We start from the raw sequence: 115,343 nt of genomic DNA, 5'->3' as shown, positions 1-115,343 counted from the left end.
AGGTCGTCCTCGTAGACGCCGAACTTGTGCGTCGGCCTCCCGCTCGCGGCGCTCACCGGTCCCTGCAGGTGCCGCCACGGGTACTTCACTGAGGCGTCGAGGCTGGCGCGGGTCAGGTTGAGGCCGACCGCGCGACCGTCCGGGGCGACGACCTTGGGCTCCAGCCGGGTGAGCAGCCGGAGCGTCTGGGCGTTGCCCTCGAACCCGCCGATCCCCCTGGCCAGCTCCGCCAGCGCGCGCTCGCCGTTGTGCCCGAACGGCGGGTGCCCGAGGTCGTGCGCCAGGCATGCGGTGTCGACGATGTCGGGGTCGCAGCCCAGCGCCTTGCCGATCTCCCGACCCACCTGGGCGACCTCGAGCGTGTGGGTCAGGCGCGTGCGCACGAAGTCGTCGGACGACGGCCCGAGCACCTGCGTCTTGGCGCCCAGGCGACGCAGTGCCGAGGAGTGCACGAGACGCGCGCGGTCCCGCTCGAACGCCGTCCGCTCGCGTGACTTGACCGGCTCGGGGACCCAGCGCGCCCGGTCGGCGTCGACGTAGCCGTCGAGGTCGAGAGACTGGTCGAGTTGGGTCACGGTGCCAGCCTAACGATCAGGCCAGCCGCCAGACCTGCACCCCGGGTCCGTCGCCCGGCAGCCGGAGGCGATCGGGTCGCACCCCGAGGTCCCCACCGCCGTACAGGTTCTCCGGCGATGCCCCCGGTGCGAGCAGGTGTCGCGGCAGGTCGGTCCCTTCCCACGGAGCGCGCGCGACGAGCACGAGCACGCGCTCGTCCAGCGTCTCGCGCAGGTACGCGACCGCGTCGGGCGTCACGACGGCCCACCGCATCCCGCCCTCGCGCAGCGCGCGGGAGCCGCGGCGGACCGCGATGAGCGACCGGTAGATCTCGAACGTCGCGGCGTCCCAGCGCGGACCGCCGCCGGCGTCGATCTGGTCCCAGGGCATCGGGACGCGGGCGTGCTCGCCGTTGGTGCCGGTCAGCCCGCCCTCGTCGCCCGCGAACATCGCGGGCGTCCCCGGGTACGTGAACAGCAGACCGGCGGCCAGCTCGACGCGCTCGCGCGTGCCGACGACGGTCCGCAGCCGGGCGGTGTCGTGCGAGCCGAGCATGTTCCACTGGTGGGTGGTCACGGCCCACGGCACGGTCGAGTCGAAGTCGCGCATGGTGTCGACCATGGACACCCCGTCGCGGCGCGGGATCGGCACGGGCATCCCGAGGAAGCCGAGATCGAGGTGCGGGTCCACCAGCCACGTCCACACCGGCCGCGTGAACGCCGAGTAGTTCATGTTCGCGTGCCAGCCGCCCGCCGCGAGGTCGGTGCCGGCGTCGTGGAAGTGCTCCGAGACCAGCACCGCCTCGGGGTTGAGGGCGTGCATCGTCGACCGGATCGTGCGGGCCACCTGGAGCGTCAGGTCGTCGTCGGCGTACCGGCCGGTCATGTTGGCGACGTCGATGCGCCAGCCGTCCAGGGAGTACGGCTCCACGAGCCAGCGACCGATCACCGAGTCGGGTCCCTCGACCATGCGGCCGGACAGCGCCGGGGCGTTGTAGTTGAGCTTGGGCAGCGACGCGTGCTCCAGCCAGCCGACGTAGCCGGGGTCGTCGTCGGTCCAGTAGTAGAAGGTCGCCTCCTCGCCGGACCGGTCCGCCTGGGCGCGGGCGAACCACTCATGACCCGCGCCGGTGTGGTTCGTCGTGAGGTCGCCCAGGATCCGCATGCCGCGCGCGTGCACCGCGCGGCTCAGCGACGCGAGCGCCTCGTCGCCACCCAGCAGCGGGTCGACGACGTCGAACGTGCTCGCGTCGTAGCGGTGGTTCGAGCGGCCGGGGAACACCGGTGTCAGGTACAGGGTGTCGACACCGAGGCGCTGCAGGTGGTCGAGCCGCTGCTCGACGCCCGGCAGGTCGCCGCCGAAGTACTGCTGCGCGACGCCGCGACCGGACGCGATCGGCTCGTCGTCCCACGCCGCAGGCAGCGCCCAGTCCGGGAGGTCGCCGGTCTGCTGCCCCGAGCGTGCGAACCGGTCCGGGAACACCTGGTAGACCACCGAGGTGTCCATCCAGGCCGGCGCGGGGTCGTGCACGGTGAGCCGGAAGTCGCCCGCGTCGGGCACGTCCCGCTCGTGCACGCCGCGGCCGTTGAGCCAGCGGTACCCGCCGGGCTCGTCGAGCAGGACGCGGTAGCCGGCCACGGGGTTGTGCACCGGCACGTCGCCGACGTACCAGCGCGCGTCGTCGCCCACCCGCTCGAGCCGCGTCGGCACCATCCGCGGCTCCGCGTCGCGGACCGTGCGCAGCCAGACGGCCCGCTCGGTCCCCGACAGCGGCACCCGGACGCGCACCGGGACGACGTCCCCGAGCCGCGGCGTGGCGCGCCGGACGTACAGCTCGGAGCCGTCGTGGTGCGGCTGGTCGAGCAGGTGGCGAGACGGGCTCACCCCTTGACCGCCCCCGCCGTCAGCCCCCCGACGATGTACTTCTGCAGGGCGAAGAACAGAACGAGGACGGGGATCGCGGCGATCACGGCGCCCGCCGCGAAGACACCCCAGTCCGCCGTGCGCTCGTCGGACGCCCACGAGTACAGGCCGAGCGCGACGGTGTACTTGTCCTTGGACTGCAGGATCACCTTCGCGAGGAGGAAGTCGCCGAACGAGCTGACGAACGACAGGAGCCCGACCACCGCGAGGATGGGCGCGGTCAGGCGCAGGATCATCGTCCAGAAGATCTGCGCGTGGGACGCCCCGTCGATCTTGGCGGCCTCGTCGAGCTCACGCGGCACGGTGTTGAAGAATCCGTACATCAGGAACGTGTTCACGCCGAGGGCACCCCCGAGGTACACGCAGATCAGTCCGAGCAGACTGTTCAGACCCAGCGCCGGGAACACCTTGCCGAGCGTGAACAGCAGCAGGAAGATCGCGACGAACGCGAGCGTCTGCGGGAACATCTGCGCAAGCAGCAGGCCGGTGAGAGTGCCGTGGCGCCCACGGAACCGGAAACGCGAGAACGCGTAGGCGGCTGCGGCTCCCAGGAGGACCGTGCCGACCGCCGTGACCGTGGAGACGATCAGCGTGTTGCGCATCCAGCCCCAGAAGCCCTCGGGTGCCAAGGTCCCGTAGTTGGCCAGGTCGAAGGTGCGGAACAGGTCGTTCGAGCCGGTCAGCGTCCCGCCGGGGTTCAGGGAGGCGGACAGGATGTAGAGGATCGGCAGGGACACCGCCGCGATCGTGACGATGGCGACGACGTGCCGCCAGCCGACCTCCCGCCACCAGCGAGCGCCCTTCACGGGGGACCTGTTGGCCTCGACCGAGTGCGTGGTCATCAGATCTCCTCGAGGGTGCGCGTGCGACGGAAGCCCCACCAGGAGATCGCCCCGACGAGGAGGAAGATCATGATCGACAGGGCGCTCGCGAAGCCGTACTGCTTGATGCCGCTCTCGAACGCGATCGCATACACCGTCGATATCAGGATGTCCGTCGAGCCGACCGTGATCGGAGCGCCGGGGAAGTTCGGCCCGCCGCCGGTGAGCGTGTAGATGAGCGTGAAGTTGTTGAAGTTGAACGCGAACGACGCGACCAGCAGCGGTGCCACCGAGACCATCAGCAGCGGCAGCACGATCGAGCGCTGGACCCGCCACGCGTTGGCGCCGTCCATGCGCGCGGACTCGAGCACGTCACCCGGGATCGACTGCAGCGCGCCCGTGCACACCAGGAACATGTACGGGAAGCCGAGCCACAGATTGACCATCAGCAGAGAGAACTTGGCCAGCCACGGGCTGTCGAGCCATGGGATCGACGCGCCGCCGAGCAGGACCTCGTTGACGAAGCCGAAGCTCTGGTTGAGCATGCCGCGCCAGACGAGGCCGGCCAGGAACGCCGGGAACGCGTAGGGGAGGATCATCAACGCCCGGTAGTACCGGCGGCCCTTGACCCGCGGGTCGTTGAACACGATCGCGAGGAACAGCCCCACGACGAACGTGGTGGCGACCGACAGGAACGCGAACGCGAACGTCCACAGGAAGATCTCGAGGAACGGGCCGCGCAGCCGCTGGTCCGTGAACGCCCGCGTGAAGTTCTCGAAGCCCACGCTCACGCGCCAGCCCGGGGTGAGCGCCTCGCCCTCGGCGGAGCGGAAGTTCCCGTGGTCGTCCGGGGTGTAGACCGTGCCCGTCACCGTGTTCGTCATGGTGTCGGCGGCCTCGTCGTAGACCATGGTCGACTCGTAGACATAGCCGGTCGAGCCGTCATTGGTCCGCAGCGCACCGTCGTTCGGGTCGTCGGACACCTGCACACGCAGCGCGACGACCGCCTCCTGCTGCTGTGCGATGGCGGCGAAGTCCAGCACGTCCCAGGTGGGCACAGCGGTGACCTGCTCGCCCTCGACCGTCGCGTCGGGTGCGGCCTGGAGCGGGACCTCCGCGCTCCCGACCTGCGCCTCGCCGTCCTGCACGATCGCGAAGCCGAGCTCGTCGGGCCGGGACAGCACCGTGAGGTCGTACGCCTCCGAACCCTCGACCCGGACCTCGTTCTGGGCCAGGATCGCCTCGATCGCGTCGGCCTTGTCGGAGTTGTGCCCGTCGCCGTAGTTGGTGAAGGCGATGTACGCCGTGTACACCGCCGCGAAGATCACGTAGGCGAACAGGAAGATCATGCCCGGCACCAGGTACTTGGCGGGCAGCGCGCGCTTGGAGAAGTACGCCCAGTTCACCGCGATCAGGACGAGCACCAGGAACGCGGCGATCACCCAGGACCGGACGGCGACGGCGGCGAGGATCCCGTACACGGCGCCGGCGTCGATGAGCGCGACGAGCACGAGCTTGACGAGGAACCCCCCGCTGAAGTTCCGGGCGTGCGACCCGTCGCGACTTCCTGCGGGCAGCTCGCGCGGTGGCGGCGGCGGCACGCGGTCTGTGACGTCAGGGCGGTCGGTCTGCTGGGTCATTGAGGTGCCTCCTCGGCCGCGGGAGCGCCCTCGCACCCGCCCTGACTTGCAATCTGGCACTGATGATCGGCGGCCGCGCGCTCGGAGATCTCGCGCGGACTGAGAGACGCCCGCCCCACCGTCGGATGTGCGCCGACGGTGAGGCGGGCGGTGTGCTCAGGCGGCGTCGATCGCGCCCTGCATGTTGGTCACCATCGTGTTCCACGCGGCGGCCGGGTCAGGCGCCTGGCCACCGATGATCTGGACCTCGGTCGTGCCCCAGAACTCCCACATCGAGCCCATCTCGGGGGTCGACGGCATGGGCGCACCGGTCGCGCCGGCCTCGTTGAAGCCCTGGAGGATCGGGTCGTCGATCTTCTCCGCCGAGGCGGTCAGGGCCGGGAGGCGACCGCCGGACTCGTACAGCTCGGTCTGGATCTTCTCGGTGGTGAGGAAGTTCGTCACGAACTCGTTGGCGAGGACGGCGTTCTTCGACTTGGCGGAGATGAACGCGCCCTGGACGCCGACGAACGGCTTCGACTCCTGGCCACCGGCGCTCGGGACGGGGAGCACGGAGATGTCCATGCCCTCGTCGACGAACTCCGTGGCGTACCACGGGCCGGAGACGATGTACGGGGCCTTGCCGTCGAGGAAGGCCTGCTTGGCCTTGTCGCCGTCGATCTGCGGGTCGAGGACCTTCTCCTGGCCCAGCTTCTGCAGGTAGGCCGCGAACGCGTCACCCGCGGGGCCGCCCAGGCCGAGCTCGGTCGTGTACGAGCCGTCCTCGGTCTGCGTGAAGATCGGGGCACCGAACGACGTCTGCAGCGGGTACAGGTGGTACGCGTCGCCGGCGTCCGGACCCTGCTGGATCACGACGGAGAACTCGGTGCCGGCACCCTTGGCCTGCGCGACGAGCTCGTCGAAGGTGGTGGCGGGCGTGTCGGGAAGGATCGCGTTGTTGCGGATGAGCGCGATGTTCTCGATCGCGTACGGCATGCCGTACTGCTGGCCGTCGTAGGCGAACGCGGTGATGGCGGACTCCGCGAAGTTGCCGGCCTGGTCGCCCAGCTCGATCGGGGCCACGACACCGTTGGTGACGAAGCTGCCGGTCCAGTCGTGGGCACCGATGATGACGTCGGGGCCCTCGCCCGTCGGCACCTGTGCGATGAAGTCGTCCTTGATCTCACCCGAGATCTTCTGCACGAGCTCGACCTTGACGCCGGTCTCGGCCTCGAACTCGGCGGCGATGGGCTTGAACGAGTCGATGCGGGTCTCGTCGACCCACATCACGAACGAACCGGTGGACTCGGCCGCGCTGCTGGTGGTGTCGTCGGCCGGCTCCTCAGCCGAGCCCGAGCACGCGGTGAGCGTCAGCGCGAGGCCGAGCGTCGCCGCGACGACAGGGATGCTCCGTCGCATCGTCATCTCCAAAGTGGGGTGTGTGCCGCGCGGCGGAACCCCACCGACGCTGGCCTGATGCGCCGAAGTTAGCCTCGTTGCCACAGCGCTTGCAAGTCGTTACGGTAACTTTCAGGCAACGGTTTCACGGAGCGTGCAGACGCATCACTGCACCCACGACGAACCACTCATGAACGACTACGGACGAGGAGGTCCGGTGTCCCCTACGCTGCCGCCTGTGCGCACCCGACTGACGGACCTGGCCGAACAGGCCGGCGTCAGCACGGCAACGGTGTCTCGGGTCCTCAACGGCAAGCACGGCGTGTCGGCCCAGGCGCGGCAAGCCGTGCTGGCGGCCCTCGACGTGCTCGGGTACGAGCGACCCGAGAAGCTGCGCACCCGGTCCGCCGGCCTCGTCGGCCTCGTGGTGCCCGAGCTGTCGAACCCGGTGTTCCCGGCGTTCGCGCAGGTCATCGAGACGATGCTGACCGAGCGGGGGTACACGCCGCTGCTGTGCACGCAGTCGCCGGGCGGGACCACCGAGGACCAGTACGTCGAGATGCTGCTCGAGCACGCCGTCGACGGGATCGTCTTCGTGTCCGGCCTGCACGCCGACACGACCGCCAGCAAGGAGCGGTACCACCGCCTGCGCAGCCGCGGCATGCCGATCGTCCTGGTCAACGGCTTCGCCGAAGGGGTCGACGCCCCGTCCGTGTCGACCGACGACTCGGCCGCGCTGGACCTGGCCTTCCGGCACCTGGTCTCGCTGGGCCATCGCTCGATCGGCCTAGCGATCGGCCCGGAGCGCTTCGTGCCGGCCGCCCGCAAACGGGTGGAGTTCGCGGTCAACCTGGAACGCCACCTCGGCGTCACGGACACCGACGGTCACGTCGTCACCACGCTGTTCACGGTCGAGGGTGGCCAGGCGGCGGCCCTCGAGCTGATCGACTCGGGGCACACCGCGATCATCTGCGGCTCGGACCTGATGGCGCTCGGCGCCATCCGTGCGGCCCGCTCGCGCGGGCTGTCGGTGCCGGGCGACCTGTCGGTGGTCGGCTTCGACGACTCCCCGCTGATCGCGTTCACCGACCCGCCGCTGACCACCGTGCGCCAGCCGGTGCTCTCCATGGGCCACGCCGCGGTCTCCGCGCTCGTCGGCGAGATCAACGGAACCCCGGCATCCCGGACAGAGCTCAAGTTCCACCCCGAGCTCATCGTCCGCGGCTCCACCGGCGCCGCACCTGTCCTGACCTCGGTCGCTGTGACCGCTGAGGCTCCCGCCGTACTCTGACCGGACCGTGAGTCCTCCGGGACCCCTGTTCGGCAACGGCGCCTCCCCCCTTCTGAGACCCCGCGAAGTGAGGCATGCCCGCATGACGACGATCGACACCCGACCCCTGCGCACCCTGGTGCACACCGCCGGATCGCCCGACGGCGAGTGGTGGCGGGATGCCGTGATCTACCAGGTCTACCCGCGCTCGTTCGCCGACGCGTCCGGTGACGGCATCGGCGACCTGCCCGGCGTGACCTCGCGCCTGGACCACCTGGCCGAGCTCGGCGTGGACGCCGTGTGGCTCTCGCCGTTCTACCGGTCCCCCCAGGCCGACGCCGGGTACGACGTGGCCGACTACCGCGACGTCGACCCGCTCTTCGGCACGCTCGCCGACTTCGACGTCATGCTCGAGCGCGCCCACCGCCTCGGCCTGCGCGTGATCGTCGACCTGGTGCCCAACCACACCTCCGACGAGCACGCGTGGTTCCAGGCGGCGCTGGCCGCCGGACCGGGCTCCCCGGAGCGCGCCCGCTACCTGTTCCGTGAGGGCCGCGGGGTCGACGGGACCGAGCCGCCCAACAACTGGCAGTCGATCTTCGGCGGCCCGGCGTGGACCCGGACGACGGACCCCGACGGCACGCCCGGCGAGTGGTACCTGCACCTGTTCGACTCGCGCCAGCCCGACCTGGACTGGGAGCACCCCGAGGTGCGGTCGGAGTTCGAGGACGTCCTGCGGTTCTGGCTGGGCCGCGGGGTCGACGGCTTCCGCATCGACGTCGCGCACGGCATGGTCAAGGCCCCCGGGCTCCCCGACTGGGACGGCCACGTCTCCATGATCGAGGGGTCCGACGACGTCGAGCCCACCGACACCGTCTCCGGCTCCGGCAACCAGGGCCCGATGTTCGACCAGGACGGCGTGCACGACATCTACCGCGCGTGGCACCAGGTGCTCGCCGAGTACGACGGCGACCGAGCTCTCGTCGCCGAGGCCTGGGTGGAGCCCCTGTCCCGGTTGAGCCGCTACGTGCGGTCCGACGAGATGCACCAGGCCTTCAACTTCGCGTTCCTGGCGACGCACTGGGACGCCCCGGCGCTGCGCACGGTCGTCGAGGCGTCGTACCGCGCGTCGGACGCTGTCGGCGCCCCGACCACCTGGGTCCTCTCGAACCACGACGTCGTCCGGCACGCCTCCCGGCTGGGCCTGCCCGAGCCGGGCTCACGCCCCAACGGCATCGGGCACGGCGACGAGCAGCCCGACGAGGCCCTCGGCCTGCAGCGCGCCCGCTGCGCGTCGCTGCTGATGCTGGGCCTGCCCGGCTCGGCCTACCTGTACCAGGGCGAGGAGCTCGGCCTTCCGGACCACACGTCGCTCGACGACGACCTGCGCCAGGACCCCGCGTTCTTCCGGACCGGCGGCGCAGAGCGCGGTCGCGACGGTTGCCGTGTGCCGCTGCCCTGGGCCGCCGCTGAAGACGGCTTCGGCTTCTCGCCGACCGGTGTGACGTGGCTCCCCCAGCCGGCCGAGTGGGCCTCGTACGCGCTCGACGCCCAGCGCGGCGTCGCCGGGTCGACCTACGAGACCTACCGGTCGGCGCTGCAGCTGCGCCGGGAGTCGGGTCTGGGCTCGGGCGGGATGGAGTGGCTGCACGGCCTCGGGGACGACGTCATCGCGTTCGTGAACCGGGACGTCCTGGTCGTCGCCAACCTCGGCCCCGAGCCCGTGGGGTTGCCTGCAGGCGCAGAGGTGCTGCTGGCGTCGATCGACCCGGCGGTCGCCGCCGACGGCTCGGTGCTGGTGCCGTCCGACGCCACCGTCTGGGCGCGTTACTCCGCCTGACCGGCGACGACGGCCCCGCCCTCGCGGCGGGGCCGTTCGTCGTTCAGGGGCGTGAGGACACGTCCCATGCCTGTGCCGAGCGGGGCGGGAGGGTGACAGTGATCGTGCCGTCCCGCACGGTCGACCCGGCGCAGTCGTCGGTCGAGAGCACGTCGCAGTAGTCGCCGTCGGGCAGGCTCGTCGCCAGGTCGGCGCGCAGCTCGTCGTCGCCGGCGTTGACCACGACGAACCCACGGTCGCCGCGTCCGAACGCCACGGCGTCGCCCTGCGACCACTCGTCGGTCCGGGCCGCGTCACCGACGACGTTGCGCCAGCCGACCATGCCCGCGATCTGCGGCCAGCGGTGCTGGCACACCCAGTCGCCGTCCTGCGGGTCCGCGCTGCAGGAGGCGTCGAGCACCGTCCCGTCGCTGTCCTGCGGCGGTCCGGCGTCGCGGTCGGAGAACGCGTAGCCGCTGTAGACCACGGGCGTGCCGTACGTACCGGCGAGCATGAGGACGTTCGCCAGCGCGTACCGCTCGCCGTCGGCGTAGCTGAGCGTCGAGCCGTTGCGCTCGGTGTCGTGGTTGTCGACGAACACCACCGCCTGGTCGGACGGCACCCACGTCGAGGACGAGCCGAGGTCGAGCGCGAGCCCGGGAGAGCCCGCGAGCACGCCCTGCAGCTCCTTGGCGTAGGCGAACTCGTAGACCTGGCCGTTGCCGAGGTACTGCTCGGGCGTGATCGGCTCGCCGCTGCCGCGGATGACCTCCTGCGCGATGCCGGCCCCCTCGGGCAGCCCGGCGACGACCGCGGCGATGTCCTCAGGAGCCATGTGCTTGGCCGCGTCGATGCGGAAGCCGTCGATCCCGAGGGAGAGCAGGTCGTCCAGGTACGCCGTGATCGTCGACCGCACGTGCTCGGTCGCGGTGTCCAGGTCGGCCAGGTTGACCAGCTCGCAGGTCTGCACCTGGGCCGCGTCCTGGTAGCTGGCGATGTCGTCGTTCGGGGTCAGTCCGCAGTGGTGGAAGTCGGCGTCCGTCCAGATCCCGGGGTACTCGTAGTGCGTGTACGACGAGCCCGCCCAGCCGGTGCCCGGAGCGTCCTGGCCGGTCATGTGGTTGATCACGGCGTCGGCCCACACGTCGACGCCCGCGTCGTGGCACGTCTGCACCATGGCCGCGTACTGCTCCCGTGTGCCCAGCCGGGACTCCACCCGGTAGCTCACCGGCTGGTAGGAGGTCCACCACTGGTCTCCGGTGATGTGCTCCTGAGGCGGGCTGGTCAGCACCCAGCCGTAGCCGTCGGGGCCGAGGGTGTCGGTGCACTCCGCGGCGATCGCGTCCCACGTCCACTGGAAGAGCTGGACGCCGACGTCATGACGTTCGTCGGCGGCGGACGGCTCCGGCGTGCCCGAGCAGGCGGCGAGGAGCATCAGCGCACCGACCAGGGCGGTCGCACGGGCGGGCAGGCGCGTCATCGTCACCATCCGGAGCGGGCTGCAACTCGTTGCAGCAACTTGCAGGAGGGCCCACCCTAGAGCGTGACGGTGGTTCCCACCAGCACCAGCTCGCTCGTGTGCGAGCCGAGGATCCCCACCCCGGTCGGCCGCGGCTCGAAGCCGGGCAGCTCTTCGAGCCCGTCGCTGCCGTCGGCCACCTGGAGCACCGCCTCCTGGTCACCGGAGAGCGTGAGCGTCACGTGCACACCGTCGTCCGGCGGCGCGTTGAACACGGCCGCGAGCGTGCCGTCGGCCACCGGGATGTCACGACCTTCGATCTGCGCGGACTGCACCCCCCCGTCCGCGATGGTCAGGGACACCAGTCGCACGTCTCGCTGCGGGGCGACCGTCAGCTCGAGCGTCCGGACGCCGTTCGCCGTCGTGTCGGAGTCGATCGTCACCTCGGGTGCGGGCAGGTCCGCCGGTTCGGCCTGGCCGGTCCACACGTCGGTGCCGAGCAGCGGGAACGTCGAGTGGACGTCCTCGTGGTCCGAGACGAACTGGCCGGTCCAGTCGCTCGGGCTGACCTCCGAGCTGATCCACCAGGCGTCTCCGGAGTCCGCGTCCAGCGCGTACATGAGCTGCGTCGGCAGAGGGTGCGCCTCGTCGAACTGATCGACCACCAGGCCCACGCCTACGCAGGCCACCGCCACGACGCCGGCCCCGAGCGCCGGGAGCAGCGACCGGCGGCCCCGCGGGACCAGACCGTCGAGCACGGGCAGCAGCGCGAGCCCCAGCAGCACCGCGAACAGCGCCGGAGCCGCACCGGTCGCCAGCCCGAGGGCCGGCAGGAACAGCATCACGATCGGCGCGAGCACCACGACGGCAACAGCCCCGGCGACCGTGTGCACCACGACGCGCGACGTGTCACCGAGACGCAGCGCGACGATGCCGCCGACCGCTCCGGCGAGCGCCGGCAGAGCGGCCAGGTACGAGCCACCCGGTGTGACGGACGCGAGGACGAGCCCGAGCACGGCCAGCCAGCCGAGCGCGCCGACCACCAGCGCGGGAGCACCGAGCCGGGCGCGCAGCGCGCCGAACCACAGCAGCAGGACGGTGACCACGAGCGAGACGAGCGCGACCCGGAACCACCACGGCTGCCACGGGTCGAGCAGCTCGGCGTACCCGGGCCGCAGCGCCACCAGCAGCATCCAGAACAGCTGCGCCACGACCACGACCAGCACGATCGGCGCGAGGGCCCACGCGAAGCCCGCGGCCAGCCGTCGCCCGGTGACCAGCTCGCGCCGTACGGAGAGCCACCCGAGGGCCACCACCGCGAGCGCGGCCAGCACCGCGACCGGCCACACCAGCCAGCCGGGGTAGCGCGCGAGCTCTCCGAAGGCCGGGAAGTAGGTGGCGTCGTTCGCCGACGGGACGCTCAGCGCGGAGATGTCGTCGTCACCGAGCGCCCGGGCCAGCGCGAGGGCGTTCGAGCCGTGGTGCTGCAGGCTCGCGAGGTCCATGTACTCGGGGCGGTCCTCCGGCGCGTGGTACGCCGCCGAGCCGTCGATGTAGGCGGTGTTCAGGCCCGCGAAGCGCTCCTCCTCGCGGAACGGCGTGAAGTCCGTGTCGTTGGGCAGGATCCGGTAGACCTCGACGGCCATCGAGCTGCCGACGGGGTGCGGGACGGTGGAGTACACGTCGACCAGGGCGGCGTTGCCGCGCGACGTCTCGAACATGATCGCCGGGCCGGACGAGCCGCGGGCCTCGACGTTGAGCACCACGCCGCCGTCGGCCCCGAGCGGGTCGTCGTGCACGAACGCCTCGGCGCCGCACAGGCAGGCCTCCTCGGCGTCGGTGAACAGCAGGACGAGGTCGTTCGTCAGCGGCGGCCCCTCGCGCAGCGCGCGGACGGTCTCGAGCAGGGTGGCGGTACCGGCGCCGTCGTCGTTGGCGCCGTAGGACACCTGCACCGAGTCGTAGTGCGCGACCAGGAACACGGTGCCCGTCGAGTCGGTGCCGGGCAGGACCGCGACCACGTTCTCGACGGCGGCCAGCCCGTACCCGCTGCCGAGGGCGCCCGTCGCGCCGACGCCCTCGACCACCTCGGGCTCCAGGCCGAGGTCGGTGAGCGTGTCGACGAGGTAGTCCCGCACGTCTCCGGCTGCCGCGCTGCCCGCCGGGTGGACCTCCTGCCCGATGACCTGCACGTGCTCGAACGCCCGCTGCGCGCTGAACGAGTCCGCGGGTGCGTCGGCAGATGCGGGCGGGGGCGGCCAGACCGTCCACAGGCTCACCGCCGTCAGCACCACGAGGACAGCAAGGCTGAGCAAGGAGAGTCCGCGGGACCTCGTCGTCTCGTTCACGCGTTCATGATCGCGCGCCGACCCCCTCCTAGGGTGTGCACCGTGCCTCGTGTCCTCGTCAACGGTCCCGCCTCCTGGAACACGCTGGTCCGGCTGCCGTCGCTGCCGGAACCGCGCTCGCAGACGCTCTTCGCCAGCGGCCATCACGACGGTCTGGGTGGGACGTCGGCGGGCAAGGCGCTCACGCTGGCCGCGCTCGGCATCGACGTGACGCTGCGCACCGCGATCGGGGACGACCGCGAGGGCTCGCTCGTCCGCGCCGCGCTGGCGCACCCGAGGATCTCGCTGGTCGTCCAGCAGGTCACTGCCACCGAGCGGCACGTGAACCTCATGGCCGACGACGGCTCGCGCGTCTCGCTCTACCTGGAGCTGCCGTCCCCGGGCGCCGGCACGATCCCGTCGTTCGACGGCGTCGACGCGGCCGTCCTCGACCTGGCCGACCACAGCCGTCCCCTCCTCGGCGCGGCTCGTGCCGCCGGGGTGCCCGTCTGGTGCGACGTGCACGACGACGACGGTCTCGCCGACTTCCCGCGCGACTTCGTGGCGTCCGCCGACGTGCTCGTGGTCAGCGCCGCGAGACTGGCAGACGCCCGCGCGTACCTCGTGGACGCGGTCACGCGCGGGTGCCGGCTCGCGGTCTGCACGGACGGCGCGGCGGGCGCGCTGGCGCTCGATGCCGCCGGCTGGATCGAGGTGCCGGCCGCACGCGTGGACGACGTCGTCGACACCAACGGCGCCGGCGACGCGTTCCTGGCCGGGCTGCTCAGCGGCACGCTGGACGGCCTGCCGGCCGAGAGTGCTCTCGCCCGAGCGTCGGCGGCAGGCGCGGCGGCGGTGACCACCCGCGACCTGGGAGCACCCACGGCCACGCTCTCGTCCCTCGACCGCCGTGCTGCGACGGTGCGGGTCCGTCGCGTGTGACGCACCGCGGGCGCCGGCCCTCTCCCGCGAACAAGTCCTGAGTGCTGCCACCGGGGCGTCACGCGGCACTCATGGCTCGTTCGGGGGTAGGTCGACGACGTCAGCCGCCCGAGACGCTCAGCTCGGCCTCGTGGAGGGCCTTCGCGAACTCCGGGGACAGGTCTCGGGAGTCGAGCCAGCCGTACGGGAGCAGGGGGCGCTTGGGCGACCCGGCCCGGCCGCGCTGCCCCTCGGCACCGGCCCCGGGGTAGCCCTGGTCCAGGTCGAGACGGGCGAGGCGCTCGTCGAGCTCGGCCATCGTCGAGACCAGCCCGAGGGCGGCCCGGGTCTCCCCGCCGACGACGTAGCCCTTGAAGTACCAGGCCATGTGCTTGCGCATCTCGCGCAGCGCCTTGCCCTCGTCACCGAAGTGCTCGACCATCAGCTCGGCGTGGCGGCGCACGATCGTCGCGACGTACCCGAGGCCGGGCCGGATGCGCTCGTCGGACCCCGCGAACGCGGCGGCGAGGTCGGCGAACAGCCACGGCCGGCCCTGGCAGCCACGGCCGACGACGACACCGTCGCACCCGGTCTGCGCGACCATCTCCAGGGCGTCCTCGGCGGACCAGATGTCCCCGTTGCCCAGCACCGGGATGTCGGTCACGGTGGCCTTGAGCTGCGCGATCGCGTCCCAGTCCGCCGTGCCGGAGTAGTAGTCGGCGGCGGTCCGGGCGTGCAGCGCGACGGCGGCGACCCCGACCTCCTGCGCGACCAGCCCGGCCTCGAGGTAGGTCAGGTGGTCGTCGTCGATGCCCTTGCGCATCTTCACCGTGACGGGGACGCCGTAGGGACGGGCGGCGTCGACGGCGGCCGTGATGATGGCGCGGAACAGGTCCCGCTTCCAGGGCAGCACCGCTCCCCCGCCGCGCCGCGTGACCTTGGGCACCGGGCAGCCGAAGTTGAGGTCGACGTGGTCGGCGCGGTCCTCGCTCGCGATGAGCCGGACCGCGGCGCCGACCGTCGCGGGGTCCACGCCGTACACCTGGACGGACCGCGGCCGCTCGTCGGGCTCGTGCGAGATGATCCGCATCGACTCCTCACCGCGCTCGACCAGCGCGCGGGACGTGACCATCTCGGCGACGTACAACCCGGCGCCGGACTCGCGGCACAGGCGTCGGAACGCGGCGTTCGTGACACCGGCCATGGGCGCCAGGACGACGGGCGTGTCGATGGTCAGCGGACCGATGCGCAACGGCGGCAGCACGGCGCCGGGGCGCGCCGGAACCGCAGGAGTCGTCAGGGTCATGCCCCTAGTGTCCCTCAGCCGAGCAACCAGCCATATTCCTGGGCCAGACGGACCGCCTCGGCGCGCGTGCGGCCGCCCGTCTTGCCCATGGCGGCGGACAGGTAGTTGCGCACCGTGCCCTCGGACAGGAACGTCTCCCGGGCGATGTCCGCGACGGTTCCTCCGCCCGCCGCGGCGACCAGCACGTCCCGCTCCCGCTCGGTCAGCGGGCTCGTCCCGACGGCGAGCGACTCGACGGCCAGGTCCGGGTCGACGACGCGCAGCCCGCGGTGCACGCGGCGCACGGCGTCGGCCAGCTGCTCGGCGGGGGTGTCCTTCACGACGAACCCGCTGGCCCCGGCGTCGAGCGCGCGCCGGACGTAGCCGGGCCGCCCGAACGTGGTGACGATGAGCGACCGGCACGCGGGGTGCCGGGCCTTGAGCTCGGCGGCGGCCGTGATGCCGTCCATCCCGGGCATCTCGACGTCGAGCAGGGCGACGTCGGCGGCGTGCTCCCGCGCGGCGTGCAGCACCTCGTCCCCGCGACCCACCTGAGCGACCACCGTGAGGTCCGACTCGAGCTCCAGCAGCGCCGCGAGCGCGCCGCGCACGAGCGCCTGGTCGTCGGCGAGCAGCAGTCGGATCATCGGGCGCCCTGGGTGGTCACCAGCAGGCGGTACCCCCCGAGCGGGCTCGCGGACACCTCCACGCGCGCCCTGGACTCGCGGGCCCGCTCGGTCAGCCCGCGCAGCCCGTTGCCGGGCACCACGTCGGTGTTCGCCGGCCCGTACCCGTCGTCGTCGACGATGAGCGTGTCTCCCGTCATCGTGACCCGGACGCGGCTCGCCGCCGCGTGGCGCAGGACGTTCGTGGTGCCCTCGCGTACCGCCCACGCGAAGAGCTCGCGCAGGTCGTCGGGCACCTGGTCGACCGTCCCCGGGACGTCGGCGTCGACGCCCGCCGAGTCGAAGGCCTGGCGCGCGCCGGCAAGCTCGCCGGCGAGCGTCACGGCGCGCGTGGCGGAGACCATGCCGCGCACGTCGGCGAGCGCCGCACGGGCCAGCGCCTGGACCTCCGCGATCTCGGCACGCGCGCGGTCGGCGTCGAGGTCGAACAGCTTCCCGGCGAGCTCCGCCTTGACCGAGATCACCGTCAGGGAGTGGCCGAGGATGTCGTGCATGTCCCGCGCGATGCGCTCGCGCTCCCGCTCGACGGCCAGCACCGCGACCTCGTCCTGGGCGAGGGCCAGCTGCCGGTTGCGCAGCACCAGCTGCGTGAAACCGTAGACGGCGACGGACGCGAGGACCACCGAGATCACGAGGTCGTCGATCGGCTCCCAGCCGGGCACGATCCGTGGCACCACGACGATCACGACCGAGGCGAACACGGCGACCAGCAGCGCCCGCGGGTCCCGCATCAGGAAGATCGCGGAGACGCACACGAACACGAGGCCGACCAGGCCCTCTTCCCCCGCCGCGAGGGTCGACACGCCGACGAGGACGACCTGGCCCGCAAGCACGAAGCCGGTCCTCGGGTCGGGGAGGCTGCTGCCGTGCGGTCCCGCGCGGGTGAGGACGACCCACGCGAAGCTCACCGCCAGCCCCGCGATCGCGATGAGGGACAGCGTCCGCTCGATCCCGTGCGGGGCGTCCCACGCGGCCTGCCACGGCTGCAGCAGGAACACCGCCCAGACGATCCCCATGACCGGGCCGACGACGCGCATGACCCGCCGCGTCCGGGGACGGGACGGTCCGTCGTCGCCGACGAACGCCTCGCGACCGCCCCAGCGCGGCGCCGACCGGCTGCGGTCCGGAACCTCGCTGCTGGTCACAGCGCCCACGGTATCCGGACGGCAGCCGGTCGGACCGGCGTCGCTCGTGGTCACACGCGCGCCGTGTCGCGGCGGAACCGCCACGCGGCGCCGCCGACGAACACCGCCGCCCAGCCGACCACGTTGACGACGGCCCAGATGCTCGGGGTCTCGCCGGTCAGGGGTGCTCGGACGATCTCCGCCAGGCCGTAGGTGGGGACCATCTTCGCGATGTCCGCGAACAGCCCGTCACCGAGCGGCACGAAGAGCCCACCCGCGAACGCGAGCAGCGCGAGCACCGGGCCGAGGATCTGCATGACGTTCTCCGCCGGCAGCAGGTACCCCATGAAGAGGCCGAACGCGGCGAACACCACGGAGCCGACCCACGCGAGCCCGAGGGAGGCCGCGAGCGCGCCGGCGTCACCCGTCGCGCCGCTGGCCAGACCCACGATCGCGACCACCACGACGGCCGCGAGACCCATGACCATCGCGACGAGCACCTTGGTGAAGACGTAGGTCGACGGTCGCAGCGGGGTGAGCCGCAGCTGCCGGGTCCATCCCTGAGAGCGCTCGACCGACACGCTCGCACCGCCGCTCGTGGTGGCCAGCATGGCGCCGTACAGGGCCATCGAGACCATGATGAACGCGGTGACGTTGCCGTTGCCGACCGACTGCGTCGTGTACATGTCCGCCGTGCCGAAGATGAGGAAGAACACCGGCGGCATGATCAGCGTGAAGATCACCGTCCGGCGGTTGCGCAGCAGGCGGCGCAGCTCGATCGTCAGGAACGGGCCGTTGAGCAGGCCGGTGCGGGGCGTGCGGTCGACGGGTCGGACGGTGGTGATGGCGGCGGCGCTCATGCTGCACTCCCCTGGGTGTCGCCGGTCAGCGCGAGGAACGCGTCCTCGAGCCCGCGGGCGGTGATCTCGATGTCGCTCGCCGCGGTCGCGGTGAGCAGGTGACGGGCGACGCCGTCGGAGTCGGAGGTCCGCACCAGCAGCCGGTCCTTACGCAGCTCGACCGACTGCACCCCGGGGATCGCCTCGAGGGCCGCGGTCTGCGCGACGGTGACGTCCGGCAGCGTGGCGGTGACCAGCCGGCCCGACGCGAGGTTCTTCACCTGCGCCGCGGACCCGTCGGCCACGATCCGCCCGTGGCTGACCAGGACGATCCGGTCGGCGTAGGCGTCGGCCTCCTCGAGGTAGTGCGTGGCGAAGAGGATCGTCCGGCCGCGCGAGGCGTCGGTTCGCAGGGCGGTCCAGAAGTCGCGGCGGCCCTCCACGTCCATGCCCGTGGTCGGCTCGTCGAGCACGATCACGTCCGGGTCCGGCAGCAGCGCGAGCGCGAACCGGAGCCGCTGCTGCTGACCTCCGGAGCACTTGCCCACCTTGCGGTCGGCGATGTCGGCGATGCCGGCCCGGGCGAGCACCTCGCCGACCGAGCGCGACGCACGGAAGAACGATGCCGTCAGCTCGACGGTCTCGCCGACCGTGAGGTCCTTGAGCAGTCCGCCGCTCTGCATGACGGCCGAGACCCGACCCTCGGCGATCGCGCGGTTCGGGTCGAGCCCCAGCACGGAGACCGAGCCGGAGTCCGGACGGGCGAGGCCGAGCAGCATGTCGATCGTCGTCGTCTTGCCGGCCCCGTTGGGACCGAGGAACGCGACGACCTCGCCGGGCGCGATCGCCAGGTCGATCCCGTCGACGGCACGGACGGTGCCGAAGGACTTGTGCAGGCCCCGGAGGTCGATCGCCAGCGGGCCCGGTCCGGCCGGAGCCGGTGTGGGGAGGGTGTCGGTGAAGGTCATGGCTCGATCCTGACCGGGGCAGGCAGCCCGCTCCCCCGTCGCCCGTCACCGGCTCGCGATGACGGATGTCACCCGCGCGCTCAACCTTCCGGGCAGGTGCTGCGTCTTCTACGGTGTGAGCCCGATGCCCCACGCGCCGCAGCGTCCCGCCCCGACCGACGACGTCGGCGAGGAGTCGGCGCGCGTCCTGAGCACCGGCGGACCACCGGACACCGACGCCGAGTTCACCGCGTTCATGCGGGCGCACACCGCCGACCTGCTGCGCACGGCGTGGCTGCTCGTCGGCGACGCGCACCGCGCCGAGGAGCTGGTCCAGCACGCCCTGGTCCGCACCTACGCGTCGTGGTCCCGTGCTCGTCGCGACGACCCCCTCGCCTACGCCCGCCGCACGCTGGTGAACCTGCGCATCGACACCTGGCGACGACGCCGCCGCGAGGTCCTGTCCGCCCCGGAGCAGCTGCCAGAGACGTGGGCGTCCGGCACCCTGAGCCCCTCCGACGACCGTGACCAGCTCGTCCGCGCCCTCGCCCTGCTGTCCCCCCGGCAGCGTCGGATCGTCGTCCTGCGGCACTTCGTCGGGCTGCCGGAGGCCGAGGTGGCCGCCGAGCTCGGCGTCAGCGTCGGCACCGTCAAGTCCACCGCGTCGCGAGGTCTCGCGACCCTGCGCACCGCGCTGACCACGATCGACCGGAGCACCCGATGAGCGCCACCCTGTCCGACGAGGACCTCGTCCGCTCCCTGCGCACCCGCGCCGACGCTGCTCTGCCGACGATGTCGCTGGACCCGGGCGCGACCGTCGTCGCCGGTCGACGCCGCCGCCGACGTCGTGCGGTCGCGGGCTCGGTGTCCGCCATCGCGGCACTCGCACTCGTGGCCGGAGTCGCCGTCGGCGCCATCCCGCTCCCGCACCGCACGCCGGTCGCCACGCAGGCGCCGCGGATGCTCGGCACCGAGGCCTCCGTCGAGGTCGCCCCGAACATCTGGGCCGCCAACGCGCCGATCACGCGGACCGCACCCGACGGCGACTGGCTCGACCTGAACCTGTCCGTCAGGCTCGACACCCGCAGCCCCACAGGCGGGCGGAACTACTCGGTGGGCATGCGTTCCCTCGACAACCTCCCCGATGGCCGCGCCGGCGTCGCGATCGCCGCTCGGGACGGCTACGACGGCGGGGACGGTTCGTCGCTCGGCACCGCCGCGACGCTGACGTGGAGCACCGACGGGGCCGACGACGGCAAGGCGCTGTACCCGGCGGCGCAGCGGGCCGCCTTCTTGCTGCCGGAGCCCTCGAGCAGCGACTGGCGGAGCCTCGTCGCGGTCCTCGTGGGAGACGTACCGCCCGGTCTTGAGAACCCACGCGTCTTCGTGACGTACCCGAGGGGTGTCGGCGAGGTCGTCGAGGACACCGTCTCCGACTCACCCGCGACCTTCGAGGTCCCCACCTTCCTGGCTCCCGGCACGGACGCGCGGCTTCTCTACGCGGTCCGTGAGACCGTCTCCGTCACCAACGGCATCGTGCTCCAAGGCGACCCGCCCCCGTTCGCGACGTTCGTCGGCGCGGACGGCACCTCCGTCGCGGGTGTGGGCTGCGGCAGGGTGAGTGCCTGTGCGTGGACCGCCGACCAGGTGCTCGAGCGGGTGCGCACCAGGGAGTGAGAACGCAGCAGGCCCGGAGAGCGCGCTCCGGGCCTGCTGCGTTCTCGGGTCAGGCGCCGACGAGGTGCTGCGCCAGGTAGCCGACGACCTTGTCCAGGGCGACGCGCTCCTGCGTCATGTCGTCGCGGTGCCGGATGGTGACGGCCTGGTCGTCGAGCGTGTCGAAGTCGACCGTGATGCAGAACGGCGTGCCGATCTCGTCCTGGCGGCGGTAGCGGCGACCGATGGCCCCGGCGTCGTCGAACTCGACGTTCCAGCTCTTGCGCAGCTCGGCGGCCAGGTCACGGGCCTTCGGCGACAGGGACTCGTTGCGGGACAGCGGCAGCACCGCGGCCTTGACGGGCGCGAGGCGCGGGTCGAGCTTCAGCACCGTGCGGACGTCGACGCCGCCCTTGGTGTTGGGCGCCTCGTCCTCGGTGTACGACTCGACGAGGAACGCCATGAGCGAGCGGGTCAGGCCGGCCGCGGGCTCGATGACGTACGGCACGTACCGGGTGTTCGTCGCCTGGTCGAAGTACGACAGGTCCTGGCCGGAGTGCTCGGTGTGCGTCTTGAGGTCGAAGTCCGTGCGGTTGGCGATGCCCTCGAGCTCGCCCCACTCGCTGCCCTGGAACCCGAAGCGGTACTCGATGTCGACGGTCCGCTTCGAGTAGTGCGACAGCTTCTCGGCCGGGTGCTCGTAGTGCCGCAGGTTCTCCCGGGCGATGCCCAGGTCGGTGTACCAGTCGGTGCGCTGGTCGATCCAGTACTGGTGCCACGTCTCGTCGGTGCCGGGCTCGACGAAGAACTCCATCTCCATCTGCTCGAACTCGCGGGTGCGGAAGATGAAGTTGCCGGGCGTGATCTCGTTGCGGAACGACTTGCCGATCTGGCCGATGCCGAACGGCGGCTTCTTGCGCGACGTCGTGCTCACGTTGGCGAAGTTCACGAAGATGCCCTGCGCGGTCTCGGGCCGAAGGTAGTGCAGGCCGGACTCGTCCTCGACGGGGCCGAGGTAGGTCTTGAGCATCATGTTGAAGTCGCGCGGCTCGGTCCACTGGCCGCGGGTGCCGCAGTTCGGGCACGCGATGTCCGCCAGACCGTGCTCGGGGACGCGGCCCTTCTTCTCCTCGAACTCCTCCAGCATGTGGTCCTCGCGGAACCGCTTGTGGCAGGAGAGGCACTCGGTCAGCGGGTCGGTGAAGACGCCGACGTGGCCGGACGCGACCCAGACCTGCCGCGGCAGGATCACCGAGGAGTCGAGGCCGACGATGTCGTCGCGGCTGGTCACCATCGTGCGCCACCACTGGCGCTTGATGTTCTCCTTGAGCTCCACGCCCAGCGGTCCGTAGTCCCATGCGGAGCGGGTACCGCCGTAGATCTCACCGCTCGGGAAGACGAACCCGCGCCGCTTGGCGAGGGAGACGACGGAGTCCAGGCGGGAGGGTGCAGCCACGATCGATCACTCCAGGGTGGTGGCGTCCGCGGCTGGGTGTCGCGGACGGGTGGACCGCGGCGGAGACCGCCACGGTGTGAGCAGAGGTTGAGCAGCCAGGCTACCGGTCGGGAGCCGAACGCGTTTTGACAACGGTTCTCGTCTAACTGAGAATGATCGTCATGTCCATCGCGCGCCGCCACCTCGCCGTCCTTGCTGCTCTCCCCCTGGTGCTGACCGGTTGCGCGAGCGCGTCGGGGACTGCGGGCTCAGCCGACGGGGCCGTACAAGTCATGGCGTCCTTCTACCCGCTCCAGTTCGTCGCCGAGCAGGTGGGCGGCGATCGGGTCAGCGTGCAGTCGATGACCCCGCCCGGCGCCGAGCCGCACGACGTCGAGCTCTCCCCCGCGCAGGTCTCGCGCATCGACACCGCGGACCTCGTCGTGTACCTGTCCGGCTTCCAGGCCGCGGTCGACGACGCGATCGCGCAGACCTCCCCGGCGCACGTGGTCGACGCCGCGAGCGACACGACGTTGATGTCGCCCGCTGAGGAGCACCACGAGGACGAGACGGAGGCGGAGCACGAGGAGCACGAGCACGGCGACCTCGACCCGCACTTCTGGCTGGACCCGAGCAGGGTGCCGTCGGTCGTGCAGGACGTCGCTGACACGCTCACCGAGCTCGACCCCGACGGCGCCGAGACGTTCGCGGCCAACGCGGCGGCGCTCACCCAGCGATTCGAGGACCTGGACGCCGCCTACGCCACGGGTCTTGCGCAGTGCGACTCCCGCACGTTCGTCACGACGCACGAGGCGTTCGGCTACCTGGCCGACCGCTACGACCTCGAGCAGGTCGGCATCTCCGGCGTCGATCCCGAGGCCGAGCCGTCGCCCGCCCGGCTCGCTGCCGTCGAGAAGATCGTCCGCGACGAGGGTGTGACGACGATCTTCTTCGAGACGCTGGTCAGCCCGAAGGTCGCGGAGACCCTGGCCGCCGACCTCGGCGTCGACACCGCGGTGCTGGACCCGATCGAGGGCCTGGCGGACCCCGACGCCGACTACTTCTCGATCGCCGAAGCCAACCTCGCCGCGCTGCGCGTGGCATTGTCCTGCTCGTGAGCACCCCCGTGATCGAGGCGACCGGCCTCGGCGTGACGCTCGGCGGCCAGCCGATCCTCGACGGCATCGACCTCGTCGTGCCCGCCGGTGAGGTGCTCGCGCTGCTCGGGGCCAACGGCTCCGGCAAGTCGACCCTGGTGCGCTCGCTGCTCGGTGTGGTGACCCGCACCGCCGGGGACGTGCGGCTGTTCGGCGCCCCGCTGGGCCCGTCGGCCCCCTGGGACCGCATCGGGTACGTGCCGCAGCGGCTGCCCGCCGCCGCGGGCGTCCCGGCGACCGCCTACGAGGTGGTCACGTCCGGGCTGCTGCACGGCCGGACCCTGCGACCGCCGCGCGGGCACAAGCGCCGCGCGCTCGCCGCGCTCGCCGACGTGGGCCTGGCCGACCGGGCGTCCCAGCGGGTGCAGGAGATGTCCGGCGGGCAGCAGCAGCGCGTCCTCATCGCCCGCGCCCTGGTCCGCGACCCCGACCTGCTGGTCCTCGACGAGCCCACGTCCGGCATCGACATCCCGACGCAGGCGACGTTCGTCGACACCGTCAGCCGCCTGCACGACGCGGGGACGACCGTGGTCGTGATCCTGCACGAGCTCGGCCCGTTCGCGCCCCTGATCGACCGCGCGGTCGTGCTGCGCCACGGCCGCGTCGCGCACGACGGCCCGCCGCCACGCGCCCGCGGCGAGCACGCCGGCCAGTGGCACGACCACACCCACGCCCACCCCGACCCGGAGCCGCCGCACACCGGCCCGTCGCTGTCCGTGGAGGTGAACCCGTGACCGCGTGGGACCAGGTCGTCGAGCTGCTCAGCTCGCCCCTCATGCAGCGCGCGCTCATCGCCGCTGTGCTCGTCGGCGCCGCCGCCCCGGTCGTCGGCACGTTCCTGGTTCAGCGCCGGATGGCGCTGCTCGGCGACGGCATCGGGCACGTCGCCCTCACCGGTGTCGCGCTCGGCTGGCTGGTCGGCAGCTGGGCCGGTCTGGTGCCGCAGGACACGCTCGCCCTGCCCGGCGCCGTCATCGCGGCGGTGGTCGGCTCGATCGTCATCGAGCTGGTGCGCGAGCGCGGCCGGACCAGCGGCGACCTCGCCCTCGCGCTCATGTTCTACGGCGGCATCGCGGGCGGTGTCCTGCTCATCAAGCTCGCCGGCGGTACCAACGCCAACCTGATCAGCTACTTGTTCGGCTCGATCTCGACGGTGTCCACCGCCGACCTGTGGTGGACGGTCGCCCTGGCCGTCCTCGTGCTCGGCGTCGGCGTCGGCCTGCGCACCGCCCTGTTCGCGGTCAGTCACGACGAGGAGTTCGCGCGGGCCAGCGGGCTGCCGGTCCGGCTGCTGTCGATGCTCGTCGCGACCATCGCCGCCCTCACCGTCACGATCGCGATGCGCGTGGTCGGCCTCCTGCTGGTCAGCGCGCTGATGATCGTGCCGGTGGCGATCGCGCAGCTGTTCGCGCGCTCGTTCAGCCGCACCATGACGCTGGCCAGTGTGATCGGAGTCGTCGTCAGCGTCGCCGGGCTGGTGCTCACGTACTGGCAGGACATCCCGCCCGGGGCGACGATCGTCGTCCTGGCGATCGGGGTGTACGCGGTCGCCGCCACCCTGCAGCCGGTCCTGCGCCGGCCCGCACCCCCGCAGGACCCGCACCCCGACATGGTTGACGACGTCCTGCTGGTCGACGACGTCGACGATGCTGACGAGGTGGCAGTTAGGCGACCCTCACCTACCACGTAGGATCAGGACGTGGACCCCCTCGACGCCTATCACCTCGGCAGCGTGCCGCTCGGCGTCGCCGTCGCCGGGCTGTTCGTGATCGTCATGGCCCGCTCGCACGGCACCTACTGGGCCGGCCGCGGCGTCGTCCGGGGCGCGCAGGCGGTGGACGAGAAGGAGGGTGCGCCCGGCTGGTGGCACGCCTCCGTCCGGCGGCTCGAGACCTGGACGGACAAGCAGAGCGCCCAGCGCGGGCTCGACCTCGTCCGGCGGTGGGGTCCTATCGCCGTCACGCTGGCGTACCTGACCGTCGGGCTGCAGACCGCGATCTTCGCCGCAGCCGGACTCGTGAAGATGCCGTACCTGCGCTTCGCGATCGCGTCGGTCCCCGGAGCGCTCGTGTGGGCCGTCGTCTGGGCGACCATCGGCTTCGGCGCCGTGTGGGGGGCCATCTCGCTCTTCGCGACCTCACCGTGGGCGCTCGCCGGGGCGGTGCTGCTCGTGCTCGTCGGGGTCGCCGTCGTGGTCCGCCGCCGGCTCCTGCGCCGAGCGGCGACGAGCGTTCAGGCCGAGGTCTGACCCGGCTTGTCCACCGCGCCGCCGTAGCGCCGGTCCCGCCGCGCGTACGTCTCGACCGCACGCCACAGGTGACGCCGGTCGACGTCGGGCCACGGCTCGTCGAGGAACACCAGCTCGGCGTACGCGGCCTGCCAGATCATGAAGTTCGACGTCCGCTGCTCGCCCGACGACCGCAGGAACAGGTCCACGTCGGGCAGGTCGGGCTCGTCGAGGTACCGCGCGAAGAGCTTCTCGTTGACCTTGTCCGGCTTCACGCGACCGGCGGCGACCTCGCGCGCGATCGCCTGCGCGGCGTCGGCGATCTCGGCACGGCCGCCGTAGTTCACGCACATCGTCAGGGTGACCGTCGAGTTCTGCTTGGTGAGCTCCTCGGCCGTCTCGAGCTCGGTGATGACCGAGCGCCACAGCCGCGGACGCCGGCCCGCCCAGCGGACGCGCACCCCCCAGGAGTTCATGAGGTCGCGCCGGCGGCGCAGCACGTCCCGGTTGAACCCCATGAGGAAGCGCACCTCGTCGGGCGAGCGTGACCAGTTCTCGGTGGAGAACGCGTACGCCGAGACGTACTCGACGCCCACCTCGATGGCACCGGCGACGACGTCGAGCAGCGACGCCTCCCCCGCGGCGTGACCGGCCGTCCGCGGCAGACCACGCGCGTTGGCCCACCGGCCGTTGCCGTCCATGACGACGGCGACGTGCCGTGGCACGAACTCCTTCGGGATCGCGGGAGCGCGTTCGCCGCTGGGGTGCGGCGGGGGTGGGACCGGCATTCAGACCCTCTCGACCATCGGGAGCGAGCGCAGCTGGCGCTCGAGGTGGAACTGGCAGAACGCGGCGACCAGGCCGTTGCCCTCGCCGCGGTGCCGCTCGGCGCTCGCGTCGGCGACGGCCCAGTCTCCCGCAAGCAGCGCGGCCAGGAGCGCGAACGTCTCCGGTGCGGGCGCGGCTGCACCGGGCGGCCGGCACGCCCGGCAGACGGCACCGCCCGAGGCCACCGCGAACGCGGAGTGCGGTCCGGGCTCGCCGCAGCGCGCGCAGTCGGTGAAGCTGGGCGCCCACCCGGCGACGGAGAGCGCGCGCAGCAGGTACGAGTCGAGCACCAGACCGGGCGCGTGGTCACGGCCCGCGAGCGCCTTCACCGCGCCGACCAGCAGCCAGTACTGCTGCAGGGAGGGTTCGTGCTCGGCCTCGACCAGCCGGTCCGCGGTCTCCAGCATGACCGTCCCGGCGGTGTAGAGCGTGTAGTCCTCGCAGATCCGTCGGCCGAACGGTCCCAGCGTCTCGGCCTGCGTGACGATGTCGAGGTTGCGCCCCGTGCTCAGCTGCAGGTCGACGTACATGAACGGCTCCAGTCGCGACCCGAACTTCGACGACGTGCGGCGGACCCCCTTGCCGACGGCACGGACCTTCCCGTGCGACCGGGTCAGGAGGGTGACGATGCGGTCGGCCTCCCCCAGCTTGTGGGTGCGCAGGACGATCGCCTCGTCGCGGTAGAGGCTCACTCGTCCATTGTCTCCCGCGCCGCCCACACCGATGCTCCGGGACACGCGTCCGGGAGGTGCGACCATCGGGCGTGCGGTGGCGACGAGCAGGTCTGGTGACGACGGCCGCGCTTGTCCTCGCCGCATGCGCACCCGCTGTGGACGTCGTGCCGCTGCCCGTCGGAGTCGCCGACTACCAGCTCGGCGAGGCGTACCGACCGGCCGAGGACGTCACCGTCGTCGTCCGCGACGCGACGGCGACCCCCGAGCCGGGCGTCTACTCGGTCTGCTACGTGAACGCGTTCCAGACCCAGCCCGGCGAGACCGTCGACCCCGCCCTCCTGCTGGCACCGGACCCCGCGTGGCCCGACGAGTACCTGCTCGACACCACGCGGCGCGGCGCCCTCGTCGAGCGGGTCGAGAAGGTGCTCGACCGGTGCGTCACCGCCGGGTTCGATGCCGTGGAGCTCGACAACCTCGACTCGTGGACCCGGTCCGGCGGGCAGCTGGACCGGCAGGACGCCCTCGCGATCGCCGAGGCCGTCGCCGACCTCGCGCACGCGCGCGGGCTGGCGGTCGGGCAGAAGAACACCCCCGAGCTCACGGCCGACGAGATCGCCGAGGTCGGGTTCGACTTCGCGGTCGCCGAGCAGTGCCACGAGTTCGACGAGTGCGCCGCCTACACGGACCCGTACGGCGACCAGGTGATCGCGGTCGAGTACAGCGGAACGATCGACGACATCTGCGCCGATCCGGACCGGCCGGCCATGACGAGCCTGCGCGACCGGGACCTCGTCGCCCCGGGATCGCCGGGGTACGTGTCCGGGCACTGCTGACCCGGGGAGGGGTGCGGGCGGGATCGCCGAGCGCGCCCCTCCCCGGGCACACCGACCGGCGGGGTGGCCGCCTGGTCGGTGGTTCTGGGGCGGGAGCGCTCAGCGCTCGTGCCGGTTGACCGCCGAGATGATCGCCTTGAGCGAGGCCGTCGTGATCGACGGGTCGATGCCGACGCCCCACAGGATCTCGTCGCCGATCGCGCACTCGACGTAGGCGGCCGCGGTGGCGTCGCCGCCCGCCGACAGCGCGTGCTCGGCGTAGTCCAGCACCGCGACGTCGACCCCGAGCGTCTTCACGGCCGCGACGAACGCCGCCACCGGACCGTTGCCGGAGCCCTGGAGCGTGCGCTGCACGCCACGGTCGACGAGGTCGACCTCCAGGGTGTCCGGCCCGTCCTCGACGCTGGTCCCGCGCGTGCCGCGCAGCGAGAACCGGCCCCACGGCGCGAACGGGCTGCCCGGCTCCACCGGCAGGTACTCGTCGTTGAAGATGTGCCACAGCTCGTCGGCCGTGACCTCGGTGCCGTGCTGGTCGGTGTGCCGCTGCACCACCTGGGAGAACTCGATCTGCAGCCGGCGCGGCAGGTCCAGGTCCTTCTCGGACTTCATCAGGTAGCTGATGCCGCCCTTACCGGACTGGGAGTTCACGCGGATGATCGCCTCGTACGAGCGCCCCACGTCCTTCGGGTCGATCGGCAGGTACGGGACCGCCCAGACGATGTCGTCGACCGTCTTGCCCTGCCGCTGCGCCGAGGCCTCCAGGGCGTCCAGGCCCTTCTTGATGGCGTCCTGGTGCGAGCCCGAGAACGCCGTGAACACCAGGTCCCCGCCGTACGGGTGCCGTTCGCCCACGGGCAGCTGGTTGCAGCGCTCGACGGTGCGGCGGATGTGGTCGATGTCGGAGAAGTCGAGCTGCGGGTCGACGCCCTGGCTGAACAGGTTCATGCCCAGGGTCACCAGGCAGACGTTCCCGGTGCGCTCGCCGTTGCCGAACAGGCAGCCCTCGATGCGGTCCGCACCGGCCAGGTAGCCCAGCTCCGCGGCGGCGACGGCCGTGCCGCGGTCGTTGTGCGGGTGCAGCGAGAGGACGACGCTCTCGCGGTAGCGCAGGTTGCGGCTCATCCACTCGATCGAGTCCGCGTACACGTTCGGCGTCGCCATCTCGACGGTCGCCGGCAGGTTGATGATCACCTTGCGGTCCGGCGTCGGCTCCAGGACCTCCAGCACCGCGTTGCAGACCCGCAGCGCGAACTCCAGCTCGGTGCCGGTGTAGGACTCGGGCGAGTACTCGTAGTAGACGTCGGTGTCCGGGACGAGCTCCTCGTACTTCCGGCAGAACCGGGCGCCCGACACCGCGATATCGACGATCCCGTCCTCGTCCGAGCGGAACACGACCTCGCGCTGCAGCGTGGACGTCGAGTTGTACAGGTGCACGATCGCCTGCTTGGCGCCCGCGATCGCCTCGTACGTCCGCTCGATCAGGTGCTCACGAGCCTGGGTCAGCACCTGGATGACGACGTCGTCCGGGATGCGGTCCTCCTCGATGAGCATCCGCACGAAGTCGAAGTCCGTCTGCGACGCCGACGGGAAGCCGACCTCGATCTCCTTGAACCCCATCTGCACCAGCAGCTCGAACATCTCGAGCTTGCGCGCGGGGTTCATGGGCTCGATCAGCGCCTGGTTCCCGTCACGCAGGTCGACCGCGCACCAGCGGGGTGCCTGGGTGACGCGGTTGTCGGGCCACCGACGGTCGGGCAGGTCCACCTGGATCTGCTCGTGGAACGGGCGGTACTTGTGCACCGGCATCGACGACGGCTGCTGTGCGCTCGTCTCCAGATAGGTCATGGTCTCTCGTCCTTCGGGCGGTTCGGCGGGGAGTCAGCCGGCACACACGACACCGCGACGAGGATGCGGCCTAGAGGGCCTCGTCGCGGCAGCGAAGAAGGAGGGTGACTGCGAGCACGAACTCACCGTACCCCGAACGACCGGACGTTCCGCAACCTCCCGGCCCGCCCGTCTCACCACAGACGTCTCACCGCAGCGCCACGAGGCGCGAGTCCCCCAGCGCGTACAGGTGCTGGCCCAGCCGCAGCGGCCGGGGAGCGTCTACGGGCAGCGGCGCGTCCCAGGCCGTCTCGCCGTCGTCGAGCCGGATGGCCGTGAGCGAGGGGCTCCCGCCAGCGGTCTCCCGCTCCACGACGAGGTGCTCGCCGTCCGTGAACGTGCGTCCCATCGCCGGCCCGAACGACCGGCGCCAGACCTGCTCACCGGTCCGCGCGTCGAGACCGACCAGCGCACCCGCCCCGCGCACGACGACGCGGCCGGCCACGTCCGCAGCCACCTCGGGTGCGGGTGTCAGCGCCCGCCACACGGCCTCGGACGATCCCGGCGCGTAGGCGCGCACCCGGCCGCCCAGCGGACCTCCGGTCAGGCCGCTCGCCGCGAACACGAGACCCGACGTGCCGTCGCTGACACCCGGCTCGACCAGCGAGCCGCGGACGGTGAACCACGGGTCCTGACGGCCGACCGACAGCTCGGAGAGGGCGTCGACCCCTGTCTCGCGCACCCGGAACCGGGTGCGCACGAGGGTCCCGTCGTCGAGCAGCCGCACCTGGTCGCTCACCGACGCACCCCGCGGACGCGGCAGCCGCTCTCCGGTGCGCGCATCCAGCAGCAACGTCACCTCGTTGCCGGTCGCCATCACGAGGTCGCCGGCGGCCACCAGGCTCACCCGGCTGCTGCCCGCCGACTGGAACGTCGACCAGCGCTGGGTCTCCCACCGCGCCTCACCCGTGGCCGGGTCGAGTCGGCGCACGGCGACCATCCCCCACGCGTAGGTCGCCACCACGAGGTCCGACCCCGACGGCGCGGTCGCCACCACCCAGCCGGGCACCTCGCTGCGGGACCGCACGTGCCCGTCGGCCGGATCGATGCGGAGCAGGACGGAGGCACCGGCCTCGGCGCCGGGAGCGTCGGGGCGGTCCGGGTCGTCCGGGACGAACCGCCGCGAGTCCGACGGCGCCTCCGGTCCGACCACGCACACGAGGTCGGCGCCGACGGGCCGGCACAGAACGGTCTCCGGGACCAGGTCGGCGTCGAGTGCCACCGACCACCTCGGAGAGCCCGCGACGACGTCCAGCCCGACGACGCGGCGCCCGGTCGGACCGGTCTGCGTCACGACGACCACGTCCCCGGCGAGCACCGGCGCGACCGAGCCGTCGACGGTCGCCGACCAGCGCTCGCGTGGCGCCGACCCGAGGGGTCGGACCGCCCCCGCGAACGGAGCGGCACCGAGCACCGCCTCGCGTTCGTGGCCGGCGACCCAGCGGGGAGTCCCGATCACGGCGGTCAGGACGACGGCGAGCGCTGCCGCGGCGGCGACAGCCGCCCGGGCGGGACGACGGCCGGCCCAGGTCCGCAGCCGGGCCACGGCGGAACGCAGCCGTTGCGGCCCCGAGGGGACACGATCGTCGTCCCCCGCGCCGCCCTCGTCGAGCGCCACCCGTTGCATCACCGGCCGCAGGGCGGAGGTCATGACGATCAGCCGTAGACGATCAGGTCGTTCTCGGTGCGGACGACGAGGTGGCCGCCGATCGGGTCGACGCTGCGCACCCCCTCGGGGAGCGGGACCGACCAGTACCGGACACCGTCCTGGAGCCCGAGGCCCCACAGCTCCGGCCGGCCGTCCGGCGACGTGCCGGGACCGAGGACGAGCGTGCCGTCGGAGACGGGGTTCCAGGTCAGGACGGCACCGGTGTCGACGTCCCAGATCATCGAGCCGTCGGTGACGTCCAGCACGCCGTAGCTGTCGGCACCGGCGACGACGAGGCGGTCCGAGACCAGGAGACGCGGGTCGAGCTGCGACGGGGTGCGCCACCTCTGTGCCCCCGTCGTCGCGTCCACCCCGGCCATCTGCGGGCCCTCGTCGACGACGATCGTCCCGGGCTCCGACCCATCGTCGGCCGACAGCTGCGCGGGCAGCGCCTGGACGGCGAAGAGCTCGGTCCCGTCGACGTCGTGGACGTGGCCTCCGCCGGCGGGAGCCCACGTCGCGAACCGCTCACCGAGCGCCGCGACCTGGAGGCCGCCGAACCGCGGTCCGGTCATGAGCGTGCTGCCGTCCTCGACGTCGAGGACGATCGTCGCCCCACCCTCGAGCACGATCAGCGGGTCGAGGACGCGCATCGTCGCCGCGACACTGATCACGGGGTCGTTCATCACGACGGGGGTGACGATGGACCACACCACGTCGCCGGTCCGGGCGTCACGCCTCTGCACCGTCATCCGGCCGTCGGCGTCGAGGGTCCCGACGAGGAGGTCGTCCTCGACCCGGTCGAACGCGACGAGAGTCCCGCGGAGCTGCCAGTCGCCGAGCCGTTCGCCGTCCCGCGCCGACAGCGGCACCACCGAGACCCGGGGCGGTTCCTGGATCGACGCGTCGTCGGAGTAGAGCACCGGCGGGTGCCGGACGAGGCAGACGACGAGGTCGCCGACGTCGCTGCGCAGGGGCGGGCAGACCGCCGCCGTCGCCTCGAACCCTGCGGTCGACACGGGCACGAGGTCGACCGCCCACCGCTGCGTGCCGGACACCGCGTCGTGCGAGGTCACCGTCCAGGCCCTCTCGCCCTCCGCGAGCACGACAAGAGCGCCGTCGGCCGCGAGCACGGTACCGGGCAGCAGCGCCGCGCGGGCCTCCCACAGCGGCTCGGGTGCAGCGTCGAGGGGACGGACGAGGCCGGGCACCGCGGCGATGCGGGCAACGAACGCGCGGTCCCGCGCGGAGGCCACGACGCCGGACACGACCACGACGACGAGCACCACGGCCGCAGCGACGGGCCACCACCGGCGCAGGACGTCTGCGCCGGTACGAGGCGGCTCGACGGGGGTGACGGGGTCCTGGGGCGGCGGGTTGTCCGCCAGGCGCGACCGGTCGGCCGCGGTCGGGGCGTCCTCGACCTCGACGAGCTGCATCCGTGCAGCGGGGCGTCGGTCCGCCATGATCCGACCCTAGGCCATCGGGTCGTTCCCGGGCGCGCGGATCAGCCGGAGGGAGCAGTCCCCGAACGTCACCGTCGACCCCACCCGGAGGCGCACCTGCTGGTCCACCCGGCACACCACCTGCGCGCCGTCGGGCAGCGTCACGACCGTGCCGTTCGTCGACCCGCGGTCGGCGATCCAGACCCCGCCGGGCTCGACCCCGATCTGGAGGTGGGTCTTGGAGACGGAACGCGCCGGGTCGACGACGCGCACGAGCTGGACGTCCGCGTCCGACGCGGGGTTGCGGCCGACCAGCGCCGTCCGGGCGATCGTGATGTGCTGCCCGTCGCCCAGCTCGATCTCCGCGGCCCGGGGATCGACAACGACGGGGGTGACCGGCGCGGCGGCCAGGTCGTGGCGCGGGCCCGCGGGACGGGTCAGCTCCAGCTCCGGGGCGAGGCCGTAGCTGAGCCCGACCTGCCGCACGACAGGGGTCGCGCGCGTGTCCAGGTCAGGCCCGCTGCGCTGCGGTGCGAGGGGCGCGAGGACCAGCGCGGCCGGCCGCGACTCGTCGAAGAGGAGATCGAGCAGGGCCGTGCCCTCTGCGGACATCCCGGGCTCGGCGACGGCCCATCCCGGGACGCTGACCGGTCGGCGTCCGGCAGGCTGCGGCGCCGGCTCGGTGCGCCGCACCCGCGGCGGCACGACCACCGGAACCTGCTGCGCGCGGACGCGCAGCACCTCGTCCCGCGCCGCCAGGTCCTGCCAGCCACGCCGTCGTCCCGTCCGGTCGAAGGCCGGCGACGCGAGGACGACGAGGAGCCCGACGCCGAGCGCGAGGGCGCCTGCGGCGATCACGGCGGAGCGCACCAGCACCCGGAGCAGCCCGATGGGGGTGCGCGACTCGACGTCCAGCGTGCGGATCCCGACCGCGCGCCGTCCCACCGTCCACCCCGACCGCCCGTGCGCCACCCACTGGGCCACCGACACCACGAGGACCGACACGGAGCCGACCAGCACCAGAGCACCACCGCCCCGCGCGAGGCCCAGGACCAGGACCCCGCCACCGAGAACGAGCAGGAGCGCGAGGTCGATCAGGCCGGCGCAGAAGCGCCGGGACATCGTGGCGGGCGCCGAGTCCTCCCCGGCGGCGTGGGGAGCGTGTCCGTGTCGTGTCATGACGTGCCCTTCGGGCGGCGGTTGCGGTGGTTCTTCAGCGAGGCGGTGGACACCCGGGCCCGCACACGCCGGCGCCAGCCGACGCTGCGCGTCATCGCGTCGACCGTCTGCTGGACGTCTGCCCAGTATGCGGTGGCGTGGGCCCCGCTCGGCTCACCCGCGCTGAACACGGCGTGGTCCGCCGCGCGCGCGAGCGCACCGACCCGGGTGGCGACGAGCGTGCCACCGGGAGCGTCGGCGAACGACGCCGCGAGCGCGAGCGCGGACTCGTTGCGCGTCGCCAGGGCACCCGCTGGTCGGCGCAGGTCGCGAGCGGTGTCCAGCACCTCGTCCCAGCCGCCCGCCACGCGCGCCACCGGGTCGGGGCTGCGGCGCCGACGGCGCCGCCGCCGGGCCTTGAGCGCGACGATGACCAGGAGCGGCGACGCGAGCAGCAGCACGGGGATCGCGGCGATGCCTGCTGCCCGGGCGATCCGCCAGAACAGCGCGCTGCCGTCCTCGCCGTCGTCCGGGTCGTCGGTCTGGGGCTGCTCGGTGTCCTCGTCGGGCGGCGTGACCGCACCGGGAGGCGGCGGCGGAGGCTGCACGACCTGCGGGTTCGGCTCGGAGGGCTTCTCCTGGTCCTCCTCCTGGGGCGTCTGCTCCGGCGGCGGGGTCGGGTCGAACGGCACCCACCCGTAGCCCTGGAACGCGACCTCGACCCACGCCTGGACGTCCGCGCCGGTGACCTCGACGGGGTCGTCGCCGCCACCCGGCTCCGGGACGAACCCCAGCACGACCCGCGCCGGCAGCCCCATCTCGCGCACCATCAGCGCCATCGCCGCGGCGTACTGCTCGCCGTCGCCGACCATGAGGTCGCCGCCGAGCAGCGCCGTGATCCGGTCCGCGCCGTGCCCGGACAGCGACTCCGTGCCCGAGACCTGCATGCCGTGGCTGAAGAAGCCTTCCTCGGCGAGCCACGTCTCCAGCGCGGCGCTGATCTGCACCGGGCTGCCCGCGTCGCGTGCCACGTCCGCGGCTGTCACCGTGGCGACGTCCGGCACCCCGGTGAGCGCAGGCTGGGCGATGTCGGACTCGGGAGCGCTGCCCACCTCCGTCGCAGCCGGGACGCGCGGCACGACGACGTCGATGCCGTACGAGAGGCCCTCGTGGACGCCCCCGGTGAGCACGGCACCGCCGGTCGCGTCGTTGTAGCGCAGGTCGCTCGCCGCGTCGGCGTCGGCGATGTCGAAGCTCGTGGCCTGACCGACCGTCGGGAGCCACACGCCGGCCAGCTCGTCGACGGTGAACTCGACGTGCGCCCGGTCACCCCGCACGGTCGTGTCGATCTGCGAGCCGACCCGCCGGAACTCGCCGGACGCCTGCGCGGACCCGTCGCCCGCCACGTTCCACACGACGCCGTCGTACCGGTCCATCGTCGCCAGCCGGACGCGCGCCCCCTCGGGCAGCCCGGCCACGGTGAACAGCGGGGCGTCCTCCTTCACGAACTCCCGGAAGGCGGACAGCGGGCTGGGGTAGTCACGCGGGTCGAACGGAGGAACCAGCTCGTCGCGCACGACGAGCCGGTCGGTCGCGCCGACCACGGCCGGGGCGCCGACGACGGCCGCCCCGACCGCCACCGCCACGAGCGCGCCGGTGGCGACTACGCGACGGGCGCGCAGCACCCCGGCACGCCACGCCGCCCACGGCAGCAGGACGACCACGAGCAGGACACCGGTGAGGACCGGGTCGACGATCGGGCGACGGGTGCCGAGCACGATCGTCGCGATCGTCACCGCCACGGGCACGAGAGCGGCGGACGCGGCCGCAGCGCCGGTCCGAGCGCGCAGGGCGACCGACACGGCGAGGCACGACCCGACGAGCGCCAGCAGGTAGGCCGCGACCAGCAGCGTGCCCTCCGACCCGACGGGCGGCTGGAGCGTCAGCACCTGCTTCCAGGTCGACGCGGCGCCGCGCGCGAGCGCCACAGCGGTCTGCGGGGTGGGCACCACCCCGGCGACCGTGGTCGACGGGGCGGCCAGCGCTCCGCCTGCCAGCACGAACACCACGACGACCGCCGCGACGACCGTGATCGCGGACCAGCGTCGGGCTGCACCCAGCAGCGCGACGCTCGTGCCGAGCAGCAGCCCGCCCGCCAGCGCGGGCAGGGCCGTCAGGCCGCCGTACACCTCGAGGAGCGGCGTCAGGGCCAGGGCCAGGGTCCCGACGAGGCAGCCGACGTCGACGGCCGCGCGGGCGGCCGGTCGCGGGGTCATGCGGTCACCCGCCGGAGCAGGCGCGGGAGGTCGTCCAGCCGGCCGATGGTCGCGAGGCTCAGGGACCCCTGCGTGCGGACCGACACGTCGGCGCCCCGCTCGCACCGCAGGACGACGGTCCGCGTCCCGGCGGTCACGTGCCGGGCGCCGAGCCGCAGGTCGGTGTCGCCGGGCACCGAGCCGGTGACGAGCATCGCCACCGACGCCTCCGGTGCCTCGCGCACGACGCGGCGCCCCAGCAGGGTCACCCCCGCACCGACGCTCGACAGCGCGATGGCGGAGCAGTCGTCGAGCAGGAGCGGGGGCGTCTCGGCGCGGAGCTTGCCCGGCCCGGCGAGCACCACGAGGTCACGCTCCTCGCGGATCGTCTGGACCCCGACGGAGGCGACGACCGACACCGCGAGCTCCAGCTCGTCGTCGTCGGCGTAGTCCCGCGGGTCGGTGGCCAGGGCGAGCGCGGTCGTGGTGCGCCGGGTGTCCTCGAACTGCTTGACCATGAGGCTTCCGCGACGCGCCGTCGTGCGCCAGTGGATGTACCGGCGGTCGTCACCCGCGACGTAGTCGCGCAGGGCGTGGAACGACAGGTCCGAGTCGGACAGGTCGCGTGTCGCCTGGCCCTCCAGGTCGCGCAGGAGGCCCGCGCTCGCACCCGCGAGCGACACGAGGAGCGGGTGCACGAACACCTCGGTGGGCCGCGTCCACCGCACGCTGCGCCGCACGAGCCCGAACGGGTCGCCGCGGACGGAACGCACCGGGCCGACCACGATCACCGCGCGGCGCGTGGTCGGGATCGCGAACAGCTCGTCGTGGCCCGCGCCGGGAGCGAGGCCCGGGACAGCGAGCTCCGCGACGACCGCACCGACGGGCAGCTCGATCCGGGACGGTAGCGACCGGCGGCGCGCGACGTTGCGCACCTCGAGGCGGCCGAGCGCGCGCTCCCCCACCTTCACGCGGCGGTCCGCCATGTCGAGCGTGACGGCGTAGCGAGCACGACCGACGGTCATCAGCATCGACACCACGAGCACGGCCGTCAGCGCAGCACCGACCGCGGCGAGCTCCAGCCACCCGAACCACCGGCCCAGCACGAGGCCGAGGGCCGCCACGGCGAGCGCCCCCCACCCGACCGGTGAGATCCGTAGACCCACGATCAGCCCACCCGTACGGCCGGCGGTGCCGTCGTCTCGAGGATCCGGCCCAGGATCTCGATCGCGGTCACGCCCGCGAACTCCGCCTCCGTGTCGAGCAGCAGGCGGTGCGCCAGGACCGGCTGGGCCAGGTCCTTCACGTCGTCCGGGATGACGTACTCGCGACCGGCCGCGGCCGCCCACACCTTGGCCGTGCGGACGAGCGCCAGACCACCGCGCACGCTCGCCCCGATGGCGGTCTGGGAGTCGTCCCGCGTCGCCTCCGTGAGCCGGGCGACGTAGTCGAGCACGACCTCGTCGATGTGCACGGTCTGCGCGAGGTCCGCCATGGTGCCGACCGCCTGCGTGGTGATCCGCGGGGTCAGGTTCGTGGTGCGGTCCTTCGCGCCGGCCAGGATCTCGATGGTCGACGCACGGTCCGGGTAGCCCAGGGACGTCTTGATGAGGAACCGGTCCAGCTGGGCCTCCGGCAGGCGGTACGTGCCCGCCTGCTCGATGGGGTTCTGCGTCGCGATCACCATGAACGGCCGACCCACCGGGTGCGTGACGCCGTCGACCGTGATCTGCCCCTCCTCCATGACCTCCAGGAGGGCGGCCTGGGTCTTCGGCGACGCGCGGTTGATCTCGTCGGCGAGGACGACGGACGCGAAGATCGGGCCCGGGTGGAACTCGAACCGGTGCGTGCTCTGGTCGTAGATCGTCACGCCCGTGACGTCCGAGGGCAGCAGGTCCGGCGTGAACTGGATCCGGTGGTGGCTGCCCTGCACCGTCGCGGCGAGCGCCTTGGCCAGCGACGTCTTGCCGGTGCCGGGTGCGTCCTCGAGCAGCAGGTGCCCCTCGGCGACCATGGCCGTGAGCGCCAGGCGGACCGTGTGCTCCTTGCCGAGCAGCGCCAGGCCGACGTTGGACACGAGCGCGTCGAACGTCTCCGCGAACCAGATGCTCTGCTCGGGGGTCATCGGGGGCTTCTCCTTCGGTGTCGGGGCGCGCGGCCCCTCGGGTGCAGGTGGGTCATGGGCCGACCGTGTAGGTCTTCGATGCGGGCGGCCCGCCGCCGAGGTCGTTGCTGGGGGTCACCGTGACCGTCACGGTGTTACCGGGCACGGGCGCAGGCAGCCCGAGGTCGGCGAGGTCCTTCTCCGCCGTCGTCGCGCCGCCGGTGTTCGCGCAGCCCTGGGCGGGGCCGCCGTTGACCGCCCAGCACACGCGGTAGTCGTCGACGCCGAGGCCGCCGTCGTTCGCCGGCGGTGACCAGACCACGGAGACGTGCGTCGGGAGCGTCGCGTCGTCCGGCGTGATCGTCAGGTTCTGGACGATGCTCGGTGGCTGGCCCCACGACACGTCCATCGACGCGTCGTCGGCAGCGGAACCGAGCCCGGTGCTGGCGGTCACGGTCGCCGTCACCCGCGCGCCGGTGAACGGCAGGCGCCAGCCCGAGACGTCGATCGTCGCGGTGGTCCCGCTGAACGTCCCGGACGCACGGTCGGCGCCGCGTTCGCCGGCCAGCGTCCACGTGTAGGTCACCGTGCCGCCGCCGCCGTTGCTCACCTCGGGGCCACGGCCGACCGTGATCTCGGTGGGCCGGCCGCCGGTGCCGTTGCCGGTCACCGCGACCGACGCGGTGGGCGTGCCCGGCGGGGTGGTGGCCGTCGCCGTGGCGGGGCCGCTCCATCCGCTGGACCCTGCACCGTTCACCGCGCGCACCTGGTAGGTGTAGCTCGCACCACCCGTGAGGTTCTCGAACGTCCAGGACGACCGGTTCCCCACGTCGAGCTCGCCACCGTCCGGCAGGCGGACGACGTAGGACTGGATCGGGGTGCCGTTGTCGTCGGCCCCGGACCAGCGCACCTCGATCCGACCGGCCCCTGCGATCGCGACGGCGGTCACGGACGTCGGTGCGGTCGGGAGCCCGAACGTCGACGCCGTGGTGGTGCCGACCTCGCCCCAGCCGGCCTTGTTCTTGGCACGCACCGAGACCCGGTACGGGTACTTGGTCTGCGCCTGGTCGAACGTCAGCTGCTGGGTGCCCGCGGCGACCGGGTAGGTGTCACCGCCGGGACCGTCGACGACGACCTCGTACTGAGCGACCGCGTCGCCGTTGTCGACCGGCGCGGTCCACGTGATCGCGATGACGCGGCCGAGCGTCGAGTCGGTGGGCGTCGCGGTCACCGTCGGTGCCTCCGGCGCGCGCGCCGGGACCATCGGTGCGGACGACGGCGACCAGGCGCCCGGGTCCGGCGCCTTGTTGTGCGCGCGGACGCGGACCGAGTAGGCCGTGCCGTTCTTCAGGCCGGTGAACGTGTAGCTCGTCGTCGGGGACGTGACCGAGGCCGGCCCTGCCGGCGGCGCTGGGGAGATCTCGAGCGTGTAGCTGGAGATCGGCGAGCCCGTCGATGCCGGCGCCGCCCACGTCGCCCGGACCGAGCCGTCGCCGAACTCCAGCGTGGGCGCCGCCGGCGCGTCCGGGACCGCGTCGGGCCTCGCCGGCGCGGACGGGCTGCTCGGCTCCGACCAGTCGACCTCGTTCTGCGCGGCGACCGTGAACGTGTACTCGACGTCGTTGGTGAGGCCGTCGATCGTGCAGGTGGTGCTCGCGCACTGCCGCACGAGGTTGCCCGGGCTCGCGACCACGCGGTAGCCGGTGATGGGCGCGCCGCGGTTGTCCGGCGCGTCCCAGGACAGCACGACCGTCCGGTCCCGCACCTCGCCGATCCGCGGTGCGGTCGGTGTGGCGGGCTTGCCGCGCACGACGACGGTGACGCGCCCCTCGACCTCGCGGTCCGGGTCGCCCGTGACGTCCCGGACCCGGAACCGCGTGACCATCTGGCCGATAAAGCCCTCGGCCGGTCGCACGCTCACGGTGCTCGAGGTGGCGCCGGCCGTGCCTGCCCCGGGTGTCTCGACGGTCGCGCCGACCACCGTCATCGGGTCGGGCGCGAAGGGGTTGAACGCCCCCTCCAGCACGTCGACCGTGCTCTGCCGGCCTTCGACGCCGTCGATCGTGCGATCGACCACGCGCACGGTCGGCCGCGTGCTCGCGATGACGCGCACGTCGACGGCCGTCTCGAACGAGCCGGTGCGGCCGTAGCCGACCCGGACGGCCAGCGACTCGGTCCGGCCCTTCGGCGTGGTCGCGTCGGCCGCGATGCTCAGCACGCCGTCGTTGATGGCACCCGAGAAGCCGGCCGGGATCGCGGAGACGAGCGTGTACGCGTAGCGACCGTCCGTCGGGTTCGCCCCCTCCGGTCCCGTCGTGAAGGACCTGAGGTCCACCGCGAGGGCGGGCTCCCCGGGGGCCACGTCGATGGTCGACGGCTCGAACGTCGGGGGGTAGTCGTCGACGGCGTACACGGTGATCTGGAGCGTGATGACGGACGTCCGCGCGGAGGTGTCGCCCGGGGCGGACGCGTCCGTGACGGGGACCGTGATCGACGCCGGTCCCGCGTACCCGGGGGCGGACGTGAACTGGAGCGTCTCGTCGTCCACGATCGGGCTCGTGCCGTCCGACCGCGTGGCGGACACGCCCAGGGGGTCGGCGATCCGCGCCGTGCGGCCCGGGGCCACCTGGACCTGCTCGCCCAGCGGGACGACGAGGCGCTCCCCCGATGCCACGCGCAGCTCGGGTGCCTTCGGGCGGGGCACCGGCCGGAAGAACCCGAGCGCCGGCACGGTGATGAACGCGTAGGACGCGACCGGACTGGTGCCGGTCCTGTTGGTGAGCAGGTAGGGCACCGTCTGGGCGTGGTCGACGAGGGTCACGACGACCTGGCCGCTCTCGCTGACCCGCGCGACGTCCGACTGCGACCCCGGCACGGAGACCTCGAGGTCGCTGAGCGGCCCGCTCGGGTTCTGCGCGACCGCGAGCACGTCGACGGAGACCTCGGTGCGGTCCAGCGTGTCGGTCGCGGGCACGACGATGTCGCGCGCGATGGGCGGCAGCACGGGGGCGTCCGAGGACACGGTCACCGTGAGGACCCCCGAGTCGCGGCCACCACGCTCGTTGGACGCGGTGTAGGCGATCTGGAGCACCCCGGGTTCGTCGGGGGCCTGCACGACGATCCGCCGGTTCTCGACCCTCGCGTCGATGCCCTCGGCCATCTGCAGGTCGGTCCCCAGGGTGAGCTCGCCGCCGCTGGAGTCGACGTCGTTCGCCAGCACCCGGACCTCCACCCGCTGGCCCGGCCGCACCGTCACCTCGTCGTCGCGTGCCACGACCGTGGCCGAGTCGGTGGGCCGCGGACTGATGCCGACGCGGATCGTGGCCACGGCACGCTGCCCCACCCAGTCCTCGACGGCGTAGGTGAACTCGTCGGTGCCGACCTCGTCGGGGAACGCCTGGTACTCGAGCCAGTCCGCGCCGGTCGCCGTCACGCGGCCGCGCAGGGCGGACGACGCGATGCCGAGCAGCGTCACGCCGTCGCCGTCGGGGTCGATCCCGACGAGCGGGACGTAGATGCGGACCGTGTCGCCCTGGAAGACCCGTGCCACCAGGTCCCGGGGCCGGGGCGGAGCCTTCGCGCTCGCGTCCGACGCGTGCACCCGGACGGTCACGGTGGCGGCGGTCAGGTTGCCGGTGGCGTCCTCCACCTCGAACGTGGCACGCGCGGTGAGGGGCTCGTCGGGTGCCTGGTAGCGCAGCACGTCCCCGGAGACGAACAGCAGCCCCTGCCCGCTGGCCAGGGGCTCGGCGAGCTGGGTCCGGAGCGTCAGGCGGTCGCCGTCGGGGTCGTACGCGTCGTCGAGCACCGGGATCGTCACGACGCCGCCGGTCCGGACGTCGACCTCGACGTTGGGCACCACCGGAGGCTGGGACGTCGCGGACGGCGGCACCGGGTGCACGACGATCTCCCCGATCGTGCTGTCCTGCCCGTTGGACACGGTGTAGCGCAGCGCCACCGGAGCGGTCAGCGTCCGTTCCGACGAGATCTGCACCAGGTGGTGCTCCAGGATGGCGACCCGAAGCCCCTCGGGTGCGTCGACCGACTGCAGGATCAGCACCTTGCCGGCGGGGTCGGTGTCGTTCTCCAGCGGGTCGAGCGTGACCTCACCGTCCGCCGGCAGGTACGCCTGGTCCCGGACCGCGATCGGCGGCTGGTCCGTCTCGGGCCAGACGAGCACGTCGACCCGCGCCAGGCCGGTGGCCTGCTGCGGCGGCGCCGACACGAGGAAGTTGACGTAGTAGCTGCCGGCGCGAGCGGCGCTGAACGTGAAGGTGCCCCCCTGCAGGTCCGTCGTGATCGTCGCGCCGACGACGTCCTCGACACCCGCGAGCCGAGGCGGCTCCGCCGACGAGCTGCGGACCGCGTCGAGCGGGTGGAGCGTGACGGGCTGGTCCACGTACGTCACGACGTGCACCGGGTCGATCTGCGGCGCGAGCGAGCCCGCGGGACGCACGTCGACGTCGAGCCGGCCCTCGGTCGTGGACGTCCCGTCCGACACGAGGAGGGTCACGCTCGTGCGGCCCAGCTGGGCGCCGTCCGCCCGGAACGTCACCGTGCCGTCCTGGCGGAACCGGACGGACCCCGAGGTCGGGTCCGCCGTGGCTCCGACGAGCACCAGGTCGTCGCCGTCGGGGTCCACGAAGTCCGCGAGGGCCTGGTGGTCGGCCTGCCCGCCCTGCTCGACCTGCAGCGCGCCGGTCCGGAGCTGGACCGGAGGCTCGTCGAGCGACCCGTCCCGTGCGGTGAGCACCACGCGCGCCGTGGACGGTGCGTTGGTGCCGCGGCCGTCGGTGATCGTGTACGTCAGCTCGGCGGTGCCGGTGGCGCCCTCGGCGACAGCCACCTGCAGCGAGCGTCCGCCGTAGATCGCCTCGATCCGGCCGAAGTCGGCGGGCAGGGGGTCGAACTCCGAGATGACGAGGATCCCGCAGTCGGACGACGAGTCGTTGTCGATCACCGGGAGGATCGTGGTCCGGCCGGGTCGCACGCCGAACTCGTCGTCGGCCGCGGTCGGCGGGGCCGACTCGGTGGAGCACTCGGTCACGAGGTCCTGGGTGGTGTCCGAGGCCTCGGTCTCCTCCGGGGCCTCGTCCGGCTGCTCCTCCGGCTCGATCTCCGTCCACTCCGGCACCCGCAGGTCCGTGTCCTGCAGGGGCATCCAGAGGCGGCCGCGCAGCGTGTCGTTCAGCACGACGACCTGCCGGTTCACCCGGAACTCGAGCACGTCCGCGGAGGACATCTCCTCGAGGTTCTTGATGGTGGCGTCCTCGCCGTCGCACAGCTGCAGGTAGGACCCGACGGCCGACGCCCACGCCCCGTGGGCGCACCGGCCGACCTGCACCGGCCTGGCGGGCACGCCCGAGCCGTCGGTCGGGTGCTCCACCACGGACCCGCCGTCGAGCGGGACCTCCAGCAGCGCCGTACGGCTGGCCACGAGCACGCGCGAGGCCTCCGGTCCCGGCTGCTGCAGGGCCAGTCCCTCGCCGTCGAGGTCCACCTCGCCCTCCAACGTCCGCACCGTGCCGCCCGACAGCACGACGGGTTCGTCGCCCACGGCGGTCAGCCGGCCGACCGGGCCGGCGCCCAGCGTCCCCAGCGGTGTGGCCCGCGCGGCGCCGTCCACGACGTCGACTCGGGTCACCGCACCGTCGTCGGGCGCCACCGCCAGGACGGCGCCGCTGCGCGCGACCACGGCGGCTCCGCCCTTCCCCAGCTCGACGTCCGGGGTGTCCGTCGCGATCCGCAGCGTGCCCAGGTCCGAGATCGGGCGGACCCAGACGTTCCCGTCGGGGTCCACCACCGAGACGACGCCTGCCGCCATCGACACGACCGCACCCGGCACGGCGACCTGGGCAGCCAGGGTGACCGACGCGGGGTCGACGACCGCGACCGAGCCCGGCTCGACCAGCAGCACGTCTCCGGCGTCCTGCAGGACGTCGAACGTGCTCCCCGCCGCCGAGAGGCCGCCGTTGAGCTCCTCGACCTGCGCGTTGTAGCGGCCCAGCTGCAGCTTGCTCGTCGCGGTCAGCCACACGCCACCGTCGTTCAGGTCCAGGCGGGCGAGCGGGAAGCCCTGGTCGAGCAGCGCGAGCACCAGCACGAGCACAGGGACCGTGACGACGGCCGCCGCCGTGGTCGCCCGCGACCGTACCGAGCCCCACCTCACGACGTGCACCCCTGCGCCGGCTCAGCCGACGTGCTGCGGTCGGCGCGCACGATCGAGACCTCGATGCAGACCTGTGCCGTGGCCGCCTGGTCGGCGGGGACGGTCACCCTGGCGGTGTCGATCGGCGCAAGGGTGGGTTCGCCCGTGGCCTGCAGGACGCCCCACACGTAGCGGTCGCCCTCCTGAGGCTCCGGGTTGTCCCACGTGAACACCACAGACCCGTCCGCCTGCCGGGTGCCCTGCAGCCCGGACGGCGACGGGACGGGGTCGGTGATGCCCGTCGGCGCAGCGTCCTGGGTGAAGTCCGCGGTCGCCGTCGGACCGTCACCGGCCGATCCGGAGTCCCGTAGCGCCGCAGCACCGATCGCCACGACCGCCGCGAGCACGACCAGCCCCGACACCACACCGGCCACCATGCGCGACCGTCCACGCTGGACCGTCTCGGGCTCGGCCTCGACGACCTCCGCGGGCGCGACGAACACCGGACCGGGACGAGCGGTCGCGGGCTCGGGCGCGACGTAGGTCACTCCGCGCAGGCGCGTCGCCTCGTCCGCACCCGGCGGCGCCGGCGCCTCGGGCGCGGGCACCACGGGAACCAGGGGGACGGTGACGATCGAGCGCAGCCGGGTCGCGTCCTCGCGGTCCCCGTCCGTCGACGGCGCCGGCGCGTCCAGCTCGGGCCCGGCGTCGGGCGCGTCCATGAGGTCGAGCGGGGTGATCGGCAGCCGGAGGTCCGCCTCGACCTGCTGGAGGGCGCGCGCGACGGCCGCCGCGGAGGCGAACCGGCGGGTCGGGTGCTTGGCCATGGCGCGCTCGAGCAGCTCCTGCAGGGCCGGGGGCACGTCGTCGCGGCCGGTCAGCGGCAGCGGTGCCCGCTCGATCCGGGCGACCAGCTGCTGCGCGGTGTTCTGCCCCCCGGCGATCTCGAACGGGGTCCGCCCGGCGAGCAGCGAGTAGATCGTCGCCGCCAACGAGTAGACGTCCGACCGCTCGTCGCCCGTCGGGTGCTCGCCCAGCAGCTCCGGCGGTGACCACGGGATCGACATGCCGACCGTCGCACCCGCTCCGTGACCCGTCGTCGCGGCGATGCCGAAGTCGGTGAGCGCCGGCCACCCGAAGTCGGTGGTGAGCACGTTCGCGGGCTTGATGTCCCGGTGCAGGATCCCGGCGCGGTGCGCCGTCTCGACGGCCGACGCCAGCCGGATGCCGATCCGCAGCGCCTCCGCGACCGAGATGCGCTCCTGCCGGTACCGCTCCGCCAGACCGGGCCGGGAGCAGTACTCCATCACCAGGAACGGGCGTCCGTCGGCCGCGATCGCCGCGTGGTAGATCGTGACGATCGACGGGTGGTGCGACAGCTGGGCCATGAGGTTGGCCTCCTGCTGGAACCGGCCCCGCACCTCGTCGTCGAGGCTGCCCGCGAGCAGCACCTTGACCGCCACCTCACGCCGCGGAAGCTCCTGCTGGTACAGGAAGACGTCCGCGAAGCCTCCGAGGCCGAGGACCCGGAGGTACTCGTAGCCCGGCAGGCGTGGCGGCGTCGACGCTTCGCGGCGTGCGGTCACGAACCCCGCTCCACCGAGAACGTCACGCCGTCGCCGAGGTCGACGATCTCGTCGACGCCGACCACGCTGGGCTCCCCCGGGTGCAGCCGTCGCGCACCCTCGCCGTGCCGGGACACGTGGATGCCGTTCGTCGAGTCCAGGTCCGTCACGACGACGTGCTCGCCCTCGACCCGCACCTCGGCGTGCGTGCGGGAGATGTCCTGCTGCGGGCTCGGCACCGTGATCAGGCGCGGCAGCTCGCGGTTGGTCACCCGGGCGACCTGCGGGGCGCGACCCAGCAGCACGGCGCGGTCGAGCGGCACGACGAGCCCCGTCGAGAGCACGAGGCGCGCCGGGGGGCCAGCGACCGCGGGGGTCCGGAACGGGCCGGGGAGCTCGTCCGAGGCCCACGAGGGCAGCTGCTCGCGGATCTCGGCGAGGTCCGTGGACAGGATGGTCAGGCCGTCGTGGTCGTCCAGGGACGCGCCACCGACCGGCAGCGGCGCGACCGCGGCGTCGGTCGCGCCGGGCTGGTACTGCGAGGTGAGGATCGACTCAGCCGCTGCGACGACGCCCGACGGGTCCTGAGGGGAGCCCTCGGCCTCGGTGTCCGCCTCCGTGTCGGTGTCCTCGTCGTGCGCGTCCTCGGTGAGCGGGACCAGCTCGACCTCGGTGGGCTCGTCCCACGAGACGGAGTCGACGATCGCGGGGACCGGCGACGACACCGGCGCGTGCACGGAGGTGTCCCACGGGACGGCGTCGACGATCTCGGAGGTCAGGGAGGCGTCCTCGGTGAGCTCCTCGTCCACGACCGCGGTCTCGGCCGGCTCGTCCATGCCGGCCTCGTCGGCGACGGCCTCGTCGTCGGCCTCGGCCACGGGCGCCACGCCGACCGGGTTCGTCGCGGGCGCGGTCGTCGACACCCCCTCGGGGACGTCACGAGCGGTCAGCGCGAGCCGGACCCGGGACGCGGCGGCGACCCCGTCGGCGAGCGGGAGGCTCGGCGCACCGGCCGGTGCACCGTCCGCCTGCACCACGACGTCGGCCACCCCGTCGAGCACCCGCTCGGTCCACGTGCTCACCTCACCCGAGCGCCACACGTCCTCCCGGCCGTCCACGTCGACGACGACCTCGACGTCACCGCGCAGGGCGGCGTGCACCCGCCGACCGTCGACGGAGACGACGGCGAACGGCGGCAGACCGCCGAACCCGTCGCGCGCGAGCAGGGCCAGCGCCGCGAACACACCCTCGCCGCTGTCCTGCCAGAGCGCGCGGACGGTGGACTCGGCGGTACCGGCGCCGAGCAGCGCCACGAACCCCGGTCGCACCACGGCCGTCCACTCGCCGGCGGAGTACTCGGGCACGCTCATGACGGGAGCTCCTCGTTCGATGGGTTCGGGTCCGGCGTGCCCGGTCCGGTGGCCGGCACGCGCGGGATCGGCTTGGTGGCCGTCCGGGCGCGGCGCGGGACCGTCACGCCGTTGAGCATCTCGTCCCACACGTAGGGACCGAGCTCCGCCCCGGTGCGGGGCACGGTGATGTGGACGTCGTCGTGCGCACCGGCGGAGGTGGCGACGTCGACGACGACCGCGCTCACGTTGTCCCGGGCGCCGTGCTCGAGCGCGAGCCGGACGAGGAGCGCGGCGGCGTCCTGCGGGTCGGCCGTCTCGGCCAGCACGCGTGCCAGGTCCTCGTCGGCCACCTCGCGCGTGAGGCCGTCGGTGCAGATCAGCAGCCGGTCGTTGAGGCCGGCGGGCAGCAGCCAGTACTCGGGCTCCGGCGGGTCCCCCGTGCCGAGGGCGCGCGTCAGGACGTGCCGCTCCGGGTGGGTCGCGGCCTCGGTCTGGTCGATCTCGCCGAGGTCCAGCAGCTCCTGCACCACCGAGTGGTCCACGCTCACCTGGTCGAGGACTCCTGCGGACCAGAGGTACACGCGCGAGTCGCCGACGTTGAAGACGAGCCAGTAGGAGCCGCCCTCGTGCTCGGTCACCGCGACCCCGGCGACGGTCGTGCCGCCCTGGCGTCCGCCGGTGAACTCGGCACGGATCCGGGCGGCGGTCCGGTCGAAGCACGCGTGCACGTCGTCGGCCGTCGCCGCGGCCTGCCCGGCGAGCTGCGCGAACTCCTCGACGGCGATGCGGCTCGCGAGGTCACCCGCGTCGTGGCCGCCCATGCCGTCCGCCACGAGGAAGACCGGCGGGTAGGCAAGGAGAGCGTCCTCGTTGACCTCGCGGACGAGGCCACGGTCGGTCGCCGAACCCCACGACGTACGCACGCGACCCCCTTGTCCTGGGAACGGTCCTGGCTGTCCGTTCAGATCATCGGCGCACATCGTGCCGTACGTGAGCGCTTCCTACACAACGCGAACCGCCGCGTGGTCAACTCTGGTCAGATTCCCAGCTGGAAGACACCCCAGTAGGCCAGGATCACGAGCAGCACGACGGAGCCTATGACGCCCGCCCACAGGACGGACGTCCGCACGATCCCGGGCGCCGGGACACCGCCCGCGAGGCTGATCCGGCGGCAGCGCCGCAGCAGCAGGATCCCGACGACGACCACCGCGATGCCCAGGACCCGCACGACGACCCAGCCGCCCTGCACCACGAGGTCGTTGCGCTGGTAGTCCAGGGCGAGCCGCGCGACCGCGACGATGTACCAGACGAGTCCGAGCACCGTGAGGATCGCGCCGGCGCCGAGCAGGATCAGCCGCGGAAGCACGCCGCGCGCGAACCGGGGTCCCGCGACGGTCACGGCAGCTCCACGACGACGGCGCACCCGGTCGGTGGCCTCTTCGACGCTGCGCGCGACCAGGACGGCGAGCGGTCCGAGCACGATGAGCGCCACGGACGTGATCGCGAGCGCCAGGACGACGTCGCCGTCGCCGAACCACCGGGGCTCCGGGACGGGTGCCGCGACGTACGTCTGCACCGGCTGCGCGCCGGCGATCCGCGGTGCGGCGTCGGCCGTGGCGGGCAGCCCCAGCACCCAGCCGGACAGGTCGCGCAGGAAGGTCGCGTCCACCTGTCCGTCGACGCGGATGCCGTGGTTGGCGCCCTCGTAGTAGCGGACCGTGACGTCACCGTTCCCGGCGACCGCCGTGTCCTGGATGACCTGCACCGCGCCCTGGATCACGGGCATCGACGCGTCGCCCGTGCCGTACACCACGAAGACGGGCTGGCGCATCTCGCGCTGGAACGGGGTGACGTCGAAGTCGGCGTACTCGAACCCTCCGCCGGGCAGCGACATGCCGACGGCGCGCGGGATCGCCCGGAAGACCCCGTGCGGCACCCCGGTGTTGCGCAGGTAGGAGTCGACCGCGAACGCGGCCTGCTCGCGGGGTGGGACCACCGGGGAGGACACCAGCACCACGAACGCGATCGACGGGTCCTGCGCGGCCATGACGGGCGCGATCCAGCCGCCCTCGCTCTCGGCGTAGATGCCGACCCGGTCGGGGTCGACCCCGGGGTAGGCCTGCAGCACCTCGACCGAGGCCTCGTAGTCCGCGGCCATCAGCACGTAGTCGCGGTGGCGGGTGGTGTACGTGTCGAGCCGCTTGTTCGGCACCATCGCGACGATCCCGGACGCGGCCAGCGCGTGCGCCTGCTCGAGGAAGGCGGTGTCGAACCGGCCGGTGCCGGCACCGTGCACGAACACGACTCCGGGCTTGGGGTCGTCGAGTCCGACGGGCTCGCTGATCTGCGCCTCGACGGTCGCCCCGTCGAGCCGGACCGTCACGACGGAGGTGCGCACGTCGTACTCGGGCACGGCTGCAGCGGAGCCGATAGCGGTCGACGACGTCTCGACGAGCAGCGGGTCGGCCAGCGGGACCGGGTCCCACTGCGGTCCCATGACGGCCCCGAGGACCGCCAGGATCAGCACCCCGAGCGCGGTGCTCGCCGCGACGCGGTAGGACCGGCCCACGTGCCGGTCCACATCCGTGCCCACGCGGGACGCCGTCCGCCCACCCGACCTCAGCATGCTCAGAAGCCCAGCTTCCCGAGCTGCTTGGGGTCGCGCTGCCAGTCCTTGGCCACCTTGACGTGCAGGTCCAGGTAGACGCGGGCCCCGAGCAGCGCCTCGATCCCGCGGCGGGCCTGGCTGCCGACGTCGCGCAGCCGTGCGCCGCCCTTGCCGATGATGATGGCCTTCTGGCTGTCCCGCTCGACGAACAGGTGCACGCGCACGTCCAGCATCGGCACGCCGTTCGCCGCCGGCTCGTCGCGCGCCACGATCTCGTCGACGACCACGGCCAGCGAGTGCGGCAGCTCGTCGCGCACACCCTCCAGCGCGGCCTCCCGGACCAGCTCGGCCACCATGACCGCCTCCGGCTCGTCCGTGAGCTCACCCTCTGCGTACAGCGGGGTGCCCTCCGGCAGGTGCCCGATCAGCACGTTCTCCAGCACGTCGACGTTGTACCCGGAGGTCGCCGAGACGGGCACGATGTCCGCCCACTCCCCCAGCGCCTGCACGGCCATGAGGTGCTCCGCGAGCTTGCCCTTGCCGACGAGGTCGGCCTTCGTCACGACGGCGACCACGGGCGTGCCCCGACCGTCCCGCGCCAGCTCGGACATCTGCTCGGCGATGAACCGGTCGCCCGGGCCCACCCGCTGGTCGGCGGGCAGGCAGAACCCGACCACGTCGACCTCGGTGAGCGTGTCCTTGACGAGGGCGTTCAGCCGCTCCCCGAGCAGCGTCCGGGGCCGGTGCAGACCCGGGGTGTCGACGAGGATCAGCTGCGCGTCCGGACGGTGCACGATCCCGCGGACGGTGTGCCGGGTGGTCTGCGGACGACCGGACGTGATGGCGACCTTCTGGCCGACGAGCGCGTTGGTCAGCGTCGACTTGCCGGCGTTGGGGCGCCCGACGAAGCAGGCGAATCCGGAGTGGAAGGTCATCGGGTGGCTCCGTGGGTGTCGGTCGGGGCGCGGCCCGGGGTGGGGGTGTCCGTCGGTCGGTCCGTGCTCTCGGCCACGCTCGCCAGCACCGTGGCCAGCCGGCGACGCCGGCCCTCGACCCGGTCGGCGACGAGGTGCAGCCCGTGGATGTCGCCGGCGGAGCCCGGGAGGGGCACCTTGCCGAGCGCCTTCGCGAGCAGTCCACCGGCGGTGTCGACGTCCTCGTCGTCGACCACGAGGTCGAACAGCTCGCCCAGCTCGTCGCGACCGAGCCGCGCGGGGACCCGGAAGACCCCGTCGCCCAGCTCCTCGACGACGGGAGCGGTGGGGTCGTGCTCGTCGGTCAGCTCGCCGACGATCTCCTCGAGCGCGTCCTCGATGGTGACCAGGCCGGCGATGCCGCCGTACTCGTCGACCACCATGGCCATGTGCGACGAGCCGCTCTGCAGCTCGCGCAGCAGCTCGTCGACCGGCTTCGACTCCGGCACGAACACCGCCGGCCGTGCCAGGGACGACGCCGGTGCGTCGAGCATCGCCTCCTGCTGCTGACGGTCCGACCGGCCCGCCGGTGCGATGGGCAGCCGGCCGACGACGTCCTTGAGGTAGAGCACGCCGCGCAGGTCGTCCACCGAGTCGCCGACCAGCGGGACCCGGGAGAACCCGGAGCGCAGCAGCAGCGCGAGCGCCTTGCGCAAGGGGGTGTCCTCGGGCGCGGTCACCATGTCCGTGCGCGGGACCATGACCTCGCGGGTGAGCGTGTCGCCCAGCTCGAGGACGGACCGGAACATCTCCCGCTCCTCGTCCTCGATCACGTCCGACTCGCTGACCCGCTGCACCATGTCCCGCAGCTCGTCCTCCTCCTCCGCCGCCGACCCGGCGCCGGGCCGGCCGGCGGCGCCGAGGCGACCGGCCACCGCGGTCACCGCCACGAGCACGCGGGACAGGCGGGTCACCACCGCGACGGGGTGCCTGCGCCCGAGCGTGCGCGGGCTCGCCCGCACCAGCAGGAACGCCACGAGCCCGCAGGCGCCGACCGCGACGAGCAGCACGGCCCACCAAGGCAGGTCCGCCGAGGCCACCACGAGCGTGATGCAGACGGTCGCCGTCATCTCGGCCAGAAGCCGCACGAACGCCGCCGCCGACGCCACCCTCGCGGGGTGCTCGGCCAGGGCGCCGACGCGGCGCGCGGCCGGGTGCCCGTCACTGAGCAGCTCGGAGACGGCCGCCCGCGAGATGCGGACCACAGCGACCTCGCCGGCGGACAGCGCTGCGGCTGCGACGATGCCGAGCGCTGCGAGCAGGACCAGCAGCGCGACGGGGACGTCGGTCATCGGGAGGCCAGGAACGTCAGCAGCAGCCGGCGCTGGAGGGCGAACATCTCCTTCTCCTCCTCCGGCTCGGCGTGGTCGTAGCCGAGCAGGTGCAGGATCCCGTGGGTGGTCAGGAGCAGCAGCTCCTCCGCGGTCGAGTGACCGGCCGTCCGGGCCTGCTGCGCGGCGACCTCGGGGCAGAGCACGACGTCGCCGAGCAGCCCGGCGGGTGTCACGTCGCCCTCGCGTCCCGGGCGCAGCTCGTCCATCGGGAAGGACAGCACGTCGGTGGGCCCGGGCTCGTCCATCCACTTGACGTGCAGGTCCGTCATCACGTCGGTCCCGACGAGCAGGATCGACAGGTCGGTCTGCGGGTGCACGTGCATCTCGTCGAGCACATAGCGGGCGAGCGCGGCGAACTCCGCCTCGTCGACGTCGTAGCCGGACTCGTTGTTGACCTCGACGCTCACGGCCGCCTCAGCTCCTGTCCCAGCGCGCGTACGCGTCGATGATCTCGCTGACCAGGCGGTGCCGGACGACGTCCGACGACGTCAGCCGGCAGAACGCGACGTCGTCGACCCCCTGCAGGATCTGCTCGACCACGCGCAGGCCCGACGTCTGCGACGACGGCAGGTCCACCTGCGTGATGTCGCCCGTGACGACGACCTTCGAGCCGAACCCGAGCCGTGTCAGGAACATCTTCATCTGCTCCACGGACGTGTTCTGCGCCTCGTCGAGGATGATGAACGCGTCGTTGAGGGTGCGGCCGCGCATGTACGCCAGCGGTGCGACCTCGATGGTCCCCGCCTCCATGAGCCGCGGGATCGACTCGGCGTCCACCATGTCGTGCAGCGCGTCGTACAGCGGGCGCAGGTACGGGTCGATCTTGTCCGAGAGGCTGCCGGGCAGGAACCCGAGCCGCTCGCCCGCCTCGACGGCCGGCCGCGTCAGCACGATCCGGTGCACCGTGCGGTCCTGCAGCGCCTGCACGGCCTTGGCCATGGCGAGGTACGTCTTGCCGGTGCCGGCGGGGCCGATGCCGAACGTCACGGTGTGCCGGTCGATCGCGTCGACGTAGTCCTTCTGCCCCGACGTCTTCGCACGGATGGTCCGGCCGCGGCTCGTGAGGATGTTGAAGGACAGGACGTCGGCCGGGCGCGCGCTCGACGCCGCCGTCAGCATGGCGACCGAGCGGGTCACCACGTCGGGGGTGAGCGGGGTGCCGCCGGCGGCCATCTCGACCAGCTCGTCGACCAGCCGCGACACCAGCGCCACGTCGCCGACCGGGCCGGCCAGGGTGACCTCGTTGCCACGGACGTGGATGTCGACCCCGGTGAAGCCGTTCTCGATGGTGCGCAGGACCTCGTCCCGCAGGCCGAGCAGCTCGACCATGGAGACCTCGGAGGGGACGCTGATCCGGTGCTCGACGCGCGCGGGTGCGGCGGAGGTACGCGCTGCGGAAGTGGACTCGGCCATGTGCTCGGCGTGCGCCGTGCGCTCCTTAGGTCGGTGCGGGTGGGAATCTCGGGCTCAGTCTACGAGGCGGCGCCCACAGCATTCCTCTTCGTGCGGGGACGGGCGGGTCAGCTCCAGCGACCAAGCCGCTCGGCGAGCATCGCGAGGGCCACCGGCCCCGCGGTCGACGTCCGCAGCACGTGCGGGCCGAGGCGCACCGCGCGGGCCCCCGCGTCCACGAGACGGCCCAGCTCACCGTCACCGATCCCACCCTCGGGGCCGACGACGACGAGGCACTCGCCGGCCTCCGGCAGTCCCGCTGACGCGATGGGGTCGCTGGCGTCCTCGTGCAGCACCAGCGCGACGCCACCGGCGGCCACGACCGCGCGGACCCGCTCCGTCAGCCCGCGCCCGTCGAGGGCGACCTCGACGTCGGGCACCCGGGCCCGCCGCGACTGCTTGGCCGCCGCCCGGACGGTCCCGAGCCAGCGCGCCCGGCTCTTCGCGGCGCGGTCTCCGCGCCACACGACGATCGACCGCTCCGCCTGCCACGGCACCACCGCGTCGACGCCCACCTCGGTGGCCGCCTCGATCGCCATCTCGTCCCGGTCGCCCTTGGCGAGCGCCTGCACGAGGACCAGCGCGACCGCAGGGGCCGGCTCGACGACGCGCTGCTGCACGTGCACGAGCACACCCTCGGAGGTCACCGCACCGACCACGCCGAGGAGGCGCACCCCGGAACCGTCGACGACGTCGACCCGCTCACCGGGACCGCGACGCTGCACCACGCCCGCGTGCCGGCCCTCGGTGCCGTCCAGGAGGTACGTGGCGCCGTCGGTGACACCGTCGAGCGTGCCGGGCTCGGCGAGGAAGACGGGCGCGCTCATGACCCTGAGGTCGGCATCGTCACGCTCAGCGGCCCGAGAGCTTGTCGCGCAGCTTGGAGAACACGCCCGAGCTCGACGCGGACAGCCGCGCCTCGGGACGCTCCTCGCCACGCAGGGCGGCCAGCTTGCGCAGGAGCTCGGCCTGCTCGTCGTCCATCGCGGTGGGGACGTGCACCTCGACGTGGACGTGCAGGTCGCCGCGCCCGGCGGCGTGCAGGTGGCCGACGCCGAGCCCCTTGATCGACACGATCTGGGACGGCTGCGTGCCGGGCCGCAGATCCACCTCGCGCGGTCCGTCGAGCGTGTCGAGCATGAGGACCGTGCCGAGGGCCGCCGCCGTCATGGGCACCTCGAGCGTCGCGTGCAGGTCGTCACCGCGGCGCACGAACGTGTCGTGCTTGCGCTCGCGGACCTCGAGGTAGACGTCCCCGGCCGGTCCGCCGGCGGGGCCGACCTCGCCCTGGCCGGTGAGCTTGATGCGGGTGCCCGTGTCGACTCCCGCGGGCACGTCCACGCTCAGGGTCCGGCGCGAGCGCACACGACCCTCGCCGGAGCACTCGGTGCACGGCTCGGGGATGACCGTGCCGAACCCGTGACAGGCGGCGCACGGCTGGGTCGTCATGACCTGGCCGAGGAACGACCGGGCGACCCGCTGGACCGAACCACGGCCACCGCACACCTCGCAGGTGCGCGGCGACGTGCCGGGCCGGCAGCACGAGCCGCTGCACGTCGGGCAGACCACCGCGGTGTCCACGGGGACGTCCTTGTGCACGCCGAAGGTCACGTCAGCCAGGTCGAGGTCGAGCCGGACGAGCGCGTCCTGCCCGCGACGGGCCCGCGGGATGGGCCCACGCTGCGCCGCGGCGCCGGTCGCGGCACCGAAGAACGTCTCGAAGATGTCCTGGAAGCCGAAGCCGCCACCCATGCCGCCGCCCGGGGACGACGGGTCGCCGCCCAGGTCGTACGCGCGGCGCTTCTCGGGGTTGCCCAGCACGTCGTAGGCACGCGAGACGTCCTTGAACGTGTCTTCCGAGCCGGCGTCGGTCCCCGCCACGTCGGGGTGGTGCTCGCGAGCGAGCTTGCGGTAGGCCTTCTTGATCTGCTCGGGGCTCGCGTCGCGCGGCACGCCGAGGATCTCGTAGTAGTCGGTCACGGGAGGATCTGCTCGCTTCCAGCGGTCGGTAAGAGTGTGTCCAGGTGAGGGCTGTTCATTGGGCGAGGATCCGGGTCAGGTACCGGGCCACCGCGCGGACCGCGGACATCGTCCCGGGGTAGTCCATGCGCAGCGGGCCGATCGAGCCGATCCGCGCCACGGACCCCCCGCCCTCGTCCCCGTAGCCGGTGGTCACGAAGCTCGTCTCGACGAGCCCGTCGTGCTGCGTCTCACGGCCGATCCGGACCGCCACGGCCGCGTGGTCCTCGGCCATCTCCGAGAACAGGCGCAGCAGCACGACCTGTTCCTCGAGCGCCTCCAGGACGGGGCCGATGGACCGCACGTCCGAGCTGCCCACGCGCGCGAGGTTGGCCGTGCCCGCGAGCACCACCCGCTCCTCGCTCTCCTGCGCCAGCGTCTCCTCGACGACGGCGACCACCGCGTTGACCAGGACCTGGTCGGTCGGCGTGAAGCCCTCGGTCAGCTCGGCCAGGGCCACGGGCAGCTCGGAGAGGCGTCGACCGGCGGCACTGACGTTCAGCCGGGTGCGCAGGCGGCCGACGACGGACTCGTCCAGGTCGGTACCGAGCTCGAGGGTCCGCTGCTCGACCCGCCCGGTGTCCGTGATGAGCACGACGAGCAGGTGCCGCAGACCGACCGGCACCAGCTCCACGTGCCGCAGCGCCGAACGCCGCAGCGACGGGTACTGCACGACCGCGACCTGCTGGGTCAGCTGGGCGATGAGCCGGACGGCGCGGTCCACGACGTCGTCGAGGTCCTGCGCGGTCTCCAGGAACGTGCCGATGGCACGACGCTCGGGGCTGGAGAGCGGCTTGACGGTCGAGAGCTGGTCGACGAACAGCCGGTAGCCCTTGTCCGTCGGCACGCGACCGGCCGAGGTGTGCGGCTGGGCGATGTAGCCGCCCTCCTCGAGCGCCGCCATGTCGTTGCGGATGGTCGCAGGCGAGACACCGAGGGAGTGCCGCTCGACCAGCGCGCGCGAGCCGACGGGCTCCTTGGTGGCGACGTAGTCCTCGACGATCGCGCGCAGCACGTCCAGCCGCCGGTCCTCGCTCATGTCGCCTCCTCCGTGGTCGCCGGTCCGTCACGGCGGGGTAGCACTCCCCGCACGGGAGTGCCAATGCTACGCCGCGGGCGCGACACTCACGGGGCGACCGCTGCGCGCCTCGACTCCTGCCCCGGCACCAGACCCTAGGCTGCGCGGGTGAACGACGACCGTTACGGCTCGGACGTGCTCGGGGGCTCCGGCTCGACGCACCACCGACCCACCCGCACCAGCCGCCCGCAGCCCGCCGAGACCGGCCTCGTCGTCGAGGAGGTCACCACCGGATGGGTCGGCGCGGTCGTCCGCGTCGAGAAGTCCGGCGGCCAGCACGTGGTGGTGCTCGAGGACCGGCGCGGCAGGACGCGCACCTTCCCGCTCGGTCGGGGCTTCTGGCTCGACGGTGAACCCGTGGCGCTGACCGCGCCCGTGCGCGCTCCGGCGCCCGCCCGCCCGACCCGCACCGCGTCAGGCTCCGTCGCGGTGCACGACGCCCGCGCCCGGGTGGCCCGCGGCAGCCGGATCTGGGTCGAGGGAAAGCACGACGCCGAGCTGGTGGAGAAGGTCTGGGGCGACGACCTGCGGCTCGAGGGTGTCGTCGTCGAGCTGCTGGACGGTGTCGACAACCTGCAGGACGCCCTCCGTGACTTCGGACCCGGACCCGGGCGCCGCGTCGGGGTGCTGGTGGACCACCTCGTCGCCGGCTCCAAGGAGAGCCGGATCGCCGCCGATGCCGTCCGCGGGACGCCGGCGGGGTCCGTCCTGGTGCTCGGTCACCCGTACGTCGACGTGTGGCAGGCCGTCCGGCCCGAGCGGATCGGGCTCGACGCGTGGCCCGTGATCGAACGCGGCACCGAGTGGAAGCACGGCATCCTGCGCGATCTCGGCTGGCCCGCCGACGAGCAGGCGGACGTCGCCCGCGCGTGGCAGCGGATCCTGCGCTCGGTGCGCAGCTACGCCGACCTCGAGCCCAGCCTGCTGGGCCGCGTCGAGGAGCTCATCGACTTCGTCACGGCATGACGGTGCCCGGCCGCCCACCGGGCGACCGGGCACCGCACACGTGAACGGTCAGGCGGCGATCGGGTCGCCGAGCAGCCGCTTGAACAGGAACGCCGTCGCCAGCAGCACGACGGGCACCGCCACGAAGAGGCCGATCCCGCAGACGATCGCACCGGCGATGTAGATCGCGATGCTCAGCAGGTAGAACAGGACCGTCGTCGACAGGTTCCGGGTGACCAGCGCGTAGCTGGCCTTGAGCGCGTCCACCGGCTGGAGGTGCTTGTCGATGACGAACCAGAAGGTGAACATCAGCAGGAAGTTCACGACGATCGCGGCGAGCCCCCCGAAGAACGGGATGATGTTCAGCACCGCGCCGATCAGCGCGAGGATCAGAGCGGTCAGGATCACCGGACCCGGCTCGACGAACTTGAAGAAGTCACCGAAGCCCAGCTGGCGTCCCTCGGTCACGTTCAGCGCCGCCCGGATGAAGGCCGCCTGGATCAGGTAGCCGACGATCGCCGCGACCGCGGAGAAGACGAACCACCCGAACGAGAACCCGACCTGCAGCCCCGGAGCGAGTCCGTCGCCGTTACCGGTGCTCAGGAGCGCCCCGAAGCCACCGAAGATGGACCCGACGATCGTGAGCACGACCGCCGCGATGACGAACCAGACGAGTGCGGCGCCGATGAACAGCCCACCGGACTGCGTGAACTTCTTCCAGCCGTAGGAGAACGCCTCGCCGACCGGTGAGGCCTGGACCGGCGGCCCGTAGCCGCCGGCGGGCGGCGGGTAGGCACCAGGCGCCTGGCCGTAGGCCGGTGGCTGCGGGTACCCGCCCGGGGCGGGCTGGCCGTAGGGGGCCGACCCGGCCGGCGGCTGGCCGTACTGCGGAGCAGGCGGCTGACCGTACTGCGGAGCAGGCGGCGGCCCGGCCGGCGGCTGACCGTAGGAGGGCGCGGGCGGGGGCCCGGCCGGAGGGTGGCCGTACGTGGGTGCCGGCGGGGCCGGGGGTGCCACGGGCGGGACGGGCGGTGCCGCGGGCTCGGGTACCGGGTCCGGGGCGACGGGCGGCTCGACCGAGCCAGGTCCGACCGGCGCAGCCGGCTCGGGCGGTGTCGCGGGCTCGTCGTCACGCGGCGGGGTTCCGCCGGGGTTCTCGCTCATGTGTGGCCTCCCTGGTCACAGGGCGGTCGTCGCCCACGGAGCAGCGAACCGGGGCGGTGGTCACGTGTCAAGGAACTGGGATGTTCCCGGCATGTCGAGACCTCCGGCGCGCACCCGTCCCGGTCGGTAGGCTGCGCCTGCCGTCAGGTCGACGGCATCCGGACGAGGAGCAGCCACGATGTCGTACGAGCACCCGCAGAGCCCGCCGCCGAGCAGCGCGGACCAGACCCGGACCCTGGGAATGCTCGCGCACCTCGGCGGGATCCTCGCGTACTTCTACGCCGGCTGGGTGGCGGCGCTGGTCATCTGGCTGGTGAACCGCGAGAAGCCGAGCGGGGCCGCCGACGAGGCGCGCGTCGCGCTGAACTTCCAGCTCACCGTCCTGATCGCGCTCATCGTGTGCGCGATCGTCCGATCGATCCCGGTCATCGGCTTCGTGGGCTGGCTGGGCTTCCTCGCGGTGAGCATCATCAGCCTCGTGCTGAGCATCCTGGCGGCCGTCGCCGTGCAGCGCGGCGGCTCCTACCGCTACCCGTTCAGCCTCGAGCTGGTGCGCTGACCGCACGGTCGACCGGCCCGGTACGCGAGCGCCCGTCAGCCGGCGAGCGCCCGGACCACCGCGTCCGCCAGCAGCCGGCCGCGACGGGTCAGGACGATGCGTCTGCCCTGGATCGCCTCGTGCCCGTCGACGAGGCCGTCGGCGACCAGACCCGCCACGGACGGTCGCGCATCCTGCGGAAGGGCGTCGAGCGGGAGGCCCGCAGACAGCCGGACGCCGAGCATGAGGCGTTCGAGCAGCGCGCCGTCGCCCGTGACCGTCTCCCGTCCGGCGGCGGGGCTCAGCCCGCGGTCCAGCCGGTCCGCGTACGCGCGCGGGTGCTTGACGTTCCACCAGCGCACGCCGCCGACGTGGCTGTGCGCGCCGGGACCGATCCCCCACCAGTCGTCACCCCGCCAGTAGCTGAGGTTGTGCCGGCACGCGTCCGCGGGCGTCCGCGCCCAGTTGCTCACCTCGTACCAGCCCAGCCCGGCCGCCTCGAAGAGGTCGTCGGCCAGCTCGTACTTCGCGGCCTGGTCGTCGCCGTCGGGCAGCTCCAGCTCGCCCCGGCGCACCTGCACGGCCATCCGCGTGCCGGCCTCGACCACGAGCGCGTACGCGGACACATGGTCGACGCCGGTCGCGAGCGCCGCCTCGACGCTGGTGCGCCAGTCGTCCAGGGACTCCCCCGGCGTGCCGTAGATGAGGTCGAGCGACACCGCCAGGCCGGCCTCGCGAGCCCAGCGCACGACGTCCGGGATCCGGCGCGGGTCGTGGGTGCGGTCGAGCGTGGCCAGGACGTGCGGGACGGCGGACTGCATCCCGAACGAGACGCGAGTGAACCCGGCGTCGGCGAGGGCCGCGAGCGACTCGGGCGTGACCGAGTCGGGGTTGGCCTCGGTGGTGACCTCGACGTCGTCGGCGAACCCCCAGGCGTCCTGGACGCCGCCGAGCATCCGCGCGAGGTCCGGGACCGACAGCACGGTCGGGGTGCCGCCGCCGACGAAGACCGTGCTGACGGGCCGGCGCGGGAGGATCCCGGCCGCGAGCGCGATCTCCTTCAGGGCCGTGTCCGCGTACGCGTGCTGGCTCGCGCCGCCGCCCAGCTCCGTCGCGGTGTAGGTGTTGAAGTCGCAGTACCCGCAGCGGACGGTGCAGAACGGCACGTGCAGGTAGACGGCGAACGCGCGCTCGTCGGCACCCTCGAACGCCGACGCCGGCAGTGCCCCGTCGTCGGGCGCGACGTCTCCCTCGGGGAGCGCCGGGCTCACTTCTTCTTCGCGTCCTTGCCGCCGGCCGACCCCGCGGGCTCGCTGGAGAGAGCGGCGATGAAGGCCTCCTGCGGCACGTCGACCCGGCCGATCGTCTTCATGCGCTTCTTGCCCTCCTTCTGCTTCTCCAGGAGCTTGCGCTTGCGGGTGATGTCGCCGCCGTAGCACTTGGCCAGGACGTCCTTGCGGATGGCCCGGATGGTCTCGCGCGCGATGATCCGCGCACCGATGGCCGCCTGGATCGGCACCTCGAACTGCTGGCGCGGGATCAGGTCCTTGAGCTTGGCGGTCATCATGACGCCGTACGCGTAGGCCTTGTCCTTGTGCACGATGGCGCTGAACGCGTCGACCGTCTCGCCCTGCAGGAGGATGTCGACCTTCACCAGGTCCGCCACCTGGTCGCCGATGCGCTCGTAGTCGAGGCTCGCGTACCCGCGCGTCTTGGACTTCAGCTGGTCGAAGAAGTCGAACACGATCTCCGCCATGGGCAGCACGTAGCGCAGCTCGACGCGCTCCTCGGACAGGTAGTCCATGCCCTGCAGCTCGCCGCGCTTGGTCTGGCAGAGCTCCATGATCGCGCCGATGAACTCGGACGGGGACAGGATCGTCGCCTTGACCATCGGCTCGTTGACGTCACCGATCTTGCCCGCGGGGAACTCGCTCGGGTTGGTCACCGTGACCACGGTCCTGTCCTCGAGGGTGACCTCGTAGACGACGTTCGGCGCGGTCGAGATGAGGTCCAGGTCGAACTCGCGCTCGAGCCGCTCGCGCACGATCTCCAGGTGCAGGAGACCGAGGAAGCCGACGCGGAACCCGAAACCGAGCGCCACCGACGTCTCCGGCTCGTAGTTCAGGGCCGCGTCGTTGAGCTTCAGCTTGTCGAGGGCGTCGCGCAGGATCGGGTAGTCGGTGCCGTCGATCGGGTACAGACCCGAGAACACCATCGGCTTGGGGTCGGAGTACCCACCCAGGGCCGACGCAGCAGGCTTGCTCGCGTTGGTGACGGTGTCGCCGACCTTCGACTGGCGGACGTCCTTCACGCCGGTGATCAGGTAGCCCACCTCGCCGACGCCGAGACCCTTGGTCGGCACGGGCTCCGGGGAGATGACGCCGATCTCGAGCAGCTCGTGCGTCGCGCGCGTCGACATCATGACGATCTTCTCGCGCGGGTTGAGGTTGCCGTCGATGACCCGCACGTAGGTCACGACGCCGCGGTACGTGTCGTAGACCGAGTCGAAGATCATCGCGCGGGCCGGGGCGTCCGCGTCGCCGGTGGGCGGGGGCACCAGCTCGACGATGCGGTCCAGGAGCTCGACGACGCCCGCACCCGTCTTGCCGGACACCCGCAGGCAGTCCTCGGGCTCGCCGCCGATGAGCTTGGCCAGCTCCTCCGCGTACTTCTCGGGCTGGGCGGCCGGCAGGTCGATCTTGTTGAGCACCGGGATGATCGTCAGGTCGTTCTCGAGCGCCAGGTACAGGTTGGCCAGCGTCTGGGCCTCGATGCCCTGCGCGGCGTCGACCAGCAGCACCGCACCCTCGCAGGCGGCCAGCGACCGGGACACCTCGTACGTGAAGTCGACGTGCCCGGGGGTGTCGATCATGTTCAGCGCGAAGGCCTTGTCGTCCACGCCCCACGGCATGCGCACGGCCTGCGACTTGATGGTGATGCCGCGCTCGCGCTCGATGTCCATGCGGTCCAGGTACTGCGCGCGCATCGCCCGGGAGTCGACGACGCCGGTGAGCTGCAGCATGCGGTCGGCCAGCGTGGACTTGCCGTGGTCGATGTGCGCGATGATGCAGAAGTTGCGCAGCAGGTCAGGCGCCGTCGCCGCGGGATGGATGCGCGACGAGGCGGCTGCACTCGGGATCGGGGACAAGCGGACTGCTCCTGGCGTCGGAGTCGGGCGGCGCAGGTGCTGGCGCCTTCCCGACGAACGGTGACCGGTGACCGCCTGTCGGCTGTCGGTGGTCTATCCCACCATGGTCCCATGACGACGGACCGTGCCGATGCGCCAGCCGACCTCCTCACCGTCCTCGGCGCCCTCCAGGACGACTTCCTCGGCACCATCCCGCTCGTCGACCCCACCACGCGCGTGCCCTGGTGCGGCCGTTGGCGCGTCAAGGACCTCGTCGTGCACCTCGCCCGCATCCACCACTGGGCGGCCGCGCAGGCGCGCCGGAAGCAGGAGACCCCGCTGGGCCGGGGTCCGTTCGTGCTCGAGGACCTCTACGCCACCTGCGCCGCCGAGCTGCGGGACACGCTCACCGAGCTCGGGCCGGACGCCGTGGCGTGGACGCTCGTCGAGAACGGACCGGCCTCGTTCTGGCACCGCCGCCAGACCCACGAGACGCTCGTGCACCTGTGGGACCTGCGTACCGCCGGCGGCCTGGACCTGAGCATCGAGCCTCGGATCTGGGCGGACACCGTCGACGAGGTGGTCACCGTGATGCAGCCACGGCAGGAACGGATGGGCCGCATGGAGCCGCTGCCCGCGCCGGTCGGCCTGGTGGCGGACGACGCGGGGCGGTCCTGGCTGCTCGGCGGGTCGGGTGCGCCGTCCGCCACCGTGACCGGCCCAGCCGAGGCGCTCGCCCTGCTGCTGTGGGGTCGCGCGGCAGCCGCCGACGAGCGCCTCACGGTCGACGGCGACGCCGCCGCGCTCGACGACGCCCTCAGCCGGCGACTGACCCCGTGACCGTCAGGCCTCGCGCGTGATCTGCACCTGGACCTCCGCCGCCTGCGTGCCGGCACCGGCGTAGATCCCTCGCATCGGCGGGACGTCGTCGTAGGACCGCCCCCGGGCGAGGACGACGTGGTGGTCACCGGCGACGACCCGGTTGGTCACGTCGTACGCGCACCACTCGCCCACCCACCACTCGACCCAGGCGTGCGAGTCACCGAGGACGGTCGTGCCGACGGGCGCCTCGGAGTCGGGGTGCAGGTAACCGGAGACGTACCGCGCCGGGATCCCGATGGCGCGCAACGCACCCGCGACCAGGTGCGCGATGTCCTGGCACACCCCCGCCCGGGCGGTCCAGGCCTCGGAGGCCGGGGTGTGCACCGTGGTGACCCCGGGGATGTACTCCATCTGGTCGCGCAGCGCTCCGGCGACCGCGAGCGCCGCGTCCGCCGGCTCGAGGTCCCCCGCCGCCTGCTGCGCCAGCGCCACCACGTCCTGCGGCGGCGCGGTCGTCGGTGTGTCCGAGAGGAACTCCGCCAGCCGGTCGCGCAGCTCCGCACCGCGCAGCGTGTCCCACGTCGCCGGGGACCGCAGCTGGGGCCGCTCGGCCACCTCGACCAGGTGCTCCGCCGTGATCACCATCGAGTCGTGCGGGGTCAGCACCTCGAACGCCGAGACGGCCGTCCCCCAGTAGTCGCGGTACTCGTGCCAGCCGGTGTGCGGCTGCACGTCGATCCTCGTCTCCAGCACCGTCTGCCCCTGCTGGGACAACGGCGTCATCCGTGCCTCGTTGTACGACGCCACCACGGCGCTGTCGTACCGGAACGTCGACGTGTGCACGACCCGGAGCCTGCTCACAGCGCCTCACCCACCCAGTTCGTCGAGGAAGCGCTCGGGAAGTACCGGCCACGGATCGCGTCCGAGGCTGCGGAGCAGGCGCGTTGCACGCGTTCCATCTCCTTGGGCAGCGAGTCGAGGACCTCGAGCAGCGGGCGGTACTCCAGGTTGGTGCGGACGTACCCGATGTGCCGCCGCGCGTCGTCCACGGCCGCCCGGTCCGACGTGCCCTCGAGGTTGGCCAGGCACGCCTCGGCCTGGTTCAGCGCGAAGACGATGGACCGGGGGAACAGGCGGTCGGTCAGCAGGAAGCCGGCGGCCCGCTCGTCGGACGCAGCCCCGCGATACATCCGCAGGAAGGCCTCGTGCGCACCGCACGACCGCAGCAGGGTGGTCCAGCTCGGTCCCGCCGAGCCGGCGAGCGCGCGCGTGGTCAGCAGGCGGGCGGTCATGTCGGCCCGCTCGATCGACCGGCCGAGCACCATGAAGTTCCAGGTGTCGTCGCGCGACGTGGCCGAGTCCATGATCCCGGCGACGATGGCCGCACGTTCCCGCACCCACGTGAAGTAGTCGTGCGGGCGCGCGGGCCTCATGTGGGACGGCAGCTGGTTCCAGGTCGCGTTGAGGCACTCCCACAGCTCGGTCGAGATGATCTCGCGGGCGCGGCGGGCGTTCTCCCGCGCCGACACCAGGGACCCCGCGATGGACGACGGCGCGAACCGGTCGTACGCGAGCATGTCCAGCACGTACTCGCGGCCGACCTCGACGTGCGCGGGCGGCGGTTCCCGGTCCATCACGGACAGGAGCGACCGGCAGGCCAGGTCCTCCTCCGCCCACGGGTCCTCCAGCAGGATCTGCACGTGCACGTCGAGCAGACGGGCGGTGTCGTCCGCGCGCTCGACGTAGCGACCGATCCAGAACAACGACTCCGCGATCCGGCTCAGCACGGGGAACCTCCTGCGGTGGTCGTGCGCTGCTGCTGCTGCTGCATCACCTGGGCGCGCACGTCGTTGGGGTTGGAGTCGATGGGGACCGCCGAGTCCTGCGCGACGGCCTGCGGGAGGTCCGACTGGTGCCGCACGGCGCGGCGCGGCACCGCCCCGCCGAGCACCCACGTGTCCTTCGAGCCGCCGCCCTGCGAGGAGTTGACGACGAGCTCGCCCTCGGGGAGCGCCACGCGCGTGAGCCCGCCCGGGAGCACGAACACGGACTCGCCGTCGTTCACCGCGAACGGGCGCAGGTCCGTGTGTCGCGGTCGCAGGCCGTCCTCGACGAGCGTGGGAACGGTCGAGAGCTGCACGACCGGCTGCGCGATCCACCCGCGCGGGTCCTCCCGGAGCCGCACCTTCAGCGTCGCCAGCTCGGCCGCAGACGCCTTCGGTCCGACGACCAGGCCCTTGCCGCCGGAGCCGTCGACGGGCTTGACCACGAGCTCGTCCAGCCGGTCCAGCACCTCCTCCAGCGCGTCCGGCTCCTCCAGCCGCCACGTGTCGACGTTGCGCAGGATCGGCTGCTCGCTGAGGTAGTACCGGATCAGGTCGGGCACGTAGGTGTAGACGAGCTTGTCGTCGGCCACCCCGTTGCCCACCGCGTTCGCGATGGTCACGGTGCCGTTGCGCGCGCACGTCATGAGCCCGGGGCTGCCCAGGTAGGAGTCGTTGCGGAACACGACCGGGTCGAGGAAGTCGTCGTCGACCCGCCGGTAGATGACGTCGACCCGGCGCCGCCCCTGCGTCGTGCGCATCCACACGCGACCGCCCGAGCAGAACAGGTCGCGGCCCTCCACCAGCTCGACCCCCATCGTCCGGGCAAGCAGGGAGTGCTCGTAGTAGGCGCTGTTGAACACCCCGGGCGTCAGCACGACGACCGTCGGCTCGTCGACGCCCGACGGCGCCGCCGCGGTCAGCGCCGCGAGGAGCCGCCGGGGGTAGTCGGCGACCGGCCGGATCCGCAGGGCAGCGAACAGCTCGGGGAACGTCTGGGCCATCGCCCGGCGGTTGGACAGCACGTAGCTGACCCCGCTGGGCACCCGCACGTTGTCCTCGAGAACCCGCCAGCCGCCGAGGCTGTCCCGGACCAGGTCGATGCCGGACACGTGCACGCGCACGCCGTTCGGCGGATTGATCCCGCGCGCCGCACGCAGGAAGTTGGTCGACGAGACCACGACGCTGCGCGGGATCACCCCGTCGGCGATCGCGCGCTGGGGACCGTAGACGTCGGCCAGGAACGCCTCGAGCGCCCGGACACGCTGTGCCACACCCGGTGCCACGTGCTCCCACTCGTCACCCGCGAGCACCCGGGGCACGACATCGAGCGGGAACGGGCGTTCCTCGCCGGCGAAGTCGAACGTGACGCCCTGCGCGAGGTAGGAGCGGGCGAGCGTCTCGGCGCGTGCCCGGAGCTCTCCGGCGCTGAGCTGGGCCAGCGCACGATGCAGTCCCTTGTACGCCGCGAGGGAGCCCCCACCGTCGGGATCGATCATCTCGTCCCACGCCGGTCCGGTGGGATAGTCGTCGAACAGGTCCGCCATGATCCGGACAGTATCCGCCCGGTGATAACGCCGCGTTACGTGGACCTGCACGGGCGGGTCGTCGGTCCGGGCCGCTGCCCGCGGGCGCCACCCGCCCGGTACGGTCGGGCCCGTGACGACGAGCTCGCGCTGGACCCGTGTACGCCGAGCGCTCCGCGACGGCGTCGCCCGCCTGACGGGCACCTCCCCCGTTCCAGCGCCTCCGCGGGCGACCTTGCCCGACCACCGCGGCACCGTCCACCTCCAGTACGCCCCGGCGCTGGACGGCGATGCGGACCCCGGCGAGATCGTCTGGGCGTGGGTCCCGTTCGAGGACGACCCGAGCCAGGGCAAGGACCGTCCCGTCCTGGTGATCGGGCGCGAGTCGGACGAGCTGCTCGGCCTGATGCTCACCAGCAAGGACCACTCGCGCGACGCCGCCCTCGAAGCCCGCCGCGGTCGCGTGTGGATGGATATCGGCGCGGGCGCGTGGGACTCCCGGCGACGCCCCAGCGAGGTCCGGCTCGACCGCGTGCTCCGGCTTCGACAGTCCGCGGTCCGTCGTGAGGGCGCGATCGTCGACCGGGCCCTCTTCGACGAGGTGGCCGTGGCACTGCGTCGCACGCACGGCTGGTGAGGTCCCGTGAGCCCTCGTGAGACCCGTCACGCGGTTCGGCTCTGTGCCCCCTGCCTGCTAACATGGTGATTCGCGTGTCCGCCCGGGTCGGCGGGCACAAGCCCAGTTCCTCTCCGCGGGTATCCCCACGCCCTAGTCCCGGAGCTGTGCGCGCCCTCTAGACCTGTCAGATCGCTTCGGCGAACGCACAAGAGAGTCCACACGTGGCCAACATCAAGTCCCAGATCAAGCGCATCACCACCAACGAGAAGGCGCGCCTGCGCAACAAGGCGGTGAAGTCCGAGCTCAAGACGCACATCCGTCGCGTCCGCGAGGCCGTCGCCGGTGGCGACAAGGAGGCCGCTTCGACGGCCCTCGTCGAGGCGTCGCGCAAGCTCGACAAGGCTGTCTCGAAGGGTGTCATCCACGAGAACCAGGCCGCCAACAAGAAGTCGGCGCTGGCGAAGTCGGTCGGCGCACTCTGATCCACCGCTGAGCGGGTCACGGCAGGGCCGTGACCGCCGGCCGCCGCGATCAGCGGCATCAGCACCAACGGAGGCGCCATCCCCGCAAGGGGGTGGCGCCTCTCGCTGTGTCCGTCGCCGCGCTGCTGCCCCTCGTCGGATCGCTGTCCCGCATCGGGTCGCTGCGCCGCACCGGGCCCGCTGTACCGCATCGCGCAGTCGTCCCTGATCAGGCAGCAGACACGGTGAAGGCGTCACCCCCCCTGCGGGGTGACGCCTTCACTGTTCTCCGACCTCGATCAGATCAGCGACCAGGTCTCCCAGGAGCTGAGCGGGATCGTGGGACGGAAGCCTGCCTCGCGCAGCGCGCGGTCGTACGCCTGCGCCGCCGCGGCACTGTCGCCGTGCATGGCGTACCGGTCACCCAGGTCGCGCCATGCCGACGCCGACTGCCGGGACGCCGACATCATGCCGAGCAGGTCCGCCGCCGACTCGTACGCACGCGCCGCACCCACTACGTCGCCACGCGCGTGCAGCGCGTCACCACGGGAGAGCTGGGCGAAGGCCGTCTCGAGCCGCGGCGGGTCGCCCAGCCGCTCGAGCGCTGCCGTCGCGTACCGTTCCGCGGCGTCGACGTCGCCGAGCAGGAGGTGCGCACGAGAGCTCTCGACGTCGACGCGGGCCAGGTCGAGCTCGGAGCCGAGGACGGCGAGCCCGGGCGCGGCTCGCTCGATCTGGTCGAGCGCCCCCCGCGGGTCCACCGGGTCGGACCGCAGCAGCAGCCACGCGTAGTTGAGTCGCAGACGGGGCAGGTCACGGTCTGCCTCACCCTCCGACAGCAGCCCGAGCGCGCGCTCCGTGTACCGCTGGGCGAGCTCGTAGTCGCGTCGCTGCTCGGCGACGAGCGCCGCGTTCCAGTAGACGCTGCCACGACCGCGCGGGCTGCCCAAGGACTCTGCGAGCCGCACGAGCTCCGCGGCCCGGTGGGTCGCGTACAGGAGGTCACCGCGCTCGACGTATGCCCACAGCACTGTGGACGCCAGGCGCAGGTGCTCGTCCGTACCCGTGAGGTCGGCCGCCTCGAGCTCGTCGAGGGTGCGCTCACCGACCTCGACGCTGCGGTGCAGGTCGCCGGCCTCGAGGTAGGCAGCCACCAGCGCGTTGGCCAGCTTGGCCGACTCGACGTGGTGCGTGCGACCGCGCGAGTCCGCGAGGAGCGGCTCGAGGATGGCGACCGCGGACTCGAGGTCGCCCAGGACCTCGAACGAGTGCGCCAGCGTGGTCAGCGCGTCGACGCGGACCGACGGCGAGACGATCTCGAGGTCCAGCGCCTCGAGCCTGCGTCGCGCACCGACGGCGTCGCCCTGCGTCATGTCGAGCTTGGCGTAGTCGATCTCGAGGCGTGTACGTGCCTCGTTCGGACCGTCCTCGCCGTGCTTCAGGTACTCGAGGGTCGTGCCCAGGCGTGTAGCCAGCACGGCGAGCGCGGAGTCGGTCGGTTCACGATGACCCGCCTCGATCAGGGAGATGTAGCTGGGTGAGAACGCGGAGCCCGCGAGCGAGGTCTGGGACAACCCTGCGGCGAGCCGAGCGTCGCGCACCCGGTCAGCAATCGTGGTCATGGGCAGTCATTGTATGTGTGACGTCCCCCGGATGCACCACCCCCCGCAGAGACGGCGTGTTTCGAGCCTCTGCTGTGCATCAGGGGGGGTGGTCAGTTGATGATCTTGCAGCAGCCGCTTGCGCCGCCGGAGGTCACCGTGTCATTGGTGCCGTCGGCGAGGGCGGAGCTCGGTGCGAGGGTCAGCAGGCCGAGCACCGAGAGGACCACGAGGGCGGACTTGAGCGGTCTGGGCATGGGGAGTGCTCCATCTTCTTGTCGTACCAGTGTGCGGGTGGTGCCCATGATGGCCTGTGACTCGCATCGTGTCTCCCGTTACTCACCGGTCCGACCCTGAAAGGGTGAAAGATCCCGGTTCGGTACCACTCTGTGAGCGGGGTCCCGGCCGTCCCCGAGAATTCCACCCGCCCGGGAGCGGTTCACAGGTCCGAAGTTGTGGTGTCATAGATGCCATGACACCCGACGACGCCGACGGGCGGCTCGCGCATCTGGCAGCCGCTGTGGAGGACGCCATCCCCCTTGCCCTCCGGCAGGAGTGGGCGCAGCGCATCTCGCACGAGCCGGTGCTCGTCGCTCGGCAGGGCATCTTCTCGGAGCACGGGCGTCCGTTCGCCTACCAGCTGTCGTTCCGCTCCCCCGACCAGCTCACCGCGAGCGCCATGTCGTGGAGCTCGCACCAGCACGAGCGGGCGACCGCACACGTGCTCGGCGCCACCTTCGGCCGCGCCGATCTCGAGCACGTCGCCAACGGGCGGCTGCTCTTCGTCCGGTGCCCACGCGCGTACCTGGTGGGGGATCTGCCCATCCCGCGACGCCCTGACCGCCTGGTGATCGAGGTGAACGACGCCGTCACGGTCGACTCCGCGGTGCTGTCGGGCATCCGCCGGCTGCGCGAGGAAGGGTTCCGCGTCGCGGTGCCTGCGTTCGTGAGCAACCCGAACCAGCGTCGCCTCCTGCCCCACGCGGACTTCGTGAAGATCGACGTGCGGGACCTGGACGTCGAGGGTCCACCCGTCGTCCACCTCGCCCGGTCGTACGGCGCGCTGCTGGTCGCCGAGTACGTCGAGACCCCGGACACCCTGCGCCACGCACGAGACCTCGGGTTCACGCTCTTCCAGGGCAACCTGCTCGAGCGCGCCGGTGTGCTCGACCGGGCAAGCGCTCGCCGCGTCAGCCTCTAGCGCCATTCGTCGACGTGGCCCGTCACAGCGCACTGCTCCAGTCGGGTGAACGGCGTCATGAACCCGCGCCGCGTCGCTCTCATCCGGTGTGACCGCGTCCGTCGTCTCCCCCGCCGTTCCTTCACGGCTCCCCATCGCGTCCCAGCCGATCTGGACGACCGAGGGCCGGCTGTTCGGCAACGAGTTCCTCTACCGGTCCCGTGAGGGGCTCCCCGCGCAGGTCGACCGATGGCGCTCCGACCGGCAGGACGTCGCCACCGCGTCGGTCCTCGAGGCCCTCTTCGGGGACGGCCCCCCCGTGGCCACCACCTACGCGTTCGTGAACATCACCCGCTCGTTCCTGGTCGACGACCGCCCGCTGCCTGCCCACGCGGGGCGTCTGGTGCTCGAGATCGTCGAGTCCGTCGCGGCGGACGACGAGGTCATCGCCGGTCTGGAGCGGCTGCGGCTGCGTGGGTACCTCATCGCGATCGACGACTTCACGGCCGAGCCGAACCAGGTGGCGATGATGCCCTACGCCGACTTCGTGAAGATCGACTGCCGCGACGTCCGCCGGCAGGGCGCTCCTCTCGTCCAGCACGCGCGGCAGTACGGCGCCCGCCTCGTCGCGGAGCGCGTGTCCGACTCCCTGCTCGTCGAGGAGTGTCGCGGCTGGGGGTTCGACCTGTTGCAGGGCGACGTGCTCGGTCCGGCGATCACCCTCAGCGCGTAGGCGCGGTCCTCAGGACCCGACCGCTGCGGCGACGCGCAGGACGGCCCGCTCGACCGCGAACTGGGGGTCGCGGCCCTCCCCCTTGACCTCCGCGTCTGCCTGCGCGACCGCGGAGATGGCACTGGCAAGCCCCTCCGGCGTCCACCGGCGCAGGTCCGCCATCGCGCGATCCGTCTGCCACGGCGCCAGCCCCAGGTCCCGGACCGCACCGGCCCCACGGCCGCGCACCGCCGCCACCTTGGCCAGCACGCGCAGCTTCGCGGCGAGGGCGGCGACGACGGGGACCGGGTCCACACCCGTCGCGAGCGCGTGCCGGAGCAGTGCCACGGCCTGCCCGGACTGACCGGCGACGGCGGCGTCGGCGACGCGGAAGCCCGTCGCCTCGATCCGCCCTCCGTAGTAGCGCTCGACAGCCTCCGGGCCGATCAGCCCGGAGGTGTCGGCGACGAGCTGCGCGCAGGACGCAGCCAGCTCACGCAGGTCGCTGCCGACGGCGTCGACCAGGGCGCGGACGGCTTGCGCGTCCGCGCGGCGACCTGCCCGCCGGAGCTCCGCGGTGACGAAGGCGCTCTTGTCGCCGTCGGACTTGATCACGTCGCACGCCACCGCGGGGACACCCGCGGACCGCAGCGCGTCGAGCAGCTTCTTGCCGCGCTGGCCGCCGGCGTGCCGCAGCACGAGCACGACCTCGGCCGGGGGCGCGGTGAGGTACGCCGTGACGTCGTCCAACAGCTCCTCGCCGGCGCGCTCGAGCCCGTCGACGACCACGACCTTGTCCTCGGCGAAGAGGGACGGGCTGCTGACCACGCCGAGGGTGCCCGCCGTGTAGTCGGCGGCGTCCAGCCGGGTGACCTCGACGTCGGCGTCGGCGGCGCGGGCGAGGGACACGACGCGGTCGACGGCGCGGTCCGCGAGCAGACCCTCGGCTCCACTGACCAGCAGGACGGGCGCCAGCTCGACCGCCTCCCACGAGACGCCGGCCGTGGCCTTGCTGGCACGGGCGGCGGGGCGGCGGGTGGCGGGAGGCACGGGCACAGCCTGCCAGACATCACTGACGCTCCCCCTCCGGCCCCGCGCGCCCGCCGACGAGCAGCGCAAGCGCGCACACTCCCGCGACCGCGAGCACGACCGCTCCCGTCCACCCGGGGAGCCAGGCCACCTGTGCCCCGGGGGCTGCGGCCGCCAGACGACCGACGGCCCCGATCCACCAGCACGCCGCTCCGGCGCCGAGGGCGAGGACCTGGGCGCCCGCGAACCACCACGGCGCCATGCAGCCCGCCGCCAGGCCGAGCACCGTCGCGGGCGCGACCGCCGGGGCGGCCAGGACGTTCGCTGGGACGGCGTAGAGGGACACCGCGGGGGTGAGCAGCAGGATCACGGGGGCGCACACCAGCTGGGCGACGACGGGCAGGGCGAGCGCGGTGGCGACCGGGCGTCCGAGGGTTCCGGCCCAGCGGTCGGCGAGCGGTCCGCCCAGGAGCACCAGGGCGCCGGTGGCCAGCACCGAGAGCACGAAGCCGACCTCGCCGGCCAGCCACGGGTCCGCGACGAGCAGCACGACGACGGTCGCGGCGAGCGCGGCGGGGGCGCGGTGCGGGCGGCCGAGCAGGACGCCGAGCAGTGCGACGAGACCCATCACGGCAGCCCGCAGCACGCTCGGTGAGGGGTGCACGACCAGCACCATGGCCGCCATGGCCGCGACCGTGAGCCCCGCCCGCACCGGCCGGGCAAGACGGACGGCCGCCGTGAGGGCGAGCACCAGCGCGGCGACCAGAGAGAAGTGCGCGCCCGACACGGCCGTCACGTGGGTCAGCCCGGAGGTGCGCAGATCGAGCGTGAGCTCGGCCGGGATCGCGGACGTGTCGCCGACAGTGACACCCGCGAACAGCGCTCCGGCGTCGCCCGGGAGCGTCTGCGCGAGCGCCCGCACGCCATCCCGGAACCGCGACGCGGCGGCCTCCGGTGCGGCCGGTGCCGAGACCACGTCCGGCGCTCCCCCGCTCAGCAGGACCGCGACCGTTCGCCCACCCTTCTCGCCCGGACGCAGCCGCCCGGTGGCGCCGACCCGGGCGCCGGGGGGCACGGCAGCCCAGGACGACGGGCCCAGCACGAGCACCTGGCCCGTCGCGCCGGACCCCTGGCCGCGAGCAGCGACGCGGTCGACCGCGAGCAGGGACCGGACTCGCACCGGCGCGCCCGGCCACGCCGGCGCCAGGACCGTCGGCTCACCGACGACGACGCCCTCGACCCGACCCACCGCTCCGTCCTGGGCGAGGACCGGGAGCAGGCCCCGGTCGCGCGCGGCCGTCTGGCTGGCGCCCGCACCGAGCACAGCCGCTGCGGCGACGAGGCACAGGATGACGACGGGACCCACCACACCCGACGACGACGGACCGCGACGACCTGAGGCCGATCCGACCGCTCCCTTCCTGCCAGTCGTCCTGGCCCCCGCGACCATCCGCATCGAGTTCATGTCCGGCTCGGGTTCCGATGCCGGTGTCAGCGGATGGCCCGCGTCCCGCCGCCGGCTCCCTCGACGGCGCGCCGCGAGGATCCCGATCCCGACGACGAGACAGACCGTGGCGCCGACCAACGCGCCGGACGACGGCACCCTGACGACCACGAGGGCGGTGAGCCACGCGGCAGCGCCCGCCGGCAGCAGTCGCACGTCGACCGTGATCGGCGGGTCGATGTCCTGGTCCGGACCGAGCCCGACCGGACCAGGTCGTGCGGATGCCCGGGTGCGCACCTCGCTCGCACCGGAGGGAGAGGGCGCTCGGACCGGCGACCTGCCGACAATCGGTCCTGGCGACACTCGGCTCGGCGTCATACCCGGACCAGGTCGCGGAGGCGTTCGAGCAGCGTCGGGCCGATGCCGGCGACGTCCGCGAGCTCGTCGACCGTCGTGAAGGGCCCGTCCTCGCGGTGCGCCACGATCCTGTCCGCGAGCACGGGACCGATGCCGGGCAGCGCGTCCAGGGCCGCGGCGTCGGCCGTGTTGAGGTCCACGAGCTCGTCCCCGCCGACCGACGCGGGGCTCCCGGCGGCTGCCAGCTGCTCCCCCGCCCGAGGCACCGCGATCTGCTCGCCGTCGACCAGGACTCGCGCGAGGTTGAGGGCGCTGACCTGCGCGTCGGCGGTCGCGCCGCCGGCCGCGGCGATCGCGTCGACCACCCGCGACCCCTGCGCGAGCCGGACCACCCCGGGTGCGGCGACAGCACCCACCACGTCGACGACGACATCGGCTGCCGCGGTCGGCGACGGGACGGCGGCGACCGGACCGCTCGGCGCGGGTGTCGGGAGGACCACCGGTGGGCCCGGCGCGAGAGCCGTCGCACGCAGCGCGACGGCACCCGCGACCAGCAGGATGAAGGCGCCCGCCGCCGCGGCGAGCTGCCACGAGATCGCCCACCGCACGCGCCGCCGAGGCGTGCGCGCCCGGGTGATCGGGTCGCCATGGGTCGCGGTGTATCCGGCGGTCGCGACCTGGAGCGCCGCAGCGGTCCGGGGTGGCAAGGTCGGCGCCGGCGCTCGGACCGGCGCGGCGGGATCTCGGCCTGTCGGGGCGTCGACCGAGTGCGACCCGGAGGCGTTCCGCCGACCGGGTGCCGGACGCGGGGTCCAGCCGCTCTCGGTCCGTGAGGGCTCCGGCGGGATCAACCGTGCGTCGACCTGGAGATCGGCTGATCTCGGGCCCGTCGCAGTAGTGGGCACGAGCCAGGTCGGACCGATCTCCGACCTGCGGTCCGCCGCAAGATCGAGATCGGGCGGGAACAGGTGGGTCGAGGTCCGGAGCACGTGACCGTCCGGCTCGGGCTGCCTGGAGGACGACGGGCCGCGCACGGGATCAGGCACCGGCGGACCGGCGGGGACGTGGGGTGCGGCGATCGCGGTCAGGCGGTGCCGGGCGATCCGGGCGAGGTCGCGATCACGGCGTTGCACCCGGTGAACCTACGGTCGGCCTCGGGGACCCCGCCGCCGGGGTGTGGACCGTGGGGTTCAAGGCGTCATCGGCCGGGCTGTGGGCGGATCGCCGGAGTCAGGCGTCGGAGACCACGATCGCCAGGAGGCCGGGACCGGCGTGCGCGGCGAGGACCGCGCTGGACTCGCAGACCGACGACTCCGCGAGGTGGTCGCCAGCCGCTGCGGCCAGCTCGCCGGCGAGCATCGCCGCGAGATCCGGCTGCCCCAGGTGGTGCACGGCGGCGCGCGCGTGGGGGCGTGCCGCGATCTCGGCGGCGGCGAGAGCGACCAGCCGGTCGCGGGCGGCGCGCCGGGTGCGCACCTTCTCGATGAGCTCGATCCGGCCGTCGTCGAGCGTGAGGATCGGACGCAGCCCGAGCACGATGCCGATCGCCGCCGCGGGGATGCTCAGCCGCCCGCCGCGGCGCAGGTGGTCGAGGGAGTCGACGAGGAACCAGACGCGCGTCGCTCCGGCGACTGCACGGCCTCGCTCGGCGACCTCGGCGCCGGACGGCAGCTGGGGCTCGACGCGTCCTCGGCTGCGCCACCACGCCCGCGTCGCCGCGACCGGTCCGGCCGCCGACGGGGTGGGCTCGCTGGGCGGCGGGGGCCCCACGGAGAAGCGAGCCGCGTCCAGCACCGCGAACCCCAGCGCCATGGCGACCGCGCCGGAGTCGACGACGTGGACGGGCACGGGCGAGGACTCAGCCGCGAGCTGAGCCGCCCGGACGGTGCCCGAGAGGTCGCCCGACAGGTGGATCGAGACGATCTCGCGCGCACCCGACGCCGCTGCGCGGTCGTAGGCGGCGGCGAACGCGGCGGGTGGCGGCTGCGACGTCGACACCTTGGCCCCGGTGGTGAGCGCGGCGAGCAGCTCGCCCGGTGTCAGGTCGACCCCTTCCACGTGCCGCACACCGTCGATCACCACGTCCAGCGGGACGACACCGATGCCCCACCGCTCCGCCGCCCCGTCGGGGAGGGACGCCGTCGAGTCCGTGACGATCGCGACCGACGGCTGCTCGACGTGGCGGCGTGAGGGCATGCGGGTCAGGCCGGCACGACGTTGACGAGCTTCGGCGCCCGCACCACCACGGTGCGGATCCCCCGGCCGTCGAGCGCGCGCTGGACGCCGACGTCGGCCAGGGCCAGGGCACGCAGGTCGTCGTCCGAGACGTCCGGAGCGACCTCGGCGCGGCCGCGGACCTTGCCCTGCACCTGGAAGATGCAGGTCACGGTGTCCTCGACCAGGTACGCCGGGTCGGCTACCGGGAACGGCTCGTGCGCGAGCGAGCGCTCGTGGCCCAGCCGCGACCACAGCTCCTCGGCGACGTGCGGGGCGACCGGAGCCGTCATCAGCACGAGGGCCTCGACAGCGGCGCGCGGCGTCGCCGGCAGCGTGGTCAGATGGTTGTTGAGGACGATCAGGCGCGAGATCGCGGTGTTGATGCGCATCGCCGCCATGTCCGCCGTCGTGTCCGCGATCGCGCGGTGCAGCACCTTGAGCGTCTCGAGGGTCGGCGCCTCGTCGGACACGACGGTCGCGCCGGTGCCCTCGTCGACCACGTTGCGCCACAGCCGCTGCAGGAAGCGCTGCGAGCCGACGACCGCGCGGGTCTCCCACGGGCGGGACAGGTCCAGCGGACCCATCGACATCTCGTAGACGCGCAGGGTGTCCGCGCCGTACTCGGCGTACATGTCGTCGGGCGTCACCATGTTCTTCAGCGACTTGCCCATCTTCCCGTACTCACGGTGGACGGGTTCGCCGTCCCAGCGGAAGCCGGTCTCGGACGTGGCGTCCTCGACCACCTCCTCGGCGGGCACGTGCACGCCGCGGGCGTCCGTGTAGGCGTAGGCCTGGATGTAGCCCTGGTTGAACAGCTTGTGGAACGGCTCGCCGCTGGAGACGTGGCCCAGGTCGTGCAGGACCTTGTGCCAGAAGCGCGCGTACAGCAGGTGCAGGACGGCGTGCTCGACGCCGCCCACGTACAGGTCGACGCCACCGACGGAGCCCGGCTTCTGCTCGCCGTGCCCTGGCCCCATCCAGTACCGCTCGAGCTCGGGATCCACCACCGTGGTGTCGTTCGTCGGGTCCAGGTAGCGCAGGTAGTACCAGCAGGAGCCGGCCCAGTTGGGCATCGTGTTGGTGTCCCGGCGGTACTGCTTCGGGCCGTCGCCCAGGTCGAGCGTGACGTTCACCCAGTCCTCGTTGCGGCCCAGGGGCGGCTCGGGGGTGGAGTGCGCGTCGTCGGGCGCGAACGTGCGCGGCGAGTAGTCGGGCACCTCCGGCAGGTTCACGGGCAGCGCCGACTGCGGGACCGCCAGCGGCAGGTCGTGCTCGTCGTAGACGATCGGGAACGGCTCGCCCCAGTAGCGCTGGCGGCTGAACAGCCAGTCGCGCAGCCGGTACGTGATGGTGCCCTCACCGACGCCCTTCGCGGTCAGCCAGTCGGTGATCGCCGCCTTGGCGTCGGCCACGCCCAGACCGTCCAGGCTGATCTCGTCGTTCGAGGAGTTGATCGCGGTGCCCTCGCCGGTGCGCGCGCCGGGTTCGGTGCCCTCCGGGGCGTCGATCGTGTAGACGACCGGCAGGTCGAACGCGCCCGCGAACGCGAAGTCGCGCGCGTCGCCGCCGGGGACCGCCATGATCGCGCCGGTCCCGTAGCCCATGAGCACGTAGTCCGCGGTGAACACGGGCAGCAGCTCGCCGTTCACCGGGTTGGCGGCCAGGTGGCCCGTGAACACGCCCGTCTTGCGACCTGCGTCGGCCTGCCGCTCGACCGCGGTCTTCGCGGCGGTCTCGGCGCGGTACGACGCGACGGCGTCGGCCGGGGAACGGTGCCCACCGGTCCACAGGTCCTTGGTGCCGTCCGGCCACGCCGTGGGCACCTGGTCCAGCAGCGGGTGCTCGGGGGCGACGACGACGAAGGTGGCACCGAACAGGGTGTCGGGGCGCGTGGTGAACACCTCGACCTGGTCGCCACCCTGCACCGCGAAGCGGACGCGGGCACCCGACGAGCGACCGATCCAGTTGCGCTGCATCGCCTTGACCTTGTCCGGCCAGTCGATGTGCTCCAGGTCGTCGATCAGCCGGTCGGCGTACGTGGTGATGCGCATGTTCCACTGCCGCAGGCTGCGCTGGAACACCGGGAAGTTGCCGCGCTCGGAGCGGCCGTCGGCCGTGACCTCCTCGTTGGCCAGCACGGTGCCCAGACCAGGGCACCAGTTCACGGGGGTCTCGGAGACGTAGGCGAGGCGGTGCGTGTCCAGCACGCGGCGACGCTCGACCTCGTCGAGTCCCGCCCACTCGTCGCCGCGGGACCCGGCGTCGTACTCCGCGACGAGCTCCGCGATCGGGCGCGCCCGGCCGACGCCGCCGTCGGGACGCGGTGCGGTCTCGTCGTACCAGGAGTCGAAGATCTGCAGGAAGATCCACTGCGTCCAGCGGATGTAGTCCGGGTCGATCGTCGCGAACGACCGGCGCGGGTCGTGCGCCAGCCCCAGCCGGCGCAGCTGGCGCTGCATGATCTCGATGTTCGCCTCGGTGGTGGTGCGCGGGTGCTGGCCCGTCTGCACGGCGAACTGCTCGGCGGGCAGGCCGAACGCGTCGAACCCCAGCGCGTGCAGCACGTTGTCGCCCTGCATGCGGCGGAAGCGACCCACGACGTCCGTGCCGATGTACCCGAGCGGGTGCCCGACGTGCAGGCCCGCGCCGGAGGGGTACGGGAACATGTCCATGACGAAGAACGCCGGCTGCGCGGGGTCCGCGTGCCGACCGTCACCGTCGGTGAGGCCGCCCGTGGGGTCGGCGGCGAAGAACGTGCCCCGGTCCGCCCACTCGTCCTGCCAGCGCAGCTCGATCTGGCGCGCGAGCTCGGGTGTGTACCGGAACGGGACGTCGTCGGTGGCAGTGGTGGCGGTGGGGGCGTCCGGCAAGGTCACCCGGCGAGTTTACCGACCACGGGTAGCGGCGCCGTACCTGGCCGGGTGCGCTGGTACGCGCGGTCGTATGCTCCGGACATGTCGGACAGCACGCCGTCGTCGGCCCCCACCTCGTCCGCCGCCGACCTGGCCGCCCTGCGCGCCGCGGCCGCCCAGGCCGCCGCCGAGGCGGCGGAGGCCAAGGCCGAGGCCGCTGCGGCCGCGCTCGCGGCGGCGGAGGCGGCGGCGGCGGACCGCCCGGCGCCCACGTCGGAACCGCCCGCCGACCCTCCCGCAGCGGCGGTCGCGCCCGCCCCGGCGCCCGCCGAAGCCCCCGCACCGGCGGTCGCGCCGGCCCCAGCGCTCTCCGAGCACGCCGCGCAGATCGTCGCCGGCTACACGTTTGCCGGACCGATGCTTCCCGTCGGGGCCCTGGTCGAGGACAACGTCGCGATCCCCGGGGCGCCGGTGGGCATCCCGCTCGCGATGATGAACCGCCACGGCCTGGTCGCGGGCGCGACCGGCACCGGCAAGACCAAGACGCTCCAGGTGCTGACCGAGGGCCTGTCGGCCGCGGGGGTGCCGGTCTTCGTCGCCGACATCAAGGGCGACCTGTCCGGGCTGGCCGTCCCCGGGGCGTCGAGCGAGAAGCTGCTGGCCCGCACCGCGAGCCTCGGGCAGGAGTGGGTGGCGACGGCGTCGCCGGTGGAGTTCCTCAGCCTCGGCGGTCTCGGTGAAGGGTCGCCGGTGCGGACGACCGTCACCGACTTCGGGCCGCTGCTCCTGGCCAAGGTGCTCGGGCTGAACGCGACGCAGGAGTCGAGCCTCGGCCTGATCATGCACTGGGCGGACACGCAGGGGCTGGCGCTGCTGGACCTCAAGGACCTGCAGGCGACGATCGCGTACCTGGTCAGCGACGAGGGCAAGCCGCTGCTCAAGGGCATCGGCGGGCTGTCGGCGGCGACCGCGGGCGTGATCCTGCGCGAGATCGTGTCGTTGCAGGGTCAGGGCGCCGACGCGTTCTTCGGGGAGCCCGCGTTCGACGTCTCGGAGCTGCTGCGGACCACCCCGGACGGTCGCGGCGTCGTCAGCGCCCTGGAGCTTCCCGCCGTGCAGGACCGGCCGGCCCTGTTCTCGACGTTCCTCATGTGGCTGCTGGCCGAGCTGTTCCAGGAGCTCCCGGAGGTGGGCGACCCCGACAAACCGCGGCTCGTGTTCTTCTTCGACGAGGCGCACCTGCTGTTCACGGGCGCGTCGGGCGACTTCCTCACGCAGGTGACCCAGACGGTGCGGCTCATCCGGTCGAAGGGTGTCGGCGTCTTCTTCGTCACGCAGAGCCCGAAGGACGTGCCCGGCGACGTGCTGGCCCAGCTGGGCAACCGGGTGCAGCACGCGCTACGGGCGTTCACCCCGGACGACGCGAAGGCGCTGCGGGCTGCGGCCCGGACGTTCCCGACGTCGCCCTACGACCTCGAGCAGCTGCTGCAGTCGCTGGGCACCGGCGAGGCGGTCGTCACGGTCCAGTCGGAGCGCGGGACGCCGACGCCGGTGGCGTGGACCCGGTTGCGGGCGCCGCAGTCCTCGATGGAGCCGATGCCGGCGGCCGACATGGCTGCGGCAGTGACGGCGTCGCCCCTGTCCGCCCGGTACGCCGTGGCGGTGGACCGGGAGTCCGCGTACGAGCTGCTGGCTGTCCGGGCCGCGAAGGCGCAGGAGGCGGCGCGCAAGCAGCAGGAGGCCGAGGAGGCTCAGGACCGCGCGGACGAGGCGGCGCGGGAGGCGCGTCGGACCGCTCCGCGCCGCTCGACCAGCCGGACGAGCCCGCTGGACAGCCTGCTGCGGTCAGCGGGCACTCAGCTCGGGCGTGAGATCACGCGCTCGATCTTCGGGACGCGCCGACGCTGACAGGACCGGCACAGCGCCACGCCCGAAGACGAGCACGACCACGAGACCGAGCGCGGTCAGCGCCGCCCCGACCCACGCGGGTGCCAGGTAGCCGAACCCGGCGGCGATGACGAGGCCGCCCACGAACGCACCGGCCGCGTTGCCCAGGTTGAGGGCCGAGTGGCACAGGGCGGCACCGAGGGAGGGCGCGGCCGGTGACACGTCCATCAGGCGGGTCTGAAGGGACAGCCCGAGCACCTGGGACGTGACGCCGAGCAGGACCAGCGCGAGCACGGCGGGCACCGGGTACGCGCCGACGAGCGCGATGGCCACGAGGACGACGATGGTCGCGATCATCGAGCCGATGACCGTGCCGAGCACGGAGCGGTCCGCGAGCCGGCCGCCGACGACCGTCCCGATCGTCATGCCGATCCCGTACAGCGCGAGGACCAGCGGCACGAGCGCGATCCCCAGGCCGGTCACCTCGGTGAGCAGCGGCTTGACGTAGGAGTAGACCGCGAACATGCCGCCGAACCCGACCGCGCCGGCACCGAACGCGATCCAGAGCCGCCGGTTGCGCAGGGCGGCGAGCTCGGTCCGGACGGTGGTCCCGGGAGGCGACGGCAGTGACGGCGTCCACGCGTGCAGCGCGGCGAGGGTGACCAGGCCGAGCACGCCGACCCCGACGAACGCCCATCGCCAGCCGACCGCGTGCCCGACGATCGCCGAGAGCGGGACGCCGACAGCGCACGCCACGGTCAGGCCGGCCATCATCGCCGCCACGGCCCGCCCGCGCTTCTCGGGTCCCACGACCGCTGTGCCCATGACCGCGCCGACCCCGAAGTACGCGCCGTGCGGCAGCCCGGCGAGGAACCGTGCGAGCACCAGCCAGCCCATGCTCGGCGCGAACGCGGACAGGACGTTGCCCACCGTGAACGCGACCATGAGCAGCAGGAGGAGCCGGCGGCGGTCCAGCCGGGCGCCCAGTGCAGCGAGCGTCGGGGCGCCGACGACGACCCCCAGCGCGTACGCGGTGATGGCGTGCCCGGCCACGGGGATCGAGACGCCGAGGTCGCCGGCGATCTCGGGCAGCAGGCCCATCGTCGCGAACTCGGTGGTGCCGATGCCGAACCCGCCGAGGGCGAGCGCGAACAGCGCGGCGCGCGAGCGCGCGGGCGACAGCGGGGCCGAGCGCAGCTGGACCAAGAACGGCCTCCGGACGAATCGATTCGATCGCGATGCGGAGTGCGCCGTCGTCAGCTCCGGTGGATGCCGCCCAGCGTACGGGGTGTCAGCGGACGGGGACCAACCAGATGGCCCGTGCCGCCACCTCGCCGAGGTCGACCGTCGCGCCCGCGACGCGCACCGAGATCACCCCGGCGACCGTGCGGCGTTCCACCACGGTGACCGGCGCGTCCAGCAGCAGGTCGACCGACTCCAGGTACCGGAGCAGCCCGGGGTCCGCGTCGGAGATCCGCGCGACCGCCCACTCCCCCGGCGCCACGTCCCACAGCACGCTGGCCGCGGGGATGTCGAGGGAGCCGTCGGAGCCCGGGATCGGGTCCCCGTGCGGGTCCCGGGTCGGGTGGCCGAGCCGGGCGGAGAGACGCTCCACGAACAGGTCGGAGACCGCGTGCTCCAGCACCTCGGCCTCGTCGTGGACCTCGTCCCAGCCGTAGCCGAGCATCTCCACGAGGAACGTCTCGATCAGCCGGTGCCGCCGCACGACCGCGAGCGCGTGCCGCTCGCCGGCGGCCGTGAGCTCGACCGCCCCGTAGGGCTGGTGGGTGACCAGGCCGCTGTCGGCGAGCCGTCGGACGGTCTCCGAGACCGTGGACGCGCCGACCCCGAGGCGGGTGGCCAGCATCTTGGTGGTGACGGGCTGCTCCGACCACTCGCGGGCCGACCACACGACCTTGAGGTAGTCCTGGGTGACGGCGCTCAGCTCGGGTGTCGTCGGGGTGCTCACGGCGTCCAGAGTAGGGCGCTCACCAGCCGTCGACGCTCCAGTGCCACGGCTCGCCCGGCAGGTTCTCCAGGCCGTAGGCGGCGGCGTTCTGGGTGAGCCAGACGAACGCGGGCGACCCGGCCCGCAGGACCTTTCCCTCCACGGTGAAGTCGAGCGCGAGGCCGCGCTCGTGGCGGGAGGTGCCCGGCGGTGCGGTCTGCGGGCGGCACGCGACGACCGTGGGGTCGGCCTCGGTCGGGCTGCAGTTGGCGGCGCGCAGCGCGATCTGCTGGCTGGAGCTGCGCCAGCCCCAGGCGCGCAGGTCGATGCCGTCGGCGCGTGCCGCGGTCATCAGGGTGTCGAGCGCGTCGGCGAGGCACGGGTGGACGCGCACACCCTGCCCGGTGACCACGGTGTCCTCCTGCGGGACGGGCGCGGTGACGTCGTCGCAGTCCGTCGCCACCTGGTGGCTCACCATCACGTCGGCCGGCACGTCGACACGCCAGAGCTCCTGGCCCGTCGTCGCGTGGAGCAGCAGCGCGCCCTCCTCGAGCAGGAGCGTCGCCCCCGGGTTGCCCGCCGTCGCGCTGGCCCACAGGACCGCACCGTCCGCACCGGTCACGACCACGTTCCCGTCGTCCTGGACGGCCAGCCCTGCCGCGCCGGGCGCCTCCGCGGACCACACGACGGTGTCGTCGTACGCCAGCACCAGCCCGTCGGGTCCCACCTGCAGCTGGAGGTGCCCGTCCGGGGAGCTGAGCTCGTCCCCGTCGGCGACGGGCGTCCCGCTGACCAGCGACGACGGGCCAATCACCGTCTCGGTGCTCCACACGGCGGCCCCGGCGGCGTCGTACAGGACGAGGTCACCGTCGTCCTGCAGGACGAGCGACGAGCCGGGGTTCCCGGCGGTCCGGCTGCGCCACACGCGGTCGCCGTCAGCATCGGTGACGACGAGCTCGCCGTCCTCGCGCAGGGTCAGGCGCGCCCCCGGGTGGTCGGTGCCCGTCGACCACCGTGTCGCGGCGTCCGGGCCGAGCAGCGCGACGTCACCGTCGTCGAGCACGAGGAGCGTCTGGCGTCCGTCAGGCGAGGAGAGCGCGTCGCCGGGCTCGAGCACGCCGCCGGACGGGAGGATCGAGGGCCGCACGGCGGTGCCGGACTCCCACACCTGCGAGCCCTGCGGGTCGAGCACGACGAGGTCGCCGTCGTCCTGCAGGACGAGCCGCGACCCGACCGTCGCCGGGGCCTCCGGACGCCAGCCGACGGTGCCGTCGGGCGCCGTCAGGGCCACGTCGCCGCTCTCCGCGACCACCAGGGACGAACCCGGCACGGCGGGACCGGACACCCAGCGGGGATCGGGTTCGGCGCCGAACAGCGCGAGCATCCCGTCGGGCTGGACCACCAGGGTCTGCGTCCCGTCCGCCGAGACGAGGCCCTCCCCGGGGCGCAGCGTCTCGCCGGGGCGCAGCTCAGCCTCACCGGACGACGCGAGCGCGGACGGGGCGAGCACCAGGGTGCCGACGAGCACGCAGGCGCTGACCAGCGCGGCGCGAACGACGGGACGCGCCATCGCGCCCCGCCCCCGACCGCTCACGACTCGGCTCCCCGGGCCATGTACCCACCCCCTTGCACGGCCCGACCTGACAGCTCAGGTGGGGTCGCTCCTCCACCCTAGGTCAGGGTGACGCGGATCACACGGGTGAAGGACCGTCGACCGAGGGCGGGAGAGCGGCCGGCCACTTCAGGCGAGGCGAGACGGTCGCGGTGGCATCCGGTCGTACCTGGATCAGCTGGTAGTCGACGAAGCGTCGGGTGTCGGGGTTCCAGCGCAGCACGGTCATCTCGGCGACGCCGTTCAGCGGCCCGACGGTCGGTTGTCCGAGCGTCGCCCCGGCGGTGCTGGAGCTGATGTACCGGACGGCATCGTCCACCCGTTCGGGACCGTACCGGTGGTGCAGGTGGCCCGAGATCTGGGCGGGCACGCAGCCGCTCGCCAGCGCCCGTTCACCCACGCCTGGGGTGTGGATGAGGAGCAGGTCCACGCCCTCCTCGTCGTCGCACGCGACGTCGGCGAGGCGCTGCGCCTCGTCGGCGGCGCTCTCCTTCCCGGCCTGCGCGGTTCCCCCCGCCCCGACGCGCGTCTCGTTCGGGTCGCGGTCGCCCAGGATGCGCAGGCCGTCCACCTCGACCACGGAGCCGTCCAGCACGGTGGCGCCGGCCCGGGCGTAGTTCCTCGACGTCTCGGCGGAGTCGTGGTTGCCCGGCGACGTCACCAGCTCCACGCCGTCGGGGACGGCCCGGGCGAACGTCGTCACGCAGTACTGCTCCACCGACGTGCCGTTGATCGTCGTGTCGCCGGCGTCGAGGACGAGGTCGGCGCCCGAGCCCTCCACGACGGTCCGGATCAGTGGTGCCATGCCGACGTTGCAGTGCAGGTCGGACACGACGACGGCGGTGACCAGGTTCTCGTCGTCCTCGGGCTCGCTCGCCTCCGGCGACGGGCTCCCGGTGGTGGACGGCTCCGGGTGGTCGAGGAGCTCCTGCCGCTCGTCCCAGGCAGCCTGCAGCGACGCGTTGGCCTCCGCGTAGAACTTCTCGTTCTTGCGCAGCTCGGCGACGACCTGACCGCCGTAGGTGTCGATGACACCGCCGAGCCGGCCGGTCACCCGAGCCCCCTCGAGCGGAGTGCCGTCGAACACCGTGCTCGCCCGCTGCGACGCCGACGGTCGGTCCCGCCGCCCGACGCTCGACGTCAGGACGGTGCCGACGAGCCCCACGACGACGATCCCGACGACGACCGACCGCAGGTGCGGCCGCACCCGGTCGTGCAGCTCCACCCTCCGCGCCGGACCGACGAGGAACCGGACCAGGTACCACCCGCCGACCAGCACCCCGAGAGCCAGCGCGGTCCGTTCGAGCGCCTCGGCGCCCAGGGCGCGTGCCACGTCCTGGACCGTCGCCTGCGGGCCGGAGAAGAACTGCAGGTAGCTCTGCAGGTCCCCGCTGAGCGCCGCCAGGGTGCGCGCCTGGTCCAGCTCGGTGACCGACGCCGGGATCTCCTGCACCGTCACCCGCACGCCGAGCGTCAGGGGCAGCGGCGAGTCGATCTGCAGCGTGCCGAGGGGGCCGAGGTCGATGGTCACCGTGTCGTCGGTGGTGACGTCGTACCGGGCCTCGTGCGGCCCGAGGCTGCTCTCGACGGACGCTGTCGTGATCCCGAAGGTGAGCGAGACGAGCACGGCGGCGACCAGCAGGAGGACCCGCGGCCACCACCGTCGCTCGGCGCGCGCCTCGGGGCTGCTCGGGTCGCTCATCGCCCCCGAGCCTATGCGGGGCGGGCCGGATCAGCCCTGGTCAGCCCTGCGCGTCGCGCCAGGCCACCCACTGCGCGGCCAGCGACAGGTCGTAGTCCGGACCGCCGGTGCCGACGGTGAAGAGCGTCACGCCGGCGGCGACGAGCGCGTCGGCGACCTCGCTCGGCGGCGCCCCGACCCCGATGGACCGCTCGACCAGCGTGGCCGTGTCCCGCCCGACGTCGGCGCCGTGCTCGTCGAGGATGGCGCTCTTGCGCACGAGCGTGTCGACGTTCCCGAACGAGTGCCACAGGTCGGCGTGCTCCGCGACGACCCGCAGGGTCTTGCGCTCGCCGCCGCCACCGATCATGACGGGGATCTGGCGGGTCGGCACGGGGTTGGACGCCGCCCAGCGGGCCGTGATGCGCGGCATGGCCTGTGCCAGGTCCGCGATCCGGGAGCCGGCGGTGCCGAACTCGTAGCCGAACTGGTCGTAGTCCTTCTCGAACCAGCCCGCACCGATGCCGAGGATCAGGCGCCCGCCGCTGATGTGGTCGACCGTGCGGGCCATGTCCGCCAGCAGCTCGGGGTTCCGGTAGGAGTTGCACGTCACGAGCGCGCCGATCTGCACCCGGCTGGTCTGCTCCGCCCACGCGCCGAGCATCGTCCAGCACTCGAAGTGCTTGCCGTCCGGGTCTCCGCTGAGCGGGAAGAAGTGGTCCCAGTTGAAGATGATGTCGACACCGAGGTCCTCCGCGCGGCGCACCGCGTCGCGGATCTGGGCGTAGTCGGCGTGCTGGGGCTGGAGCTGGACTCCGATGCGGATGGGGTGCGTCATGGAGTCGAGCCTACGGACGGCTCCGCGACCCGGCCGGTCGAAAGAAGGACAGGATCTGACCTCTTCTGTGCGCAGACTGGGTCCACCACCTCACCGAAGGAGTTCTCCATGGACATGAAGCTCGAGCTCGTCTCTGTTCCCGTGACCGACATCGACCGCGCGAAGGCGTTCTACGTCGACCAGGTCGGCTTCGTCGCGGACCACGACATCCCCGTCGACGAGAACCTGCGGTTCGTGCAGCTCACTCCCCCGGGCTCGGCCTGCTCGATCGTCCTCGACGTGAACATGACGTCGATGGCTCCGGGCGCGCAGCAGGGGCTGCAGGTGGTGGTCGACGACGCGGACGCCCTCTACGAGCTCCTGACCGGGCGCGGAGTGGCCGCCGAGCCCGTGGTCGAGCTGCCGTGGGGGCGGTTCACGTTCTTCACGGACCCCGACGGCAACCGGTGGGCCGCGCAGCAGATGATCAGGCGCTAGGGGCGGCTGCGGCGATCAGGAGCTCCGCCGCTGTGCGGAGATGATCGATCTGCTCGGGCGTCAGGCCCAGGCCGTCCACCATCGCTGCGGGGATCCCGACGGCGGATGCGCGCAGCTCCCGGCCGGTGTCGGTGACGACGATGTCGAGGGCGCGTTCGTCGTCGGCGGCGCGCTCCCGCCGGACGAGCCCCATGGCTTCCAGGCGCTTGACCAGCGGCGATGCCGTCGCCGGCTCCAGGTGGAGCAGTGCCGCGAGGTCCTTGAGCGACAGCCGGCCGTACTGCCACAGGGCGAGCATCGCGAGGTACTGCGGGTGCGTCAGCCCCAGTGGCTCGAGGAGCGGACGGTAGAACGCGACCAGGCTGCGGGCCGCGGCGGACATGGTCAGGCAGACCTGGGCCTCGACGGCGAGCGGATCGTCCATGTACCCGATCCTAGGTCGTGCGCATATAGTTAGGGCACGAACTACCGAGGAGCTCCCGTGCCGAAGAAGCGACGCCGTGACATGACCGAGTGGTGGCTGACCTACCTGGGCCCCGCGCAGGTGGGCAACATCCGCGGTCCCCGCAAGGTGCTCACCGACGACGAGGTGGCCCGCGACACCGAGCTCCAGCAGCAGTTCGACCGGGTCGTCGACGCGTCGGGCCGGACGTTCCTGGTCGAACGCGGAACCGGTGCAGGTGCTACTGGTACGTGACCAGGTCCGGCACCGGCTGGACCTGGTAGGTCTGCGTCGGGTCCAGCATCGGGACGTCCTCGTCGAAGAAGTTCTTCCACCCCCAGTGCACGGGCGGCGCATCCGTGCGCAGCGCGTTCCACGTGCCCGCCTTCGCCGGCTGCGAGCCCTGACCGTCGACGTGGATCATCACCGCCAGCTCGTCGCGTGACGTGTCGAGGCGGCCACGGTCGGTGATCATCCGGCCCGCGAACTGGTGCAGGACGAACATCTTCTGCGGCAGTGCGCGCTGCGCCGTGAAGTCGGCGAGCCACGCCGCGACCCCGTTGACCTCGTCGACGCCGACGGAGCCGATCTGGCGCAGGTGCACCTGGTCCGGGGCCAGGCGCCACTCCGGGTCGAGGGCGAGCCCCACGTATGGCAGCGCCAGCAGGTCGGCGTACTGCTGCGCCTGCGTCAGGAAGTCGGTGCGGCCCGGCTGCAGGTCGAGGACGACCGCCATGCCCGCAGCGCCGGCCGCCTCCACCAGCGGCCGCAGCTCCTCGACCGGACGCTCCTCGGAGTAGTTGCCGTCGTCCCCCGGTCCCGCCGACGCGATCGTCGCGATGATCTCCACGGCAGGCACGACGACGTCCGCGGTCAGGCCCCGGTACTGCGCGGCCGTCCCCTCGGCGCGGGCCAGCGTCGCGGGCACGTCCTGCTCCCCCAGCACCCCGAGCGCACTCGAGCCCGGCGTGCCGTAGAGCGCGACGTACTTCTTGCCCGGGAACCCCGGGACCTGCGGGAAGATCAGCTGGCCCCCGCCGCCCAGGAGCACCCCGGTCGACGCGGCCGCGACGCGACGGGCGAGCTGGTCCGGCGGCCCGAACGCAGCCCCGATCGCGATCGCGTGCTCGGGCGCGGCGGCCGCGAGCGCCTGGACTCCCGGCGTCGTGGCACGCGGGTCACCGCCCGGGGTGTCGACCACGGGCACCCCGGCCGCGCGGAGGGTCGCGAGCGCGGCGAGCGGGTCGACACCGACCCCCGTCAGCGCGACGGTCGCGGTGACCGGCTCCGGCGGGCTCGTCCGCGGGAGCGTCGGGGCCGGCGGCGGAGTCGTCGATGGCGTCCGTGAGGGCGTCGCCGATGCCGTCGGTGCACTCGGGCTCGGGGTGGAGGTCGGGGTGGGCAGCGCGCCGGGGACGACGAGCACGGCCGGCCGCGGTGCGGTGAGCGCGCGGACGGTGCCGGTCTCCTGCCCAGGGGGCACCTCGACGGGTGTTCCGAAGCGCGCCCCTGTCGCTGCCCGCAGCACGTCCGGGCCCGCACCGGCCGGCACCGGAACGACGGTCATGGCGCTCGGCGGCGTCAGGGTGACCGCACCGACCGCCAGCACCGCCTGGGCGTCGAGCCGGTCGAGCTCGGCCAGGAGCGGAGCAGCATCGGTCCCGGGGACGCTCAGCAGCATGGGGGCACCGAGCGCCACGGCCGCCGACGCGGCGGTGAGCTGCGCGGGGCCGTCGTCGACGGGTGCGACGACCACCACCGGAGCGGTCACGAAGACCGCGCGCGACGCCTCGAGCGCCGCGTCCTGCGCCGTCGCTGCCGGCAGGACCGTCGCGGCCTCGGCAGGTGCTCCGACCTGCGCGGACACGGGGGTGGGCGACGGCGTGGGGGTCGGGGCGGGCGTGCTCGCGGTGACGGTGGGCTCGACCGCTCCTCCGTCGTCCGTGCACCCGGCGAGCAGGGCGACCACGACGAGCAGTGCCGGGACAGCGGCAGCACCTCGTCGGCCCATCGGCACGGTCTACCTCCTGGTCGGCGAACGACCGCCAGCATACGAGGACCTCGTCGGACGGACCGCCTGGCGAGCGGGCGGCGATCGCGTGACCGGCGTGGGGTTGCTCGCGGGAGGCCAGGCGGCGTGCCAGGCTCGACAGATGGGATCCGCGGGCGAGGTCGTGCAGGCGTACGTCGCCACCCAGGTCGAGCGTCTGCTCGCCGCGGTCCCCGGGGTCCGGGACGGGGACGACGATGCCGTGCACGACGCCCGCGTGGCCACCCGACGGCTCCGGGCGGCGTTGTCGGTGTACCGGTCGGTGCTGGATCGCGAGGTCACCGATCCCGTGCGCGCCGAGCTGGCGGAGCTCGGGCACGTGCTCGGCACCGCCCGGGACGCGTACGTCGAGGGCCACGCCCTGCGGCGCAGGCTCGCGCGCGAGGACCCGGCGCTCGTCGTCGGTCCGGTCGAGCGGCGGATCGACGAGGACCGCTCCGCCGCCCGCCTCCTGGCGCAGGACGGGGTGGACTCCTGGCTGGCGTCGGCGCGGTTCGCTGAGCTCGTCGCGACGCTGGCGCAGGACCTGCCGACCGGTCCCGGGGCCTCCGGCGAGGCCACCACGGTCCTCCCCCGCCGCGCTCGACGTGCGTGGCACCGCCTCGACCGCGCGCTGGAGGCGGCGGCAGACGCACCCGCCGGGGACGACCGGGACGAGGCGCTGCACGAGGTCCGCAAGGCGGCACGTCGCGCCCGCTATGCCAGCGAGGTCGCCGCGGCCGTCGTGGGCGCCCCCGCCCGGCGGAGCGCGAAGCGGGCGCACCGCGTCCAGGAGGTGCTCGGCACGCAGCACGATGCGGTGACCCGGCAGGAGACGCTGCGTCGCCTCGCGCACCAGGCCGACCTCGACGGGGAGAGCACCTTCACGTACGGCCGCCTGCACGCCCTGGAGCAGATCGCCGGGGAGGCGGCCAGCGACGCGGCCGTGACGCCCCTGCGACGGGTCGCCCGCCGGGGGCACCGCCGCTGGATGCGCTAGTCGGTCGTCTCGCCCGTGCGGTGGTTGTGCCCCAGGCTCTCCAGGAACCGTGGACCACGGGTGGCCAGCTCGGCCTCGTACGCGGCGGACCACGTGCCGTAGGGCGTGCCCGCGAGCGCGTCGTTGGAGAACCGCGGGTCCGAGGTCACCTCGGTGACGCAGAAGTCGGGGATGGTCAGGTCGGTCACCGGGCCGCCGCGCTCCACCTCGGCGATCATCAGCGGCGCGTTGCCGCCCGCGAACGTGTCGACCACCCAGCCGTCGTCGCCCAGCCACACCGAGTGGCGCGTCTTGGCCACGCGTGCTCCGCCGCGCCGGACCAGCTCGATCCCGACGGAGATGTCGAGCTCGCGCTCTGCCTCGTACCGGGTGCCCTCGTTCATGGGCCCCTTGACGGTGATGGCACAGAAGTCCATCTGGTCGGCGTAGCGGTCGAGGATCCCCAGCTCGTCGAGGCCGGGGTCCAGCACGAGCCCCTCGACGGTGGCCTGCACGCGGACGCGGATGGCGAACCCTGCGTCGGCCAGGACGTAGCTCTGCACGATGAGGGCCGGGGAGGCGTCGAGCAGGTCCGGGGGCACGTCGCGCGCCCAGAAGCGACGCTCGAACTCGAAGTCGCCGTACCCCGTGTCGCTCACCCTCCGAGGGTATCGGCCGAGGTCACCGCGGGCGTGCACATCGGCTGTCCGTCGCCTATTCGGTGCTCACCGCGTCGAGCACGGGTAGCCGCGCCGCCCGGACCGCCGGCCACAGCGCCGCCACGACGCCGACCACCACAGCGAGCGCGAGCATCAGCGCGAGGCTCGTCCACGGGACCGCGAGCGTCCGCAGGCCGACGTCCGCGAACACCGTCGGCAGCGTCGCGGCGAGCGCGACTCCCATGACCAGCCCGACGGTCGTGCCGAACACCGCGGTGAGCACCGACTCCAGCGTGATCGTGGTGCCCAGCTGGAGCCGGCCCAGGCCCACCGCGCGGAGCAGCCCGATCTCGCGGGTGCGCTCGATGACGGACAGGGCGAGCGTGTTGACGATGCCGAGCACGGCGATGACGACCGACAGCCCCAGCAGCGCGTAGAGGATCACCAGCACCCGGTCCACCTGCGCGGCCAGGTCGGACACGAACTCCTCGCTGTCCATGACCGAGACGACGACGTACGGCCGGACCGCCTCCGTGAGCTCGTCGCGCAGAGCCGCGACGTCGGCACCGTCCGCCGCCGTGACGAACACCGTGGTCATGCGCTGCTCGTCGGGTGGGAAGAGCGGGTCCAGGACGTCCTGCGAGACGACGAGCGGAACCCCGAACGCAGGCGAGTCGATGACCGCGCCGATCGCGGCGGTCGTCGTCCCGGAGGAGCCGACGAGCCGGAGCTCGTCCCCGAGGGACCAGTCCTCGTCGTCCATCGTGGTCCGCTGCACCGCGACCTCGCCGGCCGCGAGCGCGGCGGGGAAGTCGCCCTCGACCACCTCGGTGCGGATGCTGCGGCCGACCGCGGTGGGGTCGATCCCGGTGACCGCGAACGCGGCGTCGCCGACGAGGACGCTGGCGGTCGCGAACGTGTCGGCCGCGCGCACGTCGGGCAGCGCACGGACGGCGACGACCGCCTGCTCCGGGACCGTGCCCTGGGCGGCACCGCGCAGGATGTAGTCGGTGGTGGCCTCCTGCGTGACGATGGCGCTGGTGGACGCCTGGGTGGTGGCCGCGATCACGGCAGCCGCCCCGACGAGGGCCATGCCGATCATGAGGGCGCCCGCGGTGTTCGCCGTGCGCCGGGGGTTGCGGGTGACGTTGCCCCGCGCCAGCGGACCCACCGGTCGCCACGAGACGAACGGGAGGGCCGCCACCCGCAGGAACCCACGCGCCAGGACCGGCGACGCGGCGAGCACCCCCAGGACGACCGCGCCCGCACCGATCCCGAGCACCGCTCCGGCGTGGTCCGCGGTCGGGTCCAGCAGCGCGACGACGACCGCGCCGACGCCCAGCGCCACCAGTGCGATCCCCACGGCGGCCCGACGCGTCAGGGAACGCTCCGGGAGGGTGACCTCGTCGCGCAGCGCCTCCACCGGCGGCACCAACGCCGCCCGTCGCGCGGGCAGTGCCGCTGCCAGCACGCTCACGAGGGTGCCGACGAGCACGGAGACGACCAGCGTGAACCCGTCGAGCGGCACCCGGCCGGTGAGCTCCATGCCGAACCTGCCGAGCACCTCGCGGAGCACGACGACGAGGCCGAGGCCGCCCGCGACCCCGAGGACCGCGCCGACCACCCCGACGATCGCGGCCTGCAGCACGATCGACGTGAACACCTGCAGGGGCGACGCGCCGACCGCCCGGAGCAGGGCGAGCTCGCGGGTCCGCTGCCGGACCCACATGGAGAACGTGTTGGCGATGATGAAGCCGCCGACGAAGAGCGAGATGCCCGCGAAGACCAGCAGGAACGTCGTGATGAACCCGAGGACCGTGAGGATGTTCTCGGTCGACTGCTCACGCACCTCGTCGCCGGTGACGGCCTCCGCCGGGACGCCCGACTCGGCCAGGACGGGAGTGAGCCGGTCCACCAGCTGCTGCTCGGTCAGCCCGTCGGCCGCCAGGACGGAGAGGGTGGCGACCGTGCCGTCCGGCGCGAACGCAGCCTCGGCGGTCTGAGGGTCGAGGAAGACGACGGTGGCACCGGCCAGGGCGGCACCGAGCCCCATCTCGCCGACGACCGTCACCGGGCGGACCGCACCGCCCACGACCACGCTCGTCGCGTCACCGAGCGCCAGCCCCGACGCGGCCAGCGACGCCGACTCCACCCCGATCTCGTCGGCCGCGGCCGGCGGCCGCCCCGCGACCACGTCCACCGCAGGGTCCTGGGGGTAGTAGGGGAACGCGAAGCTCGGCGCCTGCGTGCTCTGCACCGCGGTGCCGTCGGCGCCGACCAGGACGAGCGGCCCCTGCACGTCAGCCAGGACGGCGGCGACCCCGTCGACCGCCTCGAGCTCGTCCACCAGGGTCAGCGGCACCGGGTTGCGCACCTGCGGCGTGATCCGGTCCGGGCCGCCGGTCCCCCCGGCCGGCTCGGAGCCGCGGACGTAGGCGTCGCCGAGCGTCGTCGTCGCGACGATGTCCGTGAACGTGGAGCTCAGCATCGTGCGCAGCGCGAAGGTCCCTGCGACGAACGCCACCCCGAGCGCGACCGCGAGCACGGAGAGGCAGAACCGCACGAGGTGCGCGCGCACCCCGCGCAGCGCGACGCGAACCATCAGCCGGCGCCGACGCGGATCGCCGTGAGCGCGGCGAGCACCGTGTCCGCGGTCGGGTCCCGCAGCTCGCCGACCAGCCGCCCGTCCGCCAGGAACAGCACCCGGTGGGCGTAGCTCGCCGACGTCGGGTCGTGCGTCACCATGACGACGGACTGCCCGAGCTCGTCGACGCTGCTGCGCAGGAACCCGAGGACCTCCGCCGCGGACGTGCTGTCGAGGTTGCCCGTGGGCTCGTCCGCGAACACCACGGCGGGCCGCGCGACGAGCGCCCGCGCGCACGCCACCCGCTGCTGCTGCCCCCCGGACAGCTCGTTCGGCTTGTGCCCGAGCCGGTCGGTGAGCCCGAGCGTGTCCACCACGAGGTCGAGGTGGGCGTGGTCGACCTGCCGCCGGGCGATGTCGAGCGGCAGCGTGATGTTCTCCAGGGCCGTCAGGGTGGGGACCAGGTTGTACGCCTGGAAGACGAACCCGATCCTGGTCCGGCGCAGCGCGGTCAGCTTCCGCTCGGACATGCTGCTCACCGTCTGGCCGTCGACCACCACGGTGCCGGACGTGGGCCGGTCCAGCCCCGCGAGGCAGTGCATGAGCGTCGACTTGCCCGAGCCGGACGGCCCCATGATCGCGGTCAGCTCCCCGCGGACCAGGTCGACGTCCACCCCGTCGAGCGCCCGGACGGACGTCTCACCCGAGCCGTAGACCTTCACCAGGTCGCGCGCGGAGGCGATCGCGGGAGCGGTCATGCGGGGGCGTTCCTCCTCGTCAGGCGGGCGTCTGCCACCGATCGTGCCCTGTGACGCTCACCACCGCGAGCCCGTCGCAAGCATCACGTGTGAGAGGGTAGGCACACCAAGGGCTGCGCGAACCTGCGCGCCCCGCGTCGTGGAGGTCCCCCGGAGCACCCGCTCTGGTTGCTCTGGCGGCGGACCCCGACCCAGCCCCGAGAGGCTCTTTCTCTATGACTTCGTTCACCGATCTTGGCGTGCCCGCTGCCCTCACGGCAGCGCTCACCGCGCAGGGCATCACCGCCCCGTTCCCCATCCAGACCGCCACGCTGCCCGACTCGCTGGCCGGCCGTGACGTGCTCGGCCGCGGCCGCACCGGCTCCGGCAAGACCCTCGCGTTCGCCCTCCCGCTCGTCGTGCGGCTCGCCGCCACCGCCGGCAGGGGCAAGGCCCCGCGCCGCCCCCGCGCCCTGGTGCTGGCCCCGACGCGCGAGCTCGCCTCGCAGATCGACGCGACCATCGCGCCGCTGGCCAAGGTGCTCGGCCTGAACACGACCGTGATCTTCGGCGGCGTGTCGCAGGGCAAGCAGACCTCCGCGCTCAACGGCGGCATCGACATCGTCATCGCCTGCCCGGGGCGCCTCGAGGACCTGCTCAACCAGAAGGCCCTCACGCTCGACGACGTGCAGATCACCGTGCTCGACGAGGCCGACCACATGGCCGACCTCGGCTTCCTGCCCGGCGTGAAGCGGATCATGGACAAGACCCCGAAGGCCGGCCAGCGCCTGCTCTTCTCGGCCACCCTCGACAAGGGTGTCGACCAGCTGGTCAAGCGCTACCTGACCTCGCCCGTCGAGCACTCCGTGGACAGCGCCGAGTCCCCGGTCGCGGCGATGACCCACCACCTGTTCGAGGTCCGCGACGCCGACGCCAAGAAGCAGGTCGTCCACCACCTCGCCTCCGGCACCGGTCGCCGCGTGCTGTTCATGCGCACCAAGCACCAGGCCAAGAAGCTGGCCAAGCAGCTGACCATGGACGGCATCCCGGCCGTGGACCTGCACGGGAACCTGGCGCAGGGCGCTCGCGAGCGCAACCTCGAGGCGTTCTCCTCCGGCGCCGTCCGGGTGCTCGTCGCCACCGACATCGCCGCGCGTGGCATCCACGTCGACGACATCGAGCTCGTCGTGCACGTCGACCCGCCGGCCGAGCACAAGGCGTACCTGCACCGCTCCGGCCGCACCGCGCGCGCCGGGTCGGGTGGCGACGTCGTCACGATCGTCCTGCCCGAGCAGCGCGGCGACGTCCGCCAGCTCACGCGTGCCGCCAAGATCACCGCGACGCCGAGGCCCGTCTTCCCCGGTGACGCGACGCTCACGCGCCTCGTCGGCGAGGTCGCCGCGCCGGTGAAGTACGTGGCCCCGCCCGCGCAGCCCACCACCGGTGGCGGCGGTGGCGGCGGGCGTGGTCGCGGTCGCGGTGGCGCCCCCGCAGCCGCTGCTCCTGCGGCCGGCTCCGGTCAGCGTCGCCGTCGCGGCGGCAGCGGTCGCGGAAACGGCGGCGGCTCCGGTGCGTCGACCTCGGGTGGCCCGCGCGTGGTGTACTCGCGCGGCTGAAAGTCCTGATCAGGGGCCGGTCCGATTCGTCGGGCCGGCCTCTGGCGTTCCCGCCGGGCCTGGCCGCATGATGATCCGGAGCGTCTCCGACACCCGGGAGTGAACCATGTCGAACCGCACGGCGTCCTGATGGCGATCATCTCCCGCGGGTTCCGCGGCAAGCGTGAGGTCGACCCCCGGATCCCGCCCGGTCAGTACCTCGAACGCGGGTTCCCGGTGCTGTCGGCCGGCCCGACCCCGCGCGCCGACCTGTCCACCTGGACCTTCTCGATCACGGCCGGCGGCGCACCGCGCGCGAGCTGGACCTGGTCCGAGCTGACGCACCTGCCCCACGACGACATCGTCAAGGACATCCACTGCGTGACCAAGTGGAGCAAGCTCGACTCCGTGTGGCGGGGCATCTCGCTCGACACGCTGCTCGACGGGGTGGAGATCGCCCCCGAGGAGCAGTACGTGATGGCGCACTGCGACGGCGGCTACACGACGAACGTCCCGCTGGCGGACCTGCGCGGCGGCAAGGCCTGGATCGCCTACCAGTACGACGGTGCCCCACTGCCGCCCGAGCACGGCGGTCCCGCCCGGCTGCTCATCCCGCACCTGTACTTCTGGAAGTCCGCCAAGTGGGTCCGCAGGCTCGACCTGATGACCGAGGACACGTGGGGGTTCTGGGAGCGGCTCGGGTACCACTCCTATGGCGACCCGTGGAAGGAACAGCGCTATTGGGGGGACTGAGCGTGTCCTCTCCTGACACCGAGCTCTACGCCCTCCCCTGGATGGTCGGCACCCTCGTCGGGCGCACCGCCGAGACGCCGACCGCCATGACGCTCGAGCTCGACGTCCCCGGCTGGCGCGGCGCCCTGGCCGGCCAGCACGTGGACGTCCGGCTGACCGCGGAGGACGGCTACTCGACGCAGCGCTCCTACTCCCTGGCCTCCCCCGGCACCATGGGACTGCCCGGGGTCCCGCCCGACCCAGCCGCCCACGACAGCCGGATCGCCCTGACCGTGCAGGTGGTCGACGACGGCGAGGTGTCCCCGTACCTCACCGAGGACCTGCAGGTGGGCGACGAGATCGAGCTCCGCGGACCCGTCGGGCACTGGTTCGTCTGGCAGCCGGCCGACCCGCACCCCGTGCAGCTCGTCGGCGGCGGGTCCGGCCTGGTCCCGCTCATGTCGATGCTGCGCACCCGACGGCTGGCCGGGAGCACGGCGCCGTTCCGGCTGGTCGTGTCGGTGCGCACGCCGACGGACGCGATCTATGCCGACGAGCTCGAGGCCCTCGGCGGCGACGTCGAGATCACGCGGGTGTGGACCCGCCGGGGCCCGGACGGCTGGACGGGCCGGGTCGGTCGGATCGACTCCGCTCTGCTGGAGGCCGTCTGCTTCCCACCGGACGAGCGCGCGCACGTGTTCGTGTGCGGGCCGACGCCGTTCGTCGAGTCCGTCGCCGACACCCTGGTCGACCTCGGCCACGACCCCGAGCGCATCCGCACGGAACGGTTCGGACCGACCGGGCCCTAGGAACGTCCCGGCTGTGTCAGCCCGTGTTCTGCAGGCCCGCGGCCACGCCGTTGACGGTGAGCAGCAGGAGCCGGCGCAGGTCGCTCGCCTGCTCGGGGGCTTCACCCGTGCGCAGGCCGCGCAGTGCACGCAGCTGGAGCAGCGACAGCGCGTCGACGTACGGGCTGCGCAGCTGGACGGCTCGGCCGAGGATCCGGCGGCGGGACAGGATCGCCTCGCTCTGCGTGATGGCCAGCACCCACTGCCGGGTCAGCGCCATCTCCTCGAGGATGAGCTGCGCCAGGTCGTCGCGGTCGCCCAGCGCCAGGTACCGCTCGGCGATGCGCTCGTCGGTCTTGGCCAGCGACATCTCGACGTTGTCGATCATCGTGGTGAACAGCGGCCACTGGGCGTACGCCTCGCGCAGCTCGTCCAGGTCGTCGGTCGCCGCCAGCGCGGTGCCCAGGCCGTACCAGCCGGCCAGGTTGATCCGCGCCTGCGACCAGCTGAACACCCACGGGATCGCGCGCAGGTCGTCGAGCGACTCGACCGACAGGCCGCGGCGCGCGGGACGCGAGCCGATCGGCAGCAGGCCGACCTCCTCGAGCGGCGTGACCTCGGCGAACCACTGCGGGAAGCCGGGGGCCTTGACCAGCTCGTGGAACCGGGTGCGTGATGACTCGTCGAGCTGCGCGGCGAGCGCCGTGAACCGCTCGGTCGCCGCGGAGTTGCGGCGCTCGACGGAGGGCGCCCCCGCCAGGAGCGTGGCCGCTGCGACCTGCTCGATGTGGCGGGCGGCGATGACGGGGTCGCCGTAGCGGGCGAAGATGACCTCACCCTGCTCGGTGAGCTTGAACCGGCCGTCGACCGACCCCGGGGGCTGGGCGAGGAGCGCGCGGTTGGCGGGACCGCCACCGCGTCCCAGGGCGCCACCGCGGCCGTGGAAGAGGGTGAGGACGATGTCGTTGCGGCGCGCCCACTCCGTGATGCGGCGCTGCGCGGTGTCCAGCGTCAGCGTGGCGGAGACCGGCCCGACGTCCTTGGAGGAGTCCGAGTAGCCGAGCATGACCTCGACCCGACGGCCGTTCTCCGCGAGCCGCCGCTGGACCTGCGGGAGCGCCAGGGCGCCCTCGAGGATGTCGACCGACGCCTCGAGGTCCGCGAACGTCTCGAACAGCGGGACCGCGTCGATGATGGGCGCGTCCACCCCGGCGAACGCGATCTCGGCGAGCTGGTACACGGCCGCGAGGTGCTCGGCGGACTGCGTGAACGACACGATGTACCGACGGGCCGCCAGCACGCCGTAGCGCCGCTGGACGGCGCCGATGGCGCGGAACGTGTCGAGGACCTCGACCGTGCGCGGCTCGAGGGTGCCGTCGACACCGTTCTTCGCGAGGTCCGCGAGGGCGCCCTCGTGCACCTGGGAGTGCTGCCGCACCTCGAGCTCGGCCAGGTGGAACCCGAAGGTCTGCACCTGCCAGATGAGCCGCTGGAGGTCGCCGTAGGCCGACCGCGTCGCCCCGGCCTCGGCCAGGGAGCGCTGCACGACGGCGAGGTCGGCCTCGAGCTCCGACGCGGCGCCGTACCCGAGGTCCGCGTTGCGCGTCCGCGTCGCCGCGATGCGCTCCGCCAGGAAGTAGACGACGCGACGGTGCGGCTCGTTGGGGGCGTCGCCTGCGATCCGCGCGGCCAGCGCCGCGGACAGGCCGCGCTGACGCTGCCACAGGGCGCTCAGCTCGGCGGAGCCGGGCGTGCCGGACGCATCGAGGGTGAGCCCGTGCGCGGTCTTGCGGGCCGAGGACTCGAGCTCCAGCAGGGCGTGCTCGGAGGCCATCGCCGCGGCGGTCTCGGTGATCTCGGCGGTGACGTTCGGGTTGCCGTCGCGGTCCCCGCCGATCCAGGTTCCCAGCCGCGCGAACGAGCGCACGGCCGGAGCCGTCGTACCGGCGGCATCGGCCAGGAGCCAGTCGTCGAGGCGGCGGTAGACGGCCGGCAGGACGTCGGCGAGCGTCGCCTCGAACACGTTGATGACGGTCCGGACCTCGTCGAGCACCGACGGCTTGGCCTCGCGCAGCGGGGCGGTGCGCCAGAGCGTGTCGATCTCGCTCAGCAGGCGGCGGTCGTTCTCCGCCAGCGACATGCCACCCGTGTAGCGCAGGTCGCGCTCCGCGACGAGCTCGGCGATGCGGCGGATGGCGCCGGACACCGCCCGGCGACGGGCCTCGGTCGGGTGCGCGGTGAACACGGGCCGGAACTCGAGCTCCGCGAGCCGCTGCCGCGCGACGTCCTCGCCCACCTCGTCGGCCAGCTGCGCGACCGCGGAGGGCAGCGAGTCGTCCGGGGCGAGGTGGTGCGGCAGGAGGTTGGCCTCGCGGTCCCGCAGGACGCGCACGCGGTGGAACTCCTCCGCGGTGTTGGCCAGGTGGAAGTAGCAGGTGAATGCCCGCGCGACCTCCTCGGCACGCGACAGGCTGAAGCCCGCGACGAGTTCCTCGGCCTCGGCGAGCGCACCTGCGTCGGGGCCGTTGTGCGCCCGGATCGCGAGCTCGCGCAGGCGTTCGACGTCCGCCAGCAGGTCGTCGCCGCCGGCCTCGCGCAGCACCCGGCCGAGGAACTCGCCGAGCACCCGGACGTCGTTGCGCAGCGGCTCGGGCACCTCGTGGCTGGCGGGGCTGGTGGTGGAGCTCTGCACGGTGTCGCTCGGGGGAAGGGGTGCGGTCACGGGCCAAAACTAAGGCACGTGGCCCGATCCGGTCCCGGCAGTCCGAGCGCTGGGCAGTGTGACGTACTCGACGGCGTCCGGAGGCGTCGGCCCGCACCCTCGTGCGACGGTGTCCCGGTGCGACACATCATCATCGGGACCGGTGCGGTCGGCGGAGTGATCGGCGGGCTCCTGGCGAGCGCCGGGAAGGATGTCGTCCTCGTCGCCCGCGGACGGCAGCTGGCGGCGCTGCGCACCGGAGGGCTCGAGGTCACGACGGCCACCGGCACCGTCCGCGTGCATCCGCCGACCGCCGCGGGACCTCAGGACGTGGAGCTGCGTCCTGACGACGTGCTGGTGCTGGCCGTGAAGAGCCAGGACACGACTGCCGCCCTCACCGCGTGGGCGGACCGCCCCGTGGCCGGTGGCGGGACGGCCGCCGAGCGGCTCCCCGTCGTCTGCGCACAGAACGGGGTGGACAACGAGCGGGCTGCCCTGCGGCAGTTCGCCACCGTCGTCGCGATGTGCGTGTGGCTGCCCGCCACCTTCCTCGAACCCGGGCGCGTCTCCGCGGGCGGCACCCCCGTGCCGGGCGTGCTCACCGTCGGCCCCGCCGCTCAGGGCGTCGATCCCGACCTCGTGACCGCGTACGCGCGGGACCTCGTCGACGCCGGCCTCCGAGCGCCCGCGACGGCCGACGTCATGGCGTGGAAGTACCGCAAGCTGCTGTCCAACCTGGCGAACGCCGTCGAGGCGCTCTGCGGCACCACGCGCGACGAGGCCGCCGCCGAGCTGGCCGGCCGGGCCGACGCCGAGGGCCGCGCCGTCCTGGCGGCTGCCGGGATCGACGTGCTCGACGAGGCAGTGCACGACGCCGCACGCGCCGGTTTCACCATGAGCCGTCTGCCCGGGCTGGAGCACACGGGCGGGTCGTCGTGGCAGTCGCTGGTGCGTGGCACCGGGTCGATCGAGGCCGACCACCTCAACGGCGAGATCGTGCTCCTGGGGCGCCTGCACGGCGTCCCAACCCCGGTGAACGCGGTCCTGCAGCGGCGCGCGCGCCAGGCGGCCGCGACCGGAGCCGAACCAGGGTCGTTCACGGCCGGTGCCCTGCTGCGCGAGTCGGTCGGCTGAGCCGCGTTCCGCGTCCACCGAACCGGCAGCGGGCGCGGCGCCTGTCGGTACCGCGCCCGCTGCTCATGTGCCCGTACCTCTCAGCTCCCCATCAGGGCCTCAGGAGGCCGTGCAGGTGAGGCTCGGCCACGTCCAGTTGCCGCCGTGCTGGACGGTGAACCCGAACGAGGTGGTCTGACCGGCCGAGAGCGCACCGCTCCCGCTCGGCCGCATGGTCATCACGTTGCCCGACGAGTCCCACGTCGGGGACCCGTTCCACGTCGCGATGATCTTCTGCGGGCTCCGCACCGTGACGGTCGACTGCCAGCTGCTGATGTTGGTGTTCGCCCGGATGGTCACCGTGCCGTTGAAGCGGTCGTTCCACTTCTGACCCTCCGAGTACGTCGCCGTGCAGCTGCCGCCCGAGGTCGGGGGCGTCGTGGTCGTCGGCGACGGCGTCGGGTTCGAGGTGGGGTTCGACGTCGGGTTCGACGTCGGGGTGGTCGTCCCACCCGCGTTCAGCTGGTTGAGCACGCTGGTGTAGGCGGCCTTCTTGTTGCCGGAGCCGTCGAAGAGCAGCGGGGTGCCCGACGCGCGCCAGGAGTCCGAGTCGCGCACGCCCCAGACCGTGATGCCGGTGCAGCGGGAGACGGACAGGCAGGCCTGGACGACGCCCTGGTACTGCTGGGCCTGGGAGCTGCCGGAGCCCTCGATGTCGAGCTCGGTGATCTGCACGTCCACGCCGAGGGCGGCGAAGTTGCGCAGGGTCACGTCGTAGTTGGACGGCACGGGGTTGCCGGAGTTGAAGTGCGCCTGGAACCCGACGCAGTCGATCGGGACGCCGCGAGCCTTGAAGTCCCTGACCATGTTGTAGACGCCCTGCGTCTTGGCGTGGCTCCAGTTGTCGGTGTTGTAGTCGTTGTAGCAGAGCTTGGCGCCGGGGTCGGCGGCGCGGGCGGCGCGGAAGGCGGCCTCGATCCAGTCGTTGCCGGTGCGCTGCAGGTTGGAGTCACGACGACCGCCCGACGAGCCGTCGGCGAACGCCTCGTTCACCACGTCCCACGCGTAGACCTGGCCCTTGTAGTGGGTGGCCACCTGCGTCACGTGGTTCAGCATCGCGTTGCGCAGCGAGGATCCGGACATGTTCTGCATCCAGCCCGGCTGCTGGGAGTGCCACGCCAGGGCGTGGCCGCGGACCTGCTTGCCGTTGCTGCGCGCCCAGGACACGATCCGGTCGCCGTTGCCGTAGCTGAACTGGTTCTGGTTCGGCTCGGTCGCGTCCATCTTCATCTCGTTCTCGGCCGTGATCATGTTGAACTCACGGTTCGCGATGCTCGAGTACGTGCCGTCGCTCAGCCGGCTGGCGGCGATCGCGGTGCCGAAGTAGCGACCGCTCTCGCTGGCCGCTGCCTGCAGGGTGCTGCCCGCGGCCGCGGCCGGGAGTGCCAGCGCCACGGTGACGGCGGTGACGGCGAGGCCGCTCACGGCGGCGACGAGCCGTCCGCGTCGGTGCGTGAGTCGTGGGGTCGTCATTGATCCTCCTGGGGGTGCATGCGTCGGCTGATCGCCGGCGCCACACCCTCGACCGGCACGGAGAAGCGGGTCAAGAGCCGAGGGCGCTTCGGTAGTTTCGATAATAGTTACGAAACGTTTATCCACTCTTTCGGGTGATATGCACCGGTGTAAACGGGTCCGATATCGATATCGAAGGCGTGCTCAGCAAGTGTGGTCTCATCGCGACCTGGCGTCCGCTGGCGCAACTATCGGAGCGCTCCCACACCCGCATCGGGTCGATCGTCAGAGATCCGCACTCAGGCGATGGACCTCGATGCGCACCCGGCCCTCGTCCAGACGCGGCGTGAGCAGTCCCACGTACACCCCCGTACGCAGGTCCACCGGGCCGTCGTCCCCGACGTCGAACTGCGGGGACGTCAGGATCGGCGCCGACGCGTCGGCGGCGTGGACAGCCGTGTTCGTCACCGAGACGACGGACCCGTCGGCGAGCCGGAGCTCGTAGCGCGCCCACAGCTCCGACGAGCCGTCAGGACGTTGCAGGTTCCAGTCGGCGCCGCCGGGCAGCACGGCCCCGACCATCCCGTCGGACACCGTGCCACCGACGATCGGGATCACGCGCCGGTGGCCGGTCGGCGTCGATCCGACGTCCACCACCGGTCCCAGGAGCGCATCGATCGTGAACAGGTGCGTACCCCGCAGCCTCACGGCCGCTCCCCCGCGGTCTCGTCGCCCAGCACGCGTCGCAGGAAGCCGGCCATGCGCCCCCAGGCCGCCACGGCGTGCTCCTCGGGGCCGACGTGGGTGAAACCATGACCGCTGCCGGGGACGACGACGTGCTCGACGCCGACGCCCGACACCCTCAGGCGTGCGGCGAAGAGGTCCCCCTCCGCACGCAGCAGATCCTGCTCAGCCGTGATCACGAGGGTGGGAGGGAGGCCGGAGAGGTCCGCCGCCAGGACCGGTGAGGCGAGCTCGTCCGACCCGTCCTCCGGCGCCGGCAGGTACCAGGCGTTGAAGCGAGCGCCCACGCTCGCGAGCTCCGCGGCGCCGGGCGAGCCGGCGTCGGAGAGCTTCGCGCCGGGCGGGGTGGCCAGGTCCAGCGGGGCGTAGTCGACGATCAGGCCCCGGGTCTGGGGGGCACCGTTGCGTGCGGCGACGAGGCAGGCCGCCGCGGCCAGGTTCCCTCCCGCGCTGTGCCCGCCCACGGCGATCCGCGAGCCGTCCGCGCCGATCGTCGACGCGTCCGCCGTGAGCCACGCCAGGAGGTCGGCGGTCTGGTGGACCGCTGCCGGGAACTTGTGCTCGGGCGCCAGCACGTAGTCGACGTTCACCACCACGCACCCGGCCGCGTCGGCGAGGTACCGGCAGTACGGGTCGTCGCCCTGCCAGTCGCCCAGGACGAAGCCCCCGCCGTGGAGGTTGACGAACACTCCCGGCACGTCCGGCCCCCCGGCAGGTCGGTAGACCATGAGCTCGGCGACGGGTGCGTCCCCCGGCAGCCGCACCCGTTCGTAGGTGCCGAGCGGCAGGTGCGGCAGTGCACGCGGCAGTCGGCGGGCATGCTCCCGCGCGTCCGAGCGGAACGTGGCGATGTCGTCCTCGATGGCGGGCTGCGCGTCGGGCTGCACGGCCTCCCCTTCTCGTCGTCGTCCGATGGGGCCGTCGCACCGCGAGCGCGGCTCGACCTACACCGGTGCAGACCCGGCATGAGCCGTCACCCTCGCAAGGCGTCCGGGAGGTGTCAATCGACGTCGGCGACGTCCCGGACGGCGATCAGCCCTCGTCGGTCAGCGAGCGCGTCGCGGCGTGCTCTCCCGCTCCACCAGGCGCATGCCGGCCAGGTAGAGGACGGGCGAGACCTGCTCCGCGCTCGGGCGCCGCAGCTCCTGCAGGCGGCGACGCAGGATGTCGACGGCGACGTTCGCGATCTCTCGCCTGCCGGGGTCCACGGTGGTGAGGGTCGGCACGGAGTAGCGGGAGTCCTCGATGTCGTCGAAGCCGACGACGCCGACGTCCTGCGGGATCGCGAGCCCACGCGCCTGCAGCTCGTACATCGCGCCGATGGCGAGGGCGTCGTTGAACGCGACCACGCCGTCGACACGGACCCCGGAGTCGAGCACGTCCGCCATCGCGCGGGCGCCGTTGCCCCGGTGCCAGGCGTCGTCCGCCCAGCCGAGCAGGCGGGTGTCGACCTCGATCCCCCGCGCCTCGAGCGCCTTGCTGTACCCGGTGTAGCGCAGCCACGCCGACCCGGCCGTCTCGGCGTGCAGCATGCCGATGGCGGCGATGTGACGCCGACCGGCGTCGAGGAGCAGCTCGGTGGCCGCCTGCGCGCCGTCGATGTTGCGCATGGTGACGTGGTCGACGCTGGAGGAGAACATCTGCTCGCCGAGCAGCACGAGCGGGTAGCCGAGCTCGTCGAGGAGGTGCGCATCGGCCTGGACGAGGGCCGCGGGGCTGAAGATCAGGCCGTCGACCAGCCCACCGCGCGGTACCCGCAGCGCAGCAAGCTCGCCGTCCCGGGTGAAGCCGGTCGGTTCGATGAGCACCTGGAGACCGTGCCGTCGAGCGGCCGCGAGGATCTCGTCGGCCAGCTCACCGAAGTAGGGCTGCCCGAGCTCGGGGACCGACAGCCCGACCACCCCGCTGCGACCGGAGCGGAAGATCTTCGCAGTCACGTTGATCTCGTACCCGAGAGCGTCGACGGACGCCTGCACGCGCTCTCTCGTCGCATCGCGGACGTGGGGGTATCCGCTGAGCACGTTCGACACCGTCTTGACGGACACGCCGGCGTGCCGTGCGACGTCGGCCATCGTCGCCACAGCCCCTCCTTCACCTCGCCGTGTCGGCAGCGCGGGCCCCGGCAGCCTGAGCGCCACGACTCGGGCGGTCGCAACATACCCGACGGTCGCGGGACCCCGTCGAGTAAGCCGTTTACACCGGTGTAAATCGTTTCGTGACCTGGAGGCCGGGAGTGGGCACGGGCAGTGTGAACGCGCACCGGACGGTCCGTGCTCGAAGAGAGGTGTCTCATGACCACCACCCCACGACGCGGGCGACGCGCCCTCGTCGCCGCGACGCTGGCCGCCGCGACAACCCTGGCAGGTCTGGCCGCAGCCATGCCCGCGCAGGCCGCGGCCAGCACGCTGGGCGCCGCCGCCGCGCAGAGCGGCCGCTACTTCGGCACGGCGATCGCCGGGGGGCGGCTGAACGACTCGGCGTACTCCACGATCGCCAACCGTGAGTTCAACATGATCACGGCCGAGAACGAGATGAAGCAGGACGCGACCGAGCCGAATCAGAACCAGTTCAACTATGCCAACGGCGACCGGATCGTCAACTGGGCCCTGAGCAACGGCAAGCGGGTCCGCGGCCACACCCTGGCCTGGTACTCCCAGCAGCCGGGCTGGATGCAGAACATGTCCGGGTCCACGCTGCGCAACGCCATGATCAACCACGTCAACCAGGTCGCCACCCACTACAAGGGCAAGATCTACGCCTGGGACGTGGTGAACGAGGCGTTCGCGGACGGCTCCTCGGGTGCCCGCCGTGACTCCAACCTGCAGCGCACGGGCAACGACTGGATCGAGGTGGCCTTCCGGACCGCCCGCGCCGCCGACCCGGCCGCCAAGCTCTGCTACAACGACTACAACACCGACGACTGGAGCCATGCCAAGACCCAGGCGGTCTACAACATGGTCAGGGACTTCAAGGCTCGCGGCGTCCCGATCGACTGCGTCGGCCTCCAGTCGCACTTCAACCCGCAGAGCCCCGTGCCGAGCAACTACCAGACGACGATCTCCAGCTTCGCCGCTCTCGGCGTCGACGTGCAGATCACCGAGCTCGACATCGAGGGTTCCGGCTCGGCGCAGGCGGAGAACTACCGCAAGGTCGTCCAGGCCTGCCTCAACGTCGCGCGCTGCACCGGGATCACGGTCTGGGGTGTGCGTGACTCGGACTCGTGGCGCTCCTCGGGTACCCCGCTGCTGTTCGACGGCTCCGGCAACAAGAAGGCGGCGTACACCTCGGTCCTCAACACGCTGAACGCGGCGACGCCGAACCCCGACCCGACGACGCCGAACCCGACCCCGACGACGCCGAACCCGACGCCGACCACGCCTACCCCCACCCCGACGTCGGGACCGGGCACCGGCTGCACGGTCGTCTACAGCGCACCGAGCCAGTGGCCGAGCGGGTTCACTGCCAACATCCGCATCACCAACCTCGGGCCGGCGATCAACGGCTGGACACTGACGTGGTCCTTCCCCGGCAACCAGGGCGTGACCCAGGCGTGGAGCGCTGCGGTCTCGCAGAGCGGCTCCGCGGTGACCGCCCGCAACGTCGACTACAACCCGAGGATCGCCACGGGCGCCACGGTCGACTTCGGCTTCAACGGCTCGTGGAGCGGCAGCAACCCGGCGCCGACCGAGTTCCGGCTCAACGGCACTCTCTGCAACGGGAGCGTGTAGCCCACGTCGACCCCGACCGTCGCTCCGCACGGGACGGTCGGGGTCGACCCGCGCAGCTCCGTGCCCGACCGCCGGTGTGCAGGGTGGCGGTCGGGCACGGTCGTGCTCACTCCACGAGGTAGTCGTACCGCACGCCGCTGGGCGGCAGACCCGTGCTGACCCTCGTCCGGTGGGCCGCCCAGACGTGCAGGGACCCGTCGACCCAGCGCGCCGACTGGTACGACCGCTCGACGACCCGGCCGCCGCTGGGCACCTCCTCCTCCGGGATGAGCAGGGCGCCGTCGGGGCCGCCGCCCAGCAGCGCGGTCACGCTGCTGACGACGTGGCGCCCGCCGGACAGGTCCAGCACCGACCCCCGGGCCAGCGCGACCTGCTCGGTGCCGTCGACGCGGACCGGGAGCAGCGGGATCCAGTGCGGTGGCGGGGCCTGGGCCAGGTGGTAGTCCGGCGCGACGTCGGGGTCGCCGGGCGGCTCGGGCGGCCGGGCTGCGGACAGCTCGACGCCCACCTGGAGCGGCGACTCGAGCAGCTGCTCGACGGCCCAGCCGAGGTTCGCCTGCTCGTCACGGGCCAGCACGACCTGCTCCACCACCGGCCCCACCACGGGCTGCGCCAGGCGCGGAGCGAGGTACAGCAGGTTGCTGATCGGGACGCCCTCGGGCTCGTCGCGGTCGAACGGCATGGCGTGCTGGAAGAGCCCCCAGCGGGGTGTCGCGCCGAGCCGGTGGTCGCCGTGCGGTCGCAGCAGGGTGCGGGAGCCGAACGTGTCGGTGACCACGAGCGACGTCGCGGACACCAGGTGGCCGACGGGCAGCTCCACCCCGATGACGAACCAGTCGTTCCCGAACCCGGACAGGGTCTCGATCAGGAGCAGCTGGCCCAGGTCCGTCTCGGCAGGCCGGAGTGCGGCGAGGTTGAGGCGACCGTCCTCGAGCTCCCAGAACCGGCGGGCGGGCAGGCCCGGCGCGGTCACGGGCGCCGGCATGACCGTCCGGGTCACCGCCTGGCCGGCCTCCGCGGGCGTCGTGCCCAGGTTCACCTCGCCGTTCACGTCGAGCTCGTACCAGTCGAGGGTGTCGCTGTCGTAGCGGTGGGCGGTCAGCGTCGTCTCGCTCGTCGGCTCCGCGGACATCCGCCCCGCGAACGAGGCCGTGTGCTCGAACCGGGCGGGCTGCCAGCTCGTCGCGTCCGGATCGGCATCGCTGAACAGACCGGCAACCAGTCGCAGCCAGTCGGCACCGGCCGCCCGGAGCTCGGCGCGGTCGGACTGGTGGATCTCGACGGGAAGCCGCAGGAGGTCATGGCCGCGCAGCTCGGCTCGCAGGCGCCGGCCGTCCAGGCTGCGACCGGCGTGCAACCGCGCGTAGGCCGCGGTCGCCGGGTCGAGCCTCGCCAGCCCGTCCGGGGTCGGCTCCGGCACCGCGAACGCCCGCACGACGTCGGGTCCGTAGTCGCGCGACGTCGTCTGCAGGGCGAGGACGCGGAGGAACAGCCGCCCGGTGTCGACGGCCAGGCGCAGACCCTCCGCGGACTCGGCCGTCGACGGCAACGGCGTGCCCGCGCGCTCGACGAGCGTCTCCAGCGGAGCCGCCAGTGCGTCGAACCGCGGCGCCTGCATCGGGGTGTCGGGCGGGATCGGGCCTGCCACGAAGCGCGTCGGTCGTGCGGCGACCCCGCGCCAGCGCGCCAGCACCGGGGTGCCTCCGTCGTGCCCTGCGAACTCCCCGAGCTGCCACTGCCGGGCCAGCAGCCACATCGGGTCCTGCACGGGCGCCGAGGCGCCGGCGCTGACGTCGGGCCGCTGCGGCTCGGGCTCGAGCCGCGAGAACGTGGTGATCGAGGCCATGTCAGTCCACCACCGGCTGGGTCAGGGCGTTCGGGTTGGTGGACACGGCGTCGCGGTCGGCGTTGTAGGCGAGCACGGTGGCCGGCAGGTACTGGCGGACCGCCCCGAGCGCCGACGGCGGGACGGCACGCAGGTGCGCCTGTTCCAAGGTCTCGATCAGGACCTGGTTCAGCGTGCCGACCGTCCACGGCTCCCCGAGGACCGGGGGCACCGCGAGCAGGATCGCCTGCGGCGCCATGAGGTCCGGCGGGTCGTAGCGGAAGGCGACCCCCGTGGTCTCGGTCGCGGACGGGATCACCTCCGTCCACTCGTCGACGAGCAGCCCGGCGAGCACCCGGCCGGGTGCGACGAGCTCGGCGCCCGACAGCGCGAGGGAGACCGCGCCGTCCACGTGGTGGTCCGCGGGCAGCGCGTTCCAGACGTCCCCGGCCGCGTACGGCACCTGCGCCGCGCCCAGCGCGAACGCAGGCCCGCCGAGCGCCTCCGCCTCCCGCAGCGCGATCCCCAGCCGGCCCAGCGGCTCGCGGACGCGTTCCATCCGGGTCAGCCAGACCTCGACGGCCAACGCGTCCTCGCCGACCAGGCCGGGGTCGTCGCGCGAGGCCACGAGGTCGGCCGTCGTGGGCGGGACGAACCGCGGCAGCGCGACGAACCCCGGCCCCAGCAGCACCCGCAGCCGCTGCAGGGTGGCCGCCCAGGCGGGCGCCGACGGGTCCGTCTCGACGGCGGCCGCCTCGACGAGCCGACCCTCCAGCTGGTCGCGGGCGCGGACCGCGGCGGCGGACCAGCCCTGCTCGGTGGTCTCGACGGGCACCGCGGCGTCGCCGACGCCCAGCGACCAGCTGGCGACCACGGCGGCCCGGACCGACGCGCCCGAGAGGGCGCCGACCGCGGCCTGCACGGCCCCGAGCGCGGCCGCGGCCCGTGCATCGAGCTCGGCGACGTCGACCCCGGGTCCGGCGTCCGCGTGCGGCGGCTGCAGCGTCCCGCCGTCCATCGGTGTGGCCGGACCGAGCAGCGCGGCCAGTGAGCGACCGACCTCCAGAAGGTCCAGGAGCGGGCCGTCGAGCACGAGCACGGGCCGCAGCAGGTCCGCGCCGGACGCGACCGCCGCACGCGCCGCGAGCTCCGCCAGCCCGTGCTCCCCCGCACCGGCCATCCGGACGACGTCGCCCGCCGAGACACCCAGCTCCGGCAGCGGCACGGGCACCAGGAGCTCGCCGGCGGCGTCCCGCACCGTCACCGTCCGCCCGGACGCCGCGCCGAGCATCCTGCCCAGCCACGCGTCCAGCCCTGGCTCGGCAGCGGCGCGCGGGGACGTCGCCGGTCCGGCCCAGCCCGGCGTCGTCGCAGCGTCCGGGTCGAGCAGGATGCCGACCCGGTGCGTGACCCCCACCCCGGTCCGCGGCGTCTGCACGACGTCCAGGTTCGCCGGCGGCACGAGGCCACGGTCGAAGTCCGTCACGGAGCTCACCGCGCGGTCCAGGTCACCCAGCGCGAACTGGTGGACCTGCTCGGCCTGCAGGAGGTCGGCACACGCGTCCACGGCCGAGCCGAGCCGACGCAGGACGGCCTGCGCCGCCGTGCGGTCGGCGTCGCTCGGGTTCCCGCCGACCAGGTGGTCGATGGCGTGGTCCTCGCTGGCGGCCCAGAGCCGGTGCAGGCTCAGCCCGTCCAGACGTCGCGCGGCCGGCGGCAGGTGCTCCTCGCCGGGCAGGGGCGACACCTCGCGGGCGTTGTCGACGGCCTCGTCCAGCCCGCGGTCGTGCAGGTCACGCTCCACCAGGTAGCCGAGCACGACGTTGACCGAGCGGCCGGCGCGGACCCCGTCGACGACCGAGCGGGCCAGCCGGACCCGCTCGGACGTCAGACTCACGGCGAAGGGCGTGTCCGTGCCGCCGCCGTGCGCGAGGTGGGCGTTGCGCAGCAGGGCGGACACCTGAGCCTGGTGGATCGACGGTGCGTGCAGGAACCCGGGGTCCTCGACCGCGGACAGGAGCGGACCCGGTTCGCCGGGAGGCGTCTCGGTGAGCACGTCGGCTGCCGACGGGACCAGCTGCTCCGACCACCCGTAGCCCCCGACGAGCGCACCCTGCGCGTCGCTCGCGCGCAGCTCGGCCAGCCGCCGGCTCGCGAGCGACGTCGCCCACGCGTCGATCCGGTACGCCGCGGCGTCCAGCGTGCCGAGCAGGTGGCGTTCCAGCGACGCGGTGTCGGCGGCCGCGAGCACCTCGACGGCCGCGCGGAACGCGGACAGGTGCGGGTCGGTCCCGTCGGCAAGGCGTTCCCGCACGGTCCGGCCGTCCGGCAGGGACGCGTCGCGCTGCGCCCGCCATCCGGTCGAGGCCTCGCCGAAGCCGTCGAGCTCCTCGTCGGTCACATCAGGTGCGTCGGGGCCGAGCAGCCGCGCCGCCGCGGTCGCGTGCTCGCGCAGCAGGGCGTGCCGGACGAGTGCGACCAGGAGGGACGGCGGCGGGTCGTCGCCGCCGGCCGCGAGCTGGTCGACGTCGGCCGCCAGCACGTCCTGCAGGTGCCGGGCCTCGCTCACCAGCGGCACCGTGACGGGCGCGCTGTCCGGTTCGTGCACGGTCAGCGTGCCCGGCCGCACCCCGACGCCCGCGGCGGCCGCGACCGGCAGCGCCCGGTCCCGGGCGACGTTCCAGAACCCGGCGTCGCCCAGCGAGCGGCCGAGCAGGAGCTGGACGTGCTCCGCGAACCGCGCACCGAACGCGCGCCGGACGCGCAGCCGGTCGGACCGCGCACCCAGCCGGAGCACGTCGACCAGGTCGGCCGCGACGTCACCCCGGCCGACCCGCGGCGCCCGACCGAGAGCCGGTCGCCAGGCGCCGTCGACGAGTCCGGTCAGCGCTCGGCGCAGCCGGTTCGTGCGCTCGTCGCCCGCGAACCGGCCCAGCGAGGTCACCGGCAGCAGCCCGTACGGCTGGCGGCCCACGCGCAGCGTCGGCAGCGGACCTGCCGGCCGCACGAAGCGCCGCGCGTGGTCCCGCGCCCAGTCCGCGTCGGCGAGCGCCACCCCTGCGAGCTGCGGCAGCCAGTACCCCCACGTGACCGGCCACAGCACCGTGCTCATCGCCTCGGCCAGGCGCTCGTCCGCCGAGTCGCCCGCCGGCAGCGACCCGGGGTCCACCCCGAGAGCGCTTGCCGCGAGCACGCCGGAGGTCCCCGGTGCGGGCGGTCCGGACGGCGGTGGCCACGATCCGGCCGCCGCGCTGGACCAGCCCGCGGCCTCGTCCTCGGTGTTGTTCGTGAGCGTCTCCGGGGTGAGGAACGCCAGGCCCTCGCTGTAGCGCTGGGCGTCCAGGAGCTGGGCGACGTCCGCCCCCGCGTCGCGCACCCCGGTGACGAGCAGCAGGTCCACCGGGCCGGACACCGGGAGGCGCAGCGCCATGCCGACCTGCTCCGCGGTGTCGAAGTCGACGAGCCAGCTCATCGCCTGGTCCACCGCCGCGACCTCGTCGTCGTCCTCCTCGTCGACCAGCGGCGACGACAGGTCGGGGCCGACGGCGAGGTCGGCGGTGATCGGGCGACCGGTGGCGACCGCCACCACCGCCCCCTGCGCGTAGGCGGTCGCCGTCCAGCGGGTGGGCAGCAGGCGCGCGACCGGGGTACTCCGCAGCTCGGTGGCCGCCAGGGCAGGGAACGTCGGCTCGGTCGTCAGCGGCGCGCCGTCGGCCACCGCGGTCTCCGGCCGGGACTGCGGGTTGGTGGGGGTCGTGGCGCGCACCACCCAGGCTGCCCGTCCGGGCCCGTACCGGTCGGCCAGCGCGGTCCAGGCCCGCTGCGCGCGGTCCCTGTCGGTGCCCGTGCGCCACTGCACGCGCCAGAACTCCTCGCCCGCGGCGATCTCGGCGGCGGACAGCCGTGGGTCGTGGGCGTCGACGTGCAGCTGGTCGGGATACACCCGCACCAGCAGCTCGTCGGTGCGGTAGCGGGTCTCCAGGCGCACGGGGAGCAGCACCAGCGGGTGCTGGGACTCCCCCACCGGCGTGGTGAGCCGCGCGTCGGCCGCGAGGGCGTCCGACGTGAGCGCTGCGAGGTCGAGCGGATCGGTCATGGCGTCGGCTCCCGCAGGAGCACCGAGACAGGGATGGTGATGCGGGCGGGCAGCTGCCGCAGGCGCGCGGCCTGGCGCGCCGAGGTCGCCTCGGTCGCGGGCGCGTGGCTGACGCCGACGGGAGCCTCGCCCACCTCGAAGCCGAAGCGCGGCGCGCCCGGCTGCTCGGCGATCACGATCGACCAGTCATCGGCGTCGGCCAGGGGCACGGTGAACCCGAAGAAGCTGATGTCCGGGTCCATCGAGCCGCGGAACACCGGCAGGAGCCGTTCGACCGGTGGGCCCGGCTTGACCGCCGACACGAGGGCGTCCGGGAAGCGCTTGATCAGCTCGCTGCGCAGGAGCAGGACGAACCGGTCCTCGACGACCGTGGGCGCGCCGAGCGCCCGATCCGCCCAGGAGTCCAGCGGTGCGACGTCCGGCGGGGCCTCCGGGTCCACGGCCGCGTCCCAGAACCTGTCGAAGAACGTCGCCGTCATGGGCGTCGGGTACTCACGCCAGAGGAGCTCGCGCCCGAGCTCGTGGTTGAGCCCGACCATGAAGGCCTCGACGAACTCGCCGTTGGTGCGCAGGCCGAGCGCGGTGTCGGCCGGGACACCGTCCAGCCCGGGCAGCAGCCAGTGCTGACCGAGCTCGACCAGCGAGCGGGACATCGGGGCGTCGAACCGCGGGGCGAACAGCAGCGACGGCACGGCCGCGGCAGGGCTCGCCGGGTCTGAGGGCACCGGCACCTCGAGTACGCCCGTCACCCGGGCGGCGAAGGTGCGGGTCGGCGTGGTCAGGGCGAGGGCCTCGGCGAAGATCGCCTCCGCCGCCAGGCTGCCGAACGACACGGGATCCGGCGGAGCCGCAGCCAGGAACAGTGCGAGGTGCCGCTTCGCCGCAGCACGGAACGCCGCTGCGGCCGCGCTGTCCCGGCGCGGGGGGCGGGGGTCGACGGGGTCGGGCTCGACGGGATCCTCGGGCTCGGGGACCGGGTCGGGGAACGGGTCGTCCGGATCCGTCGGTCGACGCAGGGCGAACGGGGTCGTCGGGCGGTCAGCACGGATCACAGTGCGCCGCCCGGCGTCGAGGACGCCGCCCGGGAAGGGGAACGGGGGAAGCGGGCGCGGTCCGGGGGTCGGTGCGGGCGTCGGCCCGATCACGAACCCGGGGCGCGGGGGCGCGGCGTCGACCGCGTCCGGGGTCACCTGCGCCCAGGACAGGCTCTGGGGGGTCGGCAGCGACGCACCCCCTGCCTCGAACGTGAGCGGGCCGGCGGGCGGCGTGAGCTCGCGGCCGATCCGCGAGATCGGCGCCATCCGGTCGAGGACGTCGATCCTCCCGATCGACCCGGTCCGGCCGACCCGTCTCACCACCGGACCGCGCGACCGGGTCACGCGCCGGACCACC

91 protein-coding genes (2 of these 91 cut by a window edge) are annotated in these 115,343 nt (G+C 73.1%); 26 read left to right on the top strand and 65 right to left on the bottom strand.

The genetic code is table 11. The features are described from left to right. The 5 genes from ASD16_RS04675 to ASD16_RS04655 form a co-directional block, all read right to left on the bottom strand. Positions 1-575, bottom strand: partial view of a deoxyguanosinetriphosphate triphosphohydrolase gene (locus ASD16_RS04675; protein WP_055913445.1) — the beginning only. It extends 733 nt beyond the left edge of the window; only the first 575 of its 1,308 coding nucleotides appear in the window; the start codon lies at positions 573-575; the stop codon falls past the left edge of the window. Between the two features lie 16 nt (positions 576-591). Next, positions 592-2,439: a glycoside hydrolase family 13 protein gene (locus ASD16_RS04670; RefSeq protein ID WP_082570591.1), complete on the bottom strand. Its 1,848-nt coding sequence runs from the start codon at positions 2,437-2,439 to the stop codon at positions 592-594. Then, on the bottom strand, positions 2,436-3,320 hold the full coding sequence (locus tag ASD16_RS04665; RefSeq protein ID WP_055913442.1) for a sugar ABC transporter permease: 885 nt from the start codon (positions 3,318-3,320) through the stop codon (positions 2,436-2,438). The genes ASD16_RS04670 and ASD16_RS04665 overlap by 4 nt, the downstream gene beginning before the upstream one ends. Further along, positions 3,320-4,939, bottom strand: a complete 1,620-nt coding sequence (locus tag ASD16_RS04660) for an ABC transporter permease subunit (RefSeq protein WP_055913439.1) — start codon at positions 4,937-4,939, stop codon at positions 3,320-3,322. The genes ASD16_RS04665 and ASD16_RS04660 overlap by 1 nt, the downstream gene beginning before the upstream one ends. Positions 4,940-5,095: 156 nt before the next feature. Further along, a complete protein-coding gene (locus tag ASD16_RS04655) occupies positions 5,096-6,337 on the bottom strand; it encodes a maltose ABC transporter substrate-binding protein (RefSeq protein WP_055913436.1) in 1,242 nt (413 codons plus the stop codon). Positions 6,338-6,506: 169 nt separating this feature from the next. Between ASD16_RS04655 and ASD16_RS04650 the strand changes: the two genes are divergently transcribed. Both ASD16_RS04650 and ASD16_RS04645 read left to right on the top strand, forming a co-directional pair. Then, positions 6,507-7,607 (top strand): LacI family DNA-binding transcriptional regulator, encoded by a 1,101-nt coding sequence (locus ASD16_RS04650; protein ID WP_055913433.1) that lies wholly within the window; start codon positions 6,507-6,509, stop codon positions 7,605-7,607. 82 nt (positions 7,608-7,689) lie between these two features. Continuing rightward, positions 7,690-9,426 (top strand): glycoside hydrolase family 13 protein, encoded by a 1,737-nt coding sequence (locus ASD16_RS04645; protein WP_055913431.1) that lies wholly within the window; start codon positions 7,690-7,692, stop codon positions 9,424-9,426. A gap of 43 nt (positions 9,427-9,469) precedes the next feature. Here ASD16_RS04645 and ASD16_RS04640 read toward each other — a convergent pair whose 3' ends face one another. Both ASD16_RS04640 and ASD16_RS04635 read right to left on the bottom strand, forming a co-directional pair. Continuing rightward, positions 9,470-10,885: an alpha-amylase family protein gene (locus ASD16_RS04640; protein WP_235523107.1), complete on the bottom strand. Its 1,416-nt coding sequence runs from the start codon at positions 10,883-10,885 to the stop codon at positions 9,470-9,472. 56 nt (positions 10,886-10,941) lie between these two features. Next, complete coding sequence (locus ASD16_RS04635; protein ID WP_200942837.1) at positions 10,942-13,212, bottom strand: M28 family peptidase; 2,271 nt, start codon at positions 13,210-13,212, stop codon at positions 10,942-10,944. 42 nt (positions 13,213-13,254) lie between these two features. On the opposite strand from ASD16_RS04635, the gene ASD16_RS04630 reads away from it, so the two are divergent. Further along, on the top strand, positions 13,255-14,133 hold the full coding sequence (locus tag ASD16_RS04630; RefSeq protein WP_055915714.1) for a carbohydrate kinase family protein: 879 nt from the start codon (positions 13,255-13,257) through the stop codon (positions 14,131-14,133). Positions 14,134-14,233: 100 nt separating this feature from the next. On the opposite strand, the gene dusB is transcribed toward ASD16_RS04630, so the two are convergent. Genes dusB through ASD16_RS04605 form a run of 5 tightly spaced genes read right to left on the bottom strand, consistent with a single transcriptional unit; the run spans position 14,234 to position 19,014 of the window. Next, the gene (gene dusB, locus ASD16_RS04625; protein ID WP_055913422.1) at positions 14,234-15,418 is read right to left on the bottom strand and encodes a tRNA dihydrouridine synthase DusB; all 1,185 of its coding nucleotides are present in this window, start codon (positions 15,416-15,418) and stop codon (positions 14,234-14,236) included. Between the two features lie 14 nt (positions 15,419-15,432). Then, the gene (locus ASD16_RS04620; protein ID WP_055913419.1) at positions 15,433-16,044 is read right to left on the bottom strand and encodes a response regulator transcription factor; all 612 of its coding nucleotides are present in this window, start codon (positions 16,042-16,044) and stop codon (positions 15,433-15,435) included. Further along, on the bottom strand, positions 16,041-17,228 hold the full coding sequence (locus ASD16_RS04615) for a sensor histidine kinase (RefSeq protein ID WP_055913416.1): 1,188 nt from the start codon (positions 17,226-17,228) through the stop codon (positions 16,041-16,043). The genes ASD16_RS04620 and ASD16_RS04615 overlap by 4 nt, the downstream gene beginning before the upstream one ends. Before the next feature lie 50 nt (positions 17,229-17,278). Next, on the bottom strand, positions 17,279-18,067 hold the full coding sequence (locus ASD16_RS04610; RefSeq protein ID WP_082570590.1) for an ABC transporter permease: 789 nt from the start codon (positions 18,065-18,067) through the stop codon (positions 17,279-17,281). Next, complete coding sequence (locus ASD16_RS04605) at positions 18,064-19,014, bottom strand: ABC transporter ATP-binding protein (RefSeq protein WP_055913413.1); 951 nt, start codon at positions 19,012-19,014, stop codon at positions 18,064-18,066. Before ASD16_RS04605 ends, ASD16_RS04610 begins: the two co-directional genes overlap by 4 nt. Positions 19,015-19,138: 124 nt before the next feature. Here ASD16_RS04605 and ASD16_RS04600 point away from each other — a divergent pair, with 124 nt between their 5' ends. Continuing rightward, positions 19,139-19,717, top strand: a complete 579-nt coding sequence (locus ASD16_RS04600) for a SigE family RNA polymerase sigma factor (protein WP_082570589.1) — start codon at positions 19,139-19,141, stop codon at positions 19,715-19,717. Continuing rightward, on the top strand, positions 19,714-20,670 hold the full coding sequence (locus ASD16_RS04595) for a hypothetical protein (RefSeq protein ID WP_055913410.1): 957 nt from the start codon (positions 19,714-19,716) through the stop codon (positions 20,668-20,670). Before ASD16_RS04600 ends, ASD16_RS04595 begins: the two co-directional genes overlap by 4 nt. A 49-nt stretch (positions 20,671-20,719) precedes the next feature. Here the strand turns inward: ASD16_RS04595 and ASD16_RS04590 are convergent, their stop codons facing one another. Further along, positions 20,720-22,105, bottom strand: a complete 1,386-nt coding sequence (locus ASD16_RS04590; protein WP_055913407.1) for a glycine--tRNA ligase — start codon at positions 22,103-22,105, stop codon at positions 20,720-20,722. 161 nt (positions 22,106-22,266) lie between these two features. Here ASD16_RS04590 and ASD16_RS04585 point away from each other — a divergent pair, with 161 nt between their 5' ends. Genes ASD16_RS04585 through ASD16_RS04570 form a run of 4 tightly spaced genes read left to right on the top strand, consistent with a single transcriptional unit; the run spans position 22,267 to position 25,489 of the window. Continuing rightward, entirely contained in the window at positions 22,267-23,202 is a 936-nt protein-coding gene (locus tag ASD16_RS04585) for a metal ABC transporter substrate-binding protein (RefSeq protein ID WP_055915708.1), read from the top strand. Beyond that, positions 23,199-23,975 (top strand): metal ABC transporter ATP-binding protein, encoded by a 777-nt coding sequence (locus tag ASD16_RS04580; RefSeq protein ID WP_055913404.1) that lies wholly within the window; start codon positions 23,199-23,201, stop codon positions 23,973-23,975. The genes ASD16_RS04585 and ASD16_RS04580 overlap by 4 nt, the downstream gene beginning before the upstream one ends. Positions 23,976-24,016: 41 nt before the next feature. Then, complete coding sequence (locus ASD16_RS04575; RefSeq protein WP_200942899.1) at positions 24,017-24,931, top strand: metal ABC transporter permease; 915 nt, start codon at positions 24,017-24,019, stop codon at positions 24,929-24,931. Positions 24,932-24,940: 9 nt separating this feature from the next. After that, positions 24,941-25,489 carry a DedA family protein gene (locus ASD16_RS04570; protein WP_055913398.1) on the top strand — a complete coding sequence of 183 codons (549 nt, stop codon included), beginning with the start codon at positions 24,941-24,943 and terminating at the stop codon, positions 25,487-25,489. Here ASD16_RS04570 and ASD16_RS04565 read toward each other — a convergent pair. Beyond that, entirely contained in the window at positions 25,474-26,256 is a 783-nt protein-coding gene (locus ASD16_RS04565) for an isoprenyl transferase (RefSeq protein ID WP_055913395.1), read from the bottom strand. The two genes, ASD16_RS04570 and ASD16_RS04565, sit on opposite strands and share 16 nt — an antisense overlap. Then, complete coding sequence (gene recO, locus ASD16_RS04560) at positions 26,257-26,988, bottom strand: DNA repair protein RecO (RefSeq protein WP_055913392.1); 732 nt, start codon at positions 26,986-26,988, stop codon at positions 26,257-26,259. A 95-nt stretch (positions 26,989-27,083) separates the two neighbouring features. Here recO and ASD16_RS04555 point away from each other — a divergent pair, with 95 nt between their 5' ends. Continuing rightward, complete coding sequence (locus tag ASD16_RS04555) at positions 27,084-27,803, top strand: endo alpha-1,4 polygalactosaminidase (protein ID WP_235523106.1); 720 nt, start codon at positions 27,084-27,086, stop codon at positions 27,801-27,803. A gap of 99 nt (positions 27,804-27,902) precedes the next feature. Here ASD16_RS04555 and leuA read toward each other — a convergent pair whose 3' ends face one another. The 19 genes from leuA to hrcA form a co-directional block, all read right to left on the bottom strand. Further along, positions 27,903-29,648 (bottom strand): 2-isopropylmalate synthase, encoded by a 1,746-nt coding sequence (gene leuA / locus ASD16_RS04550; RefSeq protein WP_055913389.1) that lies wholly within the window; start codon positions 29,646-29,648, stop codon positions 27,903-27,905. Positions 29,649-29,835: 187 nt separating this feature from the next. Then, positions 29,836-31,338, bottom strand: coding sequence for a PQQ-binding-like beta-propeller repeat protein (locus tag ASD16_RS04545; RefSeq protein WP_055913386.1), 1,503 nt, complete (start codon positions 31,336-31,338; stop codon positions 29,836-29,838). A 5-nt stretch (positions 31,339-31,343) separates the two neighbouring features. Then, positions 31,344-32,801: a PQQ-binding-like beta-propeller repeat protein gene (locus ASD16_RS04540; protein WP_157453789.1), complete on the bottom strand. Its 1,458-nt coding sequence runs from the start codon at positions 32,799-32,801 to the stop codon at positions 31,344-31,346. Between the two features lie 9 nt (positions 32,802-32,810). Beyond that, on the bottom strand, positions 32,811-33,959 hold the full coding sequence (locus ASD16_RS04535) for an RDD family protein (protein WP_082570588.1): 1,149 nt from the start codon (positions 33,957-33,959) through the stop codon (positions 32,811-32,813). Continuing rightward, entirely contained in the window at positions 33,956-36,214 is a 2,259-nt protein-coding gene (locus tag ASD16_RS04530; RefSeq protein WP_055913377.1) for a transglutaminase family protein, read from the bottom strand. The genes ASD16_RS04535 and ASD16_RS04530 overlap by 4 nt, the downstream gene beginning before the upstream one ends. Beyond that, on the bottom strand, positions 36,211-37,359 hold the full coding sequence (locus tag ASD16_RS04525; protein WP_055913374.1) for a DUF58 domain-containing protein: 1,149 nt from the start codon (positions 37,357-37,359) through the stop codon (positions 36,211-36,213). Before ASD16_RS04525 ends, ASD16_RS04530 begins: the two co-directional genes overlap by 4 nt. A 2-nt stretch (positions 37,360-37,361) precedes the next feature. Then, positions 37,362-38,318 (bottom strand): MoxR family ATPase, encoded by a 957-nt coding sequence (locus ASD16_RS04520; RefSeq protein ID WP_055913371.1) that lies wholly within the window; start codon positions 38,316-38,318, stop codon positions 37,362-37,364. Between the two features lie 52 nt (positions 38,319-38,370). Next, on the bottom strand, positions 38,371-44,466 hold the full coding sequence (locus tag ASD16_RS04515) for a fibronectin type III domain-containing protein (protein WP_055915704.1): 6,096 nt from the start codon (positions 44,464-44,466) through the stop codon (positions 38,371-38,373). Further along, positions 44,463-46,031, bottom strand: coding sequence for a serine/threonine-protein kinase (locus tag ASD16_RS04510; protein WP_055913368.1), 1,569 nt, complete (start codon positions 46,029-46,031; stop codon positions 44,463-44,465). The genes ASD16_RS04515 and ASD16_RS04510 overlap by 4 nt, the downstream gene beginning before the upstream one ends. Further along, entirely contained in the window at positions 46,028-47,380 is a 1,353-nt protein-coding gene (locus tag ASD16_RS04505) for an FHA domain-containing protein (RefSeq protein WP_055913365.1), read from the bottom strand. Before ASD16_RS04505 ends, ASD16_RS04510 begins: the two co-directional genes overlap by 4 nt. After that, on the bottom strand, positions 47,377-48,285 hold the full coding sequence (locus ASD16_RS04500; RefSeq protein WP_055913362.1) for a PP2C family serine/threonine-protein phosphatase: 909 nt from the start codon (positions 48,283-48,285) through the stop codon (positions 47,377-47,379). Before ASD16_RS04500 ends, ASD16_RS04505 begins: the two co-directional genes overlap by 4 nt. A 113-nt stretch (positions 48,286-48,398) precedes the next feature. Beyond that, positions 48,399-49,955, bottom strand: a complete 1,557-nt coding sequence (locus ASD16_RS04495; RefSeq protein WP_369817911.1) for an alpha/beta hydrolase family protein — start codon at positions 49,953-49,955, stop codon at positions 48,399-48,401. Positions 49,956-49,990: 35 nt separating this feature from the next. Next, positions 49,991-50,905 carry a GTPase Era gene (era, locus tag ASD16_RS04490; RefSeq protein ID WP_055913356.1) on the bottom strand — a complete coding sequence of 305 codons (915 nt, stop codon included), beginning with the start codon at positions 50,903-50,905 and terminating at the stop codon, positions 49,991-49,993. Continuing rightward, positions 50,902-52,236 (bottom strand): hemolysin family protein, encoded by a 1,335-nt coding sequence (locus tag ASD16_RS04485; protein ID WP_055913353.1) that lies wholly within the window; start codon positions 52,234-52,236, stop codon positions 50,902-50,904. The genes era and ASD16_RS04485 overlap by 4 nt, the downstream gene beginning before the upstream one ends. Further along, positions 52,233-52,685, bottom strand: a complete 453-nt coding sequence (gene ybeY, locus ASD16_RS04480; RefSeq protein WP_055913350.1) for an rRNA maturation RNase YbeY — start codon at positions 52,683-52,685, stop codon at positions 52,233-52,235. Before ybeY ends, ASD16_RS04485 begins: the two co-directional genes overlap by 4 nt. 7 nt (positions 52,686-52,692) lie before the next feature. Beyond that, positions 52,693-53,691, bottom strand: a complete 999-nt coding sequence (locus ASD16_RS04475; protein ID WP_055913347.1) for a PhoH family protein — start codon at positions 53,689-53,691, stop codon at positions 52,693-52,695. Between the two features lie 107 nt (positions 53,692-53,798). Next, the gene (locus ASD16_RS04470; RefSeq protein WP_055913345.1) at positions 53,799-54,557 is read right to left on the bottom strand and encodes a 16S rRNA (uracil(1498)-N(3))-methyltransferase; all 759 of its coding nucleotides are present in this window, start codon (positions 54,555-54,557) and stop codon (positions 53,799-53,801) included. Positions 54,558-54,582: 25 nt separating this feature from the next. Continuing rightward, positions 54,583-55,710 (bottom strand): molecular chaperone DnaJ, encoded by a 1,128-nt coding sequence (gene dnaJ, locus ASD16_RS04465; protein WP_055913342.1) that lies wholly within the window; start codon positions 55,708-55,710, stop codon positions 54,583-54,585. A 55-nt stretch (positions 55,711-55,765) separates the two neighbouring features. Then, on the bottom strand, positions 55,766-56,788 hold the full coding sequence (hrcA, locus tag ASD16_RS04460) for a heat-inducible transcriptional repressor HrcA (RefSeq protein ID WP_055913338.1): 1,023 nt from the start codon (positions 56,786-56,788) through the stop codon (positions 55,766-55,768). Positions 56,789-56,935: 147 nt separating this feature from the next. Between hrcA and ASD16_RS04455 the strand changes: the two genes are divergently transcribed. Beyond that, positions 56,936-57,793, top strand: coding sequence for a DUF3097 domain-containing protein (locus ASD16_RS04455; protein WP_055913334.1), 858 nt, complete (start codon positions 56,936-56,938; stop codon positions 57,791-57,793). Positions 57,794-57,841: 48 nt separating this feature from the next. On the opposite strand, the gene ASD16_RS04450 is transcribed toward ASD16_RS04455, so the two are convergent. Continuing rightward, complete coding sequence (locus ASD16_RS04450) at positions 57,842-58,936, bottom strand: hypothetical protein (protein ID WP_055913331.1); 1,095 nt, start codon at positions 58,934-58,936, stop codon at positions 57,842-57,844. Between the two features lie 178 nt (positions 58,937-59,114). Between ASD16_RS04450 and ASD16_RS04445 the strand changes: the two genes are divergently transcribed. Beyond that, the gene (locus ASD16_RS04445; RefSeq protein ID WP_055913329.1) at positions 59,115-59,495 is read left to right on the top strand and encodes a DUF4870 domain-containing protein; all 381 of its coding nucleotides are present in this window, start codon (positions 59,115-59,117) and stop codon (positions 59,493-59,495) included. A 35-nt stretch (positions 59,496-59,530) separates the two neighbouring features. On the opposite strand, the gene hemW is transcribed toward ASD16_RS04445, so the two are convergent. Both hemW and lepA read right to left on the bottom strand, forming a co-directional pair. Beyond that, on the bottom strand, positions 59,531-60,745 hold the full coding sequence (gene hemW / locus ASD16_RS04440) for a radical SAM family heme chaperone HemW (RefSeq protein ID WP_055913327.1): 1,215 nt from the start codon (positions 60,743-60,745) through the stop codon (positions 59,531-59,533). Next, a complete protein-coding gene (gene lepA / locus ASD16_RS04435) occupies positions 60,742-62,622 on the bottom strand; it encodes a translation elongation factor 4 (protein WP_055913325.1) in 1,881 nt (626 codons plus the stop codon). Before lepA ends, hemW begins: the two co-directional genes overlap by 4 nt. A 111-nt stretch (positions 62,623-62,733) precedes the next feature. On the opposite strand from lepA, the gene ASD16_RS04430 reads away from it, so the two are divergent. Continuing rightward, positions 62,734-63,441, top strand: coding sequence for a maleylpyruvate isomerase family mycothiol-dependent enzyme (locus ASD16_RS04430; RefSeq protein ID WP_055913322.1), 708 nt, complete (start codon positions 62,734-62,736; stop codon positions 63,439-63,441). Positions 63,442-63,444: 3 nt separating this feature from the next. Here ASD16_RS04430 and ASD16_RS04425 read toward each other — a convergent pair whose 3' ends face one another. The 3 genes from ASD16_RS04425 to ASD16_RS04415 are packed head-to-tail and all read right to left on the bottom strand — an operon-like array spanning position 63,445 to position 66,793. After that, on the bottom strand, positions 63,445-64,284 hold the full coding sequence (locus ASD16_RS04425) for a transglutaminase family protein (RefSeq protein ID WP_055913319.1): 840 nt from the start codon (positions 64,282-64,284) through the stop codon (positions 63,445-63,447). After that, a complete protein-coding gene (locus ASD16_RS04420) occupies positions 64,281-65,210 on the bottom strand; it encodes an alpha-E domain-containing protein (RefSeq protein WP_055913316.1) in 930 nt (309 codons plus the stop codon). The genes ASD16_RS04425 and ASD16_RS04420 overlap by 4 nt, the downstream gene beginning before the upstream one ends. Beyond that, positions 65,204-66,793, bottom strand: coding sequence for a circularly permuted type 2 ATP-grasp protein (locus ASD16_RS04415; protein ID WP_055913313.1), 1,590 nt, complete (start codon positions 66,791-66,793; stop codon positions 65,204-65,206). Before ASD16_RS04415 ends, ASD16_RS04420 begins: the two co-directional genes overlap by 7 nt. Before the next feature lie 112 nt (positions 66,794-66,905). On the opposite strand from ASD16_RS04415, the gene ASD16_RS04410 reads away from it, so the two are divergent. Continuing rightward, a complete protein-coding gene (locus tag ASD16_RS04410) occupies positions 66,906-67,409 on the top strand; it encodes a type II toxin-antitoxin system PemK/MazF family toxin (RefSeq protein ID WP_082570587.1) in 504 nt (167 codons plus the stop codon). Positions 67,410-67,612: 203 nt separating this feature from the next. Next, entirely contained in the window at positions 67,613-67,873 is a 261-nt protein-coding gene (gene rpsT / locus ASD16_RS04405; RefSeq protein WP_055913307.1) for a 30S ribosomal protein S20, read from the top strand. Positions 67,874-68,151: 278 nt separating this feature from the next. On the opposite strand, the gene ASD16_RS04400 is transcribed toward rpsT, so the two are convergent. Both ASD16_RS04400 and ASD16_RS21660 read right to left on the bottom strand, forming a co-directional pair. Continuing rightward, positions 68,152-69,474, bottom strand: a complete 1,323-nt coding sequence (locus ASD16_RS04400) for a helix-turn-helix domain-containing protein (RefSeq protein ID WP_055913304.1) — start codon at positions 69,472-69,474, stop codon at positions 68,152-68,154. 92 nt (positions 69,475-69,566) lie between these two features. After that, entirely contained in the window at positions 69,567-69,710 is a 144-nt protein-coding gene (locus tag ASD16_RS21660) for a hypothetical protein (protein ID WP_157453788.1), read from the bottom strand. Between the two features lie 215 nt (positions 69,711-69,925). On the opposite strand from ASD16_RS21660, the gene ASD16_RS04395 reads away from it, so the two are divergent. Together ASD16_RS04395 and ASD16_RS04390 are read left to right on the top strand one after the other, a co-directional pair. After that, on the top strand, positions 69,926-70,654 hold the full coding sequence (locus ASD16_RS04395; RefSeq protein ID WP_055913301.1) for an EAL and HDOD domain-containing protein: 729 nt from the start codon (positions 69,926-69,928) through the stop codon (positions 70,652-70,654). Between the two features lie 88 nt (positions 70,655-70,742). Then, positions 70,743-71,366, top strand: coding sequence for an EAL domain-containing protein (locus ASD16_RS04390; protein ID WP_055913299.1), 624 nt, complete (start codon positions 70,743-70,745; stop codon positions 71,364-71,366). A 9-nt stretch (positions 71,367-71,375) separates the two neighbouring features. Here ASD16_RS04390 and holA read toward each other — a convergent pair whose 3' ends face one another. The 5 genes from holA to leuS all read right to left on the bottom strand — a co-directional run bounded on the left by holA (position 71,376) and on the right by leuS (position 79,268). Then, positions 71,376-72,395, bottom strand: coding sequence for a DNA polymerase III subunit delta (holA, locus tag ASD16_RS04385; protein ID WP_055915702.1), 1,020 nt, complete (start codon positions 72,393-72,395; stop codon positions 71,376-71,378). A 19-nt stretch (positions 72,396-72,414) separates the two neighbouring features. Then, positions 72,415-73,740, bottom strand: a complete 1,326-nt coding sequence (locus tag ASD16_RS04380) for a ComEC/Rec2 family competence protein (RefSeq protein ID WP_162250277.1) — start codon at positions 73,738-73,740, stop codon at positions 72,415-72,417. Positions 73,741-74,192: 452 nt separating this feature from the next. After that, positions 74,193-74,882, bottom strand: a complete 690-nt coding sequence (locus ASD16_RS04375; RefSeq protein WP_235523105.1) for a helix-hairpin-helix domain-containing protein — start codon at positions 74,880-74,882, stop codon at positions 74,193-74,195. 523 nt (positions 74,883-75,405) lie between these two features. Beyond that, positions 75,406-76,371, bottom strand: coding sequence for a DegV family protein (locus tag ASD16_RS04370; RefSeq protein WP_082570586.1), 966 nt, complete (start codon positions 76,369-76,371; stop codon positions 75,406-75,408). A gap of 5 nt (positions 76,372-76,376) precedes the next feature. Next, a complete protein-coding gene (gene leuS / locus ASD16_RS04365) occupies positions 76,377-79,268 on the bottom strand; it encodes a leucine--tRNA ligase (protein ID WP_055913292.1) in 2,892 nt (963 codons plus the stop codon). Positions 79,269-79,346: 78 nt separating this feature from the next. Between leuS and ASD16_RS04360 the strand changes: the two genes are divergently transcribed. Further along, positions 79,347-81,152, top strand: coding sequence for a helicase HerA-like domain-containing protein (locus ASD16_RS04360; protein WP_055915697.1), 1,806 nt, complete (start codon positions 79,347-79,349; stop codon positions 81,150-81,152). On the opposite strand, the gene ASD16_RS04355 is transcribed toward ASD16_RS04360, so the two are convergent. From ASD16_RS04355 to ASD16_RS04335, 5 genes are all read right to left on the bottom strand, one after another. Continuing rightward, positions 81,090-82,337, bottom strand: a complete 1,248-nt coding sequence (locus ASD16_RS04355; protein WP_235523104.1) for an MFS transporter — start codon at positions 82,335-82,337, stop codon at positions 81,090-81,092. The two genes, ASD16_RS04360 and ASD16_RS04355, sit on opposite strands and share 63 nt — an antisense overlap. An 85-nt stretch (positions 82,338-82,422) precedes the next feature. Further along, positions 82,423-83,100, bottom strand: a complete 678-nt coding sequence (locus ASD16_RS04350; protein WP_055913289.1) for a metal-dependent transcriptional regulator — start codon at positions 83,098-83,100, stop codon at positions 82,423-82,425. A 19-nt stretch (positions 83,101-83,119) separates the two neighbouring features. Continuing rightward, positions 83,120-84,673, bottom strand: a complete 1,554-nt coding sequence (locus ASD16_RS04345) for a D-alanyl-D-alanine carboxypeptidase family protein (RefSeq protein ID WP_157453786.1) — start codon at positions 84,671-84,673, stop codon at positions 83,120-83,122. A 97-nt stretch (positions 84,674-84,770) separates the two neighbouring features. Beyond that, positions 84,771-86,393, bottom strand: coding sequence for a metallophosphoesterase (locus tag ASD16_RS04340; RefSeq protein WP_082570585.1), 1,623 nt, complete (start codon positions 86,391-86,393; stop codon positions 84,771-84,773). Between the two features lie 40 nt (positions 86,394-86,433). Beyond that, positions 86,434-87,210, bottom strand: coding sequence for an LLM class F420-dependent oxidoreductase (locus tag ASD16_RS04335; RefSeq protein WP_055913283.1), 777 nt, complete (start codon positions 87,208-87,210; stop codon positions 86,434-86,436). A gap of 108 nt (positions 87,211-87,318) precedes the next feature. Between ASD16_RS04335 and ASD16_RS04330 the strand changes: the two genes are divergently transcribed. Then, positions 87,319-87,687 (top strand): VOC family protein, encoded by a 369-nt coding sequence (locus ASD16_RS04330; RefSeq protein WP_055913280.1) that lies wholly within the window; start codon positions 87,319-87,321, stop codon positions 87,685-87,687. Here ASD16_RS04330 and ASD16_RS04325 read toward each other — a convergent pair. Then, the gene (locus ASD16_RS04325; protein ID WP_055913277.1) at positions 87,677-88,111 is read right to left on the bottom strand and encodes a MarR family winged helix-turn-helix transcriptional regulator; all 435 of its coding nucleotides are present in this window, start codon (positions 88,109-88,111) and stop codon (positions 87,677-87,679) included. The two genes, ASD16_RS04330 and ASD16_RS04325, sit on opposite strands and share 11 nt — an antisense overlap. Before the next feature lie 57 nt (positions 88,112-88,168). Here ASD16_RS04325 and ASD16_RS04320 point away from each other — a divergent pair, with 57 nt between their 5' ends. Next, entirely contained in the window at positions 88,169-88,384 is a 216-nt protein-coding gene (locus ASD16_RS04320; RefSeq protein ID WP_235523103.1) for a hypothetical protein, read from the top strand. Here the strand turns inward: ASD16_RS04320 and ASD16_RS04315 are convergent. Beyond that, positions 88,371-90,140, bottom strand: a complete 1,770-nt coding sequence (locus tag ASD16_RS04315; RefSeq protein ID WP_055913271.1) for a hypothetical protein — start codon at positions 90,138-90,140, stop codon at positions 88,371-88,373. The two genes, ASD16_RS04320 and ASD16_RS04315, sit on opposite strands and share 14 nt — an antisense overlap. Before the next feature lie 142 nt (positions 90,141-90,282). Between ASD16_RS04315 and ASD16_RS04310 the strand changes: the two genes are divergently transcribed. Next, positions 90,283-91,158: a CHAD domain-containing protein gene (locus ASD16_RS04310; RefSeq protein WP_055913268.1), complete on the top strand. Its 876-nt coding sequence runs from the start codon at positions 90,283-90,285 to the stop codon at positions 91,156-91,158. On the opposite strand, the gene ASD16_RS04305 is transcribed toward ASD16_RS04310, so the two are convergent. Genes ASD16_RS04305 through ASD16_RS04295 form a run of 3 tightly spaced genes read right to left on the bottom strand, consistent with a single transcriptional unit; the run spans position 91,155 to position 95,138 of the window. Then, positions 91,155-91,796: a hypothetical protein gene (locus ASD16_RS04305; protein ID WP_055913265.1), complete on the bottom strand. Its 642-nt coding sequence runs from the start codon at positions 91,794-91,796 to the stop codon at positions 91,155-91,157. The two genes, ASD16_RS04310 and ASD16_RS04305, sit on opposite strands and share 4 nt — an antisense overlap. A 55-nt stretch (positions 91,797-91,851) precedes the next feature. Continuing rightward, positions 91,852-94,398, bottom strand: coding sequence for an ABC transporter permease (locus tag ASD16_RS04300; protein WP_055913262.1), 2,547 nt, complete (start codon positions 94,396-94,398; stop codon positions 91,852-91,854). Then, complete coding sequence (locus ASD16_RS04295) at positions 94,398-95,138, bottom strand: ABC transporter ATP-binding protein (protein WP_055913259.1); 741 nt, start codon at positions 95,136-95,138, stop codon at positions 94,398-94,400. The genes ASD16_RS04300 and ASD16_RS04295 overlap by 1 nt, the downstream gene beginning before the upstream one ends. Before the next feature lie 215 nt (positions 95,139-95,353). On the opposite strand from ASD16_RS04295, the gene ASD16_RS04290 reads away from it, so the two are divergent. From ASD16_RS04290 to ASD16_RS04280, 3 genes are all read left to right on the top strand, one after another. Further along, positions 95,354-96,733: a DEAD/DEAH box helicase gene (locus ASD16_RS04290; RefSeq protein WP_055913257.1), complete on the top strand. Its 1,380-nt coding sequence runs from the start codon at positions 95,354-95,356 to the stop codon at positions 96,731-96,733. Between the two features lie 129 nt (positions 96,734-96,862). Continuing rightward, the gene (locus tag ASD16_RS04285; RefSeq protein ID WP_055915691.1) at positions 96,863-97,465 is read left to right on the top strand and encodes a sulfite oxidase-like oxidoreductase; all 603 of its coding nucleotides are present in this window, start codon (positions 96,863-96,865) and stop codon (positions 97,463-97,465) included. A gap of 41 nt (positions 97,466-97,506) precedes the next feature. Beyond that, positions 97,507-98,253, top strand: coding sequence for a ferredoxin reductase (locus ASD16_RS04280; protein ID WP_055915688.1), 747 nt, complete (start codon positions 97,507-97,509; stop codon positions 98,251-98,253). Between the two features lie 16 nt (positions 98,254-98,269). Here ASD16_RS04280 and ASD16_RS04275 read toward each other — a convergent pair whose 3' ends face one another. Then, positions 98,270-100,954 (bottom strand): phosphoenolpyruvate carboxylase, encoded by a 2,685-nt coding sequence (locus tag ASD16_RS04275; protein ID WP_082570584.1) that lies wholly within the window; start codon positions 100,952-100,954, stop codon positions 98,270-98,272. 117 nt (positions 100,955-101,071) lie between these two features. Here ASD16_RS04275 and ASD16_RS04270 point away from each other — a divergent pair, with 117 nt between their 5' ends. Then, positions 101,072-102,067 carry a ketopantoate reductase family protein gene (locus tag ASD16_RS04270; RefSeq protein ID WP_055913254.1) on the top strand — a complete coding sequence of 332 codons (996 nt, stop codon included), beginning with the start codon at positions 101,072-101,074 and terminating at the stop codon, positions 102,065-102,067. Positions 102,068-102,166: 99 nt separating this feature from the next. Here the strand turns inward: ASD16_RS04270 and ASD16_RS04265 are convergent, their stop codons facing one another. The 4 genes from ASD16_RS04265 to ASD16_RS04250 all read right to left on the bottom strand — a co-directional run bounded on the left by ASD16_RS04265 (position 102,167) and on the right by ASD16_RS04250 (position 106,374). Continuing rightward, the gene (locus ASD16_RS04265; RefSeq protein ID WP_055913251.1) at positions 102,167-103,579 is read right to left on the bottom strand and encodes an endo-1,4-beta-xylanase; all 1,413 of its coding nucleotides are present in this window, start codon (positions 103,577-103,579) and stop codon (positions 102,167-102,169) included. A gap of 264 nt (positions 103,580-103,843) precedes the next feature. Further along, positions 103,844-104,266, bottom strand: a complete 423-nt coding sequence (locus ASD16_RS04260; RefSeq protein WP_055913249.1) for a DUF3237 family protein — start codon at positions 104,264-104,266, stop codon at positions 103,844-103,846. Continuing rightward, positions 104,263-105,189, bottom strand: a complete 927-nt coding sequence (locus tag ASD16_RS04255; RefSeq protein WP_055913246.1) for an alpha/beta hydrolase — start codon at positions 105,187-105,189, stop codon at positions 104,263-104,265. Before ASD16_RS04255 ends, ASD16_RS04260 begins: the two co-directional genes overlap by 4 nt. 159 nt (positions 105,190-105,348) lie before the next feature. Then, positions 105,349-106,374, bottom strand: coding sequence for a LacI family DNA-binding transcriptional regulator (locus tag ASD16_RS04250; protein ID WP_055915684.1), 1,026 nt, complete (start codon positions 106,372-106,374; stop codon positions 105,349-105,351). A 219-nt stretch (positions 106,375-106,593) separates the two neighbouring features. Here ASD16_RS04250 and ASD16_RS04245 point away from each other — a divergent pair, with 219 nt between their 5' ends. Next, complete coding sequence (locus ASD16_RS04245) at positions 106,594-108,030, top strand: endo-1,4-beta-xylanase (RefSeq protein WP_055913242.1); 1,437 nt, start codon at positions 106,594-106,596, stop codon at positions 108,028-108,030. A gap of 106 nt (positions 108,031-108,136) precedes the next feature. On the opposite strand, the gene ASD16_RS04240 is transcribed toward ASD16_RS04245, so the two are convergent. The 3 genes in view from ASD16_RS04240 to ASD16_RS04230 are tightly spaced (at most 1 nt apart) and all read right to left on the bottom strand, a layout consistent with a single transcriptional unit that may run on beyond the window. Continuing rightward, positions 108,137-109,876, bottom strand: coding sequence for a hypothetical protein (locus ASD16_RS04240; RefSeq protein WP_055913239.1), 1,740 nt, complete (start codon positions 109,874-109,876; stop codon positions 108,137-108,139). 1 nt (position 109,877) lies between these two features. Then, the gene (locus tag ASD16_RS04235) at positions 109,878-113,951 is read right to left on the bottom strand and encodes a hypothetical protein (protein WP_055913236.1); all 4,074 of its coding nucleotides are present in this window, start codon (positions 113,949-113,951) and stop codon (positions 109,878-109,880) included. Beyond that, on the bottom strand, positions 113,948-115,343 hold the 3' portion of the coding sequence (locus ASD16_RS04230) for a hypothetical protein (RefSeq protein WP_055913233.1). 1,418 nt of this gene lie beyond the right edge of the window; only the last 1,396 of its 2,814 coding nucleotides appear in the window; its start codon lies off the right edge, out of view — the gene reads right to left on this strand; its stop codon occupies positions 113,948-113,950. The genes ASD16_RS04235 and ASD16_RS04230 overlap by 4 nt, the downstream gene beginning before the upstream one ends.

The sequence above is a fragment of the Cellulomonas sp. Root485 genome (assembly GCF_001426705.1).
GTDB lineage: Bacteria > Actinomycetota > Actinomycetes > Actinomycetales > Cellulomonadaceae > Cellulomonas.
This window is presented reverse-complemented; position numbering and strand designations above follow the sequence as displayed.

Bases quoted from the DNA above. Each gene is read 5' to 3' on its own strand.
- ASD16_RS04665 (WP_055913442.1), bottom strand. From the start codon at position 3,320: ATGACCACGCACTCGGTCGAGGCCAACAGGTCCCCCGTGAAGGGCGCT.
- ASD16_RS04660 (WP_055913439.1), bottom strand. From the start codon at position 4,939: ATGACCCAGCAGACCGACCGCCCTGACGTCACAGACCGCGTGCCGCCG.
- ASD16_RS04655 (WP_055913436.1), bottom strand. From the start codon at position 6,337: ATGCGACGGAGCATCCCTGTCGTCGCGGCGACGCTCGGCCTCGCGCTG.
- ASD16_RS04650 (WP_055913433.1), top strand. From the start codon at position 6,507: ATGAACGACTACGGACGAGGAGGTCCGGTGTCCCCTACGCTGCCGCCT.
- ASD16_RS04645 (WP_055913431.1), top strand. From the start codon at position 7,690: ATGACGACGATCGACACCCGACCCCTGCGCACCCTGGTGCACACCGCC.
- ASD16_RS04640 (WP_235523107.1), bottom strand. From the start codon at position 10,885: ATGACGCGCCTGCCCGCCCGTGCGACCGCCCTGGTCGGTGCGCTGATG.
- dusB (WP_055913422.1), bottom strand. From the start codon at position 15,418: ATGACCCTGACGACTCCTGCGGTTCCGGCGCGCCCCGGCGCCGTGCTG.
- ASD16_RS04620 (WP_055913419.1), bottom strand. From the start codon at position 16,044: ATGATCCGACTGCTGCTCGCCGACGACCAGGCGCTCGTGCGCGGCGCG.
- ASD16_RS04610 (WP_082570590.1), bottom strand. From the start codon at position 18,067: ATGAGCGCCGCCGCCATCACCACCGTCCGACCCGTCGACCGCACGCCC.
- ASD16_RS04605 (WP_055913413.1), bottom strand. From the start codon at position 19,014: ATGACCTTCACCGACACCCTCCCCACACCGGCTCCGGCCGGACCGGGC.
- ASD16_RS04600 (WP_082570589.1), top strand. From the start codon at position 19,139: ATGCCCCACGCGCCGCAGCGTCCCGCCCCGACCGACGACGTCGGCGAG.
- ASD16_RS04595 (WP_055913410.1), top strand. From the start codon at position 19,714: ATGAGCGCCACCCTGTCCGACGAGGACCTCGTCCGCTCCCTGCGCACC.
- ASD16_RS04585 (WP_055915708.1), top strand. From the start codon at position 22,267: ATGTCCATCGCGCGCCGCCACCTCGCCGTCCTTGCTGCTCTCCCCCTG.
- ASD16_RS04575 (WP_200942899.1), top strand. From the start codon at position 24,017: ATGCAGCGCGCGCTCATCGCCGCTGTGCTCGTCGGCGCCGCCGCCCCG.
- ASD16_RS04565 (WP_055913395.1), bottom strand. From the start codon at position 26,256: ATGCCGGTCCCACCCCCGCCGCACCCCAGCGGCGAACGCGCTCCCGCG.
- leuA (WP_055913389.1), bottom strand. From the start codon at position 29,648: ATGACCTATCTGGAGACGAGCGCACAGCAGCCGTCGTCGATGCCGGTG.
- ASD16_RS04545 (WP_055913386.1), bottom strand. From the start codon at position 31,338: ATGACCTCCGCCCTGCGGCCGGTGATGCAACGGGTGGCGCTCGACGAG.
- ASD16_RS04540 (WP_157453789.1), bottom strand. From the start codon at position 32,801: ATGGCGGACCGACGCCCCGCTGCACGGATGCAGCTCGTCGAGGTCGAG.
- ASD16_RS04535 (WP_082570588.1), bottom strand. From the start codon at position 33,959: ATGACACGACACGGACACGCTCCCCACGCCGCCGGGGAGGACTCGGCG.
- ASD16_RS04530 (WP_055913377.1), bottom strand. From the start codon at position 36,214: ATGACCCCGCGACCGGCCGCCCGCGCGGCCGTCGACGTCGGCTGCCTC.
- ASD16_RS04520 (WP_055913371.1), bottom strand. From the start codon at position 38,318: ATGACCCCCGAGCAGAGCATCTGGTTCGCGGAGACGTTCGACGCGCTC.
- ASD16_RS04505 (WP_055913365.1), bottom strand. From the start codon at position 47,380: ATGAGCGTGCCCGAGTACTCCGCCGGCGAGTGGACGGCCGTGGTGCGA.
- era (WP_055913356.1), bottom strand. From the start codon at position 50,905: ATGACCTTCCACTCCGGATTCGCCTGCTTCGTCGGGCGCCCCAACGCC.
- ASD16_RS04485 (WP_055913353.1), bottom strand. From the start codon at position 52,236: ATGACCGACGTCCCCGTCGCGCTGCTGGTCCTGCTCGCAGCGCTCGGC.
- ASD16_RS04475 (WP_055913347.1), bottom strand. From the start codon at position 53,691: ATGGCCGAGTCCACTTCCGCAGCGCGTACCTCCGCCGCACCCGCGCGC.
- ASD16_RS04470 (WP_055913345.1), bottom strand. From the start codon at position 54,557: ATGAGCGCGCCCGTCTTCCTCGCCGAGCCCGGCACGCTCGACGGTGTC.
- hrcA (WP_055913338.1), bottom strand. From the start codon at position 56,788: ATGAGCGAGGACCGGCGGCTGGACGTGCTGCGCGCGATCGTCGAGGAC.
- ASD16_RS04450 (WP_055913331.1), bottom strand. From the start codon at position 58,936: ATGAGCGAGAACCCCGGCGGAACCCCGCCGCGTGACGACGAGCCCGCG.
- ASD16_RS04445 (WP_055913329.1), top strand. From the start codon at position 59,115: ATGTCGTACGAGCACCCGCAGAGCCCGCCGCCGAGCAGCGCGGACCAG.
- ASD16_RS04430 (WP_055913322.1), top strand. From the start codon at position 62,734: ATGACGACGGACCGTGCCGATGCGCCAGCCGACCTCCTCACCGTCCTC.
- ASD16_RS04415 (WP_055913313.1), bottom strand. From the start codon at position 66,793: ATGGCGGACCTGTTCGACGACTATCCCACCGGACCGGCGTGGGACGAG.
- ASD16_RS04400 (WP_055913304.1), bottom strand. From the start codon at position 69,474: ATGACCACGATTGCTGACCGGGTGCGCGACGCTCGGCTCGCCGCAGGG.
- ASD16_RS21660 (WP_157453788.1), bottom strand. From the start codon at position 69,710: ATGCCCAGACCGCTCAAGTCCGCCCTCGTGGTCCTCTCGGTGCTCGGC.
- ASD16_RS04395 (WP_055913301.1), top strand. From the start codon at position 69,926: ATGACACCCGACGACGCCGACGGGCGGCTCGCGCATCTGGCAGCCGCT.
- ASD16_RS04370 (WP_082570586.1), bottom strand. From the start codon at position 76,371: ATGCCCTCACGCCGCCACGTCGAGCAGCCGTCGGTCGCGATCGTCACG.
- ASD16_RS04360 (WP_055915697.1), top strand. From the start codon at position 79,347: ATGTCGGACAGCACGCCGTCGTCGGCCCCCACCTCGTCCGCCGCCGAC.
- ASD16_RS04340 (WP_082570585.1), bottom strand. From the start codon at position 86,393: ATGAGCGACCCGAGCAGCCCCGAGGCGCGCGCCGAGCGACGGTGGTGG.
- ASD16_RS04335 (WP_055913283.1), bottom strand. From the start codon at position 87,210: ATGACGCACCCCATCCGCATCGGAGTCCAGCTCCAGCCCCAGCACGCC.
- ASD16_RS04330 (WP_055913280.1), top strand. From the start codon at position 87,319: ATGGACATGAAGCTCGAGCTCGTCTCTGTTCCCGTGACCGACATCGAC.
- ASD16_RS04325 (WP_055913277.1), bottom strand. From the start codon at position 88,111: ATGGACGATCCGCTCGCCGTCGAGGCCCAGGTCTGCCTGACCATGTCC.
- ASD16_RS04315 (WP_055913271.1), bottom strand. From the start codon at position 90,140: ATGGGCCGACGAGGTGCTGCCGCTGTCCCGGCACTGCTCGTCGTGGTC.
- ASD16_RS04310 (WP_055913268.1), top strand. From the start codon at position 90,283: ATGGGATCCGCGGGCGAGGTCGTGCAGGCGTACGTCGCCACCCAGGTC.
- ASD16_RS04300 (WP_055913262.1), bottom strand. From the start codon at position 94,398: ATGGTTCGCGTCGCGCTGCGCGGGGTGCGCGCGCACCTCGTGCGGTTC.
- ASD16_RS04295 (WP_055913259.1), bottom strand. From the start codon at position 95,138: ATGACCGCTCCCGCGATCGCCTCCGCGCGCGACCTGGTGAAGGTCTAC.
- ASD16_RS04290 (WP_055913257.1), top strand. From the start codon at position 95,354: ATGACTTCGTTCACCGATCTTGGCGTGCCCGCTGCCCTCACGGCAGCG.
- ASD16_RS04285 (WP_055915691.1), top strand. From the start codon at position 96,863: ATGGCGATCATCTCCCGCGGGTTCCGCGGCAAGCGTGAGGTCGACCCC.
- ASD16_RS04280 (WP_055915688.1), top strand. From the start codon at position 97,507: ATGGTCGGCACCCTCGTCGGGCGCACCGCCGAGACGCCGACCGCCATG.
- ASD16_RS04265 (WP_055913251.1), bottom strand. From the start codon at position 103,579: ATGACGACCCCACGACTCACGCACCGACGCGGACGGCTCGTCGCCGCC.
- ASD16_RS04250 (WP_055915684.1), bottom strand. From the start codon at position 106,374: ATGGCCGACGTCGCACGGCACGCCGGCGTGTCCGTCAAGACGGTGTCG.
- ASD16_RS04245 (WP_055913242.1), top strand. From the start codon at position 106,594: ATGACCACCACCCCACGACGCGGGCGACGCGCCCTCGTCGCCGCGACG.
- ASD16_RS04240 (WP_055913239.1), bottom strand. From the start codon at position 109,876: ATGGCCTCGATCACCACGTTCTCGCGGCTCGAGCCCGAGCCGCAGCGG.
- ASD16_RS04235 (WP_055913236.1), bottom strand. From the start codon at position 113,951: ATGACCGATCCGCTCGACCTCGCAGCGCTCACGTCGGACGCCCTCGCG.